Origin of the sequence: Halobacteriovorax sp. RT-2-4 (assembly GCF_047085445.1) — a bacterium.
In the GTDB taxonomy this organism is placed as follows: domain Bacteria; phylum Bdellovibrionota; class Bacteriovoracia; order Bacteriovoracales; family Bacteriovoracaceae; genus Halobacteriovorax_A.
The window spans coordinates 1,507,792-1,623,134 of the sequence record NZ_JBKIXY010000001.1 but is presented as its reverse complement, the minus strand read 5'-3'; the positions used below and the strand labels follow the sequence as shown (position 1 = coordinate 1,623,134).

At 36.4% G+C, this 115,343-nt stretch carries 107 protein-coding genes and 3 tRNA genes (2 of these 110 only partly in view); 66 read left to right on the top strand and 44 right to left on the bottom strand.

Features of this window, described 5'->3' with window-relative positions:
* Nucleotides 1-1,217: the 3' portion of a hypothetical protein gene (locus ACMAYL_RS07655; RefSeq protein WP_412470947.1), read on the top strand. It extends 364 nt beyond the left edge of the window; only the last 1,217 of its 1,581 coding nucleotides appear in the window; its start codon lies beyond the left edge, outside the window; its stop codon occupies nucleotides 1,215-1,217.
* A 153-nt stretch (nucleotides 1,218-1,370) separates the two neighbouring features.
* Here the strand turns inward: ACMAYL_RS07655 and ACMAYL_RS07650 are convergent.
* Nucleotides 1,371-1,446: transfer RNA gene (locus tag ACMAYL_RS07650), tRNA-His, on the bottom strand.
* Nucleotides 1,447-1,608: 162 nt separating this feature from the next.
* On the opposite strand from ACMAYL_RS07650, the gene ACMAYL_RS07645 reads away from it, so the two are divergent.
* Together ACMAYL_RS07645 and ACMAYL_RS07640 are read left to right on the top strand one after the other, a co-directional pair.
* Nucleotides 1,609-2,211: a hypothetical protein gene (locus tag ACMAYL_RS07645; protein ID WP_412470946.1), complete on the top strand. Its 603-nt coding sequence runs from the start codon at nucleotides 1,609-1,611 to the stop codon at nucleotides 2,209-2,211.
* 70 nt (nucleotides 2,212-2,281) lie between these two features.
* Entirely contained in the window at nucleotides 2,282-3,010 is a 729-nt protein-coding gene (locus ACMAYL_RS07640; RefSeq protein WP_412470945.1) for an HAD family hydrolase, read from the top strand.
* On the opposite strand, the gene ACMAYL_RS07635 is transcribed toward ACMAYL_RS07640, so the two are convergent.
* Entirely contained in the window at nucleotides 2,973-4,058 is a 1,086-nt protein-coding gene (locus ACMAYL_RS07635; protein ID WP_103218819.1) for an RluA family pseudouridine synthase, read from the bottom strand. The genes ACMAYL_RS07640 and ACMAYL_RS07635 overlap by 38 nt on opposite strands.
* Before the next feature lie 14 nt (nucleotides 4,059-4,072).
* Entirely contained in the window at nucleotides 4,073-6,271 is a 2,199-nt protein-coding gene (locus tag ACMAYL_RS07630; protein ID WP_103218820.1) for a hypothetical protein, read from the bottom strand.
* Between the two features lie 81 nt (nucleotides 6,272-6,352).
* Here ACMAYL_RS07630 and ACMAYL_RS07625 point away from each other — a divergent pair, with 81 nt between their 5' ends.
* Nucleotides 6,353-7,522, top strand: a complete 1,170-nt coding sequence (locus ACMAYL_RS07625; protein ID WP_392990673.1) for a hypothetical protein — start codon at nucleotides 6,353-6,355, stop codon at nucleotides 7,520-7,522.
* Nucleotides 7,522-8,313 (top strand): hypothetical protein, encoded by a 792-nt coding sequence (locus ACMAYL_RS07620; RefSeq protein ID WP_412470944.1) that lies wholly within the window; start codon nucleotides 7,522-7,524, stop codon nucleotides 8,311-8,313. Before ACMAYL_RS07625 ends, ACMAYL_RS07620 begins: the two co-directional genes overlap by 1 nt.
* On the opposite strand, the gene ACMAYL_RS07615 is transcribed toward ACMAYL_RS07620, so the two are convergent.
* The 4 genes from ACMAYL_RS07615 to ACMAYL_RS07600 form a co-directional block, all read right to left on the bottom strand.
* On the bottom strand, nucleotides 8,308-9,279 hold the full coding sequence (locus tag ACMAYL_RS07615; RefSeq protein ID WP_412470943.1) for a hypothetical protein: 972 nt from the start codon (nucleotides 9,277-9,279) through the stop codon (nucleotides 8,308-8,310). The two genes, ACMAYL_RS07620 and ACMAYL_RS07615, sit on opposite strands and share 6 nt — an antisense overlap.
* A gap of 90 nt (nucleotides 9,280-9,369) precedes the next feature.
* Nucleotides 9,370-10,518: a cysteine desulfurase family protein gene (locus ACMAYL_RS07610; protein WP_412470942.1), complete on the bottom strand. Its 1,149-nt coding sequence runs from the start codon at nucleotides 10,516-10,518 to the stop codon at nucleotides 9,370-9,372.
* A gap of 36 nt (nucleotides 10,519-10,554) precedes the next feature.
* Complete coding sequence (gene nadA / locus ACMAYL_RS07605) at nucleotides 10,555-11,661, bottom strand: quinolinate synthase NadA (protein ID WP_103218825.1); 1,107 nt, start codon at nucleotides 11,659-11,661, stop codon at nucleotides 10,555-10,557.
* Nucleotides 11,662-11,689: 28 nt separating this feature from the next.
* Entirely contained in the window at nucleotides 11,690-12,007 is a 318-nt protein-coding gene (locus ACMAYL_RS07600) for a rhodanese-like domain-containing protein (protein WP_103218826.1), read from the bottom strand.
* 209 nt (nucleotides 12,008-12,216) lie between these two features.
* On the opposite strand from ACMAYL_RS07600, the gene ACMAYL_RS07595 reads away from it, so the two are divergent.
* The 11 genes from ACMAYL_RS07595 (at nucleotide 12,217) to ACMAYL_RS07545 (ending at nucleotide 21,580) form a co-directional block, all read left to right on the top strand.
* Nucleotides 12,217-12,993 carry a ParA family protein gene (locus ACMAYL_RS07595; protein ID WP_158246927.1) on the top strand — a complete coding sequence of 259 codons (777 nt, stop codon included), beginning with the start codon at nucleotides 12,217-12,219 and terminating at the stop codon, nucleotides 12,991-12,993.
* A 107-nt stretch (nucleotides 12,994-13,100) separates the two neighbouring features.
* The gene (locus ACMAYL_RS07590) at nucleotides 13,101-13,982 is read left to right on the top strand and encodes a ParB/RepB/Spo0J family partition protein (RefSeq protein ID WP_103218828.1); all 882 of its coding nucleotides are present in this window, start codon (nucleotides 13,101-13,103) and stop codon (nucleotides 13,980-13,982) included.
* A 176-nt stretch (nucleotides 13,983-14,158) separates the two neighbouring features.
* A complete protein-coding gene (locus ACMAYL_RS07585; protein WP_412470941.1) occupies nucleotides 14,159-14,905 on the top strand; it encodes a hypothetical protein in 747 nt (248 codons plus the stop codon).
* Nucleotides 14,906-15,014: 109 nt separating this feature from the next.
* A complete protein-coding gene (locus ACMAYL_RS07580; RefSeq protein ID WP_103218830.1) occupies nucleotides 15,015-16,277 on the top strand; it encodes a Glu/Leu/Phe/Val family dehydrogenase in 1,263 nt (420 codons plus the stop codon).
* Nucleotides 16,278-16,329: 52 nt separating this feature from the next.
* Entirely contained in the window at nucleotides 16,330-16,815 is a 486-nt protein-coding gene (locus ACMAYL_RS07575; RefSeq protein WP_103218831.1) for a hypothetical protein, read from the top strand.
* Between the two features lie 47 nt (nucleotides 16,816-16,862).
* Nucleotides 16,863-17,378: a hypothetical protein gene (locus tag ACMAYL_RS07570; protein ID WP_103218832.1), complete on the top strand. Its 516-nt coding sequence runs from the start codon at nucleotides 16,863-16,865 to the stop codon at nucleotides 17,376-17,378.
* A gap of 78 nt (nucleotides 17,379-17,456) precedes the next feature.
* Nucleotides 17,457-17,852: a LexA family protein gene (locus tag ACMAYL_RS07565; RefSeq protein WP_103218833.1), complete on the top strand. Its 396-nt coding sequence runs from the start codon at nucleotides 17,457-17,459 to the stop codon at nucleotides 17,850-17,852.
* Nucleotides 17,853-17,861: 9 nt separating this feature from the next.
* The gene (locus ACMAYL_RS07560) at nucleotides 17,862-19,133 is read left to right on the top strand and encodes a Y-family DNA polymerase (RefSeq protein ID WP_392990683.1); all 1,272 of its coding nucleotides are present in this window, start codon (nucleotides 17,862-17,864) and stop codon (nucleotides 19,131-19,133) included.
* 53 nt (nucleotides 19,134-19,186) lie between these two features.
* On the top strand, nucleotides 19,187-19,867 hold the full coding sequence (locus ACMAYL_RS07555) for a hypothetical protein (protein WP_103218835.1): 681 nt from the start codon (nucleotides 19,187-19,189) through the stop codon (nucleotides 19,865-19,867).
* Nucleotides 19,868-20,824 carry a DUF2817 domain-containing protein gene (locus ACMAYL_RS07550; protein WP_392990685.1) on the top strand — a complete coding sequence of 319 codons (957 nt, stop codon included), beginning with the start codon at nucleotides 19,868-19,870 and terminating at the stop codon, nucleotides 20,822-20,824. It begins immediately after the preceding gene.
* 3 nt (nucleotides 20,825-20,827) lie between these two features.
* Nucleotides 20,828-21,580 carry an alpha/beta fold hydrolase gene (locus ACMAYL_RS07545; protein WP_412470940.1) on the top strand — a complete coding sequence of 251 codons (753 nt, stop codon included), beginning with the start codon at nucleotides 20,828-20,830 and terminating at the stop codon, nucleotides 21,578-21,580.
* Here ACMAYL_RS07545 and ACMAYL_RS07540 read toward each other — a convergent pair.
* Genes ACMAYL_RS07540 through gpmI form a run of 3 tightly spaced genes read right to left on the bottom strand, consistent with a single transcriptional unit; the run spans nucleotide 21,562 to nucleotide 25,689 of the window.
* Nucleotides 21,562-23,133, bottom strand: coding sequence for an ArnT family glycosyltransferase (locus ACMAYL_RS07540; RefSeq protein ID WP_392990689.1), 1,572 nt, complete (start codon nucleotides 23,131-23,133; stop codon nucleotides 21,562-21,564). The genes ACMAYL_RS07545 and ACMAYL_RS07540 overlap by 19 nt on opposite strands.
* A gap of 16 nt (nucleotides 23,134-23,149) precedes the next feature.
* Nucleotides 23,150-24,157 carry a 6-phosphofructokinase gene (gene pfkA / locus ACMAYL_RS07535; protein ID WP_199177567.1) on the bottom strand — a complete coding sequence of 336 codons (1,008 nt, stop codon included), beginning with the start codon at nucleotides 24,155-24,157 and terminating at the stop codon, nucleotides 23,150-23,152.
* Nucleotides 24,158-24,165: 8 nt separating this feature from the next.
* Nucleotides 24,166-25,689 carry a 2,3-bisphosphoglycerate-independent phosphoglycerate mutase gene (gene gpmI / locus ACMAYL_RS07530; RefSeq protein ID WP_412470939.1) on the bottom strand — a complete coding sequence of 508 codons (1,524 nt, stop codon included), beginning with the start codon at nucleotides 25,687-25,689 and terminating at the stop codon, nucleotides 24,166-24,168.
* A 202-nt stretch (nucleotides 25,690-25,891) separates the two neighbouring features.
* Between gpmI and ACMAYL_RS07525 the strand changes: the two genes are divergently transcribed.
* From ACMAYL_RS07525 to ACMAYL_RS07515, 3 genes are all read left to right on the top strand, one after another.
* Nucleotides 25,892-26,647 carry a hypothetical protein gene (locus tag ACMAYL_RS07525; protein ID WP_103218840.1) on the top strand — a complete coding sequence of 252 codons (756 nt, stop codon included), beginning with the start codon at nucleotides 25,892-25,894 and terminating at the stop codon, nucleotides 26,645-26,647.
* Nucleotides 26,648-26,814: 167 nt separating this feature from the next.
* Nucleotides 26,815-28,539 (top strand): acyl-CoA dehydrogenase, encoded by a 1,725-nt coding sequence (locus ACMAYL_RS07520; protein WP_412470938.1) that lies wholly within the window; start codon nucleotides 26,815-26,817, stop codon nucleotides 28,537-28,539.
* A gap of 39 nt (nucleotides 28,540-28,578) precedes the next feature.
* Nucleotides 28,579-29,382: a hypothetical protein gene (locus ACMAYL_RS07515; protein ID WP_146037900.1), complete on the top strand. Its 804-nt coding sequence runs from the start codon at nucleotides 28,579-28,581 to the stop codon at nucleotides 29,380-29,382.
* A gap of 2 nt (nucleotides 29,383-29,384) precedes the next feature.
* Here the strand turns inward: ACMAYL_RS07515 and ACMAYL_RS07510 are convergent, their stop codons facing one another.
* The gene (locus ACMAYL_RS07510) at nucleotides 29,385-30,620 is read right to left on the bottom strand and encodes a THUMP domain-containing class I SAM-dependent RNA methyltransferase (RefSeq protein ID WP_103218843.1); all 1,236 of its coding nucleotides are present in this window, start codon (nucleotides 30,618-30,620) and stop codon (nucleotides 29,385-29,387) included.
* Between the two features lie 183 nt (nucleotides 30,621-30,803).
* Between ACMAYL_RS07510 and ahcY the strand changes: the two genes are divergently transcribed.
* From ahcY to ACMAYL_RS07495, 3 genes are read left to right on the top strand one after another with little or no spacing between them, the layout of a single operon-like run.
* On the top strand, nucleotides 30,804-32,099 hold the full coding sequence (gene ahcY / locus ACMAYL_RS07505) for an adenosylhomocysteinase (RefSeq protein WP_103218844.1): 1,296 nt from the start codon (nucleotides 30,804-30,806) through the stop codon (nucleotides 32,097-32,099).
* Between the two features lie 55 nt (nucleotides 32,100-32,154).
* The gene (rpiB, locus tag ACMAYL_RS07500) at nucleotides 32,155-32,595 is read left to right on the top strand and encodes a ribose 5-phosphate isomerase B (protein WP_412469976.1); all 441 of its coding nucleotides are present in this window, start codon (nucleotides 32,155-32,157) and stop codon (nucleotides 32,593-32,595) included.
* Nucleotides 32,596-32,599: 4 nt separating this feature from the next.
* On the top strand, nucleotides 32,600-33,280 hold the full coding sequence (locus ACMAYL_RS07495) for a hypothetical protein (RefSeq protein ID WP_146037901.1): 681 nt from the start codon (nucleotides 32,600-32,602) through the stop codon (nucleotides 33,278-33,280).
* A 12-nt stretch (nucleotides 33,281-33,292) separates the two neighbouring features.
* Here ACMAYL_RS07495 and ACMAYL_RS07490 read toward each other — a convergent pair whose 3' ends face one another.
* Together ACMAYL_RS07490 and ACMAYL_RS07485 are read right to left on the bottom strand one after the other, a co-directional pair.
* Complete coding sequence (locus ACMAYL_RS07490; protein WP_103218847.1) at nucleotides 33,293-33,679, bottom strand: thiol-disulfide oxidoreductase DCC family protein; 387 nt, start codon at nucleotides 33,677-33,679, stop codon at nucleotides 33,293-33,295.
* Between the two features lie 16 nt (nucleotides 33,680-33,695).
* Entirely contained in the window at nucleotides 33,696-35,405 is a 1,710-nt protein-coding gene (locus ACMAYL_RS07485; RefSeq protein ID WP_146037902.1) for a hypothetical protein, read from the bottom strand.
* Nucleotides 35,406-35,679: 274 nt separating this feature from the next.
* Here ACMAYL_RS07485 and ACMAYL_RS07480 point away from each other — a divergent pair, with 274 nt between their 5' ends.
* The 4 genes from ACMAYL_RS07480 to ACMAYL_RS07465 are packed head-to-tail and all read left to right on the top strand — an operon-like array spanning nucleotide 35,680 to nucleotide 40,084.
* The gene (locus ACMAYL_RS07480; protein WP_103218849.1) at nucleotides 35,680-36,249 is read left to right on the top strand and encodes a metal-dependent transcriptional regulator; all 570 of its coding nucleotides are present in this window, start codon (nucleotides 35,680-35,682) and stop codon (nucleotides 36,247-36,249) included.
* Nucleotides 36,215-36,802, top strand: coding sequence for a hypothetical protein (locus ACMAYL_RS07475; protein WP_103218850.1), 588 nt, complete (start codon nucleotides 36,215-36,217; stop codon nucleotides 36,800-36,802). Before ACMAYL_RS07480 ends, ACMAYL_RS07475 begins: the two co-directional genes overlap by 35 nt.
* Nucleotides 36,802-38,019 (top strand): Npt1/Npt2 family nucleotide transporter, encoded by a 1,218-nt coding sequence (locus tag ACMAYL_RS07470; protein ID WP_392990700.1) that lies wholly within the window; start codon nucleotides 36,802-36,804, stop codon nucleotides 38,017-38,019. Before ACMAYL_RS07475 ends, ACMAYL_RS07470 begins: the two co-directional genes overlap by 1 nt.
* Nucleotides 38,020-38,050: 31 nt before the next feature.
* Nucleotides 38,051-40,084 (top strand): M3 family metallopeptidase, encoded by a 2,034-nt coding sequence (locus tag ACMAYL_RS07465; RefSeq protein WP_412469973.1) that lies wholly within the window; start codon nucleotides 38,051-38,053, stop codon nucleotides 40,082-40,084.
* A gap of 29 nt (nucleotides 40,085-40,113) precedes the next feature.
* Here ACMAYL_RS07465 and ACMAYL_RS07460 read toward each other — a convergent pair whose 3' ends face one another.
* From ACMAYL_RS07460 to ACMAYL_RS07450, 3 genes are read right to left on the bottom strand one after another with little or no spacing between them, the layout of a single operon-like run.
* Nucleotides 40,114-41,169: a saccharopine dehydrogenase gene (locus ACMAYL_RS07460; protein WP_103218853.1), complete on the bottom strand. Its 1,056-nt coding sequence runs from the start codon at nucleotides 41,167-41,169 to the stop codon at nucleotides 40,114-40,116.
* Between the two features lie 22 nt (nucleotides 41,170-41,191).
* The gene (locus ACMAYL_RS07455; protein WP_412470937.1) at nucleotides 41,192-42,439 is read right to left on the bottom strand and encodes an MFS transporter; all 1,248 of its coding nucleotides are present in this window, start codon (nucleotides 42,437-42,439) and stop codon (nucleotides 41,192-41,194) included.
* Nucleotides 42,440-42,441: 2 nt separating this feature from the next.
* Complete coding sequence (locus ACMAYL_RS07450; RefSeq protein WP_412469970.1) at nucleotides 42,442-43,428, bottom strand: NAD(P)H-dependent flavin oxidoreductase; 987 nt, start codon at nucleotides 43,426-43,428, stop codon at nucleotides 42,442-42,444.
* Nucleotides 43,429-43,539: 111 nt separating this feature from the next.
* Here ACMAYL_RS07450 and ACMAYL_RS07445 point away from each other — a divergent pair, with 111 nt between their 5' ends.
* The 4 genes from ACMAYL_RS07445 to ACMAYL_RS07430 all read left to right on the top strand — a co-directional run bounded on the left by ACMAYL_RS07445 (nucleotide 43,540) and on the right by ACMAYL_RS07430 (nucleotide 49,541).
* Nucleotides 43,540-46,206, top strand: a complete 2,667-nt coding sequence (locus tag ACMAYL_RS07445; RefSeq protein WP_103218855.1) for a helicase-related protein — start codon at nucleotides 43,540-43,542, stop codon at nucleotides 46,204-46,206.
* A gap of 6 nt (nucleotides 46,207-46,212) precedes the next feature.
* Nucleotides 46,213-47,040 (top strand): DUF455 family protein, encoded by an 828-nt coding sequence (locus ACMAYL_RS07440; RefSeq protein WP_103218856.1) that lies wholly within the window; start codon nucleotides 46,213-46,215, stop codon nucleotides 47,038-47,040.
* Entirely contained in the window at nucleotides 47,037-47,927 is an 891-nt protein-coding gene (locus tag ACMAYL_RS07435) for a hypothetical protein (RefSeq protein WP_412470936.1), read from the top strand. Before ACMAYL_RS07440 ends, ACMAYL_RS07435 begins: the two co-directional genes overlap by 4 nt.
* Nucleotides 47,928-48,020: 93 nt before the next feature.
* Nucleotides 48,021-49,541 carry a hypothetical protein gene (locus tag ACMAYL_RS07430; protein ID WP_412470935.1) on the top strand — a complete coding sequence of 507 codons (1,521 nt, stop codon included), beginning with the start codon at nucleotides 48,021-48,023 and terminating at the stop codon, nucleotides 49,539-49,541.
* Here the strand turns inward: ACMAYL_RS07430 and ACMAYL_RS07425 are convergent.
* A complete protein-coding gene (locus tag ACMAYL_RS07425) occupies nucleotides 49,538-50,350 on the bottom strand; it encodes an HD-GYP domain-containing protein (RefSeq protein ID WP_412463023.1) in 813 nt (270 codons plus the stop codon). The two genes, ACMAYL_RS07430 and ACMAYL_RS07425, sit on opposite strands and share 4 nt — an antisense overlap.
* A 185-nt stretch (nucleotides 50,351-50,535) precedes the next feature.
* Between ACMAYL_RS07425 and ACMAYL_RS07420 the strand changes: the two genes are divergently transcribed.
* Both ACMAYL_RS07420 and ACMAYL_RS07415 read left to right on the top strand, forming a co-directional pair.
* Nucleotides 50,536-51,606 carry a hypothetical protein gene (locus ACMAYL_RS07420; RefSeq protein WP_103218859.1) on the top strand — a complete coding sequence of 357 codons (1,071 nt, stop codon included), beginning with the start codon at nucleotides 50,536-50,538 and terminating at the stop codon, nucleotides 51,604-51,606.
* Nucleotides 51,587-52,249: a hypothetical protein gene (locus tag ACMAYL_RS07415; protein ID WP_412469967.1), complete on the top strand. Its 663-nt coding sequence runs from the start codon at nucleotides 51,587-51,589 to the stop codon at nucleotides 52,247-52,249. The genes ACMAYL_RS07420 and ACMAYL_RS07415 overlap by 20 nt, the downstream gene beginning before the upstream one ends.
* On the opposite strand, the gene ACMAYL_RS07410 is transcribed toward ACMAYL_RS07415, so the two are convergent.
* From ACMAYL_RS07410 to ACMAYL_RS07385, 6 genes are read right to left on the bottom strand one after another with little or no spacing between them, the layout of a single operon-like run.
* Complete coding sequence (locus ACMAYL_RS07410) at nucleotides 52,246-53,412, bottom strand: trans-sulfuration enzyme family protein (protein ID WP_412470934.1); 1,167 nt, start codon at nucleotides 53,410-53,412, stop codon at nucleotides 52,246-52,248. The genes ACMAYL_RS07415 and ACMAYL_RS07410 overlap by 4 nt on opposite strands.
* Nucleotides 53,412-54,794 carry a pyridoxal-phosphate dependent enzyme gene (locus ACMAYL_RS07405; RefSeq protein ID WP_103218862.1) on the bottom strand — a complete coding sequence of 461 codons (1,383 nt, stop codon included), beginning with the start codon at nucleotides 54,792-54,794 and terminating at the stop codon, nucleotides 53,412-53,414. Before ACMAYL_RS07405 ends, ACMAYL_RS07410 begins: the two co-directional genes overlap by 1 nt.
* Nucleotides 54,791-55,792 carry an ArsA family ATPase gene (locus tag ACMAYL_RS07400; protein WP_392990715.1) on the bottom strand — a complete coding sequence of 334 codons (1,002 nt, stop codon included), beginning with the start codon at nucleotides 55,790-55,792 and terminating at the stop codon, nucleotides 54,791-54,793. The genes ACMAYL_RS07405 and ACMAYL_RS07400 overlap by 4 nt, the downstream gene beginning before the upstream one ends.
* 17 nt (nucleotides 55,793-55,809) lie before the next feature.
* The gene (locus ACMAYL_RS07395) at nucleotides 55,810-56,622 is read right to left on the bottom strand and encodes an ArsA-related P-loop ATPase (RefSeq protein WP_103218864.1); all 813 of its coding nucleotides are present in this window, start codon (nucleotides 56,620-56,622) and stop codon (nucleotides 55,810-55,812) included.
* Nucleotides 56,622-57,272, bottom strand: coding sequence for an outer membrane beta-barrel protein (locus ACMAYL_RS07390; protein ID WP_103218865.1), 651 nt, complete (start codon nucleotides 57,270-57,272; stop codon nucleotides 56,622-56,624). The genes ACMAYL_RS07395 and ACMAYL_RS07390 overlap by 1 nt, the downstream gene beginning before the upstream one ends.
* Before the next feature lie 45 nt (nucleotides 57,273-57,317).
* Nucleotides 57,318-57,707: a polyhydroxyalkanoate synthesis regulator DNA-binding domain-containing protein gene (locus tag ACMAYL_RS07385; protein WP_103218866.1), complete on the bottom strand. Its 390-nt coding sequence runs from the start codon at nucleotides 57,705-57,707 to the stop codon at nucleotides 57,318-57,320.
* A 491-nt stretch (nucleotides 57,708-58,198) separates the two neighbouring features.
* Between ACMAYL_RS07385 and ACMAYL_RS07380 the strand changes: the two genes are divergently transcribed.
* The 17 genes from ACMAYL_RS07380 to ACMAYL_RS07300 all read left to right on the top strand — a co-directional run bounded on the left by ACMAYL_RS07380 (nucleotide 58,199) and on the right by ACMAYL_RS07300 (nucleotide 76,936).
* Complete coding sequence (locus tag ACMAYL_RS07380) at nucleotides 58,199-60,064, top strand: tetratricopeptide repeat protein (protein ID WP_103218867.1); 1,866 nt, start codon at nucleotides 58,199-58,201, stop codon at nucleotides 60,062-60,064.
* Nucleotides 59,983-60,693 (top strand): hypothetical protein, encoded by a 711-nt coding sequence (locus tag ACMAYL_RS07375; protein WP_103218868.1) that lies wholly within the window; start codon nucleotides 59,983-59,985, stop codon nucleotides 60,691-60,693. Before ACMAYL_RS07380 ends, ACMAYL_RS07375 begins: the two co-directional genes overlap by 82 nt.
* Before the next feature lie 106 nt (nucleotides 60,694-60,799).
* On the top strand, nucleotides 60,800-62,563 hold the full coding sequence (locus tag ACMAYL_RS07370; protein ID WP_103218869.1) for an ABC transporter substrate-binding protein: 1,764 nt from the start codon (nucleotides 60,800-60,802) through the stop codon (nucleotides 62,561-62,563).
* A 115-nt stretch (nucleotides 62,564-62,678) separates the two neighbouring features.
* Nucleotides 62,679-63,620, top strand: coding sequence for an ABC transporter permease (locus tag ACMAYL_RS07365; RefSeq protein WP_103218870.1), 942 nt, complete (start codon nucleotides 62,679-62,681; stop codon nucleotides 63,618-63,620).
* Between the two features lie 8 nt (nucleotides 63,621-63,628).
* Nucleotides 63,629-64,501, top strand: coding sequence for an ABC transporter permease (locus ACMAYL_RS07360; protein ID WP_103218871.1), 873 nt, complete (start codon nucleotides 63,629-63,631; stop codon nucleotides 64,499-64,501).
* A gap of 108 nt (nucleotides 64,502-64,609) precedes the next feature.
* Entirely contained in the window at nucleotides 64,610-65,440 is an 831-nt protein-coding gene (locus ACMAYL_RS07355) for a hypothetical protein (protein WP_146037904.1), read from the top strand.
* Nucleotides 65,441-67,492 (top strand): hypothetical protein, encoded by a 2,052-nt coding sequence (locus ACMAYL_RS07350; protein WP_412470933.1) that lies wholly within the window; start codon nucleotides 65,441-65,443, stop codon nucleotides 67,490-67,492. It begins immediately after the preceding gene.
* Nucleotides 67,493-67,575: 83 nt separating this feature from the next.
* Nucleotides 67,576-67,659, top strand: a tRNA-Leu gene (locus ACMAYL_RS07345).
* A gap of 618 nt (nucleotides 67,660-68,277) precedes the next feature.
* A complete protein-coding gene (locus ACMAYL_RS07340; RefSeq protein WP_412463015.1) occupies nucleotides 68,278-69,327 on the top strand; it encodes a hypothetical protein in 1,050 nt (349 codons plus the stop codon).
* Between the two features lie 48 nt (nucleotides 69,328-69,375).
* Nucleotides 69,376-70,095, top strand: a complete 720-nt coding sequence (locus ACMAYL_RS07335; protein ID WP_103218875.1) for a LysM peptidoglycan-binding domain-containing protein — start codon at nucleotides 69,376-69,378, stop codon at nucleotides 70,093-70,095.
* Nucleotides 70,037-70,876 carry a hypothetical protein gene (locus ACMAYL_RS07330; protein WP_412470932.1) on the top strand — a complete coding sequence of 280 codons (840 nt, stop codon included), beginning with the start codon at nucleotides 70,037-70,039 and terminating at the stop codon, nucleotides 70,874-70,876. Before ACMAYL_RS07335 ends, ACMAYL_RS07330 begins: the two co-directional genes overlap by 59 nt.
* Nucleotides 70,877-71,003: 127 nt before the next feature.
* Nucleotides 71,004-71,393, top strand: coding sequence for a hypothetical protein (locus tag ACMAYL_RS07325; protein WP_103218877.1), 390 nt, complete (start codon nucleotides 71,004-71,006; stop codon nucleotides 71,391-71,393).
* A gap of 167 nt (nucleotides 71,394-71,560) precedes the next feature.
* Nucleotides 71,561-71,950, top strand: a complete 390-nt coding sequence (locus ACMAYL_RS07320; RefSeq protein WP_412470931.1) for a hypothetical protein — start codon at nucleotides 71,561-71,563, stop codon at nucleotides 71,948-71,950.
* 74 nt (nucleotides 71,951-72,024) lie between these two features.
* Complete coding sequence (locus tag ACMAYL_RS07315; RefSeq protein ID WP_103218879.1) at nucleotides 72,025-72,717, top strand: hypothetical protein; 693 nt, start codon at nucleotides 72,025-72,027, stop codon at nucleotides 72,715-72,717.
* Nucleotides 72,718-72,887: 170 nt separating this feature from the next.
* Nucleotides 72,888-74,699 (top strand): DEAD/DEAH box helicase, encoded by a 1,812-nt coding sequence (locus ACMAYL_RS07310; RefSeq protein ID WP_392990730.1) that lies wholly within the window; start codon nucleotides 72,888-72,890, stop codon nucleotides 74,697-74,699.
* Nucleotides 74,700-74,703: 4 nt separating this feature from the next.
* Nucleotides 74,704-75,861: an NAD(P)/FAD-dependent oxidoreductase gene (locus tag ACMAYL_RS07305; RefSeq protein WP_103218881.1), complete on the top strand. Its 1,158-nt coding sequence runs from the start codon at nucleotides 74,704-74,706 to the stop codon at nucleotides 75,859-75,861.
* A 7-nt stretch (nucleotides 75,862-75,868) separates the two neighbouring features.
* Nucleotides 75,869-76,936 (top strand): UDP-N-acetylglucosamine--N-acetylmuramyl-(pentapeptide) pyrophosphoryl-undecaprenol N-acetylglucosamine transferase, encoded by a 1,068-nt coding sequence (locus ACMAYL_RS07300; RefSeq protein WP_158246928.1) that lies wholly within the window; start codon nucleotides 75,869-75,871, stop codon nucleotides 76,934-76,936.
* Here the strand turns inward: ACMAYL_RS07300 and ACMAYL_RS07295 are convergent.
* Nucleotides 76,925-77,626: a response regulator transcription factor gene (locus ACMAYL_RS07295; RefSeq protein WP_103218883.1), complete on the bottom strand. Its 702-nt coding sequence runs from the start codon at nucleotides 77,624-77,626 to the stop codon at nucleotides 76,925-76,927. The genes ACMAYL_RS07300 and ACMAYL_RS07295 overlap by 12 nt on opposite strands.
* Before the next feature lie 224 nt (nucleotides 77,627-77,850).
* The gene (gene typA, locus ACMAYL_RS07290) at nucleotides 77,851-79,692 is read right to left on the bottom strand and encodes a translational GTPase TypA (RefSeq protein ID WP_103218884.1); all 1,842 of its coding nucleotides are present in this window, start codon (nucleotides 79,690-79,692) and stop codon (nucleotides 77,851-77,853) included.
* Nucleotides 79,693-79,757: 65 nt separating this feature from the next.
* On the opposite strand from typA, the gene ACMAYL_RS07285 reads away from it, so the two are divergent.
* A complete protein-coding gene (locus ACMAYL_RS07285; RefSeq protein ID WP_103218885.1) occupies nucleotides 79,758-81,494 on the top strand; it encodes an ABC-F family ATP-binding cassette domain-containing protein in 1,737 nt (578 codons plus the stop codon).
* Here the strand turns inward: ACMAYL_RS07285 and ACMAYL_RS07280 are convergent, their stop codons facing one another.
* The 8 genes from ACMAYL_RS07280 to ACMAYL_RS07245 form a co-directional block, all read right to left on the bottom strand.
* Complete coding sequence (locus ACMAYL_RS07280; protein ID WP_103218886.1) at nucleotides 81,495-82,865, bottom strand: hypothetical protein; 1,371 nt, start codon at nucleotides 82,863-82,865, stop codon at nucleotides 81,495-81,497.
* Between the two features lies 1 nt (nucleotide 82,866).
* Nucleotides 82,867-83,958 carry a hypothetical protein gene (locus ACMAYL_RS07275; RefSeq protein ID WP_412470930.1) on the bottom strand — a complete coding sequence of 364 codons (1,092 nt, stop codon included), beginning with the start codon at nucleotides 83,956-83,958 and terminating at the stop codon, nucleotides 82,867-82,869.
* 94 nt (nucleotides 83,959-84,052) lie between these two features.
* Complete coding sequence (locus tag ACMAYL_RS07270; protein WP_103218888.1) at nucleotides 84,053-84,607, bottom strand: hypothetical protein; 555 nt, start codon at nucleotides 84,605-84,607, stop codon at nucleotides 84,053-84,055.
* Between the two features lie 41 nt (nucleotides 84,608-84,648).
* Nucleotides 84,649-86,502, bottom strand: coding sequence for a phospholipase D-like domain-containing protein (locus ACMAYL_RS07265; protein ID WP_412470929.1), 1,854 nt, complete (start codon nucleotides 86,500-86,502; stop codon nucleotides 84,649-84,651).
* An 83-nt stretch (nucleotides 86,503-86,585) separates the two neighbouring features.
* Nucleotides 86,586-87,380 carry a 2-oxo acid dehydrogenase subunit E2 gene (locus tag ACMAYL_RS07260; protein WP_412470928.1) on the bottom strand — a complete coding sequence of 265 codons (795 nt, stop codon included), beginning with the start codon at nucleotides 87,378-87,380 and terminating at the stop codon, nucleotides 86,586-86,588.
* A complete protein-coding gene (locus ACMAYL_RS07255; protein WP_103218891.1) occupies nucleotides 87,377-87,622 on the bottom strand; it encodes a DUF1653 domain-containing protein in 246 nt (81 codons plus the stop codon). The genes ACMAYL_RS07260 and ACMAYL_RS07255 overlap by 4 nt, the downstream gene beginning before the upstream one ends.
* Nucleotides 87,622-88,158 carry a CopD family protein gene (locus tag ACMAYL_RS07250; RefSeq protein ID WP_103218892.1) on the bottom strand — a complete coding sequence of 179 codons (537 nt, stop codon included), beginning with the start codon at nucleotides 88,156-88,158 and terminating at the stop codon, nucleotides 87,622-87,624. Before ACMAYL_RS07250 ends, ACMAYL_RS07255 begins: the two co-directional genes overlap by 1 nt.
* The gene (locus ACMAYL_RS07245; protein WP_392990744.1) at nucleotides 88,158-89,741 is read right to left on the bottom strand and encodes a phosphoenolpyruvate carboxykinase (ATP); all 1,584 of its coding nucleotides are present in this window, start codon (nucleotides 89,739-89,741) and stop codon (nucleotides 88,158-88,160) included. Before ACMAYL_RS07245 ends, ACMAYL_RS07250 begins: the two co-directional genes overlap by 1 nt.
* 232 nt (nucleotides 89,742-89,973) lie before the next feature.
* Here ACMAYL_RS07245 and alaS point away from each other — a divergent pair, with 232 nt between their 5' ends.
* The 3 genes from alaS to ACMAYL_RS07230 all read left to right on the top strand — a co-directional run bounded on the left by alaS (nucleotide 89,974) and on the right by ACMAYL_RS07230 (nucleotide 93,399).
* A complete protein-coding gene (alaS, locus tag ACMAYL_RS07240) occupies nucleotides 89,974-92,544 on the top strand; it encodes an alanine--tRNA ligase (RefSeq protein WP_412470927.1) in 2,571 nt (856 codons plus the stop codon).
* Between the two features lie 136 nt (nucleotides 92,545-92,680).
* Nucleotides 92,681-93,034, top strand: a complete 354-nt coding sequence (locus ACMAYL_RS07235) for a hypothetical protein (RefSeq protein WP_103218895.1) — start codon at nucleotides 92,681-92,683, stop codon at nucleotides 93,032-93,034.
* 65 nt (nucleotides 93,035-93,099) lie between these two features.
* Nucleotides 93,100-93,399 carry a hypothetical protein gene (locus ACMAYL_RS07230; protein WP_103218896.1) on the top strand — a complete coding sequence of 100 codons (300 nt, stop codon included), beginning with the start codon at nucleotides 93,100-93,102 and terminating at the stop codon, nucleotides 93,397-93,399.
* Here the strand turns inward: ACMAYL_RS07230 and ACMAYL_RS07225 are convergent.
* From ACMAYL_RS07225 to ACMAYL_RS07215, 3 genes are all read right to left on the bottom strand, one after another.
* Nucleotides 93,396-94,622 carry a sensor histidine kinase gene (locus tag ACMAYL_RS07225; RefSeq protein WP_412470926.1) on the bottom strand — a complete coding sequence of 409 codons (1,227 nt, stop codon included), beginning with the start codon at nucleotides 94,620-94,622 and terminating at the stop codon, nucleotides 93,396-93,398. The two genes, ACMAYL_RS07230 and ACMAYL_RS07225, sit on opposite strands and share 4 nt — an antisense overlap.
* Nucleotides 94,623-94,670: 48 nt before the next feature.
* On the bottom strand, nucleotides 94,671-95,885 hold the full coding sequence (locus ACMAYL_RS07220) for a sensor histidine kinase (protein WP_412470925.1): 1,215 nt from the start codon (nucleotides 95,883-95,885) through the stop codon (nucleotides 94,671-94,673).
* A 232-nt stretch (nucleotides 95,886-96,117) separates the two neighbouring features.
* A tRNA-Met gene (locus tag ACMAYL_RS07215) sits at nucleotides 96,118-96,193 on the bottom strand.
* 143 nt (nucleotides 96,194-96,336) lie between these two features.
* Between ACMAYL_RS07215 and ACMAYL_RS07210 the strand changes: the two genes are divergently transcribed.
* Together ACMAYL_RS07210 and ACMAYL_RS07205 are read left to right on the top strand one after the other, a co-directional pair.
* On the top strand, nucleotides 96,337-96,639 hold the full coding sequence (locus tag ACMAYL_RS07210; RefSeq protein ID WP_393022161.1) for a hypothetical protein: 303 nt from the start codon (nucleotides 96,337-96,339) through the stop codon (nucleotides 96,637-96,639).
* Nucleotides 96,640-96,750: 111 nt separating this feature from the next.
* Nucleotides 96,751-97,758, top strand: coding sequence for a tryptophan--tRNA ligase (locus tag ACMAYL_RS07205; protein ID WP_412471062.1), 1,008 nt, complete (start codon nucleotides 96,751-96,753; stop codon nucleotides 97,756-97,758).
* 3 nt (nucleotides 97,759-97,761) lie between these two features.
* Here the strand turns inward: ACMAYL_RS07205 and ACMAYL_RS07200 are convergent, their stop codons facing one another.
* From ACMAYL_RS07200 to rplU, 5 genes are all read right to left on the bottom strand, one after another.
* The gene (locus tag ACMAYL_RS07200) at nucleotides 97,762-98,229 is read right to left on the bottom strand and encodes a 23S rRNA (pseudouridine(1915)-N(3))-methyltransferase RlmH (protein ID WP_103218901.1); all 468 of its coding nucleotides are present in this window, start codon (nucleotides 98,227-98,229) and stop codon (nucleotides 97,762-97,764) included.
* Between the two features lie 6 nt (nucleotides 98,230-98,235).
* Nucleotides 98,236-98,700 carry a ribosome silencing factor gene (rsfS, locus tag ACMAYL_RS07195; RefSeq protein WP_103218902.1) on the bottom strand — a complete coding sequence of 155 codons (465 nt, stop codon included), beginning with the start codon at nucleotides 98,698-98,700 and terminating at the stop codon, nucleotides 98,236-98,238.
* Between the two features lie 3 nt (nucleotides 98,701-98,703).
* Nucleotides 98,704-99,705 (bottom strand): GTPase ObgE, encoded by a 1,002-nt coding sequence (gene obgE / locus ACMAYL_RS07190; RefSeq protein WP_103218903.1) that lies wholly within the window; start codon nucleotides 99,703-99,705, stop codon nucleotides 98,704-98,706.
* Between the two features lie 89 nt (nucleotides 99,706-99,794).
* Nucleotides 99,795-100,049, bottom strand: coding sequence for a 50S ribosomal protein L27 (rpmA, locus tag ACMAYL_RS07185; RefSeq protein WP_021266471.1), 255 nt, complete (start codon nucleotides 100,047-100,049; stop codon nucleotides 99,795-99,797).
* Nucleotides 100,050-100,075: 26 nt separating this feature from the next.
* Complete coding sequence (gene rplU / locus ACMAYL_RS07180; protein WP_103218904.1) at nucleotides 100,076-100,381, bottom strand: 50S ribosomal protein L21; 306 nt, start codon at nucleotides 100,379-100,381, stop codon at nucleotides 100,076-100,078.
* Between the two features lie 245 nt (nucleotides 100,382-100,626).
* Between rplU and ACMAYL_RS07175 the strand changes: the two genes are divergently transcribed.
* Nucleotides 100,627-101,436 (top strand): hypothetical protein, encoded by an 810-nt coding sequence (locus ACMAYL_RS07175; RefSeq protein WP_412469952.1) that lies wholly within the window; start codon nucleotides 100,627-100,629, stop codon nucleotides 101,434-101,436.
* Here the strand turns inward: ACMAYL_RS07175 and ACMAYL_RS07170 are convergent.
* On the bottom strand, nucleotides 101,433-101,975 hold the full coding sequence (locus ACMAYL_RS07170; protein ID WP_412469951.1) for a hypothetical protein: 543 nt from the start codon (nucleotides 101,973-101,975) through the stop codon (nucleotides 101,433-101,435). The two genes, ACMAYL_RS07175 and ACMAYL_RS07170, sit on opposite strands and share 4 nt — an antisense overlap.
* 47 nt (nucleotides 101,976-102,022) lie before the next feature.
* Here ACMAYL_RS07170 and ACMAYL_RS07165 point away from each other — a divergent pair, with 47 nt between their 5' ends.
* The 10 genes from ACMAYL_RS07165 to ACMAYL_RS07120 all read left to right on the top strand — a co-directional run bounded on the left by ACMAYL_RS07165 (nucleotide 102,023) and on the right by ACMAYL_RS07120 (nucleotide 114,214).
* Complete coding sequence (locus ACMAYL_RS07165; RefSeq protein WP_392990753.1) at nucleotides 102,023-103,279, top strand: dicarboxylate/amino acid:cation symporter; 1,257 nt, start codon at nucleotides 102,023-102,025, stop codon at nucleotides 103,277-103,279.
* Between the two features lie 155 nt (nucleotides 103,280-103,434).
* Entirely contained in the window at nucleotides 103,435-104,964 is a 1,530-nt protein-coding gene (locus tag ACMAYL_RS07160; RefSeq protein WP_103218908.1) for a lytic transglycosylase domain-containing protein, read from the top strand.
* A gap of 128 nt (nucleotides 104,965-105,092) precedes the next feature.
* Nucleotides 105,093-106,229, top strand: coding sequence for a hypothetical protein (locus ACMAYL_RS07155; protein WP_103218909.1), 1,137 nt, complete (start codon nucleotides 105,093-105,095; stop codon nucleotides 106,227-106,229).
* A gap of 153 nt (nucleotides 106,230-106,382) precedes the next feature.
* On the top strand, nucleotides 106,383-107,642 hold the full coding sequence (locus ACMAYL_RS07150) for a hypothetical protein (protein ID WP_412470924.1): 1,260 nt from the start codon (nucleotides 106,383-106,385) through the stop codon (nucleotides 107,640-107,642).
* 178 nt (nucleotides 107,643-107,820) lie between these two features.
* Nucleotides 107,821-108,786 carry a porin gene (locus tag ACMAYL_RS07145; RefSeq protein ID WP_412471061.1) on the top strand — a complete coding sequence of 322 codons (966 nt, stop codon included), beginning with the start codon at nucleotides 107,821-107,823 and terminating at the stop codon, nucleotides 108,784-108,786.
* A gap of 284 nt (nucleotides 108,787-109,070) precedes the next feature.
* Nucleotides 109,071-110,033 carry a hypothetical protein gene (locus ACMAYL_RS07140; protein ID WP_412469948.1) on the top strand — a complete coding sequence of 321 codons (963 nt, stop codon included), beginning with the start codon at nucleotides 109,071-109,073 and terminating at the stop codon, nucleotides 110,031-110,033.
* A gap of 103 nt (nucleotides 110,034-110,136) precedes the next feature.
* The gene (locus ACMAYL_RS07135) at nucleotides 110,137-111,132 is read left to right on the top strand and encodes a hypothetical protein (protein ID WP_412470923.1); all 996 of its coding nucleotides are present in this window, start codon (nucleotides 110,137-110,139) and stop codon (nucleotides 111,130-111,132) included.
* Nucleotides 111,133-111,193: 61 nt separating this feature from the next.
* The gene (locus tag ACMAYL_RS07130; RefSeq protein WP_412470922.1) at nucleotides 111,194-112,174 is read left to right on the top strand and encodes a hypothetical protein; all 981 of its coding nucleotides are present in this window, start codon (nucleotides 111,194-111,196) and stop codon (nucleotides 112,172-112,174) included.
* A 109-nt stretch (nucleotides 112,175-112,283) separates the two neighbouring features.
* Nucleotides 112,284-113,159, top strand: a complete 876-nt coding sequence (locus ACMAYL_RS07125) for a hypothetical protein (RefSeq protein WP_412470921.1) — start codon at nucleotides 112,284-112,286, stop codon at nucleotides 113,157-113,159.
* Between the two features lie 68 nt (nucleotides 113,160-113,227).
* Nucleotides 113,228-114,214: a hypothetical protein gene (locus ACMAYL_RS07120; RefSeq protein ID WP_412470920.1), complete on the top strand. Its 987-nt coding sequence runs from the start codon at nucleotides 113,228-113,230 to the stop codon at nucleotides 114,212-114,214.
* On the opposite strand, the gene ACMAYL_RS07115 is transcribed toward ACMAYL_RS07120, so the two are convergent.
* Nucleotides 114,211-114,687 carry a tRNA (cytidine(34)-2'-O)-methyltransferase gene (locus ACMAYL_RS07115; RefSeq protein ID WP_233189732.1) on the bottom strand — a complete coding sequence of 159 codons (477 nt, stop codon included), beginning with the start codon at nucleotides 114,685-114,687 and terminating at the stop codon, nucleotides 114,211-114,213. The two genes, ACMAYL_RS07120 and ACMAYL_RS07115, sit on opposite strands and share 4 nt — an antisense overlap.
* Before the next feature lie 12 nt (nucleotides 114,688-114,699).
* Nucleotides 114,700-115,343, bottom strand: partial view of a leucyl aminopeptidase gene (locus ACMAYL_RS07110; protein WP_103218917.1) — the 3' portion only. 865 nt of this gene lie beyond the right edge of the window; 644 of the gene's 1,509 nt are visible here — the last part of the coding sequence; its start codon lies off the right edge, out of view; it ends in the stop codon at nucleotides 114,700-114,702.

Here is a 115,343-nt window from a genome sequence, read left to right as displayed (position 1 = left end):
GTTCTTTGGAGCAAGTTATTGTTCAAAGGACTCCAAGGTTTCCAGGTCAAAAAAGATATACCATAGATAAAAAATTGTGGGACTTGATGGATAATACTTCTAAGGCTTCAGCTATTTTGCATGAATTAATTCTTCGAGAAGCTGTAAACATTTCTGGCCACACGAACTCTATTTCTGCAAGGTATTTTAACGCTCGTTTGAGTACGAATAGTTTCTCATCCCAATCACTGAGAGACTACGTTGAACTAATTAAGTCAATTGACTTTCGTCATTTCGATGCACATGGGGTAACTTTCTCGCTCTTTTCTTGGAGGAACGGTACTAGAATAGAAAATGGTTTAACATTTTATAATGATTCCAAGTTAAAAAGTGGGTATGCAGAGTCTTACAAAGAAAATCAAAAAATAAAGATTGAGAGTAATGAGATAGACTTTCCTGCACAGTCGATCTCATTCTATAAGAACTCACAGATAAAGGAAGTGGGAGACTTTTCTGTAAATAACCCATTGAAGTTTAAATTAAATGATCTTGATTTGGTAATACTGAATGGAGACATTTGGAGAATAGTATTTAATAAAAATGGTAACTTAAAAAATATTAATACAGATGGTGAAGTAAATTTAAATTTATCCTCAACGAATCTAATATGTTCTGGAGAAAGAAAAATAAAGCTGGAAGTCTCTATGGGGAAGGTCGTAGATTTCACTTGTTCATCTTCTTCTGACTGGGCCGGCGGGCTTTTGTTTTTTCAAAATAAATGGAACCCTGTTAATTCATTTAGCTTAAAGACAAACCTTGGTTTTAAAAAAATAAATTTTGGAGAAGCTAGAGATCTTGAGTTTAATGGCATTTCATTTGAAACCTTAAGTGAGGTTACTTTTCACGAGGGTGAGATTGCGAAGTTAGTGAAAACGGAGTCCTCTGTAAATGTAGGTTTAGCAGATAGATCGTTTGAGTTTACTGGTCAAGTAGAGTTCAATGATCTAGGTAATTTAATAAGTGGACGCATTGATAGCATGGAAACTGTTCTACAAGGGAAGGAAATTGTTTTGGATGGTGAAATTAAGTTTCATGATAACGGTAAAATAGCGTCAGCTATCCATGAAAACTTTGGTTCATTTAACTTCAAGATGGTGGATGGCCGTACAATCAATTGGAAACCATATTACAGATTTTGTCTTAATGAGGATGAGAATTTTATTGAAGGTTGTTACTAGGTATGTAGAGTTGGTGACCCCGCTTTACGGCCATCGTGGCCTCGCGGGGGACCCTCATCGTGAGGGCCACCCACGACATTGCCGTAGCTACAAAACCCAATCATTCATCCACAAATAAAAAAAGCCCCCGTATGAATACGGGGGCTTTTTTAATGGGGTGACCGATGGGGCTCGAACCCACGACAACCAGAATCACAATCTGGCGCTCTACCAACTGAACTACGGTCACCATAAGAATGTGGAATTATTTATAAATGCTTGGGCCTTATGAGTCAACAGTTAATTGCATAATGTGTAAGGTTTGTGCGAAGCGTCCTAGGAATATCTTGCATATAAATGCTCCAAGGCATTAAAATGATTAGTGAAGTTACCAAAAAACTAGGAAGGATATATGAAAAAGGTATTTCTATCATTAATGATGCTTTCACAAGCTTCAATTTTTGCTTATGGGATTGGTCAATCAACGATGCCAATGCTTAGCGGAAGCAAGCAAATTGCAACGGAACTTACTGGAATTACGTCTGATAAGGGCGGAATGGGTATGCAGGTTCGTTACACTCAAAAACTAGATGAAAAATTAATCGTAGACGGTGGGATTGGTATCTCAGGTGGTGAGCGTTCACAAAGACTATTTGTTGGTGCTGACTATGAAATCTATCCAGATTATATGCAACAACCAAGAGTTTCTGTGAAAGGGATTCTAGAGCGTTCAACTGAGTTTGACCAAGGGATTACAAAAATCTCGATGGCACCAACTATCACTAAAGGATTCTCTTTCTGGGGTAAAGAAGCTTATCCATATGCTTCACTACCAGTAGGGCTTTCACTAAATGGTGACACTAAAACTTACGAAACAACAATCAGTCTTAACACTGGTATCAACGGACAACTTCCAATCGAAGGTTTTAAACACCTAAATGGAACAATGGAAGTTCAAGTTGGACTTAAAGATTCATTCACAGCATTCCTTGCTGGTGTATCGTTTCCACTATAATATCTTCCAGAAATTATATATAACTAAGAAGGCGGCCTAGTGCCGCCTTTTTAATTAAGAGGACTATCCAATGACAAAAATTATTCTCTCAGATTTCGACGGAACACTTACTCATCACACAGAAATGAGTAGTGAGCTTTTCGATATTTTAAAATTAGCAGATGAGAAGAAAGTCCCTTTTGTCATTGTTACTGGCCGCTCAATTTCTTGGGCACACTTTTTAATCACTCACTTTACTTCACTTCCAATTGTTATCTCTGAAGGTGGGGGAGCAATTAGCTGGCGTGATAAAGCAGGACTTATTCAAAATGAATTTCTTGTTCCTGAAAGTGAGTTAGCAAAACTTGAAGCCTTTTGTATAAAGCTTAAAGAAAAATATCCTAACCTTTATTTAACAAGTGACTCTCTAGGACGAGTTGCAGATCGTGCAATTGAGCTTTGTGATCTTGCAGATGAAAAATTTAAAAATGAAATCTGTCATCTTATGGATGAAGAGGGAATTAATTATTCAACTTCAAATGTTCACTTAAACTTTTGGTGTGGAAATCTTTCAAAAGCAAATGCGACGAAAGTACTTTTTAATAAGTTCTATCCAAATTTAAATATGGCCGAAGATGCCATCTATTTTGGAGATAGCCTTAACGACCAATCAATGTTTGATAAAGTGAAAACATCAATTGGTGTTTCAAATATTAAATCAGTTCTCGATAAGCTTGCAGTTAAGCCTCACGTAATTCTTGAAGGAAGCGAGAATGCAGGGCCTAGCGGGGTTTTAAACTACCTGAAAAATAATCTCTAGCAGCATCTTTTACAGTCGATTCAATTTCTTCAACAGGAGTTGTAAATCTCTCACTAATAAGTGGAATGAAATCTTTTGGCAGTGAAGAAATATACATGCGATCTTCACCCTTGTAGTGAAGCTTGAGTCCTATGGCATGGAGACAGTGGCGATTGTGCTCCATTTGATCATATTCTTCTGGGCTCGCTAAATTGTCCTTAAATCTTTGAAACATTTCAAATGAGCCAAGGTAGAGCTTATCGCCAACTAGTGGAAGTCCTCTAAGCATAGCGTGAACTCTAATCTGGTGTTGGCGTCCCGTTTGAGGGAAGGCCAAGCCAATAACATAGTCGCCTTCCTTAAATAAAACCTTAAAGTCTGTGTAGGCGTGTTTACCTTCATGGGAATCAACAGGGTAAGAGTCGATATAGACACGCTTTAAACCTTCTTCACCAGCGCCAAGTCGCTCATCTGAATAGAACTCGATTTCGCCGTTGTAGTCTTCATTTGCCTTGGCGATAAAGAAGTAACACTTCTTTACGCGATCGTGGATAAACTCTTCTCCCATTAAGTTGGCTATCTGGGGCTCTTTTCCTAACATCATGACCCCTGATGTTTCACGATCAAGCCTGTGAATAGAGTGAATGGTTTTTTCATACTTCTCTTCAAACATAACAGTTGCACAGTAGAAGAGGTGGCGGCCAGTAGGGTGGCAGGCCATATAAGGAGGCTTATTCATAACAATAAGCTCTTTGTCTTCAAAGATAATCTCTGGTTTCTCGTCTAACTCAATTAATTCACCACGCCAGTACTCATCTTCTTGAGTTGTTCTTTCGATTCTAAAGAAGATTCTTTCTTTGTAGTGGAGAGTTGTTGAAGGACGATGTTTTCCAGGGCGGCCAATGATTTGAACATCGCCTGCCTTGATACGTTTCTTTACTTCTTGACGTGACCAAGTCTCAAGATAGATTTGCATATATTGATCAAGTCTCATACCATGCTGAGTTTCCTCAACATAGTAAGTGACTTCATATACTTGTGTTGTAAATTTCTTATTGAGAATGGCCATAATCTAATAAAGTACTAATATCTTTCTTTAATTAGATACTTTATTAGCGCAAATGATCCGTTCTGTGAATAACCATAAGTTGTATTAAGATTATCAATAATTTGTTGAATTTCTTTCTTAATATCTTCCTTTAAAGGAATGTGGCCTTGAACATCCTTGCCACTTTTTTCAGCTTCAAAGAAGACTAAGTTCTTAGAAATATTCTTAATGACCTTCTCTTGCTCTTGTCTAAAAGATTCTTTAAGACGATCAACAACCTCAGGGAAGATCTTTATATAATCAACTTTCTGTCCTGGGTTATCTAACGACCATGCCCCAAGTTTAGAGATTAAGTGTGAACGGAAAGTTGAAGGGTCTTCTTTTAAAGAAATATTGTTTTCAAATTCTTTAATTTGGTAAGCATCGCCTTCCTCATATTTTCCAGTCACTTCATTCTTTATCTTTTCACCCTTAATAAGTGCGTTGATATTTTGAATATACTTCTTTAGGTACTCTTCGTATGAACGATCATCGACAAGTCCAAGACATCCTCTTAGCTGACGATCAAATTGATCGAGACAGTCTTCATTTATAAGTTGGATGAACTTTTCTGGATTATGGTAGTCACCATGGGCAGACATGTTTAAGAAGTCATACTCAGACTTTTTGTTGATAATTCTTCTGAAATACTCAAGGACTTCAATGAAAGTAATATCTTTATTTAAGTCCGCAAGGCGATAAATCATATTCTTGATATCACGAGGAGATATACCAAACTTACCTTCATAGAGATTATCGAATTCAAACTCAGATTCAACTTTTCCAATATTGTGTTTTAGAAGCTGTGCTTCTTCAACATTAAGATGGGCCGGAAGCTGACGGTCACTTGAGTAAAGCGCGCATTTCTCAAGTGGATTAAGAGTTGTCACAATTGCAGATAATTTTTTGTTATCTTCATAGTGTTTACTCATACAAGAGCGAATTCTCGTCATAACTGAGAATTTTGCAATGGCAGAAAGTGACCCCGGCTCAAATCGAGTACGATCCTTAATGCTATCAATTTGCTTCTTATAAATATCCATCTCACACTTATAGTCCAGTAGGTAAGGAACGCGAATAAATGTAAAACGTCCTTTAAATGAATTAAAATCTGGATGTTGTTTAAATGCTGTTAAATGAACTTCGTTAGATGTTCCAATAAAGAAAATATCAAGCTCAGTTAGAATACCACCAAGATTAATTGAACCAGATTCCATTGTCATAAGTAGATACTTAAAAGTATCAAGTGGTCTCTTTAAAAGATCTGAGTATTCTAGGATTCCACGATTTGCATGAATTGTTTCACCTGACATTTGAAATAGGTTCAGTGATTGTAGAGAAGGTGGCAGTGATGCAAGTCTTTGATCCATTGTAATCTGTTGCATCTTTGCATCAACATGTAATTGAGGCTCAATTGTAACGGCACTACGAGAATAGCGACGAGAAACTGTATAGCGCTCAACACGGATATGTTTTAATACTTCTTCGTGTTTACCCTTGTAGTTTTTTAAGAGTGCATCGTAGATCATACGATTTCTTTTCGAAAGATCACCGCGCACAAGGTACGATTTTTCAATTTCTTCTAATTTCTCTGGTTGGTCGTTAAAAGCTGAGTGAATAATATCTTTTCTTACTTCTTTTGGAATGAGAAGAAGTGGATGATCCTTAAGCTCCGAAGCGAGAATTGCTGAGATATCTTTATCTTCTAATAAAGCATAAGAATTTAAATTTACCGAAGAATGAGTTTGGTTAAGTCCAAGGTTACCCTTAATGACAGTATTGATTGGGAATATCCAGCTAAAAGTGTAAAGAGCACCTTCGTCTGTCTTAGAGTAATCCTCTGCACCTTTCATAAGGCGTTTTACAAGTGAGCTCTTAGATGAACCATTTGGCCCTACTAGTAAAATAAATTTATTATTGAAACCTTCTTCAGCAAAATTTCTTAACTGCTCAATTATTTTTTCTTCAATTTTATATTGACCAAAAACTGCAGGAGCATCTTGATCATCTTTTTGAAAAACATTGAGGTGTCCGTGATCATCGCGTCCAAAATAGTCCACCATGTCTTGAAGATAGGCCGAAGTTGGTCTTAATTCCCTGTCTGGAAATTTTTTGAAGAGCTCGTAGTAGTCAAAAAATGACATTGTCTCATTTCCGTTAACTTCTAAATCATTTAAACTATCTAACCAATCCATAATCTTCCTTTGAAACCTTTTAACATAGGGGATTTCTAGTTATAATTTTACCATTGATTGGGTGTTACATATAAGTGAGAAATGTTTAAAAAAATAATCTTTACTTCCATTCTTATTCTGAGTGTTGGACTCGGGTATTGGCTTTTCACGAAGAAAAGCTCTGGCCCTAAGCTTTCAAATGAAGAAATTATCGAAATTGTTAAAACATTAAAGTTTGAATGGGAGAACGCACACCTCGATAAAGAGGGAATGTGTAAGAAGCTTAGCTATGTAGATGACCAGTATTACCAATGTTTTCCAGAGTATATGGCCTGTTTACTGGAAAAGAAGCTTGTCAATGTCCATATTAATAAGAAATTAGTACCAATTACGCTGAAGGGTAACTACAGCTACCATCAGATGCCTAGCTACCGCTACTATGATTATACAGTTAAGGCCGATGGCTTTGATGAAGAACTTAAACTTAGCTTTGTCGACAGTTGTCAGGAAGTCTATGTTCCTCAAAGATATTATCCGTTCTTGGCCAATAAAAGAGATGTAACTATTTCGTGGGATAACTTCAATCGCAATATTTTTGTTGATAAATACCATGTGCAAAACTGGGAAGTTCTAAATTGGGCAAAGATCTCTAAAGATAAAGTTGCTCAAGAAGCGGCAAAGAAAATACAGGATAGAAATAAGTACTCTTATGCTTACGGGCTTTCAATTGATGAGATGGATGCTTATTGTTCTTTTCAAGGGAAATCAATTTTAAGTGCCCGTGTCTTTGATGCTATATCAATTCATCCAGAAGATCTAAATGATACGACAACAAAGTACTTAAGAGCGCCTTTTTACCCATGGGAAAGAAAGAATACCAAAACTCTAATTAATAAAATTCAGCGCATGAAAGAATTTCATATTGACGAAATAACTAAAGAAGAAAGAATTAAACTTTGTAAAAAAGATTATTCTAGTGAGTGTTTGGATCAGAATTATATCCAAAAAAATAGTCACAATGTTTCATGGGCCGGTGTTTATGAAATTTTTGGCGGCCCACTTGAATACTTAAGAAATATTATTCATCCAAGTGAAAATATAAAATTGGCTTCATTTTATTTTAGTTGGCATCAAAAAGCTCATCAGACCGGAATGCGTGGATATTGGGATGGAGAGGGATTTGGCATTAATAATATTGCTTTTGATCCTTTTGTTTCTAACGAGATAGGATCAGATTATAAAATCGCTTTTCGTTGTATGAGGACACTATAATGAAGTTTATAATGGGTTTATTACTTCTATTAAATTTCATTTCTTGCAACCAAAAGAATTTCATTTTGGAAGAAGAGTTGGCCTTTACTAATAACTTTCAAATTAATGAACTCTATCAGGGAAGTAAAGGGGTTTATGAACCGAAGAATACATGGCTTCTTCTATTTACCTTTAATGACTATTGCTACTTTTATAAAACACCATTTAATAAATCTCTAGGAGAGTACCGAGTGACTAAGAGATCCTCGGGGAAATGTAGCTTTAATGATGATGCAATTCTTTCTAAAGAAGGAATTAGTGATTTTAAGATGAATCTTCATGTACAGGATAAGATAAAGCTTAATCTTATAATTGATGGAGAGAGTGTAAACTATCCTCTTCTAAATCATACTGTTTCTAAAAAGTTTTCTCCGTTTAACAATCAACTTAAGGAATCATATTTTGATAATGTATTTGTAAATGGTGGTTTGGATTATTTAAAATCTAAAACTTTAAAAAGTGGAACTCTTTGTCACGGTGTGAATATCGAGTGTAAGGATGTGGTGAAGTATAAGTGTGATCTTTGTGAGGAAGGCAGTTACGAAGTCGTCGACTTTAATTGTGCACAAGGTGGCAGTAAATTTTGTGGAAAGGATAAGTGTGGAACAAAGAATCAACCAGCTTGCCCTCGTGGTTATAAGGTTTTAGATACGAAGTTTCCTTCTCTTTGTTTTAATGGATCTCCGGCAGGTTTTTGCTCTCCTGGACTTAGTACATTCTGTAATGATGAGGGGATTCTTATTTGCTTATAAGATCTCTTTACCAAAAACTGTAGCAGGTTTTAGCTTAATACGAGATTTTCTTACTTTCTTGATACTATCAATATCTTCTGGGTCAATATAGCAGCTATCTACGGCTTGATAAAAATGAGAACATACCCTAATTTGTTCAGCCTTCACTTCTTTTGTCTTTTTGTTAAAGCTTACAAGAGTGATAAATTCACCATGACCTATATTTGAAATAATTGGATAACCCGATACTTGCATATATGGTTCAAAACTATTTCCAGTAAAGATTAAATCAAATGTGTCTGGCGGCAGTCGTTTTAGTATTGTCTCTGTTGCTTGCTTATCAAGTGAGCAGTTTTTAAACTTATAATCGATCTTGTCACTACAATCTGTATGAGAATGAAGAAGAGCTATATTTAAATCAGTTTTACCTTTTAGTGCTTTTTTAATTTCAATTACACGCGCAACAACATCGTCAAAAAGGATACCTTCTAGGCCATCTTCTTTCTTTAGTTTTGGCTTATAAGGTGTAAGTCCTATGATTCCTACTTTAATTCCACCAACTTCCTTAATGATGTACTCTTGGTTTCCATATTGATTGAATGCTGAATTCGTATCAAGTGAAATTAGATTAGAATTTACAAATGGAAGCTCACGGGGAAGCAGGTTATTTTTTAAATTAACTAACTCATGATCTGATAAGAGAATTGCATCATAGTTAAAGTTGGCAAGTTGATTGAGAATTAACTCACCAGCAAGGTCATATTCTTTATCTAAAATCTGACCACCATCAATTAGGACAAGGTTACTTAGTTTTTCTTTCAATGCAGAAATGAACTTATAGAGTAGTGCATCACCACCAAATTCAATTTTAGAAGAAACGATAAGTTCGTCACTGTGTGATTCAACTTTTGAATTTAAACTAGAAGTGTAAGCGAAGTAGATTGTGTCTGATTCTTTTTTTGAGAGAAAGCTTTTGTCGGCTTTCATATAACTATACTTTCGAGAGTTATCACTACATGAAGTGATAACTCCGATAAGTATCAATATAGGTATTAGTAATTTGTTTTTTTTCAAGTTCTAGTAGCTTCTAATTTTAGATAGTTTTTCATATGCAATTGTAAGTGCATTTTCAATTCTATCATAGAGGGCCGGATCGTTACATAGCCCTAAAGAAATTCTCACTACGCCGCGACCAATATCGTCAGCTACTCCCATGGCCTTAAGAACTTTAGATGTCTGAGGATTATTGTCAGAACATGCTGATGAAGTTGTTACATAAATACCTTCCGACTCAAGCTCCATTTGAACTGCTTGTCCGTGGATACCTGGATATGAAAGATATGTTGTTGAAGAAAGTCTTGGAGCTTCTTCACCAATGATAACAACTTGTGGAAACTTAGCTTTAATATTCTTTTCAAATTCTTCACGTTTGCTATTAATAGCTTCGTGTTTTTGTAGGTTATTCATTGAATATGTAAGCGCTACTGCTAGTGTTTCGTTACCTAAGTAGTTTTGTGTTCCACCACGTAGGCCTTTTTCTTGACCACCACCAATGATAAGAGGCTTTAAAGTTGTAGGATCTTTAGCTACGAGAATACCAGAGCCTGTCATTCCGCCAATTTTGTGTCCAGCGATCACTGCATAATCAATACCTGACTCTTCAAAGTTAAAACAAGTTTTTCCTACAAATTGAGTTGTGTCACAAAGGTAAGGTACACCCTGTTCTTGGCAGATTTTTGCAATGTCGTTATATGGCTGGATAACACCAGTTTCATTATTAGCGGCCATTACTGCAACAAGAGCAGTATTGTCGTCGATATGATTGATTAGGTCTTCAATATCTACAATACCATTTGGCTTTGTTTGAAGTGTGTATACTTCACAACCAAAGTTATCTGCATAGAATTGAGCATTGTTGCTTACTGCTGAATGCTCAATACCTGAGATGATGATTTTCTTTTTTGGGTTATTTAACAAAACAGATTGGAAAACAGTTGAGATACCTTCAGTTGAGCCTGAGTTAAAAACTAGTTGGCTCATATGCGCACCTAAAAGCTTTGCGCATACTGAACGAGCATTCTCCATTGCAACTTTTACGCGAGCGCCGACGTGGTGAGTAGCATTTGGGTTAGCAAATGGCCCCTTGTTAAGTCGGTTGATAATATACTCCTTAACTTCATTACAAATTGGAGCACTACCATTGTAATCCGCGTAAATTTCTTGCATGTTGTCCCTCTTCCTTAATCTTGTGTATTAAACCTATTACTTACTCAGCTCAAGCATCTTATTAAGTGCTTTTAATGAGTACTCTTTTGTTTTTTCATCTACTTTAATTATATTTATAGGTTTATTTTCCTTAATTGCTCTAAAGCTGGCAAGTAGCCAACGAGGTCTTACTCGATACATTGTTGTACACAAACACTGGTAAGGTGACAGGGAAGTGATTTCTTTATCTGGAAAATCATTTGCTAGTCTGTTAACCAAGTTGATTTCTGTTCCAACGGCAAATTTAGAACCAGCTGGTGCATCTTTAATCTTATTAATGATGTATGCAGTTGATCCATTGTCATGAGCTGCTTGTACAACATCAAAGTTACACTCAGGGTGTACGATAACAGTTGTATCAGGTTTATCTTTTTTAATTTGTTCAACTTGAGCTGCAGTAAAGCCTTGGTGAACAGAGCAGAATCCGTACCAAAGAATTACTTTTGCATTATCGATTTGTTCTGCTGTTAATCCACCATTAAGCATATTTGGGTTGTAAACAACCATATCTTCTAGTGGAATGCCTAGATCAAAACAAGTATTGCGTCCTAAGTGTTGGTCAGGGAAGAATAGTAGTTTTTGTCCCTGAGTAAAGGACCACTTGATAATATTGTGTGCATTTGATGAAGTGCAAATTGTTCCATCGTTCTCGCCAACAAATGACTTAAGAGTTGCTGCACAGTTGATATAAGTAATTGGGATGATCTTATCATTAGTTGATCTTTGCATGAATGCCCATGCTTTATCGATCTCTTCACGATTTGCCATATCGGCCATCGAGCATCCAGCTTGCATATCGGGAAGGATTACGTGTTGATCTTCATTCGTTAGCATATCTGCTGTTTCTGCCATGAAGTGAACACCACAGAAAATAATATAAGGCTTGTCTAAAACGGCTGCATCTTGTGCTAGCTTTAGTGAGTCACCTTTATAGTCTGCAAATTCAATAACGTCGTCTTGCTGATAGTGATGTCCAAGAACCACAACTTGATCTTTAAGTTCTTCTTTGATCTTTCTTAACTCAACTAGTACTTCTTCATCAGATAACTCTTCTTGAGAAATTATCGGACGGTGAACTTCTTCTTTACCGAATAGATCTAACATTTTTCTTCCTTCTCGATTTTAAGATTAATTATTTGATTGGGTAACCGCTTTCGTCCCAAGCAAGAATTCCACCTTCAAGGTTGTAAAGGTCTTCAAATCCTTCTTCTAGTAGAAATTGACAAGCAGTTAAGCTTCTCTTTCCACTGCGGCATTGAACAACGATCTTCTTTGATTTGTCAGTTAGGTGATTACCAAATTGATTTGCAAAATCAGAAAGAGGAATAAAGATAGCACCATCAATATGGCCAGCATCCCACTCATCTTGTTCGCGACAATCAACTAAAACTAGGTCTGTATTCTTGTCCATTAAATCTTTTAATTCACCAACTTCCATAAAGTTAATCATTGTGTCATCTCCTTATATAATTGACGTTTTGGAAGATAGAACATTTGAAACGAGCTGTCATCTGAACATCCTTAAAATTGGTTCCAGTTCGTGTTGCGCTAAGTTAAAAAAAATGTTTTATCAGGTATTTGACGTTGCGTGATAGTTTTCTTAACATTTTATATAGATAGTCTTTTATTACGGTCAAAGGGATGACCGAGGGAGCTTACATGGAAGTTATTACGGTTGCAAATAACAAGGGTGGTGTTGGGAAAACAATGCAGTGCTACCAATTAGCGACACACTTAGCTAATAAAGGGAACAAAGTACTTGTTATTGACCTAGATTCACAGGCCAATCTAAGTTCAACTTTTAATTTACAAATTCACAGAACTCTTATCCCTGAGTGGTTAATTGGTGACGTTACTATTGAAGACGTTATGGTTCCATCAGAAGGTAAGGGGAAATTTCATAAGAATATCACAGTTATTCCATCAAGCCGTCATATGGCCAATCTTTCTAAACTTCTCATCCTTTCAGAAGGTGAGATTAGAAAAGAAGCAGGTCGTAAGGAAAGGTTGATGAGACTTAGACTTGAGCAAGTTCCTGAAGGAATGTTTGATTACGTTGTAATCGATACTCCTCCAATGCTTGGAGATGAGCTTATTATGGCACTAGTTGCTTCAAATAGAATTCTTATCCCAACTCAGGCACAGGACTACTCAATTGATGGTCTAGAAGAGTTAATGGATACTTTCGAAATTATTAAAGAAACTGAAAATCCATCACTTGAATTTTCAATTATTCCATCAATGGTTAATACTAGAAGAAAGATTGAAAGGCAGAGACTTGAAGAACTTGCTCAATCTTTCAATATTACGCCACCAATTAGAAATCTTGTTCAAATGCAAGAATCAATTTCGTTAAGAAGACCTATCTGTAAGATGGGGAAAAAGTCTCGTGGTCACGGTGATTACACGGCACTTTGGGAATCATTAAATCTATAATCTATAATTTTTGAGACACACGGATGTGTTTCGCTTTTAAAGGGGCCATGTGTGTGTGACTGGCCCTCTTTAAAGGAAAACAGTCTCAACATAGGGAAGAGGAATTTATGGCAAAAGACTTTGCTCCAAGAGTTTCTAAAAGACAAAGAAAGACAATCGATCTAACTGAAGGTCTAGATAGTAAAGTAGTTGAAAGACTATCGGGTGATCGCCTTCTTCAAGGTGCTAAGCTTGATGAAGTTTATTTAAAAGAAATCGTAGTTAAAGAACAGGTTAGAACGAAGTTTAATGATAGCTCTCTTAAAGAGCTTTCTGAAAACATTAAGCAAAACGGTCTAATTCAACCACTTGTTCTTCATAAAGATAAATTAGGCAGACTAGTTCTAATTTGTGGTGAAAGACGCTACCGTGCCATGACACTTATTAAGAAAGAAAAGTGTCCTTGTTTTATTCTTGATAAGAAGACAGAACAAGAGCTTATGGCAATTCAGTTCTCTGAAAACTCTTCAAGAGAAGCGCTTCACTATATTGATAAAGCAGATGGTATTCTTAATTACCAAAAAGCGACAAAAGCTAGTGAAAGAAAGATCCAAGCTGCACTTGGTATCTCAAAGTCTGAAGTTCACCGCTCACTAATGATTGCTAAAATGGGCAAGAAAATTAAGGAAGCAGCAAAAGCATTTAATATTGAGAAGTATGTTCTTCTTGAACTTGATGCTCTTGAAAAAGGTGTTCTTAAAACTAAACTTACAAAGATGCTTTATAAAGGTGAGTTGACTAAAAGAGCTGAGCTTAAGAAGGCCATTAAAGATGGTGGTGTTCTAAAAGCTGGTAAAGTTAAGAAAACTCCAACAGTTCCAAAGGGACTTACTGCTAATGCATTCATCAAGACGCTTAAATCTCAAGCTAAATCAAAGAAGCTTGATAAAGACACGCAAGCGCTTCTAAATCAACTTCTTAAAGAAACACAAAATATCGTAGATATGTAATCGCTGCTTTGGGTGAGCTAGTTTAACTAGTTCACCTTTGGCATCGTCCTTGCAAATTATATTAGTAATTAAACATATTACTTATGTAATTTGAGGGGCTTACGATGCTAAACAAGGCAAACAAGAGAGAGAAATTTTATACACACTGTTCAAGGTTTATACAGCTAACTCTGGTAGTGTTTACTATTCAGACAGTTGCTTCTGACCTGACTTTGTTTAAAAACTTCAACCCTAGAGTGAAGATTCAAGATCGTACTCCGCAAAGCTTCTATGCAGATGTTGACTACACGCCAAAGCCTGAAGAGTATAAAACATTTCTTGATTACGTCTTTGTTTACGATAAGGCCGGCGTCCTTCAGCGTATGTCTAATCACTACCATCAGCTACAAGAACGCGATGAATACGTAAAAAATTGGGATCTTTCTACGACGACGATCTATCGACTTTCGACTCTTGATGAGAGAAAGCGCTACTTTAATAAGCAATTTCTAAGATATATTGATAAGAGAATTTCGGGCTCTGTTAAATCTGCTAAGAAAGGCTCAACTCTTGAGGCCGTTGGAAATATGAAAGATACTCTTTCTCCTAGTTCTGAAGCTGAGCTTCTACCAAATTTTAAAGTAAAGTTTAGAGCGAAGGTTCTAAAAGGCCTAGCAACAATTAAATTTATCAATCCTTATATCGATGCAAATACACACCTCTCTTTATCTGATGGTGTGACAATGCAGCTACAAAAGAAGTTTAATGATAATCGTACGATTGCTTCTGTTGACTATAATCCTGCGGGAACAACTGTGGAAGTCTATGTTGAACAGGCCATCACAAATAACTTGAGAGCAAGAGCATCTTCAATTGATATGGTAGGGGGAAGTAATGCTGACCATGTGCTGCGCATTAATTATCATGCACCATTCAATTTCTAATTAACCGAATTCGCCAAAAAAAGTCAGCTTTTGCCCTAAGCAAAAGCTAGCGCTTCCGTTACAATAGGAGTAAATTAGTCCTTATTTTACGTATAACGGAGTTAAAAAAATGAGCAATCTTCTAGATAATCCACTATACCAGGATGCCATTGCGCAATTAGAAGAATCTGCAGCAATTATGGGACTTGATCCAAACGTTGCCGACAGACTTAAACACCCAAAAAGAGCACTTCAAGTAGCAGTTCCTATTCGTCTTGACGATGGTACTGTTAAAACTTTTCAAGGATTCAGAGTTCAGCACAATATGACTCTTGGGCCTGGAAAAGGTGGAGTACGTTTTCACCCAGGCGTAGATTTAGCTGAAACAGCTGGTCTTGCTATGCTTATGACTTTTAAATGTGCCCTTGTTGGTCTGCCTCTAGGTGGAGCAAAAGGTGGTATTTGTGTTGATCCAACAAAACTTTCTCGTCAAGAGCTTCAGTCTCTAACTAGAAGATACACTACTGAGATCAACATGATTATCGGTCCAACGATTGATATTCCAGCACCAGATATTGGTACTGACGGTCAAACAATGGCGTGGATGCTTGATACATATTCTCAATTAAAAGGTTACACTGTTCCAGGTGTAGTAACAGGAAAGCCAATTACTGTTGGTGGTTCACTAGGTCGTAGTGAAGCTACAGGTAAAGGTGTTGCATTCTGTGTTAACTTTGCTGCAAAGAAACTTGGAATGACAATTGATACAAATACAACAGTTGCAATTCACGGTTTTGGTAAGGTAGCTGTACCTGCTGCTGAAGACCTTCAAGCACAAGGTGCAAAGATCGTTGCTGTATCTGATGTTTCAGGTGCTATTTATGATCCAAATGGCCTTGATATTGAAAAAGCTGTTGCTTGGGCAAAAGGTGGACGCCTTCTTGCTGATATGGATGGAGTAGAGAAAATTTCTAACGAAGAACTTTTCGCTCTTGAAGTTGATATCTTAATCCCTGCAGCAATCGATGGTGTTATCACTGAAAAGAATGCTCACAATGTTAAAGCTAAGATCATTGCAGAAGGTGCAAACGGTCCACTTAATAAAGCTGCGATTGATATCGTAACTAAGAATGGTTCATTCCTAGTTCCAGATATTCTTTGTAACGCTGGTGGTGTTATCGTTTCTTACTTTGAGTGGGTACAAGGTCTTCAGAACTTCTTCTGGGATCTTTCTGAGATCAACAAAAAACTTCACGACATCCTAAAAGATGCTTTCGAGAATGTTTATGAAGCTCACCAGAAATATGATATTGATATGAAAAAGGCTGCTTTCGTTGCCGCTCTAAGAAGATTAGAGAGAGCAATGAGACTTAGAGGTCTTTTCCCAGGTTAAGATTTATATTACAATCATAGGCGCGTCCTTAATGGGCGCGCTTTTTTTTATTATGAAATATATTGCAACACTTCTTTTTACATTCTGCATTTTCGCTAGTGTTACTAGTGAACTTGTTACTGGCGCTGATCGCAAGATTTTCAGCTACGCAAAGGTGTGTGAATTTTTTGGTGTAAAAGATGCAATGTTAATGAGTAAGTCTTCGACAACGAAGATCGATTGCATGGGAAAAGAGTTTGAGATTGCAAAATTTTGTGAATCTAAGTTTTCAAAAAAACTAAATTACACAAAAGCTCGCTTTGACCTTGTTGATGGAAAGGTCTCTTGTCATTTCTCTGATACTGTTATTCTTGAACTTACATGTAAAGATAAGTACGAAAAATTTTGTAAGGACGCAAAAGGCTCTTGTCAAAGTTTAAAGGGAGACTTCGCTCACTCTCTCGAAGTTTCATCTGCGATGATTCTAGAAATTTATCCTCCTCATTTAAAATGTTTTTATCAGTCAAAAGCTAAGATCCCTAATTCTAGTAATTTATAATTAAAAAAAAATTCATGACTCTTGCACTCCTAGTAATAGGAGGGATTATGCACAAGCAAATGCTAGGTCTTCTACCTCTTGGGGGGAAGGGACATTTAACAGAAATTTATGGTTATGCTTCAAAGGGAGTTCCGGGACTTGAAATTGTTGGTCTTGGTACAAAAGGAAAGTCGATAAAAGAGAAGTTTATTTTTCTCTCAAAGAAGTACAACTTGAAAATCTCACCAAAGCGCTATGTTCTGTGCATTGATGACAATATGGTTTTAGGCTCTTTAAGTTCCAAAGAAGAACTTTATCGCTGGCTTGAGTTACCACTTTTGATTCTCTATTGGTCAATGGCTGGGGTTCTTCCCATTCAAAACTTAAATGATTGTCTTTGCGCAGGAAGAATCTCAACACGAGGAAAGATTGAGCCCTTTCGATTTGATGAAACATCCCATGCTTTTTTAGAGAGATTGGATGCTATGAACTTGAAAGTGATTGCAAGCTACACCCAAGATCTTCGAGGACTTACGTACTTTATTCCCCTTGATGAGATTATTAAGTTCCCCGATGCATCGTAAGTCTCTGTAATTACTATTAGAGTGGGAAAGTAATTCTTTTTCTTGTGCGTAAGTTATGCGTAAGTTATACTAACTTTCATGGAAAAGAAAATTAGAGCAAAACTACCGATTGCAAATTGTGGACTCTTTGGAATCAGCGAGGATCACATACAGAATTATCAATCTCTAGATGATCGTTTTGTACAGAATCGTTCTGCGACATTTTTCTTTGAAGCACAAGGTGACTCGATGGAACCATTGATTATGCCCGGTGACGTCCTGGTTATCGATCGATCTTTAGAAGTAAAGAGCGGTCGAGTTGCCGTGGTTTATCTGGACGGAGAGTTCTTGTGCAAGAGATTCATTAGACAAGATGGAAAGTCCATTTTGCGCTCACACAATCCCCTGCATCGAGACATTATCATTTCAGAAGAAATGGACTTCTTGGTGTGGGGGCCAATTGTGGCCGTGGCCCGTGACATGAAAGAGTTATGAGGTTTTACGATGGAGAAAGTGTATGCGCTGGTGGATTGTAATTCCTTCTTCTGTTCTTGTGAAAGACTATTTCGACCTGAGTTAAGAAATAAACCTGTTGGTGTCTTATCAAATAATGATGGGTGCTTTGTCTCTCGAACTCCTGAGCTTAAGGCCTTGGGAGTAAAAATGGGGGACCCGTACTTTAAAGTAAGGAGGCTTTGTGAGTCACACGATGTTCATGTTTTTTCTTCTAATTTTTCTTTGTATACAAATATCAGTGATCGGGTAATGCATGTTCTTGCTACCTTCGCTCCATCAATAGAGATCTATTCCGTTGATGAAGCCTTTATTGATTTAACTGGTGTAAGCGGAGATTTAAATGAGTACTGTCAGCATATTCGAAAAACTGTGCTGCAATGGACGGGGATTCCCGTAAGTATTGGTATTGCTCCAACAAAGACACTCGCAAAAGTGGCCAATCATATTGGGAAGAAGTCACAAAAGGCGCAAGGAGTCGTCTGTATTCTAGAAGAGAGGTTGCAAGATATTGCACTTCAGAGAACTCCTATTGAAGACGTGTGGGGAATTGGAAGGAAGAATAGCGTAAAGTTAAAAAGCATTGGAATTAAAACGGCGTATGATTTTAAGAAGTTCAAAAATACTCATGTCATACAAAGACTTTTAACTAAGCTAGGTCGCATGACTCAAGATGAGTTACGAGGAATTACCTGTTTTGAGTTAGAAGAAGCTCAGCCTAAAAAGAAAGAAATTCTATGTTCACGAAGCTTTAGTACAAGTGTTGTGGATCTAAAAAGCTTGCGAGAATCAGTGGCCAATTATGTAACAAATGCCAGTGAGAAAATGAGAAATCAGCAGAGCTTGTGTTCAACTATTGAAGTTTTTTGTTTAAGTGATCCACATAAGATCGATCAAACGCCATATTATGGTAAAGACAAAGTTAAGCTTCTTGGTCCAACAAGTGATACCAGAAAAATTATCAAGTATGCATGGGCGGCCCTTGATGATCTCTTTCGCATGGGGGTTTGTTTTAAAAAGGCCGGAGTAAAGCTTGGAGACTTTTCAGATTCAGAGATTATCCAACAAAGCCTATTTGAAGAATTAGATGATCCGCGAAGTGTGAAGCTAATGGAAATCATTGATAAAATTAATCGACGAGAGGGAAGTGGCATGGTTAGGTCAATGGCCTGTGGGGTCGATAATCAGGCATGGAAAATGCGAAGGGAGAAAGTTTCTTTGCGCTATGTCACAGGTTGGAGCGAATTGCCAAAATGTTCGTAGTGTCAGCGATGACATATATTGCCATTAGTTGATGACGTGACTATAATGACGAAATGAGCATATTTAAAGACAAGATTAATATATTTGAAGCAGTAATATTAACATCAATCGCCCATATGGTATTCTTTGGAATGTATTTTGCGAAAGCAAATCCTCAATGGTTTAGCGATGTTTACACAGTTGAAGATGGATTCTTAGAAATACAACAGGCCATCTATCTACTACTCGTTTCATTTGTCTGTCTGTGGCGCTACTTTAAGTTAAAAGGTACAAAGCCAAAATTATTCTCATTTGCGCTTCTTGGTTTTGCAGCACTTTTCTTTTTTGGATTTGGAGAAGAGATTGCGTGGGGCCAAAGAATTTTCAACGTGACTGCGCCTGAGTTTTTTCAGCAATACAATACACAAAATGATATTACACTCCACAACTTAAAATTCGGTGATTTCAAAGTTAATAAAATTATCTTTGGTCTTATTGTCGGAATTATTGTTGGTGTTTATGTATTAATTCTTCCATTTCTCTATAGAGCAATTGGTTTTATTCAGTATCTTGTTGATGACTTTGCAGTTCCTGTTCCAAAGTTAATGCACTCTCTTTTTTATCTTTTAATGTTTATTCTAGTAAGCTTAATTGATCATGGTAAAAAAGGAGAAGTTGTAGAACTTGTTGGGTGTGCAATGTTCTTCGTTATTTTCTTATTTCCTTATAACGACAAGACTTTCCAGAGGTCATAAATGAAAGACTTCGATGAGTTAAATGCCATAAGCGAATTAACTTGTATCGAAGACCCACTCATTCGTTGTCGTGAAATTACACGTATTAATCATGAAGGTGAGAGCTATCCAATTCATAGTTTTGAAATTGGTAGCTCAGATCCAAGCGCTCCGGTTCTAGGTTTATTTGGTGGTATTCACGGACTAGAAAAAGTAGGGACACAAGTCGTTGTTACTTATCTTTCTTCATTATTTAAACAACTATCTTGGGATGAAGAGTTAAGACGAAGCCTAGAGAAGTTTAGAATCGTATCGATTCCTCTTATCAATCCATGGGGCATGTATCATCATCGCCGCTCTAATCCAAACAATATTGATCTTATGAGAAACTCACCATCGCGAACTCATGAGAAAACAAAATTTCTACTATCAGGACATAAGTTATCAGATAAGCTTCCATGGTATCAGGGAAATAGTGATCAAATGGAGCATGAACTTCAAACTCTAGTAGACTATGTGAAAGAACATATATTTGAATCTCAGCGTGCTATCTCTGTCGACTTCCATTCTGGCTTTGGCCTAAGAGATCGACTTTGGTATCCTTATGCCAGAACGCTTACACCTTTTAAGCATATAACAGAAATGGAAAACCTAGAGCACTTATTAAATGAAACCCATCCTCATCATATTTATCGAATAGAGCCGACATCTGAAAGTTATACAATCCAAGGTGATGCCTGGGATTATCTATATGATGAGTATTTAGAAAAAAATCCAGAGGGAGTCTATCTACCTTTAACTCTTGAGATGGGAAGTTGGATTTGGGTTAAAAAGAATCCATTACAAATATTTAGAAGAGGAGGATTATTTAATCCTCTTAAGTCTCATCGATATGATCGAACGATGAGAAGACATATTATGCTAATTAAATTTCTCTTTCGAGCTGTTGGAAGTTCTAAAGCATGGGTGAAAAGGTAAGTTATGAATTGGTTGCTTCTTAGGGGTTTAGCAAGAGATAGTCGACATTGGTATGAATTCCCTGACTATGTAAAAAAAATGAAAGGCACAAATAATGTCTTTGCAATTGATTACTTGGGTGTTGGTAGCAAGAATGAAGAGAAGTCTCCATTAAAGATATCTGATTATGTTGAAGATATGAGAAGTGATTGGCTAAAACTTAAAGAAGAAAATGATGGCCCGTGGAGTGTTATCGGAATTTCAATGGGGGGAATGATGGCCCTTGATTGGTGTGAGCGACATAGCGATGACTTTGAACATGCTGTTCTTCTTAACACTTCAACGAGTGACTCAGGGAAAATTTATCATCGTATGTCTCTTGAAGCAGTAACGACCTTTTCAAAACTGGCCTTTAATAACAATCACCGCGAACGAGAAGAAAAGGCCTTATCTTTAACTGTTAAGATGAAAGAGTTGTCTGATGATTTACTTGATGCATATGCTGCATATTTTGAGGAAAGACCTCTTAGTCGCGCTAACTTTGTAAGGCAGTTAATTGCGGCATCACACTACCGTTTACCTAAGGAATTGAAAACTGATGTCTTGTTGCTTGCAGGCAAGCAAGATAAGCTTGCAAATTATAAATGCAGTGTTGAAATTTCTAAAAGGCTTGGTGCCGCGCTTGAACTACATGAACAAGCGGGACACGATTTACCTCTAGACGATCCTGAATGGATCATTAAAAAGATTGAAGAGCATTACTTAGATAGTAAATAAACATCTTCTTTTAATGGCCCATAAGAGCGTGCATTAAGGGCCGCTTTTATATGTGGCCATTTAACTCTTCTCTTCCATTTTTGCCATTTTGCTAAAATTCTTAAATTCTTACGATACTCTAAAGGAGTCTTTGATTCTGCAGTAATAACCACAGTGTTTTCTTTCTCTAGAAATGAAGAGATATTTGCGTAGCTAATTGGCTCAACATTCATCTCAAGAGTTTGCTCGTAAAAGTAAGAACGACGATCAACTAGTGCTACATTTTTATCTTTGAAAAGACCTTGAGCGGCTTGTGGAACAGGTAAGATGTAAAATTGAGATGCAACAACTGACCATAAGAAAATTAAATATAGTCCCATCGTGTTGAAAGCAATGAGCATCTTTCTTTTAAGAATGAAAATATTTGTCACAATAATTAGAGCAACAAATAGTAAATTGGCAACGATCGTTACTCCATCAGAAAAATAAAGGAGTAGGCATCCAATGGCCAAAAATAGGATATTTATTGGCAAGAAGATAAAAAGGATACCTTTTGCCTTTTCTCGAATAGTTTCAATATCAATTTGCAAGAGCATGAAAACCATTAGGAATGGAATTGATGGTATTGCATAGTGGTGTGATCTCTGAGATGGAATTAACCATGTGATAAAGAAACATAAAAAATGTGCAAAGAAAAAATATGTTTCATTATTTAAGTTCTTAAAGTTTTCTCTTACTTTCTTCCAAGCAAATGGAAGAATTAATAACCATGGAAGAGAATAGAGAATGAGTCCTTGGAATACCTTAATCATTGGCATTGGCTTTTGATCAAATTTTCCTACATTTTCTCTTACGAAGAAGTAATTGAAAAACTCTTCACCATAGTTTAGATAACTAATGAAGTACCAAAGACAACTCAAAATAGTAATCGATAGAAAATAGAAAAAGCACTCTTTAATAATAAAGCGCTTTTCTTTCTTGAATAAGAAAGCTTGATAAAGAGACATTGCAAGAAAGCTCATAACAATTGAAACAGGGCCTTTGATTAGAGCTCCTGCCGCTCCAAAAAGAATCGCCCAAATAAAATACTTTTTAGCCTTTGTCTTTAAGTAGTCAAAAAGAAAGAGTGAGCTAATAAATGGAAGAAGAGATAGAGATGTTTCCATCATAAATGTTCGACCAAATTTAATAGCACCATACCCTCCTAAAAAGAAGGCCAGAGATAATAGTGGTTCAATATTAAATCTTCTTTTTAACCAAACTGCAGTCAAGATACCGAGAGCGATTGTAAGAAATGCCATCGACGCTCGTGCACCTGTTAAAGAAGATTCTCCCATTAGTACATAAATAGGAAACGGCAGCCAGAAATGAACTGGTGGTTTTGACCAGTGTCTCTCCCCGCGGTAGTGGGGTGTCATAATATTATTTGTGTCATACATATCTTGTGATATTTGCACATATAACGATTCTGTCCCTTGTCTTGGGGCACTAATATTTCCAATGTCCCAAAAGTAGAAAATTGAAAATAGGAATGTAAAAATAATAAATAAATTCTTATCTGAAACTTTTGTCATATTTATAAACTTCGTTTTATTTTGATAAGGTTTTAACCATATCTACGTATTTCTCTTCAACTTCAAATTTTTTGCCAAGACACTTCTCTAAGTTTTCGACAACAATTTGACCATTTTGTTCTGCTGTAACAATTGCAGTTTTTCCTTCAAGAAGTGATTTAACAGCAAGATGTCCCATTTGGGTTGCAATAAAGCGATCACGACCAGTAGGGTTTCCTCCGCGTTGAATATGTCCTAGGATACAAACACGTGAATCAATCTTGTGATCTTCAAGAAGTTTGTTGTGAACGTAGTGAGACAGACCTTCAGTTTCCCCTTCAGCAGCAATGATGATTGAAGAACCTTTTCCACGCTGAAGTCCACGTTTAATATCTGTCGCAATTGTGTCAACATCAACATTACTTTCATCTTGAATAGGGAAGATAATATTTTCTGCTCCAGTACAAAGTCCTACGTGAAGAGCGATAGCAGGAGACTTTCGCCCCATTACTTCAACAATGAATGTACGATCGTGTGAGTGTGCAGTGTCACGAATTTTATCCACGGCCTCAATAGCAGTTTGAACGGCAGTATCAAAACCGATTGAATAATCAGTTCCTTCAATATCATTATCAATTGTTCCAGGAATTCCAACTACTGGAACACCGTGTTCCTTGTGAAGCTCCCAAGCACCATTAAATGAACCATTACCACCAATAACAATTAAGGCATCAATATTCTTTCTCTTAAGAATATGTGCCGCTTCTCTTCTTATCTCTGGTTGCATAAATTCAGGACAACGAGAAGTTTGAAGAATTGTTCCACCTTTTTGAAGAATGTTACCAACACTTGCGGCATCCATTTTGTGTTGCGATCCTTCGAGTAGACCTGCAAAACCACGACGAATTCCATAAATCTCAATATCATTTGCAATACAAGTACGAACGACTGCTCTAATCGCACAGTTCATTCCTGGGCTATCGCCACCGCTACAAAGAACAGCAATTGTTTTAATCGACTTTACATCTTTTTCAACTTCACTCATAAAATTTCCTATTCAAAAATATGATGGCCAGTAAAACTTGCTGGACGATCAATCCCCATAATATAAAGACAAGTAGGTGAGACATCCATTAGCGAATGATCCCCCGGTGCTATAGTAAAAGCTTTATCCTTTAATGCGCTATTGATAACACAAAACGGTACCGGTGCTCCTGTATGAGCTGTATGTGGTGTTCCATCCTTATGTACCATTTGGTCACTATTGCCATGATCGGCAGTGATAATAATAGTTATATTTTCATCAAGACATTTTTTTACTAGTTTTCCTACGCACTCATCAAGTGTTTCAATAGCATGAACTGCAGCTTCATATTTACCCGTGTGTCCAACCATATCTGAGTTTGCAAAGTTTACGACACTAAAATCAAAGTCACTTATTTTAGAAATTAAATTCTCTGTTACTTCTGGCGCACTCATTTGTGGCTTTTCATCATAAGTTGAAACTTCTTTTGGCGAAGGAATTAGAAAATGTTCTTCATTTGGAAAAGGCTTCTTTTCTCCACCATTAAAAAAGAATGTTACGTGTGCATACTTTTCAGTCTCAGCAATCTTTAATTGCTTCTTTCCAATACTACTTAAGTACTCAGTCATTGTTCCTTGAAGCTTCTCTTTATCAAATAAAATTGGAAGTTCCATTTCATCCGGAATAAATGGCGTCATACATAGAAACATTGCTGGAAAGAATGGCCTTTCAAACTCAGTAAACTCTGGATAGTTAAATGCCATTGTTAACTGAATTGCGCGATCGGGTCTAAAATTTGTAAAGAAGATGCAGTCTCCTTCTTTAATAGCGTAGTCTTTATTAAAGAGTGTCGGCGATACGAACTCATCAGTGCGACCAGCTTCATACTCACTATTGAGATATTCAATAGGTGATAAGTCAGTCACATCACCATTACCTAGGAACATATCATATGCTAATTTGATTTTTTCCCAACGGCGATCACGATCCATTCCAATTGAGCGGCCTTGCATTGAAGCAAAGTGTGATCCTTCAAAACCAACGATCTCTTTTAAATACATTTCACCACATGCTGGCGGTGTATCTCTACCATCCATGAAAGCATGTAAGAAAACTTCAATACCTTCTTTCTTAAGACATTTGATGATTTCTTTCGTGTGTTCAATATGTGAGTGAATTCCACCGTCCGAAAGAAGTCCCATGAGGTGAATGCGATTATTATTTTTCTTTGCTACTTCAATGAGTTCCTTTAGTTTAGGAAGTTCACCAAAAGTATGATTTTTAATTGCTTCATTAATACGAACTAAATCCTGGCGAATGGCACGTCCCGCACCTAAGTTCATATGGCCAACTTCCGAATTTCCAACAACACCTTTTGGAAGACCTACTAAAACACCACCTGCTTGGATCGTTGTAAATGGATAACTTTTAAACAATTCATCCAAAACTGGAGTTTTTGCATCTCGAATCGCATTCTTTTCAGTGTTTTCACTAATCCCAAAGCCATCTAGGATGACAAGAAGGGCCTTTTGGCTAATATTTTTAATCGACATAAATTGATTCCCGTTAAAAGCTTATTCAATCCTTATTCTAATACTACCCAAAGATTAGACAAAATACTCTATCGTGTTCATTTTTTAAACACTAGGTCTTTGTAAAGGACTGTAATCTCATCTTAAAACTTGGCACACAACTTGTATATATATAGGCAAATAGTTTAAACACACGCAAACACAGAGAATTTTGGAGAATACTATGAAACTTAACCTTAAGAACACATTACTTTCAGTTATTGTTCTAGCTTCGCTTGTCGGGTGTGGATCTGACGGTGGGTCTGGAAATGGAAGCACTTATGGAAATTACGCTGCTGGCTCTGCTAGTGAGTATGTTGATACAGCAAGAGGCTTACCAAATAGCTTAAGCACTGCGGATGAATTATCTCAAGCAATTGTTAATAATAATTTTGCAAATAGAAGTATTGGCGATTCTGAATATCCTATTTATACAATTTCTAGCTTTGATAATTTATCAGGATCAAATAATTCAGGTAATTGTGATGATTTTGAAGTATTTGGAATGAGTTTAGGAACTATATGTACTTCATCATCTTCTTCGTCTTCATCTGGCTATACTGTCGGTGGATATCGTGGTCTCTATAGAGATGGAAGAATTGCACGTAGTAATGAGTCTCTTGATGGCGCATTTGGATCTACTATTTCACAATTAGCTACTTTCTTGGCCAATAAAGTACAAGAATCTGATGCAAATGGTACACTTTTTAAACGTTATGGTTATGGATATGCTCCATATAAAGATGGAATGTGTAATGACTATAATTGGGTAAGAAGCTACTACAATGGATCGATACAATTTTGTACTCAAGTTGCACAAACATATGCAGTGGAGTGGATTGTGACAATTAACGGAAAAAGGGCCCTTATTAATATGAATGCACCACTTGCTTTACAACCAGTTTTAAGAGCAACAAGTGTAGGAGTTTCGGCTCACTAATAAATAAAAACGATTTTAAATTTATACCTGACTAAAAAGCGCGGCATTGTTCGCGCTTTTTTATTAAATTTAACCTAATTTACTCCGGCTAAATTGTGTCTACACGTGCATGAAATCTGAACATCATTTATAATAGAACTGTTTTAGTATTAAAAAAGGACTATTATATGGCAAAGTATCGTACAGATTTAATGGATGTGAATTTCAATCTATTTAAAGCGTGCAAAATTCAAGACGAAGCAAGCGAGCTTGGATATGGTGAAGCTGAATTAAAAGATATCCTAACTCAATTCGATAAATTCGTTGAAAATGAAATTTATCCAACTCGTCAAATTAGTGATGAGATTGGCGTAAAGCACGTTGATGGAAAAGTTATTGTTCCAGAAGTTTTTCACCAAGCAAATAAAGCCTTCTATGAGAATGGTTGGTATGCACTTGGTTATCCTGAAGAGGTTGGTGGAATGCCAGCTCCTCACGCAATGAAAGTTGCATGTACTTCAATGGCAATTGGTTCAAATGTTGCGTGGTCAATGTACTACGGACTGTCTCAAGGTGCCATGAATGTAATTCTTAAGGTTGGTTCTCAAGAACAGAAAGATCTATTTGTGACAAAGATGATGACAGGAGAGTGGGGAGGCACAATGTGTCTTACTGAGCCTGGTGCTGGATCTGATGTTGGGAACGCAAAGACGACGGCAAAACCTCTTGATAACGGGAAATACGCAATCAATGGTGTGAAGATTTTTATCTCTTCTGGAGAAAGTGATCTTTACGAAAATAACATCCACCTTGTTCTAGCAAGAACTCCTGGTGCTCCAGAAGGTACGAAGGGACTTTCCCTTTTTATTGTTCCACGCTTTAACGTTGAAACTGGTGAGTCAAATAATGTTAAGTGCACAAAGCTAGAACATAAAATGGGGATTCACGCACAGGCAACATGCGAATTAACATTTGGCCAAGATGGTGAGTGTGTTGGAGAACTGATTGGGAAAGAGTTTGATGGAATGACAAATATGTTCATCATGATGAATGAGGCAAGGCTTCTTTGTGGCCTTCAAGGTGAAGCCCAATCAAATCTTTGCTTTGAGCTTACTGAGCAATATGCAAGAGAGCGCTCTCAATTTGGTACCGAAATTATCAATATGCCAGATGTTAAGAGAATGCTTCTTAAAATGAGATCTACGGGACGTGGACTGAGAGCTCTTTCTCTTTATACAGCAAACCTTTTTGATAAAGCTGAAAAAGGTGATGATGAAGCTGAAAAAGAAATCGCATTATTTACTCCGATCTGTAAGGGATTTTGTACAGATGAGGGTGTAAATATCGCAAGTGAAGGTGTTCAAGTTCACGGCGGTTACGGATACTGTACTGAGTATGGAATTGAGCAATTTATGCGTGATACAAAGATTGCAACAATTTATGAAGGTACAAATGGTATCCAGGCGATCGACTTTGTTATGAGAAAAATTCTTATGGATAAAGGCGAAACATTCTTTAATGTAGGTAAGAAGATTCAAGCGACAATGAATAGAGAAGAGGCCAAGGCGTACCCTCATGAAGTTTCAATGATTGGGAAATCAATGGAGATGAGTGAAGAAGTTGTGAAGAAATTCGGATCGTTTATGGCGGCAAAGAATCAAAGCGCAGTTCTAGCTCACGCAACTGATTTTTTAAGTTATTGTGGAAACCTTGTCGTTTCATGGCTTCTTCTTGAGCATGCTTGTATTGCTCAAAATGAATTAAAGACGGCAACAGGTGAAGAAGAGAAGAAATATTATCAGTCTAAAATCGATGATTTTAAAGTTTTTTGTCAGTACCAATTAACGAGAAATATTGGACTCGCACATAGTGTTTTAAACTTCGAGGAAGATTTAACTTCGATTAATGTTTAATTAAAGATTAAGCACAAGGGTATGTGAGAGATGCAAGAAATGGAAAAAGGAGTCGATCTATTTAATGAGGCGACTCGTGGTAGTACAGACTACTATAAAGACAATGTTTATATCATGAAAAAGAAAGGAGAGTATGCTCCTTTAAGTTTCATGAAAAAGAAAGTTGAAGGCTTTGATGAGGAAAGCTTACTTAGTCGTGGATTTATCTACGACTCACTTGAGCTCGTAGGTGATAAAGAATTTTCTGAATGGTATGAAAAACAATTTTCTCGAAAGATGAAAAGGTCTCATGCTAAGCAGGTTCTAATTATTCACTTACCGGATAACAAAAGAATCTTTGACGCTATTGAAACAGTTAATAAGGTTTATGATATTCTTCGCGATGAGCGAATTATTTTTAATGGTAAGAAGCTTCCTGTTCAGTTGGGGGAGTGGTACGCAAAATGTATCTTCGGTCTAATGCAACAAAAGTCGACATCACAACGAGGTTTTGATTTCTACGTTGGTGATAAGAGAGTTGAAGTTGTTGTGCACTGGGGAGATCAAACATCTCCAAAAGGTGTAAAAGTTAGAAAGTCTCTATGTGATCTTTCAGCAAGCGTTATTATCATTTATCTAGCTCGTAACTTTATGATTCGAGATATCTGTCTTCTCGATTCAGATTATGTTTTAAGAAAATTTGCAGGAAAGGGACATACTCTTTTTCTAAAAGATTCTGAAATTAGTGGTTACTTCTTTTCAAAGTCAACGAAGCATAAAGATAAAGTCGTAAATAAGAATGCTCTTCTTAAATACGCTTTACCTAAGCTTGCGATGAATTTAACAGAATTCTTAGAAAGCTAAGATTATAGTAATTCATATTTTAAAAGGCGGCATTCAATGTCGCCATTTAAAAACTCTGTTTTCTTACTTGTTTTTAAACGAATATTTTTTCTTAGTGGCCCGTGAGCTGTAAGAATAAATGCTGTAGAACCCTTGAAGTTATTTTTAAGAGTTTCACCCATCTCGAAATAGAAGTCGTTAATATCAAGACCACCAATCGCTTGAATACGCTCTCCATAAGGAGGGTTAAATAGGATTAATCCTCTTTCAAATCCCGCAGGTGCTTGTGAATTAATGAAGTTTTCGCAGTTGAAGTTTACGAAATCAACACGGCCAAAACAGTTGAGAAGGTGAGTTCTCATGAGTTTAAAGTTTTCAACATCAGCATCATTGCAATAGAACTTATCATTTGGAATTGAATCTATTCTTTCCTGTGAATCTTTCATGATCTCGTGAACTTTATCAAAGTACCAATCAACTAGATTCGAATCATGAAACCACGGCTGACCTGTAAAAGAATACGGAGTCGTATTTTGTTTAAGTCTTAAAAATGCTGGCGATAATTTCAAGAAGTAGAAAATTGCTTCAATTAAAATTGTTCCTGAACCTGCCATTGGATCATAGAATGGACCTTGGCAGTCCCATTTTGTTTCTGCAATAAGAGAGGCCGCTAAGTTTTCACGTAGTGGTGCACGGTGTCCGCTTTCACGATAGCCACGCTTATCAAGAGAAGTTCCAACCATGTCAGCGTAAACAATTACCTTACAGCCTTCTTTAACCTTTTCAACACGTTGAAGAAAGCTAACGTTAGGTTCATTTGTCTCTACATTTGGACGCTTATTAAATTTATCTCTCATATAATCAACAAGAGAATCTTTTAGAGTTTGTGAAAGGAAGATAGAACTTCTAAAAAGCTCCTTACTCTCACCATCTAGAAGAGTGTTGATTTTAAAAGTTTGCTCTGGAGTAATATAGTCTTCCCATGGAAGCTCACTTGCTCTTTTATAGATTTGTTTTTCGTCGCGAATATAAAAGAAGCCAACTTCTTTAAAGACACGAGAAGCAATTCTAGCGTTGAAGATATATTCAACTGTGGCCTTATTTCTTGCCTTAAATGAAGCTCCACCACGGCCGGCCTTGGCCTCGATACCGTTAGCACGTAGCTCATTTACTAGATATTGTTCGCAACCTCTTGGGCAAGAGGCAAAATAAAAACTCTTGTCATTAATGACTTTGTTCGACTTCTGATATTTTTCCATGACTCGATTTATGATTTATTTAGGTATGTGTCAAAGAAAAAGGCTTAAGTTGGTAAAAATTCGTTCATTTTCCTCAATAAAATAGGCTAATTTCCTTTGTATAGGGTTCAAACTTGGAGCATATGCTGATATAGTTTCGAACATAAATATATAAAGATTTATTCATACATAAAGTGAGGAAACATGAGCTTTACAGATTACAAAGTAGCAGACATCTCTCTAGCTGACTGGGGAAGAAAAGAAATTAAGATCGCTGAAACTGAAATGCCGGGACTAATGTCTCTAAGAAAAGAGTTTGGAGCGGCAAAGCCACTTAAAGGTGCAAAAATCGCTGGTTGTCTTCACATGACTATTCAAACAGCTGTACTTATTGAGACTCTAGTTGAGCTAGGTGCTGAAGTAAGATGGTCTTCATGTAATATTTATTCAACTCAAGATCAAGCTGCTGCTGCAATCGCTGCTGCTGGAATTCCTGTTTTTGCTTGGAAAGGTATGAACGAAGAGGAATTCGACTGGTGTATCGAGCAAACTCTTAAGTGGGCAGATGGATCAGCTCTTAACATGATCCTTGATGATGGTGGTGACCTTACAAATATGGTTCACGACAAATATCCTGAATTAATCGAAGGAATCAAAGGTCTTTCTGAAGAAACAACTACTGGTGTTCACAGACTATATGAAAGAGTTAGAAAAGGTACTCTTAAGATGCCAGCAATCAACATCAATGACTCTGTAACAAAGTCTAAATTTGATAACCTTTACGGATGTAGAGAGTCTCTAGTAGACGGTATCAAGCGTGCAACTGACGTAATGATCGCAGGTAAAACTTGTGTTGTTGTTGGTTACGGTGATGTTGGTAAGGGTTCTGCTCAGTCTTTCAAAGGTCTAGGAGCAAGAGTTATCGTTACTGAAATCGATCCAATCTGTGCTCTTCAAGCAGCAATGGAAGGTTTCGAAGTAATGAAAATGGATAAAGCAGCTTCTGAAGGTGATATCTTCGTTACAACTACTGGTTGTCTAAAAGTTATCAATGCTTCACACCTTGATAAGATGAGAGACGGTGCAATCGTATGTAACATTGGTCACTTCGATTCAGAAATCGAAATTTCTCACCTACACAATAACTACGAAGAAGATAACATCAAGCCACAGGTAGATATGTATACTTCAAAAGATGGAAGAAGAATTATCCTTCTTGCTCAAGGTCGTCTAGTTAACCTTGGATGTGCTACTGGTCACCCATCATTCGTAATGTCTAACTCTTTCTGTAACCAAGTAATTGCTCAAATGGAACTTTGGGACAATGCTGGTAAGTATGAGAACAAAGTTTATATGCTACCAAAGCACCTGGATGAAAAAGTTGCTATGCTTCACCTTGAAAGAATTAATGTTGAAATCGATACATTAACTGCTGAGCAAGCTGAGTACCTAGACATCCCAGTTCAAGGTCCATATAAGCCAGAACACTACAGATACTAAGCAACTGCTATATATGAAGCCTCCGAAAGGAGGCTTTCTTATTTAAGGTAAAACTATGAGCAAAAAGATTTTTCTAGCTACTGATCATGGTGCTTTCGAACAAAAGGAAGCAATTAAGAAATTCTTAATCGATGAAGGTTATGAGGTCGAGGACCTAGGGACTCACTCAACTGACTCATGCCACTATCCAGAATATGCTATTGCTTTGGCAAAAGCAGTTCAGAAAGAGGGAAGAGGAATTCTTCTTTGTGGATCTGGTATTGGTGTTTGCATGGTTGCTAATAAATTTAAAGGAATTCGAGCGGCCCTTTGTCACAGTGTCGATTTAGCTAGGCTTTCACGTGAGCATAATAATGCAAATGTGATTTGTTTTGGTGGCCGTATTTCATCAAGTGAAGAAGTTCTGGCCATGACAAAAGTATGGCTTGCGACTGAGTTTGAAGGCGGCAGACATCAAACCCGCATTGACATGTTCACTGACCTCGGTGAAAATTAATCTTATGTTTAAAGTTAAATGGACTGAATATATCTCATTCTTTGTTATCTTAGTTGTTGGTATTTATAGCTTATATATATCAAGAACTGATTTAGCTTATTTTGATAAAGTACTAAGTGCTCAAAATGGACTACTCGAGTGGTTTACTTTCGTAGGGCTTTGTCTCATTTCATTTGGCTACTTCTATCGCAGAAAAGTTCTAGCAAAGTTTAGAGATCGTAAATTTCTTATTATGTTAAGTACTCAAGGTGTCTTCTATGTGATCTGTGCACTAGAAGAGGTTAGTTGGGGGCAACGTGTTTTTGGTTGGCACTCACCTGAGATGTTTAGAGATATTAATAGTGTCCTTCTTGAAACTAACTTTCAAAATTGGCTTATTGCCCGTGGAGTTTCACATGAGTCTTGGAACTTATCGTTAAGGGTAATCCTGTTTATCTATCTTTTTGCTGTTCCTTTTTCATATTGTAAAGTTGAGAAGGCCAAGCAATTTATCGATAAATTTGCTCTACCGGTACCGAAGGCCACTCATATTTTAAGTTTTATGATTCTATTAGTGATTACACTTTATATTCCAAGCGAGAATAAGGTGCAATTTGCTGAGTTTTGTTTGACTTGGGTTTTAACGGCCCTAACATTAGAGCCATTTAACCGCAGTATGTTTTCTCGTCGAAGTTTAGTTCGCTAGTCTTTCTATTAGCTAAGCGTGCTTTACGCAACTTGGACATTTTCTTTTAAGCATTCTTCTATATGCATTTGTTGTCTTGTGAAAGTAGCTTGTTGCCTTTTGTCCCATATTGCTTTCGATTAGCCAGCTAAATTTATTAACAAGAGGATAGAGTTTGGCTAGGTGAGTGATCACTTCATCACCTTTTAGAATCTTACTATCACTTGTTATATAGTGGACTACTTCTTGGCACTCTTCTTTGTTGAGTTGAGGGTGTACTTGATAAAGTTTATCATCGTTTACACTGACAAAGTTAACTGATTTTGCGTCTTCTAAGCGAGCAAGGGAGTCCTTGAACCTAACACATAGTGGGCATTCATCATCGAAAATGAGAAGTGGTAATTTATAATTTTCTTCCATGAAAACAACCTTTTATTTATTGTGCTCCTAATTTCTTAGTTGCTGAGTAACGATATCTTCTTGATATGATCTCAAAAATATTACTAGATTTATCTTTAGTGATACCTGCATTTTTTTGTGCTCTTTGAGAGAAATCTAATATCTCTGCACTTGTATTAGCATTGTCTTTCACTTTCTTCTTAAGTAGGTGAGCATATGGATTAGTCGCAGTCTTCTTTTTCTTCTTTTTATTATCGAGACCGCTTCCGCCTCTAAAGTAAAGGCCATTATCTTTTGGTTTATAAGAAGCAGTATACTTGCCTACTTTTCCTCTTAGTCCCGAAGCACGAGATTTAAGTTTTGCCTCTGCCGACTTACTTTCGTTAGTTTCTGGTGTTGCTGACATCGCATTTGCTACAGCTCCGTCAAAACCAAGTTGTCTAAGTCCTTCAGCAATCTTCGGGTCTTTTTTCTTGTAGCTATCTGGAAGAGTAACCTTGCTAAGTCCATCTTTAAGCTTGTCATTAGCGATAGCAAAGATCTTTCCAGCAGTAGCATTAAAGTTGTTTGAACTATCTCCTGGAGTCGAAATACCATTTGTCATTTTGTAGAAATCATCAAGACTAGTTCCTAGGCCACCTGGAATGTGCATTCCATTGATCTTTGCAGAAATTCTAGAATCGAGACATGTATTTGTTTGGCGACAAGTACAGTTCAGGTCTTCTTTTACATTGTTATCAACACAAGTAACTTGCCAGTTATTATTTTGAGCAGTTCTTTGTCTAATTTGCGGATAACAGTACTTAACGTCATTCATTGTCTCTGGTTGACTACAGTAACAGTCACGATCTGAAACAGGGTTACACTTTCCTTTACCACTTAGTTTATTAGCTACATTATTTAATTTATCAGCAGCATCGCCGTGCATTTTGTGTTCCCACATATAGTAACTAGTCATAAGTGTCGAAGCTCCAAGCTTAACCCAGTTACTCCAACCACTTGTGAATCCACCCATTGTGGCCATTGAGGTAACATAGCATACTGTCGTCGCTCCCCATCCTTTTCTTTGAATATCAACAGACTTTTGACGGTCGCGGTGAGAGCGTGCCTGTTTATAAAGGGCCTGGCTTTGAGCATTCTCAACATCTGGCTCTGTTGCTAGTGCAAACTCATCACTCTTTTGTTGAGTAACTCGTGCAATAACTTCAGCCCCCATAGGAATATATTGGCAGTAATCAGTACCTTCTTCTTCTCTAGCTTTGTCATGTTCTGATTGTGCAGCTTTTACATCATCTGGTGATGCTTTGGAGTCGGCCATTGCTTCGGCCTTGCCATTTTCGTTGAATGAGATTCCTTTCTCTTTATATTTAGAGGCAACATCCTTCTTTGTGACAACATCTATTTCGTTAAATTTTCCGCCACCACCAGCTTGTGACATGGCCGGCATAATAATCGAGTAGGCTTGACCTACGGCCTTAAACATTGATGGTGACATTCCCATGAATTTCTCACCGTCAGTTGCATCGCCACCCTTTCTTATATTTTCACACTCTTGAGAGCTACCACATTCTTCGGCCCACTTCTCGTCGGCTTCTCTTTGCTGATAGCCTGCATGAGTGTAATTATCCATTGTATACTTTTCTCTGTCCGTGACATTCCCAGCTGCTACATCAGCTTCAGATGGCGCTTCGTAATTAGAATCTTGTCCATATGACGTAAATGAACACGTTACTAATAATAGCACCACGAGAGTTGTGAATATTTTTGATTTTGGCCTCAACATTAGCTAACCCCAATTATTTAGATTCTTTATGATTTTAACACGCTGTGGTGATAGTCGGGAGGTCTGTAATATATGCCTCATGAAAAAATATGTGAAATCAGTAGGTTACGTGCTTGCCTTAGTTGGGAATGTGAGAAAAGTGATGCACATTATTTGGGGCATCTTCGATTGAGCTTTGGTTGCCAAAAATACCTGAAATTGCTAGATTAAAGGCATAACCTAATTAGTGAGAAATATCATGGCCAATACATCAAAAGATACTACAACTGACAAAAAACCACGTGAAGCTGAGCTATCTCACTCTATGGTTCACTACCTTTTAGCAATTCATAAGCTAAAAGAAGAAAAAGGTTATGCTCGAGTTACTGATATTGCCAAAGATTTAGGTTTAACAAAGGGTTCTGTTTCTACAGCTCTTAATAATCTTAAAAAACGTAATCTTGTAAAAGAAGAAGATGATACAAAGTTTCTTCTTTTAACAGATAACGGACACGATGAAGTTCACAAGACTTTAACTTCTCGTACACTTCTTTATTATTTCCTTAAAGACTTTGTTGGTGTTTCAGAAGAGATTGCAGAAAAAGATTCATGCATGATCGAACACCTTTTAAGTGAGGAAACTAGTACAAAATTCTTTGAATTCATGAAGACACTTTCTTGCTCATGTGACGATCTTGCAAAAAGTGGTAAACTTCCTAAAGGGTTTAATTTTCAGACAACTTTAAGTCTTTGTGACTACAAGACGGCTGAAGAATTCATGGAAGGTCAAAAGGGTGATACGTACTTACAAGAAGAAAAAGACGCATAAATTCTTTGTTCTTTTAGTTCTTTTTATTTTAGAACTATCTTCAGCATCCGCCACTGAATACTGCTTTAACAGAAGTCGACCAATTCATACGATTCGTATGGATCTTATGAAATATGTGATTGATGGTGAAAAGATAAAAATTGATTCTCATAAGAATTGCTTAAATCTTGAAGTTAAATCTTACCGTCAGGAATTATTTCGTAAGCTTGTGAATAAGTATTTTCCTAAGCAGCTAGAGAAAAGCTCTTTATCCCTATACACCCAAGATATGTGCAAATTTCGATTGAAAGAGGTCACAAAACTTAAGGATAAAGTTAATGAGCAAATTTCTGATATTATCAGTTCCGAAGGGAATCGCTTTGAAATTGATTTTGGTGGTGAGCACTATTACGCTACTTGTTCAAAAAAAGGTAGTGTGTACCTTCTTGATCTAAGAAGTAAATCTAATAAAGATCAACTAACTTCACTTACTTTTAATTTGGGTAAATGGGTTGATTTAACTTCACTTACAAAGCTTGAGAATAAAGAATATTCTCTTATGGTGATTGAATAATGAAAAATATTATAACGGCCGTTAAAGAGATAAATGCGGGTCTTTTTGGTCTTTCAACATCTGAGAAGAAAAATATTCTCTTAGTAACATTCACTTTATTTATAGCGTTTTTTTCATATCCAATGATTCGCTCTAGCTCAACAGCTTTATTTATTCAAAGCTATGGAGCAAAGAGTACGCCTTGGATTTGGCTGTCTTCTGTGTTGTTCTTAGGATTTAGTGTCAGTATCATTAATGAACTTCAAAAGCATTTTTCAATAGCAAAAATTTTTAATTCTATTGTGGCAGTCTCACTCGTTCTAATGGGAGGAGCCTTAATTGTTCATGGTAGTGGTCATCATATTGGAAGTGGTGTTTTCGCTGTTTGGAAAGAAGTCTATATTATTCTTGTCGTTCATTTATCACTTGGTTATTTAAATTCTGTCATTGACGTCAAAGTTGCCAAACTTGTCTATGGGCCACTTGGTGCTCTCGGCTCCTTAGGGGGAATTTTAGGAGGGCTACTCACTACTAAACTTATGAAGGGCGTGGGGGTTTACTATGCGGCTTCAAGTGGTTTATTAGTTTTGTCTTTAGTTATTGTTATATTTAGTCTTACACAAAAACAATATTTAGCACTTAAAGAAAAGTCTCCAATAACATCACTTGCCGATAAGAAGCTCTATGTGTTCTTCATTTGTGGCCTAATTATTCTTTCTCAAGTGGTGATTAATCTTGCAAATTATAAGTTCAATCTAGGTCTAGAGATATTTAAGGATGCTAACGAAAAAGGTGCATATCTTGGAAATATATATTCATCGATTAATGCGATATCCTTAATTGTCCAAATTGTTATTATTCCAATCGCTTTTAAATACTTTAAAGTTTCTACTGTACATATTTTCATACCATTTGTTTATCTTGTATTAATCTTACTTGATCGATTGGAGTACTTGGGTTTACTGGGGACAGCAATATTATTTGTAGGCTTTAAAGGACTTGATTATTCAATCTTTTCGGCCGCCAAGGAGATGCTTTACTTCCCTTTGAGTAAAGAACAAAAGTACGGGGCCAAGTATATCGTGGATATGGTTGTGTATCGTGCGTCAAAAATGGGTATTTCAGCTCTACTCTTAGTGTTTACGAGTTTGGCTTTTACCCAAAATATGCTAATAATATCAGTGTTACTTTGGCTAGTTCTAGCGGCCTTTATGGCCATTAAGTTTCGTTCAGAGTAATGTCTTTAATAAAATTCATTTAGGAGTTTATATGTCTAATCCATTATTAGAAAAATTCACAAATCCACATGGTGCAAGACCATTTGATACAATCAAGAATGAGCATTACATGCCGGCAATTCGCGAAGCAATTAAAATGCACAAAGAAGAAATCGAAGCGATTAAAAGCTTTGATGGAGAACTTACATTTGCAAATATCATTGAGCCGTATGCAAATTCAGGGAGTGCAATTGAAGATATTTCAATGATCTTCTTTAACCTAAAGTCTGCAAACACAGATGATGAGATGAATGAAATTGCAAAAGAATTCTCTCCTCTTTTAACAGCTCACGGAAATGACGTTAATCTTGACGCTGATCTATTCGCAAAAGTAAAAGTTGTTTTCGATAACAAAGAAAATGAAGACTTAAATGCTGAGCAAATGACACTTCTTTCAAAGATTTATAAGGGCTTCGTTAGAAACGGTGCTTTATTAAGTGAAGAAGATAAGAACAAAGTTAGAAAGATCGATGAAGAACTTTCAAAACTAGGACTTGAGTTCTCAGATAACCTTTTAAAAGAAACTAATAAGTTTGAAATGGTACTTGATAATAAAGAAGATCTTGCTGGTCTTCCTGAAGGACTTATTGAAGCTGCTGCGATGACAGCAACTGAAAAAGGTCATGAGGGTAAATGGGTATTTACTCTTGATTACCCAAGCTTTGGTCCCTTCATTACTTACTCAGAAAATCGTGAGCTACGTAAGAAAATGACAATCGCTTCTGGTACAAAATGTGCCAAGGGTGACGAGCTTGATAACCAAGAAAATGTAAAAAGAATTGCACAGCTTCGTTATGAAAGAGCTGGAATTCTTGGATATAAAAGCCACGCCGATTATATTCTTGAAGAACGTATGGCCATGAGTGCACAAAACGTTTTTGATCTTCTAAATCAGCTTAAAGATAAAGCAATGCCTGCAGCGATTGAGCATATGGATGAAATTAAAGCTTATGCAAAAGAACAAGATGGTATCGAAGATTTCGCTTCTTGGGACTATATGTACTATTACGAGAAGCTTAAGAAAGAAAGATATAGTATTGATGATGAAATGCTTAAGCCATACTTTAAATTAGAAAATGTTTTAAATGGTGTTTTTGAAGTTGCAACAAAACTTTATGGACTTAACTTTAAAGAAGTTTCTAATATTCCAAAGTATCACCAAGATGTAATGACTTATGAAATCACTGATCGTGATGGAAACTTCATTTCTCTATTTTATGGTGACTACTTCCCACGTGCTTCAAAGCGTGGTGGAGCATGGATGACAGCCTTTAGAGAACAATATGTTCAAAATGGAGAAGATGTACGTCCACATATTGCAAACGTATGTAACTTTACAAAGCCAACAACAACGAAGCCATCACTTCTAACATTTAATGAAGTAACAACTCTATTCCACGAATTTGGTCACGCACTTCACGGTATTCTAACTAAGTGTCAGTACCGTATGCTTTCTGGTCCAAACGTATTCTGGGACTTCGTTGAGCTTCCATCTCAAATTATGGAAAACTGGGCATTTGAAAAAGAATGTCTTGATCTATTTGCTAAGCACTATGAAACTGGAGAGTTAATTCCAGCAGAATTAGTACAAAAACTAAAAGATAGTTCAAACTTTGGAGAAGGACGTCACACTGTTCGTCAATTAAGTCTTGGACTACTTGATATGGCATGGCACTCAGGTGATCCATCAACGATTACAAGTGTTGAGGAATTTGAAAAACTTGCAACTCAAGATGTTGATCTTCTTCCAAGAGTACCAGGTGTGATGACTTCAACATCATTTGGGCACATCTTTGCTGGTGGATATTCTGCAGGTTACTACTCGTACAAATGGGCAGAAGTTCTTGATGCAGATGCGTTTGAATTATTCCTTGAAGAAGGGATCTTTAACACAACGATTGCTGATCGCTTTAGAGAAAATATCCTTGAAAAAGGTGGTTCAGAGCACCCAATGGATCTTTATAAGAGATTCCGTGGACGTGAGCCAGAGGTTGATGCACTACTTAGACGTGGTGGTCTTATCTAGCCCTTAACGAATAAAGCAAAGGCTCCTTTTTAGGAGCCTTTTTTATTTTCGAAAATTTCTTTAGCATGATACCAAGTATAGTAATCCTTCGCATTCTTAAGCTCTAAGAGGTGAGGAATCAATTGATCTGAATAATCAATTGAACTCTCTTTAGGTAAGGCCGAAGGAAGGTTATCTATTGCAATAATATTACACTCGTGATCAATAGAACTTTCTATACGGTGAAGTGGTTTATCCCAAGTTGTATGGACATTATAAACTGGGATTGGATTTAGATCACTATTTGGATCACAACTAACATCACAAATAAGTGAAAGCTTCTCATTCCTCTCCATAATCGCTTTATCAAGAAAAGGAGCAATCTTCTTTGTCATAAGAACTGTGTTGATGAAAATATCAGCGTTAATGATTTCATCAAATGGTCCACCAACTTTAGTTTCTTCTACGTCCCAATTAATTGACTCTAGTTCAAGATCTGAAAGTAGCTCTCTTGCTCCGCTTCCACAACGCCCTTGGGCGCCAATAATAAAAGTACAAGGGTTGCGCTTACCCTGTCTTTTATTGTTAATAATTTTAAGCCACTCTTCTTTAGAGGAATAGTGTTTTAAGGGTGCAGGTGAGTCTGAAAAAAAGTTTTCAACACTAAGTGCTGCTCCTACATATCCGGCCCAGTAACCGAAGGCCGCAACACGTCTATTGTCTTCATTAAGCAAGAATTCAAGATCAAATAATGTTCCACCGCCTTTACTGTAGCGATCAAAAACTTGCTCAGCTCCATGCTGACCTTTATAAATATGGGCAAAGTAGATATGATTGTGCTTTAGGGGAAACTCATCCGTTTCTTTCAATTCTTTTAAACCTAGAATAAAGACGTCATCGCTTATTGGAGCATCTGTTATCCATGCGTGACTTTCTTTAATTTCACAACCTAGCTTTTCATATTCTTCTATTGGAAAGATTCTATCCTGTGATTTCTCAACGATAACTTTATAGCCGGCATCGATCAGCTTCTTTGCATTTTCTGGTGTTAGAGGAGTTCTTTTTTCAAATGCTTTATCCTCATCTCTTAACCATATTGTTGTCATACTATATAACCTTGTCTTTAAATTAGATTTGATCTTGTATTGATGTATCCCTATCGACAGTTTCGTTATTTAAGTTAAATAGTGCTTTCATATCAGAAAATAGCATTCGAGGAAAAATGAGAGCACAGAAAGCGATACAAACGACGATTAAAATCTCTTCAGTTGCAAATTGATTTCCAATAAATGTTAGGATAATCCCTCCTAAAATATTCGGAACAACAAAGCCTAAATCTAGTAAGGCAAAAATTCTTGCAAGATATTTTGTTTCTACTTTTAATGAAACATAATTTAGTTGATTTGTAATACGTACAAAGACAACAAATCCCCAAACAAAGAAAATTACCAGTGTTGCTGTATATGAAGCAGCATATAACCAAAGCGCCATGAGAAGTGGTTCAATGTATAGGGCCGCAATAATAATTTTACCAACTGGTTTCTCTTTAAGAATAGTCGAGCTTGCCCATCCCCCAAATAGACCACCTAGACCAAAGAGAGCAAGCCCTATCCCATAGTCTTGCTTCGTAGCTCCAAGTGTTTCCGTTAGGTAAGGTAGTATAAGTGGAAACATAAATCCAAGAACAAGTCCTTCGATGATGACATTTGAAATGACAGCAAAAAGTTCCTTTTGCGTTCTGGCATATCTAATTCCATTTTTTATTTCAGAGAGAAAGTTTTCACTATTTCCTTCCTGTCTTGGAGGGTTGTAGGTAAGGCTCATAATAAAATAAATACCAACAATATATGTTAGGAAATCTAGAGCAATAACTTCCTTGATTCCGCCAAAGGCCGTAAACATAGTGGCACCAAGAAATGGACCAATCATGTGAAGTACTGCAAAGGCAGAACCGAATAGGGCATTCGCTCGATTCATGTCTTTTTGAGGGACAATGTCGTTAACCATAGCTTGTCTTGTTGGATTATACATTCCAGTGAAGAGAGCAATGAGGCCATCGCAAAGGATGACAACTTCTGGAGTCTTAGCGAAGATGATCGTAAAAATTATTGGAATTCTAATGTAATTTGTGAAAAGGAGAACATTCTTTCGATTGTATTTTTCTCCAATAACACCACCAATTAAATTTCCGATTGTTAAAAAGAAGAGAAATACTGCTCGAGCTGCACCAAGATAACTTTTGTTATGATTTGATAATTCAAATACTAAAAGCATTAGTGCAGTCTCTGACACAAACGAGCCTAGCTCGGATGTTAGTCCTGCAATATAAAGCCTTCTAAAATTTTGATAGCGTAAAACCTTAGGAAGCTTGAACATAATTAGGATCTTTTAGCTAAAAATTCGTCAACAGATGTTTCAAATTCAGAAACAATTCGATCAACAATTTCTTTAACAGTTTCAATCTTTGTAATGAACTCAATTGAAGGTCCGGCAACCCAAACTGTTTTGTATGTGGCACCAAAAGCTGCATTCTCAACAGCTTTCATTCCTTTGTAACCAGTAAGCATTTTCGCATACTTTTTAAGCTTCTTATTTTTGCTCATGGCCTTTTCAATAACATTTTGTTCAGTTCCAATCTTTTGCACGTAAGGAGTGTTGATAACTGTACAAGGCGTCCCTGAAATTTTATTCGACATGACAATATCTTTAGCACCATATTGAACGACTGCTTCTTTATAAGCATCAGATACGATTGATTCTTTCGTCGCAATGAATGGAGAACCGATTGAAACACCTTCGCATCCTAGGGCCATAATACTAAAGAGGCCCGATCCTGTTGCAATACCTCCAGCTGAAATAACTGGTATATTTAAGTTCTTTTTAAGTAGTGGAACGAGAATACTTGCTGGTGTTGGTCCCGCGTGTCCCCCGGCACCAGAGTTTACTGCAATTACTGCATCAGCTCCTTGGTCTTGAACTTTTTGTGCATATTTAAGATCAACGACATCACAAATTATCTTAGTTCCTTGTGGACGACACTTTTCGATAACTTCTTTTGGATTTCCAAGTGATGTGATAATGAAGTCTGGAGCATACTTCGCGCAAAGCTCAATTTGCTTGTGCATATGGATGTTTGACTGATTTACAATGATATTGATTCCAAAAGGACCTTCACATCTTTCTTTTAATTCTTTTAGTCCTTCTTCAAACTCTTCTGGAGTACGCCAGTTAAGAGCAGGGATACAACCCATAATACCTGCCTTAGAAGCCTCAACCAGCATATCGATACTAGTTACAAGGAACATTGGGGCCATAATAATTGGGTATTTGATATTAAAAGTTTCTGTTAGCCATGTTTTCATCATATGCAATCCATTTTTCTGTATATATTTTTATAGCTCAATTATAATGCATTTTTTTGTATTTAACACCTAAGATTACTTGCACAATTTCTTCCCTCAACGTACTCTTAGAGAATGAGCTCACAAGAAATAAATAAGCTACCTGACTTCTCAGCAATTCGAGAAAACATAGAAACAGAACGTAAAACAATTATTAAGGTCAATAATTTTTCCGATGACGATAGTTATGTAAGGGCCAGTGAAGATGCACTCGTCGTTCTTGGCTTTTTAGAGTCAACGTTAACAAAATTATGGACTATTTTTGATGAGAATCCATCTTTAGTTTATTTCTTTAACAAAGACTTCACTAATTTTAATTTATTAATCAAGCAAGATAATATCCTCGATCTTATTTTTATTGACGACTGTATGATTCCTGAGAATGAAGCAATCTTCTTTGGTCAAGATGGTGGACTCTCGCAAAATATTCTTTCACTTCATGAAAAGACATTTTATGAGTGGGGACAGAAAGTATTAAATCATCACGAGGCAACGCAAACTTTCATTCGCTCAGATATTGATTTAACAAAACACAAAATCAGTGAGCTTAAGTGTCAGTGTATTAAATGTGTTAATGATTTTAGAGCACTATTACGAGACTCAGTTTATGAAAGCTGTGTTGAGTTGATTGAATCAACTAAAGAACAAATTAAAGAAGAGATTGATAATGGAATCCATGTTGTTTCAGATCTAGTCTTTAATCTACAAAAAACACTAGATAAGAATTTCTATAAACTAAGAAATACAATAAAAAGATCTTCTCTAAATCGTTTAGAGAATCAGGTTAAACAATACTTTAAATCGGAATTTGCTTATCCGTCAGAGCTCGCTTCATTACATCGTCGAAATGTAAGCATGCTATTCGATCAATACCTTGAAGCCAATGAGCTTAGTACTGATCTTATTACTAATGCGGAATATGATAAATTTTATCGCTCTCTTTCAACTCACTACTGGAGAAATGAAAGATATCTAGAACGAGAATTTAAGAAATTTGTTAAATCAATTATCATTTTAAAAAAGAAAGACGTTTCTTCGACAATTCTTCAAGAGTATCTTGGGGAATTCTGGGTTCACTCTTCAGCAAGACAGATGAAGAGAAAGATTGTCTATCATATGGGGCCGACTAACTCGGGGAAAACTTATCACGCAATTGAAAAGCTATCGACAGTTCCTAAAGGTTGCTATCTAGCACCTCTTAGACTTCTAGCTGCAGAACTTTACGATACACTTAATGCAAAAGGTGCTGTAACAACACTTCTTACTGGTGAAGAGGTTATTGAGAGAGAGGGTGCGACACATTACTCTTCGACAATTGAAATGGCACGATTACAAGAGGTTTTCGATTGTTGTGTAATTGATGAAATTCAAATGATCACTGATCCTTCACGTGGTTGGGCATGGACAAGAGCACTTGTTAATATTATGGCCGATGAGGTACACCTTTGTGGTGATGCTTCAGCACTTGATCTTGTTAAAGTGATTGTTGATCTATGTGGTGATGAACTAATCATTAATGAATATACTCGTATGACTGAGTTATCAGTAGAAAGACATCCAATTGTTTTAGCTGATATGCAAAAAAATGACGCTCTTATTGTATTTTCTAGAAAGAATGCTCTAAGACATAAAAGAGATCTTGAACGCTTAGGTTATAAAGTTTCGATTGTTTATGGAAGGCTTTCTCCAGAAGTTCGTCGTGAACAAGCACGTAAGTTTGATCAAGGTGAAACTGATGTAATCGTGTCAACTGATGCAATTGCAATGGGAATGAACCTTCCAATTAAAAGGGTAGTGTTCTCAACACTTTCTAAGTTCTTTGATGGTCACCAACATGATATTTCGATTAGTGAGATTAAACAAATTGGTGGACGAGCAGGACGTTTTCAAAGGTTCCCACGCGGAACAGTTACTTGTCTGAGAAAAGTAGAAGATGGAATTGAGTCAATCAATGAAGCCTTGAGTGCGACTCTTGAACAAAGTGATCAGTGTATGGTTGGACCTGACCTTGATATCTTTAATCAGGTTAATAAGGCCCTAATCGATAATAACTTACCAAAGCTTAAGCTTTCGGAATTTCTTCGTCTGTTTAACACGATGACTTTCCAGGCTCCTTTCTACTGCGTAGATATGAAGGAGATGATTGAGCTTGCTGAAATGGTAGAAGACGCTGATTCGAATGGAATACTTACGGATGCTGAAATCTTCGGATTTGCTTGTGCTCCAGTAAACCTTGGGTTAATGGATCATGTTCAATTCTACAACTGGATTCTTCATAAGTACGTTAATATGGAAGGAATTCCATGTGAGCCAATTGAATATGGCTCTAATGATATTGATTATCTAGAGACATCAATCAAGTGTGTTGAGCTTTATCAATGGTTATCAAGGCACTTCAACAATAAGAACTTCGTTTATTCAGAAGTTGAACTTCTTAATAATAAGCAACTTGCAATCGACCAACTAAATGAACTTCTTTCACAAAAGATTATTGCTAGATGTTCTTCTTGTAGTGTTAAGTTACCTGAAGACTCACGCTTTCCAATTTGTGAAGAATGCTTTGAGAAACGCAAGACTAACCGTCGCAAACCAGGTGGTGGGCGATTCAAAGGTAAACCTGGCAGTAAGCAAGGAGCTTCTAAGGGGTCTACAGGAAGAAATTTCAAAGGAAATGGGCGTCCTGGACAGAGTCGAAAAAGAAATGTAAGTCGTAAGAGAAAAAATACTAGTCCTAAACGTTAGAGTTTAATGAATACTTACGAATACGCAAAGTTATTGCTGGAATCTCCATTTCTTGAAGATAAGTTAACAACTTCTGATGTTGTTACGGATCTCAATTATTTTAAAACTAAAGATGGTATAAAAGATCTTCATCCATCTAGAGAGGGGAAGATTTCATTTTCTGCTGAGCAGATTAAGTTTCCAAAAAGAGGAAGCTTTCACTTGGATGAAAAGAAGGCCATGGCGCTGCACTTCTTTGCTAATCATGAACTATTGGCCATTGAAATGATGGCGACAGCACTCATGTACATCCCTATCGAAGATAAATCTCAATATAAAAGAATTGCTTCAGGCTTACTTCAAACAATTGATGACGAAATTAAACATTTCAATCTCTATCGCAAGAGAATGAATGACTTTGGTATCGACTTTGGCGATCTACCTGTAAATGACTTCTTTTGGCGACAGATGCAAAAGATTACAAGCTTTGAAGAATACTTTGCGGTAATGGCCCTGACATTTGAAGCGGCCAATTTAGACTTTGCTAAGTTTTATCGAGATATTTTTCAAGGTGTTGATGATAAGAAATCAGCAGCTATTCTTAATGTAGTTTACGAGGATGAGATTTCACATGTTGGTTTTGGAGTTCATTGGCTAAACAAATGGCGTGATCAAAGTAATCTTTGGGAGTTTTACGTCCAGTCTCTTCCTGATCTTTTATCTCCAGCCCGAGCTAAAGGAATGATCTTTGATAGAGAAGGGCGTGTGAGAACAGGAATGGATAATGACTTCATTTCTCGTATTGAAAATTTTAAAGACGAATTCATTGTAACTAACCGCAAGGAATGGAAGTGAAATATCGTGTTAATCTCGACTTTGATGCTGCTCTCGCTGCCAATAATCCTAATCTAAAAAATGATAAATACCTAAGTGAATTAGAATATATTTTTTTTCTCGTTAATGATTCCTGTAAAAATATATTATGTACAAAATTGGCCTATACTGCTGAATATCTCAGTCATTTATCGAAACTAGGATTTATTAAATCGGAAATAACGAATGATCTTAAAGAGTACCAAAATTGGTGGGGAGATCTTACTAACTTTGATTTAGCAAAAACTCTAAATTCAAAATGTTGGCTTGCCAGTTGGCATAGGCCTCTTGAGGATATGATCATTAATTCAAAAGATGATGTGGTTTTAAATGAGATTAAATTTTATCGGCCGGATCAAACATTTTCAGGGATAGGTAATAGGTTAATCCAGAATAAAGAAGATCTTTCGCGTGTAAGTTATCCTGGTGTATTGTCTAAATATGTTAATGTAAAAAAAACTTTTGGCGTTACCTATAATCTAAAAACTAGAGAGTATTACATCGTAGAAAATTTTACGAATTCAAAAGGTCAATTTAAAGGTGGACGTTTAATATCTCTTTCTGATTTAGATGTTAAGTTCAACCTAAATTCAACGATAGACTTAATTCAGTCTAATTTACCAAATTCAGAGATTTCTAAGATACAATTCGACAATATGATTTATGAAGATGAAGAGGGGACGTTAAAACTTTGCCCCCTTGTTGAATTAAATTATCGTCGCACGATGGGTGAAGTTATATTCAATATTACTAAAATACTTGGAGAGGGAACTCTTCATTTTGGTGATAAACAGTATTTGAATAAAGATTCACTTATCCTTTCTCCTTCATTCGTAAAAAATATTTGCTACTATAACCGACTTAAGTAGTTGGGCAAGAATGCTAAATAGATAATATTCCTTCGTAGATCTTCAATTATACAGTAAAATGGAAGAGTTCTTTGGTTTAGATTAGGAGTACTTGTGGCCAAGAAGGGATTTTTTGACAAGATGAAAGGTAAGCTTAAAAAGTCGGAGGAAGACGAAGAGCTACTTGAAGAATTTGAAGAAGATGAATTCGAATCTGATGAAGATGAGGATGAGGATGATTCGGATTTTGATGATGCAACATCAACAGATGTTAAAATTCCTGGCGCAAAAGAGTTAGCCGATACTGAATTAGAAGAAGATGAGTATGATTCTGGATCAGATGATGAAGTCGTTATGTCTGAGCCTCAAAATGTTCATGAGGATGAAGAAGATGAAGATGACGACGAAGATGATGATGAAGATGAAGATGATGATGATGAAGATGAAGATGATGATGATGAAGATGATGATGAAGATGAAGATGAAGACGACGAGGAATCATTTCTATCCAAAAACTTTCCGTCAATAGCAAAGCTCTTTAAGAAAAAATCTTCTGATGAAGATGAGGAAGAAGATGAGGAAGAAGATCGTTATGACGAAGATGAAGATGAAGATGAAGATGAAGACGATGAAGAAGAAAAGTCGTTTTTAGAAAAGCAACTTCCATTCCTGGCTAAAATGCTTAAGAAAAAGTCTTCAAAAAAAGATAACGGTGAAGAAGATGATGCCGACGAAGATGACGAAGATGATGAAGATGAAGACGAAGATGAAGATGATGAAGATGAAAATAAGAAAAAGGACTCTGATAAGAGTAAGTTAATTAAGCTTGTCTTAATTGTTGCAGTTGTTCTCCTTGCCATAGATCAATTTGTTTTAACAGATGAGAGTGACAATGAAGTTCCGGAAGTCCCACCAGTAAAGAGACAGAAAAAGCCTCGTAAGAAGAAGCCAAAGAAGGCTCAAGAGCAAACGACGGAACAGTCTCAACAAGTACAAGAGACTCAAAATGCTCAATCACAACAAGCTGAAACTCAGCCTTCTGTTCAACCAGAGACTCAACCAGAGACTCAACCTGAACCAGCGCCTCAACCAGAGCCAGTGCCACAGGTACAGCCTGAGCCGCAAGTTGAAGAACCTGCAGTAGCACCAGTTGAAACAATAACGGAACCTCAAGTTGAGGAAAAAGTTGAAGAGACAGTATTAGATGTGGGAGAGAAGAATACTGAAGTTAATCCTGAGCCCATTGTCGTTCCTCAAACGCAGGTCGATACTACAGGTAGCTTTGGAGAAAAAGATGAAGATGATGTGAAGTCAGATTCTCTTGATAATCAACTTGATAAAATTGTTGATAAGTTGGAAGAGGAAAAGAAAGAGGTTGTTGAAAGACTAGAGTATGTTGAGCCTCCTAAGTATACAGAGTTTGGCCAAGGTCTAGTATATAATTGTAAAGGAAAACACTGGGCATGTGTTGATCGCAAAGCCTATCTTAAGTGTGAAGCTAATATGAAATGGGCACTACAAGAAGGGAAACCTAACGAATGTGCAACCTCAAAGGTTTTAGCATCAGAGTACGACTGTAGAACTTTACAGATGTATTATATTAATACTGTTGCTGAAACGCCAAATTGTAATTAGGCGGCGTCTTTCTTAAAGAGGCCGTCGATGATTGTAAGCGTGAACGTTTTTTCTTGTTTCGCTTCTTCTTTTTTCATCGCTCTTACAAATGCTCGTGCTAACTCTGGGTCAAATTGTGATCCAGAGAATTCTTCAAGCTCAGCATAAGCAACTTCGTAGTCTAGTCCCTTACGATAAACACGCGTTGAAGTCATTGCATCGAAAGTATCTGCAATTAGAATAATTCTAGAGAATAATGGAATATCTTCACCCTTAAGTCCTTCAGGGTATCCTCGTCCATCCCATCTTTCATGGTGATATTTTGCAAATGTAGCGACTTTTTCAAAATGAGTAAATCCTTGGAGGATTTCAAATGATTTTTCTGGATGACTTTTCATCTGAAGAAATTCGTCTTCAGTAAGTCTTGAAGGCTTATTTAAAACCTCATCTGGTACACCAATTTTTCCAATGTCGTGGAAAAGTGCAGAAAGTTCTAAGTCATATAATTCGTCTTCATTAAGTCCGATTTCTTTTCCAAGTGTTAAACTAAAATAAGCAACACGTGTACTGTGTCCGTAAGTGTAGTGGTCTTTGCAATCTAGTGCATGAAGAATTGTTCTCGCGGCCATTTCGCAAATCTTCTTTTGCTCAAGCTTAAGTGCTTTATTCTCAGCTTCTAGCCTTTTTGTAGGATCATCAGTTGTACCCCTTGCATTAACAACGGTTTTTTCAGAGATGACTGCGGATTGAGACTTCTTTGTCGCAGTACTTTTACGAGTACTTGCTTTCTTACGTCTCTCTCCCAAATTTACGATTTTACTCTTCTTCATTATAAGACCTAGTGTTACAGTCGGGTTATACCCATATTCTAATAATTCTTCGGGTCATTCTTAAGGAATCTTTAATTTAATCGGCTCATTTATATGATATTGGTCGCTTAATATGTTAAAATGGATTTTCAAGATGCCAAAAAATCGTGTCATCACTATTTAATTTTAAATACTTAGGAAGAGTTATGCGTATTCGTATCGTCGAGTCTAATATCGACAAAATTGCCGTAGATAAGCTCAATAATCTACTAAAATTGCTAGAGCTTTCAGATTTTAATCAAGATGTTTCAGAAGAAAATAACGAATCAGCTGCAAGTCAAGTGGCCTTTACAAAATCACAAAATGATATTGCTAATGATGAGTACTTTATCATTGTTTTTCATGATGGAGATCAGATTGATAAATCAATTCTTGAAAATGAAATGTGTCTAGGTGTTTTCTTTGCTGATAAATCAGTTGAAGAGAACTTACTAAATATGAAGAATGCAATTGAAGGCCTAAAAGCAATGGAGCTTCAAAAAAAGCTGCTTTATAAAATGAATAGCGTCATGGAAGGACTTGTTGGACAAGTTGAAAGCATTAGAGAAATGCATAAGAATATGGCCCCTTTTAGAAGTGAAAAGATTCGAGGAGTTGGGATTACGTCACGTTTTTGTGCGGGAACATCTAATGGTGGTGAATTCTTCGATTTTTTTAAAGTAGGTGGAGATGTTTGGATTATCTCCCTGCATGCTACATCATATATGCTCATTGGGAGTTTCTTAACGATGATTGAAGGATGGAAAGCTGAAGGCAGCCTTACAATGGATAAGATTCTTGGCCAACTTGAAGAGCGTACTGAGGATTTCTCGGAGTTCGGAGAGGCATCTATTCTAGTCGCTAAATTAACACTAGCTGATCTTACTCTCGAGAGTATTAATATTGGTGCCCATGAGATTCTTTCTCAAAATGATATTCTAATTTCATCAAATGAATATAGCTTTCCAAACTCATATGAAGTTAAGAAGCAGAGTGTTCAATTAGAAAAGGGGAAGGGAGTTCTTTTACTATCGCCTGGATATTTCAAGAATAACGACCATATTGTTAATGGCGAAGAGTATATTTCTTTTATTAAGAAAAACTGGTCATCTCCAGTTGAGTTAATTAGTGAATTAACATTTCAAAGTAAAAAGGGATATAATGAAGATGATTTTTTACCAAATGATCAAACCATCCTAATGGTAGAGGTAGATAAAAATGCAATTTCTAAAATCTAGTATCGTTTTCTTTATCACAGCTCAGGCAATTGCCTTTACTGGAACTGACTGCTTTCAGTCTTCATTTGATGTTTCTGTAAAACACAAATCAGCACCATTTGGTCTTTTGAATAAGACTATAACTATTAGTAAGAAAGAGTGCGAAATTGAGATTGCCCATAATCAATATAAGTATATGAATCGTAATTGGCTTATTGATATTTGTCGCGATCCAATTCACGTTAAGTCGACTTCAAATTCAGTAGATGTCTTTCGTAAAGAAGGTGAGTGTCATGCAACTTCAAACGAATTCTGTGACGAATATAAGACAATTAAAAAAATAATTGAAGATGACGGTCTCATCTTTGCTTCTGGTGCAAAAAATAGTCTTAATGATGATCATGGACGTGTTTTCTGTGCAAAACTTCTAGTAGAAGAATACTTAAATGCTAATACAGTATTTAGTCGCAATGGAAACTATGACTACATAATGATTAGAAAGCCAATTGCTAGAATTCCAGAAGATTTAAAAAGAAAAAGAGCAGAGTTTAAACCTGTAGTAGAAAAAACTGAAGTTAAAGAAGATAATGGCCAAGAGCAATCTACAATTGAATCATCTGGTGACTTTCAAATTGATGAAAGCGCTGGCCCAGGAACTTTTTAAACTGATTTAAATGCTGTTTCTAAATCTGCAATAAGATCGTTAGCATCTTCTATACCGACAGATAATCTAATCAGGTTATCTGTCAGACCAATACTTTCACGAACATTTTTTGGAACAGAAGCATGAGTCATAATAGCTGGATGTTCAATAAGGCTTTCAACTCCACCAAGGCTTTCTGCTAGTGAAAACATTTTAACTTTTTGTAAAAATCTCTTCGACTGCTTGATATCACCTTTTAAAAAGAATGTAATCATTCCGCCAAAGCCTGACATTTGCTTCTTTGCAATTGAGTGTTGTGGGTGAGACTTAAGTCCTGGGTACATGACCTTTTCGACTTTAGGATGGCCCTCAAGATACTTAGCAATTTTCATCGCATTCTTTGCATGAGCTTCCATTCTTATAGCAAGAGTTTTTATACCGCGAAGAACTAGCCATGAGTCAAAAGGGGATTGTGTTGGCCCTAGTGATTTCTGTAGTGTCCACAATTTCTCATAGAGTTTCTTATTGTTAAGCATACAAGCACCTCCGACAACGTCAGAGTGGCCATTTATATATTTAGTTACTGAATGCATAACAATATCAGCACCTAAATCAAGAGGGTTTTGAAAATAAGGACTCATAAAAGTATTATCGACAACTGTTATGGCCTTATGCTTTTTAGCTAGCCCAGATACTTTTTTAATATCGGATATTTTTAAGAGTGGATTTGTTGGTGTTTCTACCCACAAGAGCTTTGGTTTGTGTTCTTTTAGTGCAGCTTCAACTTTATTCACATCAGTTGTGTCGACAAAGATAAAATTGTGAATTGAGTTAAAGACTGTTGTAAAGAGACGGTAAGTGCCACCATATACATCATCTCCACATAAAATTGTCGAGCCTGCTGGTAGCGTATGCATAATAAGCATCTCTATTGAGACCCCACTTGACGTGGCCAATGCATACTTTGAATTTTCAAGTGCAGCTAGAGCTTCTTCAAGTCTTGTTCGTGTTGGATTGTGACATCTTGAGTATTCGTAACCTTGGTGCTCACCAGGACTAGATTGAGCATAGGTCGTAGTTTGATAAATAGGTGGAATAACCGCACCTGTTTCTTTATCAGGATATGCCCCGGCGTGAATACACACCGAGGCTTTGGCCGCTTGTTTAAGCTTGGCCTTTTTCATTACTTTGAGCCTTTCTCAGACATATACTGAAGAACGTCGATTTCAGAAAGTACATCTGAAACTTTTCCATTCTTAGTAATGATAGCAACTTCTTTCTTTAAAAGTGCATCTGCTACAGTTTCAAGAAGTTCGTTACAATCAACTACGCGGTAGTTATTAGAGATTGCAAGAGAGATATTGTCGTCTTTTTGGAACTCGCCCATGATAACAGGCTTAATTAGGTTCTTCTCTGTACAAAGACCTAGAATATCTCCACCTTTATTAACTACAGGAAGCTGAGAAATATTCTTTTCTTCCATAAGTGTAATTGCTTCACCAATTGTTGTTGTGTCTTCAACAGTGATGATATTTCCATTCTTTCCAAGAGTGTTAAGTACTTCTGAAATTTGAACGTTAAAAGAAGAATCAAGGTAACCACCATCACTCATCCAATCATCATTATAGATTTTTGAAGCATAACGGTTTCCTGAATCGTGTAGTAGGATAAGGATTTTCTTTGGTTCAGTTTGTTTTGCTGCATACTTTAAAGCACCTTCAATTACGGCACCAGCTGAACCACCAGCATAAATTCCTTCTTCTTTAAGAAGTCTTCTTGTCATAAGAAATGATTCTTTATCGTTAATAACTTCAAAGTCATCAATTAAGTCAAAGTCATAGTTTTCAGGAATAAAGTCTTCACCAACACCCTCAAGAACATATGAGTGTGCTTGACCCATTTCACCAGTCTTGTGGTAACCCGCGATAATTGAACCAACACAGTCAACACCAATGATTTCTACTTTATCCATTTTCTCTTTGAAGTAGCGTCCACAACCAGAAATTGTTCCACCTGTACCTACAGCTGCCATGAATACATCAAAATCACCTTGAGTTTGCTCATACATTTCTGGAGCAGTCCATGTATAGTGAGTATTTCTGTTATGTAGGTTATCGTATTGATTTACATAAAATGAGTTTGGAATTGTTTCTGAAAGTTTTTTAGAAACAGAGTAGTAAGAACGAGGATCTTCAGGCTCAACATTTGTTGGACATACAACAACTTTTGCACCGAAAGCTCTTAGGTTATCAATTTTCTCTTTTGATTGTTTGTCAGCTAGAACGAAGATACATTTGTAACCGTGAACTGCTGCCCACATTGCAAGTCCAACACCTGTATTTCCAGATGTTCCTTCAATAATTGTTCCACCTGGCTTTAGAACACCTTCTTCAACTGCACGATCAAGCATATAAGCACCGATACGATCTTTTGTTGACCCACCCGGGTTCATATATTCTAACTTCACGTAGAATTCACAATTTGTATCTTTACCAATACTATTTAATTTTACGATTGGTGTATTACCAATTGCTTCAACAACGTTTGCCTTAGCACCTTTCATCATACTTCTTTCTCCGTTTTCTTCCAGTTGTCCTGTAGGGCCCTTAGTTGCTCTATCGGGTCAAAAGTCACAAGATCTGGAAACGTAAGAGTTTCGATATTGGACTTCTTCGAAATGGAAGTTTTTATTTCTTCTTGTTTAATTATTGTTTCTTTAAATTCTTGCATCTGTGTCGTTTTAGGCTGCCACGATGCGAGATTGTTATACCATGATTTATTGATAATGAGGTAACGTTCGGTGTTCATTTGAGCTTGAATTGAGTCAAAGATTTGCTTCGTTTCGACCTCTTTCATGTGCTCTGCTGAAGTTACTAAATACCACCTCGAGTGAGCAGGATCATTTAATGTTTTTTCTACACTTAATCCATCGATAAACTTCTCTCGATTACCGTAGAGAATTGAGATCGCCTCAAGGAAGTCGTTGATAAATCCTTGTCCAGTTACACTTTCAAGGTAACTAAGGAACTTTTCAATCCCCGTTGAGATAATGCGGTTGAAAAAACGCCCTGGTTTATTTTGATTTGTAATATAATTAAATGCTTCCGCAAATGTCTTATTAAAGAAGCGATTGATCTTCTTTGAGGAATTAAGGAAGTCTAAAAAGTTCTTTCCTGGTGCTGTATCCACTACGATCGCATCATAGATATTGCGATTAATTTGAGACTGAATTTCAAGGACTGCAAGAATCTCATTAAGTCCACCGCGTGAACTCGTTAAGTTTTCTAAAATCTTATTATCAACCTTTGCTCCTAAGATCTTTTCAAATGAAGATTTGCAGTCAAGAAGAAGAACGTCGAAAGAGATTTCTTCGTTTTTGAACTCAACTATCTCAGACTGATCTTTGAGATTGAGGAGTTGTCTTAAGCGTTTAGCTGGATCAATAGTAATAAGTAGAACTTTCTTATTCATTGCCGCTAAAGAAAAAGCGCGGGATGCAGAAATCGTTGTTTTTCCAACTCCTCCTGTTCCACAAAAAATCTCAATTTTCTTAAAGTCCTTCACTCGTCACAGCCTACTTTTTATTTTGTTTTAAAGATATCCATCTTTTCAATGATCATATCACTTAATTCCTCAACCTGTTGCTCTTGCGTCTGTGCAATGATCTGAGGAAAGTGGAGATCATATTTTACCTGAAACTTATCTTGTAAGTGTCTTTGATTCTCAATCTTTACCTTTATAAAGTCAGGCGTGTCATCTTCTGGGAATTTGTTCAGAGTTAAATCACAATTGAGGATTTCGATTGTTGAAATACTATACTCATTAGTAAGTTCAGTTCTTAATTCAATACCTTCTTCAACAGCTAGCTCTGTCGGAATACTAACAACAACGCATTGAGTGTGTTCTTTATTCGTTAAGAAGTTATGCATCTTATCGATATCGTTTGCAATCGGTCCTATTTTAAAAATATCTTTAAAGACCTTTGGAGAGTGTATTGTTGAAAGTAGGTGACCAGATGCTGGAGCATCAACAATCACAATATTTTCTTCTTCTTTTGCAAGGTCAATAATGTGTCCAAGGAAGATCAGTTGACCAAAACTTGGGACCATATCAAATAAGGCCTTAAAGAATGAAGTTGAAACAATCCACTTGGCAATTGTTTTTGAATTTAGTTTACGAGCAATATATTCTTGAACTGAGCTTAAGTGAGTTAGCTCAACAGTTTTGATATTAAGTGATTTGATTAGCTCTTTGTCCTCATTTTGTTCAAATGAGAAATAATATACATTCTTATTATGATTAAGTTCAGAAATCGACTTAGTAAGCGCCACGGAAGTGAGGCTTTTTCCAACGCCTCCTTTTCCCGTGACGATATATAAGTCTTTAAACTTCATTAGAATTTGTAGAATACCGTAAGTAGAACTTTAAAGTAGTATCCCTCAACATCTGAGCGATTCTCTTGATCTACATCAAACGGATCGTTGAATGTGGCCATAGCACCAACTGTGATTTTTCTATTTAAATCAAAGTCTGCACCTGCACCTAGTTGATAACCAAATACTGTCTTTGCATCTGACTTATACGAATCAGTCTTTATTTGTGGCCTAAAGAAACCAAGACCTGCTGCAAGGAATGGTTGGAATGCATCATAATGAAATAGCTTTCCTTTCGCTCCAAAAAGAAGTCCTGCAGTCTTCGAATAAGTATTCTCATATTCATGTTTTGAATAATGTAGGTTGGCGTAAAAATCAAACGAGTAAGAAGCCTTGTAATTATAAAATAATTCAGCCGTAATTTTATCTTCACCGTTATCTTTAAGATCACTCATTAGAAGTGTTTGACCAATTCCGATCCCAACTGAGTGAATGTGAAGCTCTTGGCCACTAAGAAGAGCTGCCGCTGCTGCCGCATCTGAATTCTTCTTTGCTGACTTAGAAGAAGTCAATTGCTTAACTGTTTGTGCTTGTGTTTGAACACCAAAAATAAAAAGGCCTGCTAGAATAACTGCAGGCCTTAATATAGATTTTGAAATTTGAAAAATCATTTCACCCTCTAAACTAAATATATATGCAGTAATAACTGCCTTATATTAGTTTAAAGTAGTCGTAGTTTCAACAGAAGAGTTTAGGTTTGCTGCGCTGTTGAAAGAGTTGAAAGTTTGAGCTGGTGCTTCTTCAACAACTGGAGCTTCAATACCTTCTAGACCTCTAATATATCCAGTGAAAGTACCTTCTTCACCACGGATAACTCTCTTAAGAAGTTCAACGTCACCTGGCTTAGTTGACTTTTTCTCTTGATCAAAAAGAAGTTGGATTTGAGTCATGTAAGTGATGTCATTTTTAGTTTTGTTATCGATTACTTGAATCTCGTGACCTTCTCTGATGATTTGAGCGATCTCTTCAAGTGTTACATAGCAACTTTGGTGTGTGTCATAAAGTTTTCTGTTTTGGTACCTTTTAATAATTCTTACATCATTCATTCTACTACCCCTATTGGTTTACGAATATATCTCAAGTTTAATTTTAGAATTCTCTTGAGCTAAAACGAGTTAATAATTAACACGACGCTTTGTAATAGTTAAGCTTTTTGTATAAATTTCACCGTTAAGCTATGTTCAGTAAAATTAATTACTTATAAGTTCAACTTTGAACAAAAGACAGGTTGGTGTTCATATATTTTATTGATTCCCGCTGTGTCTATTGCTAAGCGTTTTGAAATTTGCATCAGAGAAGTAACAGTCAATGACAGTAACTGTCAAGGGATAGGCTTCTTAATTTTATCTAAATTCAAAGAGAATCCATTTATTTGCCATGATTTCAGCTATTTATCGTGCATTAGGTCGAACTAATGCAAGTCATTGATACTTAAGTTCTACCTAATGTTGCCCCTACGAAATTAAGGATTAATTTTCTTTAAGAAATATCTATTTAGGTCGATGAGAGACTGAGGCAGTAAGGCCAAGGATATTAGATGTTTAAAAATTTCATTCAAAATTCACTCTACACGATAGCGCTAGTAACACTCATTGGTTGTGCAACGACCAATAATGTTGAAGATGAGTCTAATATCAATGAAGATTCACAGCTTTCAAATACCATTTCTGATTTTGAGAAGGCGAAGCGAGCGCAAGAGTTTGTTGATCAGTCTCTTAGCGAGATTGTAGAAGAAGCAAAAACGAAGGGCGACGCTACGGTAAATTATGTCGCAAGTGACCTTTTCTTAAAAGCTGCAGACGCTTCTTTGAGTGGTGATTCTGTTTCGGCATCACTTATCTTAAAACACGTTGTTGATTTAAAACCTAAAGATATTTATCTAAGAAAAAAATATGCGGTTGAACTTATTAAGTCGAGTCAGTTAGAAGATGGAAAAAGGGAGCTAAAGTACCTTATTAAACATGCGGACAAAGATATTAAGATTAAGGCAAGACTCTTACTTGCTGGCGTATATGGTGCATTGGGAAAATCAAAGCAGTCAATCAAGCTATATCGTGAACTAGTCTATAAAACGAGACCAATTTTAAGTGAAGCTTGTATTTATCTTTCAAAAGCTTATGTGGATGAAAAGAAATTCAAGAAAGCTGTTGGAACGCTAAGTTATTGCTCACAAAAAGATCGCGAAAATCGCAGTATTTATGCCTTTCATACTGGCAAAATCCACTTTGAAAAATCTGATTATAAGAAGGCCAAAAAGTATTTTAATAATTCTTTAAAGCTTGATCCAACTAATCAGCAAAGTACTATTCTGCTTGGAATGATTTACGAACAACAAGGTGATTTTAAGTCTGCAAAGGTTCTTTATCAGAAGTTTTTGAAATACGATCCAAATAATTACACTGCACTTGGAAAATACGTAAATCTACTTTTTACAGATGGTGAGTATAAAGAAGTTGTTCCTTACTTAGAGAAGTTACTAGCTCTAGATCCTGAGAATTTAAATTTAAAGGTTAGATTGGGAGTTATTTATACAGAGACTAATAAGATTGAGGATGCAAAAGGAATCTTTAAAGAGATTCTAACTGTTATCCCAGATTCAGATAAAGTTCTTTATTACCTAGCAAGTCTTTATCAGCAGTCTAACGAAGGTGATCTTGCGGTAACATATTTTTCAAGAATTAAAGAAGATAGCTCACTCTTTCATGAGTCAAATATTCAGATCGCAAATATTTTGAATACATATGCACAAAAAGATCCTGCGCAAGAAAAGCGTCTTGTTGAATTTGTAAAAGAACGTTCAAAAGCATCAAAAGAGTTACGTTTTGAATTAGAAGTAATTCTTGCAGGTTACTATGAAAATCGAAAAGATCTAAGCCGAGCTATCGCTTTAATGGAATCTCATATTGAGCACGATAGCTATACAGATGGACATGCTTATTATCTTGCATCTTTATATGAAAAAGATAAGGCATTCACAAAAGCCGAAAAGATTATGTTAGATATCTTAAAGCGTGATCCAAATAACTCACATGCTCTGAACTTCTTAGGTTATACATACCTGGAGCAAGGTGTTCATATGGATAAAGCCTATGCTTATATTAAGAGAGCTGTTCAGCTTAACCCTCAAGATGGATATATCCGTGATTCTTTAGGTTGGTACTATTACAAAACTGGAGAATATCAGAAAGCTTACCGCGAAATTAAAAAAGCCTTTGCTTTAGTAAGTGACGATGTGGTCATTGCAAAGCACTTAGGGCTCATATATACTTCTTTGAAGAAGCCAGAAAAGGCTCGTCAATATTATGTCGAGGCACTTAAAAATTGTACGAAAGTAAACGAACGCGAAGAAATTCTAAATTATATCGAAAAGCTGGACTCTGTGCGTTTGCCGGCTTCACGTTAATATCTTGTACAACAAATCCAAAAGATTTATCAGATAAGGCTGGAGCTTCAACGAATAAAGTTGAGGCCCATAAGCTTTTAACGAGTGGTATTTGCCAAGAATTTAAAGGCCGTGGCCGTTTGAAGTTTGGCAAGAATCAAGAGCGCTTCACTTATAATGCCATTTTAAATAAAGAAACATTTAGCCTTGCCATTGATGTTCCATTCAAAGGACAAGAAACCTTAATTCTTCCACTCGATGCAAGTGAAGAGTTAGCAGCTGATATTTCAGGAACTCTCTATAAGAAAATTTCTACAGAGTTAGTAAAGGCAAAGCGTTATTCATCACTTAAAATATTAAATGACTTTCTCTTAAGAAACCGACTTTTCTTTAGTGAGATAAAGAATATCGATAGCAATTATTGTGACAAAGGGTGTCTTGAAGGTGATATTAAACATTACAGTGATGGGACTGTTGAATATAAGACGCCAATGATTGGCAATTATGAATTCAACGCATCATTCTCTCAGTTACAAGAAAACGAATATAAATTTATTCGTTTAGAGGGAATTCACAACTCTAAAAAAACAAATAAAAAGCAAAGAGTCCTCGCCTTGGACCTTATCGTTGATAGCTGCGGATCTATCTAGCAGCGCAACAACGCTTCCTAATAAATTCTAGTAAATTTATCTTATCTCTTGTATAAATTACTCTAGTATTATTCTATGCAATAATTTTTTGAACAAAGGATGGTTTATGAAATCAAGGAATCTTGTTTCATTTTTAATCATGGGGCTATTAGCTTTAACAGTTTCATGTACAAAAAAAGTGGATCTTAGTGAAAAAGTTCTACACCTGGCCGTTACTTCAGAAGTGAAGGGAATGGATCCAATTTATGCAAACGACAAGTATTCTTCAAATGAAGTTGGTCGTGTTTACGAAGGTCTATTAGAGTACCACTACTTAAAGAGACCATACACACTTGTACCAAATCTTGCAGAAGCTCTTCCTGAAGTTTCAGAAGATGGTCTAACTTATACTTTTAAAATTAGACAAGGTGTTTTATTTCAAGACAACGCTGCCTTCAAAGATGGTAAAGGGCGTGAGCTTGTTGCAGAAGACTTTGTATATTCAATCAAGAGACTTGCAGACCCAAAACTACAAGGTCTAGGTTGGTGGCTACTTCAAGATAAGATTGTTGGTCTTGATGAGTGGCGTGAGAAGAACTCTAAGAAAGATTCTGTTGATTATACAGAAGTTGTTGAGGGGCTAAAGACTCTAGACAAGTACACTCTTCAGTTCAAACTTAAGAAGCAATTCCCACAATTCCTATACTCTCTTGCAATGCCATTTACATTTGTAGTTGCAAAAGAAGTTGTTGATCACTATGGGAAAGAATTCCTAAACCACCCAGTTGGTACAGGTCCTTTCATGCTGAAAGAGTTTAGCCAATCTTCAAAGAAGTTTACTTACGATAGAAACCCTAACTTCAGAAAGAAGCTTTTCCCATCTGAAGCAAGTGATGAATTCAAACACATGCTTGCATATGCTGGTAAGCCAGTTCCTTTCGTAGAAAAGATTGAAGTAAACATCATTAAAGAAGATCAACCAAGATGGCTAAACTTCCTTAAAGGACGTGTTGATTATATTGGTATCCCAAAAGATAACTTTGAATCAGCTGTTACTCCAGGTAAAGGTCTTGGAGAAGAATTTGCTAAGAAAGGTATTGATCTATCAGTATCACCATCACTAGATGTTACTTATACTGCTTTTAATCACGACCTTAAACTATTCAATAACGTTGATCTAAGAAGAGCGCTTGCACTTGCTTACGATGTAAAAGAGTTTAATAAGCTTTTCTATAATGATACAGCTCTTCCAGCACAATCAGTTGTTCCTCCGGGGATTGCTGGTTACATGCCAGATTATGTAAACCCTTACCGTAACCGTGACCTAGAAAAAGCAAAAGCACTTCTAGCAAAAGCTGGTTACCCTGAAGGTAAAGGTCTTCCAGAAATTACTTATGACTGTCCAAGTACTTCAACTTCAAGACAGATTGGTGAGCTTTTCAAAAAGCAAATGGCAGAAATTGGTGTAAATATCAAAGTTGTTCAAAACTCTTGGCCAGAGCTACAAAAGAAAATTACTGCTCGTCAGGTAATGCTTTACGGAATCGCATGGGGTGCAGATTACCCAGATGCAGAAAACTTCCTACAACTACTTTATGGACCAAATAAATCTCCAGGTGCTAACGGATCTGGTTATGATAATGCTGAATTCAACAAACTATTTGCTAAGGCTTCAGTTATGCAAGATTCTCCAGAGAGAACTGCTATCTATGAAACTCTTAACAAAATGGCAGCTGAAGAAGTTCCATGGCTATATGGTGTTCACCGTCAGTCATACTTAATTAAGCACAGCTGGTTAAAGAATTACATTTCAACAGACTTTGAAGCTGGTCAAGATCAGTACTTAGATGTTGATTTAAAAATTAAAAAAGACATGCAATCAAAATTATAATTGATAAATGTTAGCGCTGGAGTTTACTTCAGCGCTTATTTAATGAAGCAATCTTAATGGTTGCTTTTTTAAATAAGCGATACGCTAGTTAAGTTCGAGCTAAGGAGCTGTTTTTGTGAATACTTGGTCATATATTTTAAGAAGACTACTTTATACGATCCCAATTATTTTGGGTGTTTGTTTAATTATTTTCGCTATCTTTAACTTATCGGGATATGATCCTGCTCAGTTACTGCTTGGGAAGCACGCTTCAGCAAAGCAAATTGCAGAAGTTAGACATGAGCTTGGTCTTGATCGTCCGTTACTTGAGCAATATATCGGTATTGTAAAGTCAGCTTTTACTTTTGACTTTGGTCGCTCTTGGGCAACAAAGCAAAGTATTATCGATATGATTAAAGAAGGTGCAGTACCATCACTAACGCTAACTTTTCCAGCGTTTTTAATTTCGACAGTTTTCTCTATTTTACTTGCGATCATCGTAGCATTTTTTAGAGGAAAGCTAATTGACCGTACACTTGTTATTATCTGTGTATGTTTAATGAGTATTCCATCTCTTGCTTATATCCTCTTCTTCCAGAAGTTTTTTGCTTATGAGTTAGGGTGGTTTGAAATTTCTGGTTATGAGCATGGTTTCCCATACTTTATTCCTTACGTAATACTTCCGGTTATCATCATGGTTGTTTTAAACCTTGGTCCGGATCTTCGTTACTTTAGAACAGTTATTCTAGATGATATTTATCAAGACTATGTACGTACTGCACGTGCGAAAGGTCTAAGTGAAAAAGTTGTTCTTCTAAAGCACGTATTAAAGAACTCTTTAATTCCAATTATTACATATGTAGTTATCCAAATCCCTTTCCTTATTTTAGGTGCTCTATTACTTGAGAGTTTCTTCTCAATTCCAGGGCTAGGTGGATTAACTGTAAAAGCTGTATTTGATAATGACTTCCCAGTTATTAAGGCGATGACGATTCTTTCGGCAATGGCCTACATTATCTTTACGGTAATTACAGATATTCTATATACAATCGTTGATCCAAGAGTAAGGCTAAAGTAGGAGTTGTCATGTCAGCAAATTTATCAAGCGAATCAAAATCACTATGGGGACATGCTTGGACGGAGCTTAAAAATGATAAAGCTGCAGTCTTTAGTATGGTTGTTATTGGATTATATGTAATACTTGCAGCACTTACATTCTTTGGTGTTATTGCAGGTGAATGGTCAAAAGAGATTGGAGCATCGTATATGCCTCCAAGTGCAGATGCACTATTTGGAACAGATATCTTTGGTCGCTCTGTAGTATATAAAACTCTTAAAGGTGCAGAAATGGCGATTGGGATTGGTTTCTCAACAGCTATGATCTCAACTGTAATTGGTGTGACTCTGGGGCTTATGGCCGGATACTTTGGTGGTAAAGTTGATGAAATCATTGTTTGGTTTTATACTTCACTAGCTTCAATTCCTTATATCATGCTTCTTTTTGCAGTAACGATGGTACTTGGAAAAGGGACATCATCACTATTCTTAGCTCTTGGGGTAACTTCTTGGGTTGGTCTATGTCGTCTTGTTCGTGGTGAAGTTCTACGCCACAAGGAAAGAGAGTATGTTCAGGCAGCAGCTGCTCTGGGTGCAGGAAATATGAGAAGAATGTTTAAGCATATTCTTCCAAATATCTTCCACATTGTTATCATTCAATTCTCACTAAGATTCCAACAGGCAATTAAATCTGAGGTAATCCTTTCTTATTTAGGTCTTGGAGTACAAGGTCAGCCTTCTTGGGGAACAATGATTGATGACTCAAAACTTGAACTTGCACGTGGTGTTTGGTGGCAACTTTCTGCAGCTACACTAGCTATGTTTGTTCTAGTTCTAGCATTAAATCTACTTGGAGATGCTCTTCGTGACTCTCTAGATCCTAAGCTTAAAGGGAAAGCGTAGGAAAACGCTCGACTATTAAAAAATAGCTTAATTTATTTACTCAACATTCCGATAAATATTGTTAAGAGGGCCTATTGTTAGGCCCTAATTTTATTAGCTTACGGGATTATGAGAGAGATAAACTTAAGTTTCCAGCAAATTCAAAACAATCCTCTACTCAAAGGAGAGTTGTATTGGTCACGACCAAGTGGCAGGCGCCTTCTTATAGGCCGTGCTGGAGAGTTTGCTAATCTCGAGTTAGTTGAAAAACTTTCGCAACAAAATGATCAATTCTTTCAAAAAATAATCATTGATGAAGAGCGCGTTTCAAAAGTCGTCGATCACTTTATGGATCTTCAAAAGGCCCAATTAGAGGAAGTGAAGCTTCGTTATCGAAATCTTATTCTGGTGGACTTTTATCGTATTTTAAAAGGTGAGAAAAAGTCTTCGACACTAGACTTCGTTTTTATTTGTCATGAAACTTTCTACGAGTTTAATCATGACAATATTAACCTTGAAGAGGAGTTTATTAAAACTAGTGCTATTACATTTAAAAAGGCACAAGTCATTTCTTCATCTGTTGTATATTTGGCCCTGATTTCGGGGTATCTTGATTTCAACTTTTTAAAAGAAGTTTTCAATACCATTCTAATGACTTATTTCTCTTATGTTTGCCGTAATGGAACAAATGTTGTGGATAAGTTAGCAAGCTTAGAGGAGTCATACGGTAATGTTGAGTATCTTAAGAGCCTAAGTCGAGACTTTTTTGAACTCGATTATAACTTAGATGATGATATTAGTGAGCTATGGCATAAAGTTCATGATCAGGTGTTCGCCTTAGAGCTAGAATTTGACTCCAATGATATTGAAGTCATTTTTAAATCAATCTTAGATAATGTAAAAGACTATCGCTACTTCAATGAAATCTTCTCTCAAGAAGATATTGGGAGGAGCGCGTAGGTGAGTAATAGAATTGAGGTTTATACATTTATCGATCAAGAGCTTTTTGAGAAGCTGAGTGAGCTAATGTGTGAAGACTTAAATTTTACTCAAGTTGAAAGTATTGAAGAGCTTTCAGATAAGAGAAATATAATAGTTAATGATATTAGCTATAAGAATTCGAACCCAATGGGAAGAGTTGTCTATATCAGTGAAGAGATAAAATCTGGTGTGGTAAGTCTTACTCCTGACGCCGTCTATACTGAGAATTCATTTATTCTAAATGAAATTGAAAACTACTTCGGCGTTCTACAAACCCCTAAAAATCGCACATTCCCACAGTTTACTAAAGTTAAGCAATATAAAATTCTCTCTCGTTTTAGTGTCGGTTATTATTGTGACCTTGCAAACCTCAAGGCCCATGAGAATTCATTTGATATTGAAAAACTTTCTGTTGGCTTACAGGGAATTTTAAATGCTATTGTTCTCAAGAGACAATGCGCTCCTGTTGAATTAGAGATGCTTTTTAGCGATGAAGAGCTTCTTATAAATATGAAGATTTCATCTATCTTTGTTGATGATGAATTGATTAATGAAATTTATCGATTCATTTCTAGTGACTTCTCTTATCTTTGTTTGAGAATTAATCGAAAAAAAGGGAAGATGGATCTAAGGTTCTCGCTTCAAAAAAAGAAATCGTATATTGCTCGTTTCGACTATGAAGTAAACTCTTCAAGAGCTAATTCTAGTGAAGAGCTCGTAAAAGATTCAAGTGAGAGAATTGTCGATCATAGCAATTATCACGATCCAATTATAAAAAAGGCATCATTAAAAGAGTTAAAGAGAATAGTTGATTTTCTCTCAAAGAGAGAAGTCTCTCAAGATGACTTTCTAGATAACCTAGAGGCATATCCAGATAAAGAAATGCTTAAGGTCTTAGTTGATGATGAAATTGAATTTATTAAAAAGTCTGTATTAAATAAGGAAAAAGCTGAGAGCCTAAAGGAAGCCATTAGACTGACTGTGACTAACAGCTTTAATGAACAAAGTAGAGAAGAGTTCAATGAGAACTTTTTTAATAAGGTTGATAGACAAACTTTAAAAGATCTTGTTAAGGCAGAGAATTGGCCAATTGATAACGATGCTTTAAAAGAAGAAGTTAAAAATAAGATCTTAAATGAAAGAGAGCTTGAAACTTATAATGATTACTTAAATTCAGTACAAGGATATGTTGAAGAAACATATAACGTTCCTAAAGAAGACTTTGAAACTGTAAAAGACGGTGTTGAAGGTAATATTGCTGAAGAAGTATTAGAGAAGACTGGAAAGTCTGTAGAGCAATTTATTAGAGAGTCTGAATACTATGCAATGAAAGAGAAAGTTGCTCGTATGAGCCACTTATTCGATAAGATGCAAGCCGAGTTAGAAAAGGCAAAGCAAACTCCTGCTCTAGAAGTTCAAGACGTGCTAGTTGAAGAAGATGGTCAATCTCCTCTTGGAGCAATGGGTGAGCAAAGAGCAATTCAGGATCTTGAAGAGAAAGTTAAACAGCTTTCAAAAGAGTTAGAAATAAAAGGTGACTCGATAGAGGTCATGAGCCAGAAAGTTGATGCAGCTAACCTATCGGCCGCAGAAGATAAGCAAGAGCTTAGTCTGGCACAACAAAAGCTTAAAGAAGAAATCTTAAAAGTAGAAGACTTAGAAAAAGAGTTAGCCAAGTTTAAAGGCGACACTTCTAATACTTCTGGTACAGGTGAAGATCTTGAGACAAAACTTAAAGATGCAAATATTGAGATCAAGATGTACAAGCAAAGACTTAAGTTTGCTCAGTCTCAGATTCAAACATTAGAGAAAGCTAAGAAAGCTGCTGCAGCTGGTGGTGCAAATAATAAGAAAATAGCCCATCTTGAAAAGCTAATGGATAAACAAAATAAGCTTAAATCTAAGATGGAAACAGAAATTTCTTCTCTTAAAAAAGATAATCATAAAATAAATCAGGAAAACAAAATCCTTTCAAATAAAATTAAAGACTTAGAGAGAAAGCTTAATAATAAAAATAAATCAGCAGCGTAATTTTTTTCTTGCCATATTGAGTGAAGTCCCTTATAAATATTCTCACGCCTTACCAATGAAATTTTTGAAAAATTTTTAATTGTGCCCAGATGGTGAAATTGGTAGACACGCTAGACTTAGGATCTAGTGCCTTTGGCGTGGAGGTTCAAGTCCTCTTCTGGGCACCATCTTTTTGGTAGATCGCTTTCGCGGTCTTTTTTTTTGCCTTTTTTCAACTTTAACTCAAATTTATTTTTATCTTGCTCTCAACTTCGTAAGATGGATTGGTCGTATTACTCTTTTCTACGATCCTAGGTTCCACTCTGCACGAAAACATGCCTTTGGGCATCTTTTCCCGCAGGCGGTGGTAGATCGCTTTCGCGGTCTTTTTTTTTGCCTTTTTTGCAGGCGGCAATTAGCAATAGGCTAATTGAAGCCGTGCAACCCTGATGAGCGACCACGATGGGAGCGAAAGAGGGTCCCATGCAAACTTGTTAACTCACTTTAAATCCCCCAACTTCGTAAGATGGATTGGTCGTATTACTCTTTTCTACGATCCTAGGTTCCACTCTGCACGAAAACATGCCTTTGGGCATCTTTTCCCGCAGGCGGTGGTAGATCGCTTTCGCGGTCTTTTTTTTTGCCTTTTTTTAACTTTAACTCAAATTTATTTTTATCTTGCTCTCAACTTCGTAAGATGGATTGGTCGTATTACTTGCTTTGATAATCATATTTTTTGCAGGCGGTTGCTTCAAATCAATCATTTGCTATAATTAAATATATTTTGTCGTAGCGATTGGATTAAAGTGAAAATTATTAAAGTCATATTACTAGCATTCTTTTACATCAACTTTGTCAGTGCAGAGCCAATAGATTTTCAAGAAGTACTTAAAAATAAGAAAGTCGATTTTATCAAGTTTCCTTATCGAATAAACTTTAGTGGTGAGAGACTCTCTGAGATTTATAAAAGGTTTATTCTTGATGATGCTGTTGTAAGTGCAAAGCACCCAATGGTTCAGCGCACGATGAAAGCTAATGAAGTGGATTTTTCGAAGCTTAAAAAAGATAGTGTTCTGCAATTATATATTTCAGTTGAGTTATTGGATTATAATAAATTCTCTGTTTATCAACGCCAGTTAAATAAAGCAGGGAGGATTGATCAAAACAGCATGAAAAGGATTAAAGAGCAATTAGGCGAGAGAACGTTTCGCTCTTCTGTGTTCTATATGGCCTCATATGGTAAGTTTGCTCAAGATAATCCTGCTTACGCTGATGTGAGCTTTCTACAGAACTCACCTGTATCTTTAGGGCTTAGTACATCTTATTATCCAAAGGATAGACCTTTTAATATTTCAGGTAGTATTTATTATTCATATCTAACAACGGCCGAAATAGATGATTATACTAATGATAAGATAAATGTAGATCCTGAGATTGGAGGAAATCTTTATTTTTCATATCGTTTAAATTCACCTGCTATTTCATTATATGCTGGTCTTGATTACGAAGAATTTAATACATTCAATCTTGAAAACCTGAAAAAGAATGACCTTGTAAGCTTTGATACTAATCAAGTCCTATATGCTACGTTAGGAGCTTCTCGCTCTGTAAATTTATTTGGTCAAAAGCTCTTTGCAAAATTGAGTTATTCCCAGTCTATAGCATCTGAGAGGAGCTCTAGTTTAGTAAATGCTGAAAATACTCAAAGCTTTACAGGTAGTAAGATTCTTTTTTACCTGTTTAAAAACGTCGGGAATAACTTTTTCGCCCATAGTTTGATTAAGTATCATTGGATGAGTGGGCCCTCTAATATTACAACTTTAAGGGTTGGTCTCGGTTTTGGTTATATTTTATAAAATTTAAACTTTTTTTTACTGATACCGACAATATGTATTGAGGTGTATGTGAAAAAAATCAATCTTATTTCAATTTTATTTATTAATCTTATTTTTCAATCTTGTTCAATTGATGTTTACAAATTTGTTTCTGAAGAGGATTCGTCTATTGAGGATGATACTCTTGTCCTTACTCAGGATGATCTAGTTTTTAATCTAGGTACTGTTAGTGAAAAAACTAAACTTCTTCGCTCTGATACAATCTATGAAGATATTCCTAAAAGTAATCTTATTGAAAAAGAAATTTCAATGAAGGGATCAAGAACTCCTGCTTCGTCTGATCTGAGTTATGACCTATATGAAGTTCAAGAGTTTGATACCGCCATGAAAGTTGCATTTTATCTTTATAAAGATATTCGTAAATGGAAAGAAATTAGGGATTTAAATGGATCAGTAGATATGTATGTTGGGCAAACAATTAAGGTTCCTCGAATTCCTGAAAATTTAAATTATGTAAGACCAGAAGGTGAGCCATACCTTATAAAAAAGGATGATACCCTTGGGAAAATTTCTCAAGGAGTTTACGAAGGTAATAGTCGATTCTGGATTAATATTTGGGATAATAATAAAGAGATCATTGATGATTACGATTTAATTTTTCCAGGCTTCACTTTATATTACAAAGATTATGCAACGGTTAAGAAAGAATATCGTGCAGTAAGAGCGAAGTATGATTTTTCAAATCCAAAAAGAAGAGAGATCAGTTCTGAAAAAATTATTAAGCAATAGAAGTTCTATCATAATGATCGTTGGAGCTTTCATTGCTCTTACGATCTTTATATTTCAAAATAAAGAAATAGAATCAAAACAATCTGTTATCGTTACAACAGTTCAAAGTATATCACCTCCACCCTCTGAGCCAGTTGTAGCAAAGAAAGTAAAAGTTGAAGAAGTTGAGCCAGTAATAATTCCGAAGATATTGGAAGTTCAAAAAATTGAAATTACTACTGGAGAGCGAAAGCAACAAAAAGATTTAATTAGTGAAACTTTCACTTGGAGCACAACGAAGAAAGCAAGTGCCTCCGTGAAATATGTAATCGAAATTCTTAATAGAGAGAACCAAAGGGTGTTAAAAGAAGAGACTGTGAACTCACAATTTGTCTTTAAACAAAACACTGTCGGAATCTATAAAATTAAGGTTTCTCAAATCGAAAATGGGCAATTGATATCATTTGGTGAAAGAAGTTTTTCTCTTACTGCGCCAGAAAATAGTAATCCAAAAAGTATGAGTAGTTATGTGATGAAATTTGTTTCAAAAAGAAATTGTTACAAAGTGGATCTTCCTAGTTACTCAACTGCAAAGAAGTACTTTATAGAAATTTATCGTGATATTGATAAGAAGAAAATGGTACGTGAGATTTGGGCCGATCGATCAGAGTTTTGTTGGCATAGTTCGCGTGATGGCCGTTATTATTTTCGCTACAAATATCTTGATTACTGGGGCGGTAGCTCTAGGTATTCAGAAATGTCTGAAATTATTTTCCCCATTTCACCAATGACAGACTTCTAAGACAGTTAACTGCGGTTAAGTTTTTCTTAATCTTTCTCAATTTGTATGAAGTAGGTTTGTCGAGGCTCCTCGTTATTGATAGGTTTGCCCATATCGAAATATTTGAATTCTATGAGAGGGGGAATTTATGCCTAAAATGTTAAAAGGAAGTCTTTGTCTATTTGCACTTCTAGCGAGTCTTAGTATTTTTGCCAATGATCAAACTGACGCTGATTCATCAACAGAGCCAATGCCAGTTCCGTTAAGTACTGCTTGTATGGTTCAGGGAAATTTTGGTGAAAATCTACCAATTAGAATAAAAATGAGTAGAGTATTTCAAGAGTGGACTGAAAAGCGCATTATTGAGAATACGACAAAAGAAGAGTGTTACGATATAGCAGATGATATTGCACATCTTGCTATTGGGATCGAGGACGTGAAAACTGGTGAGATTATAAAAACAGTCTCAGCTAGGCTTTGGTTTAAGAACTTTGAAACAAATGAATTCATAGAGGACGAAGTCTTTCGCGATCTATAATATAAAATCAATGACTTAGGGCTCCTTCTCTTGGGAATGGGCCTTAAGATCTAAATATTTCATGTGTATATTTCATACACCGCTTGTAATGCTTTCAATCGTAATCAAAAATACAGTTTGTTGATGTTAACTTGAATTAATTCAAAATTAAATTTAAGGAAAATATCATGAAAACACTATTGGTTATTCTATCGGCCCTACTTCTATCTGCTAGTACTTTTGCAGGTAATGTTGATAGTGAGCTAGAGGAAAGGCTAAATACAATTAAAAATGAGATCTATCATCAAGAGCAGGAGAGCTCGGCACTAGATATTGTTATTCTTAAAAAGCAAAAGAGCCTTAATAATCTGCTTTTAAAGAGACAAATTTTAGTAGAAGAGACGGCATTACAGCATGTTATAGGTAAACTTGAAGATCGTCTTGATTACAAAGATAGCTCCTCACAAGAGGAGAAAGAAGTCTTAGAAACATTGAATATTCTTTTGGAACTAAGTACTGATGAGAGGCAAGAGGTAATCGATCGTTTTTATGAAGACCATAAAGATAATAGAGAGTAATTAGAATTTTTGATCTTTTATAGAAAGTCCTCTTAGTCTTTGCCCAAATTTTCAAATGATGGTAAATAAAAGGCATGAAGACTCTTATTCTTATATTTTTTGCGGTTTCAGCATATGCCATCAATATTAAAAAATTTGATATTGATCATCGTGTAAAATCGAAAGAATTCGATGTCGCTATGATTTCGGGAAAGAAAGATGGAATTCGTTTCTATCAAGGAACCATTAGTGATGTTCTAGCTCTACCTGTAAATACTGTCTTAGACACAGTCTTGGCCTTTGATAAACGTTGTAATAATGAACTTAGTGATAAACGCACTCTCTCTAATAAATTTAAAAAATGTCCATTTTCTAGTGACTCATTAATTGAGTCTGTCATTGTAAATGATCTCAAAATAAAAAAACTCGATAAGAATGAAATCAAGCGCTTTGTCGTTAAGCGTAGATCCTATAATCGTGGCCTTTATACATATAATGATTTGATACGTGTTTATCGCTATATGGATGGCTTTAAAATTACGATGGAGATGATGGATGACAAGCTTTCAAAGAGTTATATCTCGTCTCCCCTTAGTAATAACAGTGTGATGCAAACATCTGGTGGGGTTTATTACATAATGCCGGCCGCTGGAGGCAGGACACGTTATACGTACACATTTACGTGTAGCACTGACCATTGGTTACTTAATAAATCCATCACGGTTTCAACATTTTTTAGTAACATGGCCAAAAATTTGAGAGATGAGTTCAATACAATTAAAAATTGAACAATTGTATTATTTCCATGGCCCTTGAAACACAGCGTCTAGCGTGTTAGAGTCCCGGAAATTAAGAAAATACGCCTATTTATAAATGACGGTCACTAGTCATTATTTCAGCTCAAGATCGAGCAAACATCCGTGGCCTGCATTCTAGGCTTGCGTTTAAGGAGTCAAAATTGAATTTTAACGAAATTCCACTTAAGGAATCGCTGCTTCGTGCACTCGAAGATAGAGGGTTCGAATCGGCAACAGATATCCAGTCTCAAGCTATTCCATTATTAATTGAAAAAGACACTGACTTTGTTGGTCAGGCCCAAACTGGGACAGGTAAGACTGCTGCTTTCTCTCTTCCACTTCTTCATCGTATTGATGGAAGTGAAAAGAATATTCAAGCAATTATTCTTTCACCTACAAGAGAGCTTGCTAACCAAATCAACGATGAAATTAAAAAGTTTTCAACATTTGAAACTGTAAAGACGATGTCGGTTTACGGTGGTACTGCAATTGATAACCAAATCAGAAACCTAAAGAAAATTAAGCCGCAAATTGTTGTTGGTACGCCAGGACGTGTTCTTGATCTAATTAATCGTGGTGTTCTAAAGCTTGAAAAAGTTAAGTATGCAGTACTTGATGAAGCTGATGAGATGCTAGACATGGGATTCCTTGATGATGTTAAGGAAATTCTTGCTCAAGCTGAAAATAAGAAAACGTGGATGTTCTCAGCAACAATGCCACCTGCAATTCTTGATTTAATTAAGAATTATCTTGATGAACCAGAAATTGTTAGAGTTCAAAAGAAAACTCTTTCGAATGATAATATTACGCAAAAGTTCTACCTTGTACGTGATCAAAATATGAGAGAAGCAGTTTGTCGTCTTCTTGATGCTGTTGAGGATTACTACGGGATCATCTTTACAAAGACAAAGCTTGAAGCAAGCTCTCTTTGTGATGAACTAAACCTTAGAGGTTACCTTGCGGATTCTCTTCACGGAGATATGGATCAGAAACATCGTGATGTAACGATGAGAAAGTTTAAAGATAAGAAAGTAAAGCTTCTTGTATGTACAGACGTTGCAGCTCGTGGGATTGATGTTGATCACCTAACTCACGTATTCAACTATGGACTTCCGCAAGATCTAGAGTCTTATGTACACCGTATTGGTCGTACAGGACGCGCGGGTCAAAAAGGTCTAGCTCTTTCTGTCGTTTCACCAAGTGAAATTAGAAAGATTTCTGCACTAGAAAGACTAACAAAAGCTAAAATTGAAAGAGAAAGAATTCCTTCAGTTGATACTCTTAAAGGAGCTATGGTTCGCCGTAAGCTAAACCACTTTGAGGAGATTTTTGAAGAACTTGAGGGAGATGATTCTTTAGACGATAGCTTTAGCATCTTTGCTGAGAACTTTGATCATCTTGAAAAAGAGCAAGTTCTTAGAGCAATGTATATGTCACTATTTGCTGACAATCTGAAGCGTTTTGAAATGAATCCAATCATCGATATGGAGCCTAAGCAAAGAGGTGAAAGAGGTGAGCGTGGTGCACGTGGTGAAGTTAGAGCAGATAACCGTGGTAATATTCGTTGTTTCGTAAACTACGGACGTGATGACGGTGCTCAAATTGCTTCTTTCTTAGATGCAATTGCAGGAGAGCTTAAAATTGATCAAAGAAAGATCCGTAACGTTCAGCTTAAAGATAAGTTCTCTTTCATTGATATTCCAATTGAAAGTGGAAAGCTTCTAATCAACGGTGAAGAACAAGTATTCATCGGTAACAAGAAACTAAGATTTGAAGCAACTAAAGAACGTTCTCGTGATGGTGGACGCAGTGGTGATCGCGGTGGTCGTTTTAGCCGTGGCGGTGACCGTGGCGGACGCGGTGGAGATCGTGGTGGACGCTCTGAAAGAGGTGGCCGTGGTGGTTTTGGAAACCGTCGTAGCAGCACTGGGCGCTCAAACGGAAATAGAGGAAACTCTCGTAGCCAAATCTAATTAAATGAAAAAATATGATGTCATAATCATTGGTGCTGGTGCCGCAGGTTTATTCTGCGGCATTCATGCTGCCAAAAGAGGAAGAAGTGTTTTAATTCTTGAAGGTGCAAAAGGCCCTGGAAAGAAGATTCTTGTCTCTGGAGGCGGGCGCTGTAACTTTACGAATCTTGACGTCACTCCAAATTTCTATGTTTCTAATAATCCTCATTTCTGTAAGTCAGCATTAAGCCAATATACAAATTGGGATTTTATCTCTTTTATATCTGAATACAATTTAACTTATACAGAAAAGACGTTAGGTCAGCTATTTTGTGATCAAAAGTCGCGTGGAATTTTAGAAGCACTACTGAAGTCTATACCTAAAAATTGTGAGCTAAGAGTTAATAGTCGTGTTGTTGATGTTGAGCATGAAGAAGAATATAAAGTCACTTTATCTGATGGCACTGATTTTTTAAGTGAAACTCTTGTTCTTGCAACAGGAGGTCTTTCATTTCCTGGGCTTGGAGCAACTGATATCGGCTATCGTGTGGCGAAAAAATTTGGTCATAAATTAATCGAGACGACACCTGCACTAGTGCCTTTTACTTTAGACAAAGTGAATGCAAATTTAGCAGGTATTGCTATTGAATCAGAGGTGAAGGTAGGAAGTAAGAAGTTTCTTGAAAATATCTTATGGACTCATAAGGGCCTAAGTGGTCCATCGATTTTAAAAGCATCACTTTATTGGAATATTAAGGACGAGGTTAAGATTAATTTCTTACCTAAGAGTGATCTTTACGAAATTCTTAAAGAACATAAGAAGAAAAATCTAGTTAATGCTTTAAAGGGACATTTACCAAGTCGTTTTGTTGAGCTTTGGTTGGCCCAGCACGATCTTCCCTTAAATAGAAATTGTGCAGAACTTTCTGGAGCACAAAAAGAAAAGCTAATAGAAGTAATGCATCACTGGACTTTTGTCCCTAATGGAACCGAAGGCTATCGTAAGGCCGAGGTTACAAGAGGTGGTGTGGATACAAATCAGGTAAGCTCCAAAACAATGGAGAGTCGATTGCAAAAGAATCTTTACTTTGTTGGTGAAGTTCTTGATGTTACAGGACTTCTTGGAGGATATAACTTCCAATGGGCCTGGTCCTCTGGCTATGTAGCCGCAAAATATGTATAATTTCTCTATGAGAAATAAGAAGAAAGAAAAAGCTGTTGTATTTACTGGTGGTGGAAGTGGTGGACATGTTGTTCCTGCTCTAACTTTAATTGATAAGTTAAAAGAAGATTCTGTTAGGATTTACTATATTGGTTCATATACTGGAATTGAGTCAAAGTTAACGAAAGGTAAGGTTGATCGCTATATTGGTGTTTCAACAGGGAAGCTTAGAAGATATCTCGATTGGCAAAATATTACAGATATTTTTCGTCTAATGATCGGACTAATTCAATGCTTTTATTATCTTGCTCATATTCGTTTACGTGCAAATACTATTGTATCGATGGGGGGATTTGTGAGTGTTCCAACTGTTGTTGCAGGTAAACTTCTTGGTTATAAAATTATTGTTCATGAACAAACGTCACGAGTAGGGCTTGCTAATAAAATTGCATCATTATTTGCTCATCGTGTGTTCGTTAGTTTCAAAGATTCTTTAAAATATTTTCCTCAAAAGATCGTTCGATATTCTGGATACCCTGTAAGAGATGAGTTTAAAACAACTCAACTAAAGACTCGTACTTTCAAAGGTATTGAGCTTAAGGATTCAGATGCGCCAATATTTTTCATTACTGGTGGTGGAAATGGTTCGAAATTATTGAATGATAAAATTAAAGAAAACTTAGGGCCGTTAACGAAACAATTTGTCGTTATACATCAAGTTGGAAGTCAGTATATTGAGGAGTATAAATCTCTTGAAAGTAGTCGCTATTTTCCAGTCGCTTTCTTAGGTGATGAAATGCCTGATCTAATGAAGGCAGCAAAGTACATTATTTCACGCTCTGGCGCAGGAACAGTTGCTGAGTTGATTGCAATTGGTAAACCTAGTCTTTATATTCCATTAAAAATTGCACAAAAGAACGAGCAATATCACAATGCGATGGAAGCAAACCGCCTCTTAGGTTCTATCGTAATTACTGAAGATGAGTTTGGTCGTTGTGACTTATTAGAAGAAATAAAAAATATCCCATCACATGCTATCCCTCAGGATAGGGAGCATGCGAGTGAGATTATATTAAAAGAAATATTACAGTCTTAGAAGTACACCACGAGACTTAATTGTCTTGATGTAGTTTGAGAAAGGCTTAATCTTTCTTCTTAGGTTTGATAGGTGAGTATCAATATTTTGTGAGTTAACATCACTATCGGCCCAAACAACTTGAGAGATATGATCTCTTGAGAATATTTTGTTAGGGTTTGAAGCTAATAGAGTGATGATTTTATACTCAGTTGTCGTAAGTTTAATTTCTTTCCCTTCTAGAACAACATTTTGCTGATCGAGATTGATTGAGAAATTATGATCTTCAAAGTTGATTTCATTCTTCTTTTTACGACGATGCTTATTCTTCTTTGCTTCTACTTTATTTTTAATACGGGCCACTAGTTCATTAATAGTTACTGGCTTAACAATAAAGTCTTGTGCTCCAATTTCAAGTCCCTTAACACAGGCTTCTTCTGATGGGTCACCAGTTAAGAAAATTACAGGAGTACGCGGAGCAAGTTCTCTGGCCTTACTAAATAGTTCGAAACCATTTACTTCCGGCATGTGAAGATCCAGCACCATAATGTCTGTCTTGTTTGTGTTCAAGAAACTTAGAAGCTCGAGAGGATTTTGAATAAGTTCTAAATCAAACTCATCTTCTAGAAGATCTTGGTAGTTTTCTAAGTTATCGCTGTCATCGTCAACGATTGTTACGTGTGGCTTCTGGGCCTTTAAAATTTTTGACATGATTCAACTTCTCGTTCTTTAGTTTTGAACTATAACGTATTGATTTTAAAGGTTGGTTCATATGCTCGTCAATAAGATAAATATATGCTCGACGCGTCGTTTTGGAATTATTTAGATAATTTCTTTAATTATAGGTACTTAAGAGTTCGTAATTGTGGAAAAAAAAAGCCCCTAGTTCTTGTCTAGGGGCCTATATTGGGTATTTTAAGCTTTTTAATTGGCAATTAGTCCTTGCTCTTCTTTTCTTTTCTAACAACTGAACGTTTATTAGCAGCAAGCTCTTTCTTTCTAATACGGATATTTTGAGGTGTTACTTCTACCCATTCATCGTTATCAATCCAGTCAAGTGCCCACTCTAGAGTTCTTGGTCTTACTGGTGGAAGAATGATGTTTTCATCTTTACCTGCAGTACGAACTGAAGTTAGTTGTTTCCCACGACAAATGTTAACGTTGGCATCGTTTTCTTTTTTACTTTCACCGATAACCATCCCTTCGTAAACCATATCACCTGGCTCAACAAAGAACTCACCGTTGTTAAGTAGGTTGAAGACAGCGTATCCAGTAACTTTACCAGCTCTATCTGAAATGATGGCACCATTTTGACGAGCAAGCATTTCACCTGCAAATGGACGGTAACCTAGGAATTCTGTTGAAAGGATCCCTTCTCCACGAGTATCTGTCATGAAAGCACCACGGTAACCGATTAGACCACGTGATGGAATTTCGAATTCAATTCTTGTACGACCTTCACCGATTGGCATCATTGAAGACATGATTCCTTTTCTGATTGAAAGTTTTTCAGTTACAACACCAGTAAAATCATCTGGTACATCAAGAACTGCTAATTCATATGGCTCGTGCTTTTGCCCATCGATATCTTGGAAAAGTACTTCTGGTCTTGAAACCATTAGCTCAAAACCTTTACGTCTTAGTTCTTCGAAAACGATAGCGATTTGAAGCTCTCCACGACCTTTTAGTTTGTATACTTTTGCATCGTCAGTTCCTTCATATTGAAGAGCAACGTTTAGACGGCAAGCATCTTGTAAGAATTCTTCAAGCTTTCTTGAAGTTAGGTATTCACCTTCTTGACCACTCATTGGAGAAGTTGAAACAGAAACGTTAACCGCAACAGTTGGTGGCTCAACTTCAATTCTTTCTAGTGGGTTTTGAGCAGTAGTTGGAGTGATTGTATCTCCAATATGAACTTCTTCAATACCTGCACAAATAACGATCTCACCAGCGTGAGCTTCGTTAACTTCAACTGTTTGAAGTCCTGAGTAAGTTTGAATATTTGAAACTTTGAAGTTCTTAGATTTTCCATCACCGATACAAGTAAATTGTTGGTTCTTAACAATTGTACCTTGGTGAATACGTCCAACAAATTGTTGTCCTAGAAATTTTGAGTATGTAAGATTTGAAACGAGTAATTGTAGAGGAGAATCGATGTCTTGTTTTGGTTCTGGGAAGTAGTCTGAAACCATGAAATCCAGTACCGGAATCATATCCTCCCTTACTACACCTGGCTCCATTGCTGCCCAACCATTCTTTGCAGAAGCGTAGATAAAAGGGATATCAATATCAAAGTCTTCAACTTCAAGTTCAGTTGCGATTTCTAGAAGTAGGTCTTCACATTCACCTTTTACTTCTTCAATTCTTTGGTCTGGACGGTCAACCTTATTGATAATAACGGCAACTTTTAGTCCTCTTGAAAGAGCTTTTCTAAGTACAAAACGAGTTTGTGGAAGTGGCCCTTCTGAAGCGTCAACTAGAAGTAGTACACCATCTACCATCATTAGTGATCTTTCTACTTCTCCACCAAAGTCCGCGTGGCCTGGAGTATCAAGTAGGTTAATTTTTGTGTCTTTGTAAAAGAAAGAACAGTTTTTAGCTGTAATTGTAATCCCGCGTTCTTTTTCGATTTCGCCAGAGTCCATTACTCTCTCTTCAACTTCAGCGCGTTCGTCAAAAGTGTTTGATTGCTTAAGGATTTCATCAACCATGGTTGTTTTACCGTGGTCAACGTGCGCAACTACTGCGATGTTTTTTAATTTCTCAAATTGACTCATTGTGTGCCCTTTCTTGTCTGTCTAATCTGCTTTCTATTAATGAATTTATTTGCTACACAATATATATGATTCAGCTTGTAAATGTAACTAAATCTTTTGGTGGCCGAACGCTTTTTGAAGAAGTGACGTTCTCACTCAATATGGGTGAAAGAATAGGCCTAGTGGGACGAAACGGTACTGGTAAATCGACTTTATTTAAGGTCATTATGGGGATCGAGTCCTATGATAGTGGCGAAGTAAAGATTCCAAAGTCTTATAAAATCGGTACCTTAGATCAACATATTCACTTCTCGCATGAGACTGTCTTGGCCGAGTGTATGTCAGCACTAGGGCCTGAGTTTGAATATGAAACTTACCGAGCAGAAAAACTCTTAACTGGACTAGGCTTTTCTGATGAAGATTTTGTGAAAAGTCCCCAGAGTTTTTCAGGTGGTTATCAGATACGAATTAATCTCGTCAAAACTCTTCTTACTGAGCCGAACTGCCTCTTATTAGATGAGCCAACAAATTACCTTGATATCGTCTCACTTCAGTGGCTTCGTTCATTTCTAAGAACCTTCCAAGGTGAAGTAATTATCATTACTCACGATCGTTCATTTATGGATTCGGTAACGACTCATACGATGGGTGTTCATCGTGGAAAGCTTAGAAAAATAAAAGGGCCAACAAAGAAGTACTACGAGCAGCTTGAGCAAGATGAGATTATTTATGAACAAACTCGTGTGAATCAAGAGAAGAAAATAAAGCATATGATGGATTACGTGGATAAGTACCGTGTAAGTGCCAGAGGTGCATCTCAAGCTCAGTCGCGTTTAAAGGCAATTGAAAAGATGCAAGATATGAAGCAACTAGAAAAGATAGCTGATCTTGATTTTTCTTTTAATCACGTTTCATGCCCAGGTAAGCAAATCATGAAGGTTAATGATTTGAGCTTTGGTTATGATGAAGAGAATTTATTTTCTGGTGTGAGTTTTGAAGTAGACCGTGAAGATCGAATTGGGATTATTGGAAAAAATGGTAAAGGTAAGTCGACTCTTCTCAATGTTCTCTCTCATGAGCTTAAACAGAGAACAGGAGAGATTTGGGAACACCCAAGTCTTGCCCTAGGACACTTTGGTCAAACAAATGTGAAACGTCTTCATGCAGAGAATACAATTGCTCAAGAAATCCAAGAAGTTAATACGGAACTACCTATTACGAGAGTAAAGGCAATTGCCGGAACTATGCTTTTTACTGGTGAAGATTCAGACAAGAGAATTTCTGTTTTATCTGGTGGAGAAAAAGCTAGGGTTATGCTTGGAAAAATTCTGGCAAAGAAAACGAACTTACTTTTTCTAGATGAACCAACAAACCACTTAGATATGGAGAGTATTGAGTCTCTAGGTGAAGCGATCAATGACTATGAGGGTGCATGCTTGATTGTAACTCACAATGAGGATCTTCTGCGCTCTTGTGTTAACAAACTTGTAATCTTTAGAAAAGATGGTGCCGAGTTCTTTGAGGGTACTTATGACGAATTTCTTGAAAAAATTGGTTGGGAAGAAGATGTAAAGCCAATAAAAGAAAAGCCTGCTCCGATAAAAGTAGAACCAGTAAAAAAAGAAGAGCCTAAGGTATCAGGAAATAAATATAAAGAAGAAGAGATCATGGCCCAGATTGAAACATTAGAAAAGTATCAGTCTGTTTTAGAAGAGAAAATTCAGAATGCTTCAGCGGCGGGTGACACCGATGCAATAACTAGCGCAGGCCATGAGCTTGAACTAGTTAATGCAAAAATCGATGAGTTACTAGAGTTACTATAATTATTGTTCTTGTGCTGATGATGAGTTAGACGAATCAGGAGCACTTGTACGAATGGCCTTGTCGGCTTTCGCATTGGCACATTGAGTGGCATCATTTTCATCACAAGGACAGTATGCAAGAAGTTTAGATTTAATATCGAACTTCTTTTGCTTTTCAGAGTGGGCTTCGCAGATTAACTTCTTAAGACACACTCCCTTATTTGAGCAATTAGCATTCTTTCCTTCAAATAATTTTTCATTCGAATCAAAGTTACAATTGTAATAGATTAAATCATCAGGAAGAAGCTCCTCTTCTTGTTCGACTTCTACCTGTACAGGAACAAATTTTTCTTCATCGCCACCATCTGCTTCTCGAGGAATTGCTTTCTCTCTTCCGTCGTCATCACGTGGAATTACTGGAATAGCTTCTGGTGTAGGCTCTGGTTCTTTTTCCTCTACTTTAGGACTTTCTGGTTGCTCAGGCTTTTCAAAAATTGTTGCAAGCCTCTCTTTTAGAGCATTACAGCTAAATGCCTTTTTAGGTGTACTCTTTGCTTCACAAAAACAATTTACATTATCAATGATTTTTTCAAATGTTTCTTTATTGTTATTATAGCGCTCTTTCAAAGACTCTTTGAAATTAGGAACTTTTGCAGAAGCTTCTAGACATTGAGAAGTCGCATAAGCATATGAAGGTGAGACTTTAATACAAATTCCGGCTTCGCTATTTCTTTTTGAGTTTTTTGTAGCTACAAATGGTAGTGGGTCGAGACTAGAGTCATAGCCACCAAAAATTTTCGGATTACAGCGAAATAGGTTTTTTCCACCACAACTATAACTATTAGTATAAACTTCTGAATCAACACTTTGAACTTTATCTAAACCAGAAACTTTCCAAGGAGCCTGACAATAGCTACCTTTTCTCGTTGATGCCCAACCACCAAAGTAGCACATATTGTTACACTCTTGCCCTTCAGCGCAAGCTGTTGGGATTAGCATATCGATGACAAAGTTAAATGAATATTTTCCACCATTTGTACTTTCAACCTTGTAGAGTCCATTTCGTGAAACTTCAGCAAGTGTCTTCAAATAAGCTTCGATAATATCCGATGTGTATTCACTTTGCGGTAACATTTTTAAAGCTTGTTGATAAATATAGTTATCTGATACAGCAATGTCAGTCGTTGAAATAGGGTAGGTTACCTGGATCCCTACTTTAGGATTGTTTAAAAATGGTTTCACCTTTATATATTTTTTCGACTTAGTTTGGATTAAATAGTGTTCTTTCGTAATATTAATTAACTTACCTGTATTGTATACTGTTGGTACTGTAAAAGCATACGTGTTAAAAAATGAAGTAATAGTGAATAGAACAGAAATTAAATATTTCATCTTATACCTCCGTTCCTAATTCAATAACACTACACTTATTCTCAATTGTAGAATTTGAAATGGATTTCACATGACAAGAGTTATCTCCAATTGATTCTTCATCATTAAATTCACATGTGATCTGATAAGTTTGATTTTTACATTTATAAGTTTGAGCACAAACTCTAGATTTTGAATTGTCATTGATACACTGTTTTGGATCTTCTTGTGAGAATGATATAAGTTCGAATTTTGCAAAGTCAATTTGCTCGTCTTCATTTGTACATATCTCATCTCGACATTTACCATAAAGCTTGGCCGTTGGAGTAAATCCGTCTTCTGGTTTATACCTATAACTTTGATCGATAGGATAACAGTTGCTACGTCCAACTTTTTCAAGCTCATCTTCGGAAAGCTTTAGCCTTTTGGGACGGCAGTTACTTTCTTTTGCTAAAATGTTTTTTGTTCTTTCGTAACAAAAATAAAATTTTCTTTCGATCTCAGGTGTTTGAGTATCAATCTCAACAGGCTCTGGTTTTGTCGCAGATGACGTCTTAACTTCAATAGCTCCGCGATCTTTTGGATTTAAAAGGGCAACTTTTACAATATTGCGAGCACTTTCATTCGTAATACAACGAATCGTCATCTCTCCACCTGAAACAATTCTAAGTGTAGCTTGAGAGCTATCGTAGCAATAATTACTTTCTTTATTTACTTCGATCTCTTTGACTTCTCGATAGATTTTTCTAACTTCTTCGCGATCACGATAGATATCTATTCTTGCACGTACATTACTTAAGCTATCTCTAGTGCTTACAGAACTATCACCTTTAGCTATTTTATCCATTAAAGCTTTTTCCTCTTGTAAGAGAGGATCGGCCTTTTCCATAATTACTTCAGTTAAGCGAGCTTTTAAATGATCAGTAAAAGCCTTCTTATATGCATCAGACTCAAGAATATTGATCTTAGAGCCATGAACACTTGCTTCGTAGAATTCATGACCTTCAATAATTTGATCTACAATTTTGTCATCATTTGCAAACAAAGGATTTGAAAAGAGTAGCGGTGCTATGAGACTACATAGTTTTAAAATTTTTTTCTTTGAATAAATCATTACGATAATTCCCTTTCTCTCATTACTCAATTCTTATCGGTAATGAGGGGCAATTACTTGAGCAAAAGCGTTCTAATCTAAGTATTTAAAATTCTTATTGATTATGTGATTTCACATTGTTGTTTTTACGATTAGACTGGTTGTTTTCAACTTCACCTTTTTGATTACTTTGAGATTGGTTGATAACACGATCACGTGATTTTAAAGTAACTTTCGTCGCACTAAACCAAGGATCTTCAATCTTAATTTGGTCTTCATTACCATCTAGAATAGTGATAACGGGTACAATATCATATGAGTCTTTTTCTTCTTGTTTTACTGAAAGTCTAATAGTTTGTGGCCCTTTACCTTTTCTTGCACTTGAATCCTCTAGCTCGATTATGTATTTACTTTCTTTTCTAAGTGTTTTGTATTTCTTACGTGGACAACCTCCTAACTTATATGAAGTAATGACATCTGCGGCACAGCCGTCACTAATATAGTAAAGTAGGTCATATTCAACAATAATTCGATCAGGAGAATCTGCATCTATTGTAATTTCTTTCTTAGGAAAAAAGCTTTTGTTAAGCTTTATCTTCATTTCAGAAGCGTGAATTGCAAATGCAAATAAAATGACTAATGAAGATTTTAAGACAATTTTAAGTCTCATATTACCACCTAAGAAAAGTTTCCTAAGTAGCTCATCGGAATTTATTCTAAATTATTAAATTTAAGTGGAACTGAGTTTGCCATATCTCTTACAAATACTTCGTCCAAAGCATTATTTAAGTCTTTATCTAAGCAAAGCAGAGTATTTTCATAAGAGTGATCTGTAGCGTTGTGTTGGAAGTTATAGCTTCCAATACTTGATAATATTCTATCAAAATAAAATACTTTAGAATGCAGAAAACTCAGATGTAACCAGACTCGAGTTGAGTCAAACCTAGCATAATCTTCTAAAAGATTAGAGAAATGGGCCTCTCCAAAATAGTCATTCCACTTTTTTATACTTTTGAGTTTTTTTCTGATTTTTTTCTGTAGTGATTTATCACTAAGTGTTTCATTAAGTAGTAATTCTTTTATTTCTTCATTCTTTATGTCAATAATCTCATTACCAGTCATATCAGTACCTGTCGTAATGAAGTCTAGAGATATGCCGCTCTTTTGAAGCTCTTCTACTTTTTGATGTAATTTTTTAAACATCTTAAATGTATCAAACTTCTCTATTAAAGGAGCATCTTTAAATACTGAGTTATAGTATGTATCTGAACGAATCGGATCCATAACTCCTAGGTATGTATTTGTATAATTAAGTGCAAGGAGGTAGGCATCTCCAATATTTGTTCGATATTCATAAGGTGACTGTTGTATAAAACGACAGACTCCCTTCATTCTTGTGTCTTTATTATTTAATATTTTGTCATATTGTCCTTGCCCTCTCTGCTCATTCTTCTCTTCCCATTTTAGTCTTGTGAGGTAAAAGTTGAGTTCCTTTTCTAGGTTTGCGATATTCTTACCAGTGTGTCTGATGATAGCGCCGTTTCTTCCTCTAATATTTCGAGTATTTTTTTTCTTAAAATATTGCCAGTCTTTTAGAAAGCCAATTGCAATATCGGTGACAAGGGGACCTTGAACCATGATATCAATATCTTTGTTTTTGAAGTCAGTATCTTGGGAAAGATTGTCAGCATTCAGTTGATTTTGACCGCCAACGATAGCAATTTTTCCATCCACGACTAATTTCTTGTGATGATAGACTGTACGTCCTTCATGTTTCCAAAAATCATTTGCTCGTATAAATTGAATACCTTTATCTTTAAGCTTATTTGGACATTCATTATGTCCTAGTGCTTTAGACATCATTTTATCGTCCATAATATAGACCTTGACGCCTCTTTGGTGAGCTTTAATTAACTCATTAACTAGTATCTTTACAGAAGAGTCGCAAACAAAACTCAAAGACGACATTAAGATCTCAGACTTTGCGCTCTTAATAAGCTCTAGTTTCTTTTTATATGAATAATGATTTTCAAGAAGTTCTACATTATTGCCAAAGCTAAGTTGAGATTTTGATACCTTATCCATTTCTATTTGAAATGCTGATGTAAAAAAGGAATGTTCAATCGTATTAAAATTAATCCTTTTAAAATCTTCTGAGAATAAAGATAGGTTAGCTATTTTCTTTCTAATTGGTGGATGATTTAAAAAACCCCATTCTTTTAATGGGTATACATCTACGAGATGATGTCTATTCTCATTTGAAAAATTAAATTGTGAGTAGTAATTGATCTTTGCTTCATTAAAAGTTGTGCCCCCATACTTTTCTATATAGGCATCATAATCAGTTTGGTAATCTTCTTGTAAGAGATGCCAAGTCAGCTCATACCACTTTGTATTCTCAAGCCTTCCATACTCATCTGTCTTATAGCTGTATGTTGCTCTGTCAGCACTTGCCTGATTGATAACATAGTCTTGATCTACAAAAGGAATTTGCAGCGCTAGGACATTAGTGGCCAAAGTTAATATGAGTGCAGATCTTATGGATCTTACTAATATATGAGACATGCTCATATTTTATGTTGGATTAATGAAAAAATATTGATTTTTGAAATAACTACCGTTCTGTTTAAAAAAAAAACAGACGTAATTTAGAGTAGTTGCGGGTGCTCAACGTATTTCTTTATTCCGGCAATGATCTTGCTCGCATAGACTCCATCAATGATTCTGTGATCGAGTGTAGCTCCAACAGTTAATGTTTCTCTGGCAATAATCTCACCTTTTTCTACGATGGCCTCTTCTTTGACTTTAAATAAGCTCAAAACAATTGGCACGTGAGAGATTGTGGGAATTGGAGCAAATGCAAATTCAGCACCAAAGTTACCAACACTTGTAATCATACAAGATCCAAATGGATCACGTTTTACACTGAAGAGTTTCGTGTAAAGATTGAGTCGATACATAGCAAAGTCTAGTAGTGTAAGGGCAGGTCTCGCAAGAAAGTTAGGAATAAGCTCCACAACCTTTTTAACTTTTTTAAAAGATTTATCTTTGTCGTTTCGAATATTATTCGCACTTTTCATCAGTTCTTTCTTGATATCAAAAACACTTTTCTTGTCAGCATTCCTAATGACTGTTCCTGAAAGGTCCTTTCCACTATGATCTACTGAGACTTGTAAAAAGATATCGACACTCTCTCTTTGATAAAGATGAGGGCCACGAATCATTCGATTAATTTGCGGATTTTCGTGGAATACTTGTGCAATTATTTTTGTGAAAAGATGGGTAGGAGTTACTCCTTTATCTTTTGTGTATTTTTTGAAATTAGTCGCATCAAATTTTAAAAGGCCAAATGTCGAAGGATCAACAGGCTTTTTCCATGTATTCATAGAAACTTTGCGCCAAGAAGAAAGGCGTTTGACCTTAGTGAGTTTAATATGTCTCATAAGCGAGAATTTGCCTTCTGATCACCAATGTATTTGAAACGAGGAGTTTCAACTCCATCAATAACAATAGATTCAATAAACATCTCTAGAGGACGAACCCAGAGTTTTCCAAGATCATTCTCATATAGACATTCGTAGTAGACTAACTCTTCTAATGTTTCCGAATGGCGAACAATATCATGAACGATATAATTCATACCTTTGTAGTGTTGGTATAACCCACCTTTGACGATCTTACTCATTAGTCCTTCCTTACTTTTCTATAAAATTTTATTGCCGCCATAAGAACAACTCCTAAAGCAATAATTCCGCCAACTCCGTAGAGAATTCCTTCTAAACTTTTTATTACAGCAAGAAAGACAATCGCAAAAAGGAAGAGTGTCGCAACTTCATTCCATATACGTAAGAATTTTGCGGTATGAGGAAAATTGTCATTTTGAAGTGCTTTAAAAATCTTATGACATTTAAATTGATACATTAGCAGTAAAACGACTAGTGTTAATTTTAAATGTAGCCAGTAGTGTCCTTTCATTGGCCAGTAAGTTGTATAAACCAATGAAGCGCCAAAGATCACCGTAGCAATACAAGCAGGCCAGGTAATTCCATACCATAGCCTGCGAGACATAATTTTAAACTGAGCACTTAAAATATCTCGTTCACTGTCGCTCTTATCTTGGGCCTCAGTATGATAGATAAAGAGGCGGACAATATAAAAAAGTCCTGCGAACCAACAAACGATACTAATTAAATGTAGTGCTTTTAAATACTCGTAACTCATTATTTTCCAAATGTTGGAGCACCAGCGATATTTTCTTCATAGAAATTACCGAATGTACTCATTTGCTTATGGAAGCTAACGGCAAGCTCTTGCGCCTTAGTTGTATAAGCATCATGATCTTCCCACGATTTTTGAGGATTTAAAATTGTACTTGGAATTTCTCCCACAACTTTTGGAATATTTAGACCAAAGATAGGGTCTTGTTCAGTTTCAACGTTATGTAGATTATTAGCTTGGATGTTACGAATAATCTGTCTTGTAATATTTAGAGGGAAACGTTGTCCAGTACCATATGCACCACCAGTCCAACCAGTGTTCACCATCCAAACATTAAAGCCTAGCTTGTCAATATACTCACCAAGAAGTTTTGCGTATTCACTTGGATGACGAAGCATGAAAGGAGCACCAAAACAAGATGAGAAAGTGGCCGTTGGCTCTTTTACTCCAATTTCTGTTCCAGCAAGCTTCGCTGTGTAACCTAGAACAAAGTAGAACATCGCTTGTTCTTTTGTCAGTTTTGCAACTGGAGGTAAAACACCAAAGGCGTCAGCAGATAAGAAGAATACGTGTTTAGGAATATCACCACGTGAAGTCTTTTCAAGTTCATCGATGAACTCTAAAGGATATGAAGCACGTCCATTCTCAGAAAGTGACTTATCATAGAAATCAACAAGTCCAGTATTCTCGTCTAGAACAACGTTTTCAAGAAGTGATCCGAAGCGATTTGAAGCCGCGTAAATTTCTGGTTCACCTTCTTGAGAAAGCTTATAAGTTTTAGCATAGCATCCACCCTCAAAATTGAAAGTACCCGCTTCACTTATTCCGTGCTCATCATCACCAATTAGATAAGTACCAACATCTGTTGAAAGAGTTGTTTTTCCTGTTCCCGAAAGACCAAAGAAGATTGAAACTTCACCGTTATCAAGGCGAGATGCCCCTGAGTGAGTTGGCATAATATTCGACTCAGGTAGAAGATAGTTCATCGCTGCAAACATACTCTTCTTAATTTCACCCGCATAAAGTGTTCCTGCAATAATTGTAATTTTAGATTTGATACAAGTTACAATTGCAGTCTCTGATCTTAAATCAAATTCAGCTGGATCCAGTTGAAGTTCTGGAGCGTGAAGAATCGTAAAATCATTTTCATTAAAGTCTCTCATCTTTTCACGAAATAGGTGAGTTGAGAAAAGTGCATGATTAGGATTAGTTGTTACAAGTCTTGCACCAAGGTTGTGAACTTCGTCAGCACCAACGCTTCTTTCAGTAATGAAAAGATCACGATCTTCATTTAGGTAATTAGTTATATGTGACTTTAACTTTGCAAAAGTCTCCGGTGTCATGGCCTTAAAATTATTGTCCCACCAGATTGTATTTTCTGTTGTTTCATCGCGCACGATATAACGGTCATTGGCGCTGCGCCCCGTATGCTTTCCTGTCTCAACTACTAGAGCACCGTCTTTAGTTAGCTTTCCAATGCCACGAGCTACTGTTTCTTGAATTAAAAAGCTTCTTGCAGAGTTTACAAATATCTTATTATTTGGTCGCTCCATGTTAATTCCCATGTCTGTATAAAATTGCGTCATACATCATCTCCGGTTCGTTTTTTACAGTCCATAATAGTTCTTGTTATTAGTTCTTTTATGCCACTAAATATATGCTTTTTAACCTGTATTGATAACCATTTTTATCCTAATTCAGCTCATATTTTTTAACGCTAAGAAGTAGTCGGAATAACGATTTTATAGTATATTTTGGGGACTTATACACAATAGATATGATGCACTTAGTTGTGCTTTGAATTATAAGGAAGAAAATATGCAGCCATTATCATCTCGCGAGATTAGAGAGAGATTCCTAGATTACTTTGAAAAGATGGATCACTTAAAAATTAGTGCATCTTCAATCGTTCCTCAAAACGACCCGACACTACTTTTTATCAACTCTGGGATGGCCCCGTTAAAGAATTATTTTCTTGGAAAAGAGACTCCTCCATCTCCAAGGCTAGCAAATTATCAACCATGTATTCGTACAAAAGATATTGATGATGTTGGTGACCGTCACCACTTAACAATTTTTGAAATGCTCGGTTCTTGGTCAATAGGTGACTATTACAAAGAAAAAGCATGTAAGCTTGCTTACGACTTACTAGTTCATGAACTAGACTTCGATCCAAAGAGACTTTACTTCACTGTTTATGGTGGAAATGATGATCTAGGGATTAAACCAGATACTGAGTCTATTGAGGCTTGGAAGAAGTGTGGTGTTCCTGAGGATCATATTGTCGTTCTTGGTGAAGATAACTTCTGGGGACCGGCAGGGGACCATGGGCCATGTGGACCATGTACTGAAGTATTCTATGACACAGGTGCAGAGTATGGGCCTGAGTATAAGCCGGGTGGACATTTTGATGATGTAAGTCGTTACATTGAAATTTGGAATGCCGGTGTTTTCATGGAGCTTAACAAGCAAAAAGACGGGACATTTGAGCCTCTACCACTTAAGTCCGTTGATACAGGTTCTGGACTTGAGAGACTTGCAATGGTTATGAATGGTTGCGATTCTGTTTATGAAACTGATTTACTCGCACCGCTTATGGCATTTTCAAAAGAGCTTTTAGGTAAGAATACAGATATTCAAACTGAACGTATGATTTCAGATCACATGCGTGCAAGTATTATGATTCTTGCTGAAGGTGTTATGCCTGGAAACGAAGGACAAGGATATATTCCACGTCGTCTTATTCGTAAGTGTGTCGCCGCTTGTATTTCAAGAGGTGTGAAACCTAACTTTAATAAGCACATTCAAAAAACAATTGAGATGCTTGGTGATTACTACCCACAGCTTAAGTCAGCTCGTGAAGCAATCATCTATAATATGGAACAAGAAATTAATGAGTTCGTTCCAATCGTTGAAAATGGTCTAAAGAAAATTGAAGAAGAGCTATCAACAAACTCTAAATCAAAAGAACTATTTCCAGGGCATGTTGCATTTGAACTTGTAACAACTCATGGACTTCCTTTAGAAGTAATTAAAGCTGAGCTTGCTTCAAAGAAAATTGAATTTGCTGAAATTGAATATAACGAGTGTTACGAAGCTCACAGAAAAGCTTCTCGTGTAATTTCTCGCAAGAGCTCTGTTGGTGCAGACCAGGAGAGAATTGAACTTGAGTTTATCGAAGTAGCTGATACTGAGTTTACTGGATATGACTCTCTTGAGACAGATAGTGAAATTTTAAAAATTTACCGTACTGAAGATGAAATCTACTTTGCGACAAAAGAAACACCATTCTATGGTGAGTCTGGTGGACAAGCCGGTGATATCGGAACTGCTAGAACATCTACTGGTGAGCTTCAGATTATCGATACAATGAAAGTAAAAAATACTCATGTTCATATCGCTAAGATTATTTCTGGTGAAATTGAAACAGGTGAAAAGATTGAGTTGGTAGTTGATGGTGAAAATAGAAAAGCTTCAATGAGAAACCACTCTGCGACTCACTTACTACATGCTGCTCTTCACGAAGTGATTGGAAAGCATGCGATTCAAAAGGGTTCAATGGTAACTTCAGAGCGTCTACGCTTTGACTTTCAAAACCCTCAAGCAGTATCTAACGAAGAACTGATTAAAGTAGAGGCTTTAGTAAATAAGTGGATTATGCAAAATGATTCACGTACAACAAAGCTTTGTTCATACGAAGAAGCAATTGATAATGGTGCGATGGCATTATTTGGTGAAAAATACGATAGCGATGTTCGCGTAATTGCATTCGGAAAGGAAAGTGTTGAACTTTGTGGTGGGACTCACGTAGGACGCACAGGTGATATTGGTCTTTTCGTAATTACTCAGGAAACTTCTGTTGCAAAAGGTATTCGTCGTATTGAGGCCGTAACAGGAACTGAAGCAGTTCGTGTGATGCAGGAAAGAACGGCACTACTTAATGCTGCGGCAAAAGAACTTAGTACGAAACCCCAAGAGGTTCCAGCTCGTATTAAGGATCTTCGTGCAGAGATGAAAAAGAAGATCAAGGAAGCGAGTGCTAAAGCAGCTCAAAATGGATCAACTGACTTTATCAAAGAAGTTAAGCGTGACTATGAAGGGTTTAAGCTATTTGCTGCTACTTTGGATGCTGATGCTAAAGCGGTTAAGGAAATTGGTGATAATATGATCAACAAGGGTGAAGTACAGCTTATCTGCCTCATTTCGAAGGATGATAAGGGGATGAAATCATTTGTATGGTCTAACTCTGATGTTAAGGCAGGGGACTTCTTAAAGAAGATCCTAGAGCCTGTCGCTGGACGTGGTGGCGGACGCCCTAACTTTGCTCAAGGTGGTGCACCAGATGTAAACGCTGGGGCTCAAGTGCTTGAATTTATTGAAAGTTTATAAAGATTTCTATAATAGACACAGGTTCGACAAACCTGTGTCTAATTTCCTAACATCCCTATACTTAATTTCACTCCATAGTCGTTAGAAACAAATTCTGATGTATAAAGAATTTGTCTTAAATTTATGGAGTGTAGACGTGATTAAAACCAATTTACCTACAGATGCTCTTTCTCGTGAGCTTCGTCGTTTAACAATGCAACTTGAAATCATTGAGAATCATCTTGATGCTGCCGAAATCGAAGAAAAGAGAGAGATTGTTGAAAAGTCTATTATTCTAAAAATGAGTGATATGACTTCTTCAAATATCAATTACCTTGGGAAATTGAAAGGAATTAGAAAAACTAACTTAAAGAAGCGCTTTGTCCAAGCCGAAATCAATCTACTTAGTAAGGGAATTGGCCGTTTTCCTCAAAAGAATGAACTACGTCTAAAAGTGATCAAAGATCGTTTTGACGGAATTGTTCATCGATTCAATAAAATCTCTGCATAACCTGTTCATAATTAACTATTTGTTAACTTTGCTCCGAAAAATTTCTGAGAGATTTGGAGTAACTTATGAGAGATTTTGACCCTAGAGTTTCATTTGCACAAAAAATTGTTGTAGCAATTCACTACACGCGAGAACAGCGCTCGCGTGTAAATGATGTATTTTATTTTTCATCACTAAAGCATTTAGATAAAGCTTATCTTGAGGCCAATATCATACCTGTCGATATTGCTGAAAAAATACGCGAATGCTGGATCGAATGTTATAAGAGCATCTGCCAGGAATCTTTTACTTTAAATGATAAAGCTAAAGAACACCTTAATTTTTGGAGTGAGTTACTAATGCTGCCAAATCAAAGCCTGCATTAATTCTTTGCTATATGAAATGAGAGTGTTACACGGGTTCCGATATTTACATCAGAGCTTATATTGATTTTTCCATTTGAGAAATCAGTGAAGTATTTCACAATAGGTAGGCCATAACCTGTGCCAACTTCTCCTTTTGTCCCTAGGCGGCTAGTCTTTCGCTCAAAGTGAAAAAGGCCGTCAATGATGTCACTTGGAATACCTATTCCCTTGTCGACAATATCGATATAAATACGACCAGCTTCATCATAAAACTTTATAAGCACGTCTTGCCCTTCATGACTGAATTTAATCGCATTTGAGATCAGATTACTTAATATATGATCGCAGAAAATCTTCTTTTCACAAAAAAAGCTTTTCTCTGTGAGAATATCAAAGTGTAGTTTTAAGTTTTTATCATTTAAGAGTTTAAAATGCTGTTCAGAGAAGTTTTTAATTAGCTCAGAGTCGATTTTACTTTTATGTGAGAAGAGACTCTCTGAATCCAATTGGAAGCTTCTTACATTTGAAATGATCTCTTGAACCTTCTTTAGAGAGGTGTTGATTTGTATGTAAGAAGACTCATCAATTACGCTCTTTCTAAGTAGGCTTGAAATTTTTAATTTCAAAATAGTAACTGGATTTGAAAGATCGTGAAGGACTACATGAAGTAGTGTATCAAGTTGCTTATTTGAAAGTGCAAGTTTTAGTCTAGAGTTGGACTCCAGCCAAACATAGAAGAAAAAATATATTGTCGTGAGAATAGAGAATTGTACGATATTAAATTTCAATAGAGAATAGTATTGAGTATTCGTTAAAGGGTAAGATAGAGATGCGATAGTATGATCAAGCATAAAAAAAGATGCAAATGTGGAGATCATCACAAATACACCAAAAAGAAGCCCTGATCTATTATAGAAAACTCCGAAAAAAATAGGCGTTCCTGTTATCCAAATAATCCCAGGAGACTTTACGCCTCCAAAAGTGAAGACAATGATTATCATGATTAGAATAGATGGCAGAACACAAATCGCCTTGGCGAGAGCATGCTTTCCTAGTGCACAGGCAATAATAAAAAATAAAACCTGGGCCGTCGTATACGTATAAAAGAACTCTTTCGGAATTTTATGAAAGAGAACATTAGGGTACGCCAGATAGTAGTAACTGACTGTAATTGATACCATGATAAGCGTAAAAACAATCAGATAGCGCTGAATAAGGTTCTCGCTTTTGAATTTTAGTTTCATCGAGGCCACTTTAAATCAAATTGTGATCTTATGCTAGCAAAGTGAAATTTATTTATGATTTCTCAAGGGAAAACTTAGGGAAAACTCCGTGCCATTTTCATTACTTGTAGGCGAGTGAACGAAAATTTTTGCACCTGAAAGCTCTACAAAATAGTGTACGATTGGAAGCCCGTAACCGGTACCAGCTTCGCCAATTGTTCCAGGCCTTGTGGTTTTCTTATCAAATTCAAAAATCGATTCCATAAGTTCTTCTGGAATACCAATACCTTCATCTCGAATACTGAGCAGTGCAGAGTCTCCTTGGATGCTAAAAGTTATTTCAATGATATCTTCGGGATGGCTAAATTTCACAGCATTAGTAAGTAAATTACTTAGTATATGGTCTTTAAGAATAGAGGGAGAACATTTTATCTTAAAGCCTCCTTCATCTTTAAAAATTAATTTTAAGTGTTTCTTATTAATTAATCTAAACTGCTCTGAAAGATATGATTTCAACTCTGTTGATTCGATTATTCTTCTATCTTCTTGTAAGTTTTCAGAACTCATTTGAAAGCTTCTAATATTTTGTATAATCTCTTCAATTTTAGAAAAAGCTTCTTTGATTTGCTTTGTTTCATTATCTTTAATTTGAAACCGTCTTTTCAAATTTGAAAGTTTTAACTTTAAAATTGTAATTGGATTAGAAAGATCGTGAAGAACAACATGTAAAAGGGTGTCCAGTTGCTCTTTTGATTGTTCAATTTCATCTCGCGTTTGTTGCTCAAGCCAAGTGTAGTATAGAAAGAAAAGAGTAATAACAATCGAGAAGTGAATAACATTCATCCTCTTTTCTTGCATATAAAGCTCTGGTGACACATTAACTGTCATCGATAGAATTTGCGCCTCAAAGGCATAGAAGACAGCATAGACAGCAAGCATGAGTGAGATGCCAATAATCATCCCTCTTTTTCTAAAAAATATTGCAAAGAAAATTGGGAACCCTGCAATCCAGAAGACTCCTGGAGCATGAATACCACCAAAAGAAGTAATTAATACCAATGTTATTGCGATAGAAGGAAAGAGGCTCGAAATATTTCTAAGTGTATGTTGCCCTTTAAAGTCAAAATAATAGAAGGCAAGGTAAAGAGTTGAGATTGGTAAAACAAAATAATACAAAACATTATCATTGATAAAATGATGGTGTCTAAAGGCATAGGCAAGTAATGAGATCATCGCCATGACATTAGTAAAGTGAATAAGAAGTGTATTAAAACGATCTTTCATAATTACTAAATATAAATAATATAAAAGATTGTCGGCTATGACGATATTTTATTTAGTTGAAAATGACTGGGATTTTTTAAGTAAGAAATTGGTTGCGGGTTGTCCCTGCGTTCATGAAGCGCAGCTTTATGACGCTGAGGAGCTTAATATGCAAAATTAAAATATAAGCGTTAGCGCCTTATTTTAATGACGGTAAGTGTGGTAAATGACTGGGATTTTTCAAGTAAGAAATTGGTTGCGGGGGCTGGATTCGAACCAACGACCTTCGGGTTATGAGCCCGACGAGCTACCAACTGCTCCACCCCGCGACAAAGTAAAATCAATATATTATCAGAAAGGTCTTATGTCAAATTAAATTTGTCAGACATAAATTACTAAAATTTCTAGAAGACGCTCCGATATGAACTCTGTATGAGGGATGTTAAAAAATAAATTTTTTGGAGTTTAGACGATGGAAATGCAAAATCATAGTAAGTTAACGATTGATATCGATACTTCAGAGCTTACACCTGCACAGCTTCGCGCAATTAAAACGATTAATATGCTAATGGCACATATTGTGACAACAGAAGATGAAGCAGACTTTTTTGATGGGACTGCGGAAGTGATGAGAATTTGCGCTTCACTAGTAAAACAGTCGAAATTTTGCCAAGAGAATTCAAAAATTCCATACGGAGATCAGGCTTTAGAGTTTTCTATTGAGCTTCTAACTGAGCTTATGGAGTCTTCTTCTTTAGTAAAGTACGACAATTAATAGAATTACATAATTAGAGATAAAGGGCCTGCAATGGGCCCTTTTTTTTTGTCAAAAATTTAGCTATAACAGACTGTGAACTTTAAGAAGTAGGCTTTGAAAATGAGTGACATAAGTAAAAAGAAAATTTGTCTTACAGGTGTTAAACCAACAGGAATGCCACATTTAGGAAACTATATCGGTGCAATTAAACCTGCTATTGATAATGTTAATAAATCAGATATGGAAGGCTACTTCTTTATTGCTGATTATCATTCTCTTATAACTATTCACGATGGAGAAATTCTTCGAAATGATATTTATGAAGTGGCCGCGACTTGGCTAGCTGCTGGACTTGATCCAAATAAAGCAATTCTTTATAAGCAAAGTGATATTCCAGAGATTACAGAGCTAAATTGGATTATTTCATGTTTTGCTTCAAAGGGATTAATGAATCGCGCTCATGCATATAAAGCAAAGAAAGATAAGAATGCTGAAGAAAATCGCGATGAAGACTTTGGTATTAATATGGGTCTATTTTCTTATCCTGTTCTTATGGCCGCAGATATTCTTTTTATGAATACTGATTATGTACCAGTAGGTGAGGATCAGCTACAGCATATCGAAATTGCGCGAGATATCGCTTCAAGCTTTAATCACAAATTTGGTGATCTTCTTACTCTTCCTGAAGCTATTGTAAGCAAGGCCGAAAATAAACTTCTTCCAGGTCTAGATGGACGTAAAATGAGTAAGTCGTATGGAAACCATATTCCATGCTTTGTTCCAGAGAAGAAGCTTAAGAAAATGATTAATAAAATCACAACAGACTCAACTCCTCCTGAGGCTCCAAAGAATCCTGACGAATCATTAATCTTTGATATCTATAAATTCTTTGCAACATCAGAAGAACAAGTTGCCTTGGCCAAACGTTATCAAGAAGGAATTGGTTGGGGCCACGCTAAACTTGAACTTTTTGAGGTCCTAAACCGTGAACTAACACCGATGCGTGAAAAGTATGAAGCTCTTATGGCCGATAAATCACAGATCGATACTATCCTTGCACAAGGTGCTGCTAAGATTCGTCCTATCGCTCAAGAGAACTTACGTCGTATTAAGAAAGCTATTGGTGTTTCAAACTAATATTTAGTTTTTATGATAAGGATGATCTTGCTTGATCGTTTGAGCTCGATATATTTGTTCGATTAGAACAAGTCGGGCAATCTTATGTGGAAAAGTCATAGGAGATAGGGAGAGTTGGTAATCAACTGTCTTTAAAAACTCTTTAGGAAAGCCCGCTGCTCCACCGATTAGAAAGCAAACACCTTTTTGCTGGGTTTCAATAACATCATAAATATACTTACTAAGCTTCTCACTATCGCAAGTTTTTCCATGCTCGGTCATTGCAACTACGTGTTGATTTCCAAATTTTGCTTTTATGGATTCGACTTTATTTAGAAGTTCCTTAAGTTCAAGATCAATATTTTCTTGATGACCTTTACACTCATGGATGTGAAGTTTTGGGAAGTTAATACGCTTAAGGTATTCATTTTCAAGCGCGATAAGGTGCTTATCTTTTAACTTCCCAATGACAATAACATGATTGTCTTTCATGAGTTACTAGAAGTAACCTTTATCTGAATCAGTAGATGCTCCAGCTTCTTCAGAAGAGTAGTAGTACTCATTTGGAATTTCAATTGATGGAACAGACCATAAATTGTCGATGTCATATGCTTCGCGAGCTGATTCATCAAAGATGTGAACAATAATGTCACCAAGGTCAATTAGAATCCAATCTGTTTGTTGGTGTAGACCTTCTTTAGAGATTACCGTCTGACCTTTTCTTTTCATTTGTTTTGCAATCTCATCAGACATTGCATTTGCCATTGAAGAGTTTGTTGCTGATGCAAGTACGAAGAAATCTGCTAGTGCAGTTGTTTTTCTCATATCAAGAACTTTAAGGTTAACACCTTTAAAGTTACCAAGAATCCAAGCACTCGCCATAGCAATATTTAATGGGAATTCAAGCTTTGAATTATCTGCAATTTCATCTACGTTTTTCGTGATAAATTCATTTTGTGACATTGATTAGTCCTTTATCGTTTTAAGCATTAAAGATTTTAGTAAGTCTATATTTAGTCCAGATACTGAAGAGATTGGAAGACACTTTCTATCAACCTGTGCCTCGAAGAAGTCTTGGAACTTCTTAATTTCTTCATCTGTCATAGCATCAATTTTTGTTAAACAAATTAGCTCTTTCTTATTTAAAAGATCTTCACTATAGCGACCAAGCTCTTGGCGAATAATTACGTATTGTTCAAACGCTTCGTATTCATCAAGACACCAAGAAACATCCACTAGGTGAACAAGAGATTTTGTTCTTTCAATATGTTTTAGGAATTTAATCCCTAGGCCTTTTCCTTCTGAGGCATCTTCAATTAGCCCTGGGATATCGGCAACAACAAATGAGTCATCTTCACCAAGTGTAACAACACCAAGGTTTGGCTCAAGAGTCGTAAAAGGATAATCTGCAATCTTTGGCCTTGCTGCAGAGATTGAAGAAATAAGTGTTGATTTACCAGCATTAGGTAATCCAACAAGTGCGATATCAGCAAGTAGACGAAGTTCAAGATCTACTTCAAGTTCTACGCCTTCTTTTCCTGCTGTTGCTTTTCGTGGAGCCTGATTAGTTGCAGTCTTGAAGTGAATATTTCCAAGACCACCACGTCCACCTTGTGCAACCATTAATCTCATACCGTGATCAGTTAGATCCGCGATAACTTGATTCGTTTCTGCATTACGAACAATTGTTCCAACAGGAACTTTGATTGTGAGGTCGTCACCAAATGCTCCACACATTTGACGGCCACCACCTTGCTGTCCGTGTTCGGCGCGGTAATGTTTTTTACCTCTGAAGTTAACAAGAGTGTTCATTCCTTCGTCGGCTTCAAAGTAGATGCTACCACCATCACCACCGTCACCACCATCTGGTCCACCAAATGGGATATACTTTTCGCGGCGAAAGCTTACGCATCCGTTTCCTCCGTTTCCGGAAATTACTGTAATTTTAACTTCATCGATAAATTTCATAATAAGGTCTTATATAAAAAAAGGGAGCACTATGTATAGGCTCCCTTTAATATTTACAACTAATTAATAGCGTAAAATGGTAATTTTAATTAAGCTTCAACAACAGAAACGATTTGCTTCTTCTTGTTATAGAAACCAAATTGTACTTTACCTTCTTTCGTAGCGAATAGAGTAAAGTCTTTTCCAACTTTTACGTTTTTACCAGCGTGGAACTTAGATCCCGCTTGTCTTACAATGATGTTTCCTGGAACAACAGCTTCACCACCAAATTTCTTAACACCATACATGTTTGGGTTTGAATCACGACCGTTACTTGTTGAACCACCGGCTTTTTTGTGTGCCATATCTAACTCCTAAAATTGATAATTAATTAAGCTTTAACTTCTTTGATTTTTAAAGTTGTAAAGTGTTGTCTGTGTCCGTTCTTCTTCATGTATTTACCTGGCTTTCTTTTAGAAACGATAACTTTTCTTGAACGATCATGTCTTACTACTTCAGCAACAACTTTAGCACCAGCAACAGTTGGAGCACCAACTTTTGCGCTTTCACCACCAACAAATAGAACTTTATCAAATTCTACAGTTGATCCAGCTTCTTGTTCTAACTTCTGAACATCAATAGTCATACCAGCTTCTACTCTGTACTGGTGACCTGAGATCTCTACTACTCCGTACATACTTTCTCCTAATGAAAGGCAGCCTTTGGGGGTTGCTCGATAGTTCTCGCTAACTCTTTTTTCCCTCGGACTGAAATTAACTTTATGAAACTAGGATTTTTATTAATAATTGGGCCTGTTGTCAAGGACTAAGACGCAATTACACTCCTTTATTTGAGGATTTTTTGCCTAGCGCTAAGCGGAAACCACTTCGAGCTTATTTAGTCGGAAAAAATACCGAAAAATTAAGTTGAATGGAGGCGATAATGCAATCTGTAAGTACTGAAAAATACACATATTATCAATATGCTAAGGAGCAGGCGCTGCCTGTTTATATTAGGCTGCGTATTGCGGAGTTCGATCCGGAAATCGCAGGATTTTTACAAATTATGAATTTTACTGAGCTGGGTGAGAAAGAAAGTGAGCTGGCCCAACAAAATATAGCGTCAAATCAACTGGCCAAGGTCATGACTATTGATGAAGCGACACCGATGGTAGCCGCCCAAATTAGATCAAATTTTGACAATGACAAGTATGGGAAGGAGTCGATCGTACAAAAACCTGGATACAATGTTTATCGCTATAAGAATATGGCGATGATTGTTCTGTCTTTGGCCTCAAATGAGTGGCTAATGGGAACATTTCCAGAATTTGGTCACACCGAAAGAGAATTTGAAAGCCGAGTCGTTATCAATCGCTTTTTAACTTGGGCTTTAGCTCCTATGGGAATTATTGGCCTATGGGGAAGAAAAACTAAGCAGGGAATTATTCTTGGCCGTATGGCAGATGTTAAAGGTGAAGTTATTTATATCGATTATCGTAATCAGAATATATTTACGATGAGTGAAGTATATAAACTGAGAAAATCAGAGATCTTTATAAAGCTTGATCCTCTTAATAAGTTGGGCCCTGTTAAGATGAGGTTTGAAGATGCACAGGCATTTTTAGCAATTCACTCGGCTTACTTTGGTGCCAATGGAATGCCAATGGCAACAAGACAGGCCCTGGCCACTCTTGCCAAAAATATTATGTGTTACAAATTTGCACTAAACGATGTTGCAAAAGAGTTAAGTTAGTTTTTTAAAAGTTTAATGAGAAAAGAATCCTTATTCTTCACATCATCTTTTTTTATCATATGAATAAATATCGGGAAGCATGTAATTGTACATGCTCCTGTGTATGTAATTGTGAATCCGGCTTCATCATTCCAAATATAGACTGACGTGCCGTCATTATTGATAAACTTATCCTGCTTACCATAGCGATTTATTAGTGATTGATGAAAAGTATTGTGAAGAAAGTAATTTGGAAGTCTTGCGTAGAAATCTAAAACGACTTCATCTCTAACATGAATAAAAACAGGAAAGAAGTAGCTCTGATGGCGAATTTGAATTTCATAAGTTGCTAGAGGTTTCTTGTCATTGATTAATCTGATTGCTTTATATTCATTCTTTATATCTGACAGTTTTTGTCCAGGATAGAATGGTTTGAATTTATCAAAGGTGAAGTCGTAATTCGGTTCTTCCACCTTAGCTTTTGCCGGATTGATAAATATGCAAAATGATAAGAGAATAAATGAACAAGTTAGAATATTGTTAAGAATTTTTTTTACCATACGTTATTTTAAACGATTTGAATTTTTATAGTTAAAAGGGGAATTTAATGCAACCAGCAGCAAAGAAGGAAGCGCAGAAGATTGGTATTGCAATGGTACTCGGATTAATTTTGGGTCTTCTGTTACATTATTTTGGAAAGGGTGAATACGTAAAATTTATTTCTCCTATAGGAGATGCGTTTATCTCTCTTCTTAAAATGGTGATTATCCCTCTTGTTTTCTCATCTATCTTTATGGCGATGTACCACTTAGGAACACCAGAATCATTAGGAAGAATGGGGGTAAGGGCCGTTGCTTATTATTTCATTACAACTTGTATTGCCGTTTTATTTGGAATTATTTTTGTAAATCTTATCAATCCTGGTATTGGTGCTGATCTTGGCTCTGCTGGAGTTCATGGCCTTTCAGAAGCAATGCAGTCGAAAGTTGCAAGTAGTTCAAGTGGTTGGGCGTCACTGTTTGCTTCAATCAAAGAAGTTCTTCTAGGTGCAATTCCAACGAATCCATTTGGTTCAATGGCCGATGGAAATATTTTACAAGTTATCGTCTTCTCAATTCTTATGGGAATGACTGCGCTATTTATTCCTAAAGATAGTGAACCATTTGTTAAAGTAGTAGGTTCTCTTGAATCTCTTTCTAATAAACTAACAATGGGAGTAATGAGCTTAGCTCCTTATGGAATCTTTGTTCTTATGACAGGGGTTCTTGCTAAATCTGGTTTTGGCGCAATTATATCTCTTTCTAAGTATATGCTGACAGTAATTCTAGGATTGATTTGTCATGGTATTTTTCTTCTGATTATTGGAAGTATTCGCGGAAAGACTTCACCTATTGAGATTTTAAAAGGTGTAGGGCCAGCTATTATTACTGCTTTTTCAACTGCTTCTTCAGCAGCAACTCTACCTATTACGATGATGAATGTTGAAGAAAATTTAGGCGTTGATAAAGATACTGCAAAATTTGTTTTACCATTAGGTGCAACTGTAAATATGGATGGAACTGCTCTTTATGAGTCAGTCGCCGCCATCTTCATTGCGCAAGCTTATGGCTTTGACTTAGGTTTAACTCAGCAGATTATTATTTTTATGACAGCATCTCTTGCGGCAATCGGAGCAGCAGCAATTCCTGGTGCGGGGCTAATTACAATGTCGATCGTACTTTCAGCTGTCGGGCTTCCTATTGAGGGGATCGGTCTTATCTTAGCTGTGGATAGAATTCTGGACATGTTCAGAACTGCAGTTAACGTCTTTGGTGACGCCATGGGAACAGTTGTTGTTGATTCTATGCTGAAAAATAAAGAGTAAACAATATAAAGTATTGAATTCAGTACTGTACTTAACCGAAAAAATCTTTTCCTCGTTGACTCAGACACGACAATTTGAAAAAATATGGGAACCCCAAAGTTGGGTTCCCGAATATTTATGAAAACGAAATACGCACATATAGTTAAGGAAGATCGATGAGAATTAATGGATTAATTTTACTGGTAACCTCCCAACTGCTCTTTTCATGTATCTCTGTTGAGAAAGATGTCCCGAGCCCGAAGGACATTTCTGAAGTTGTTGAAACAGATGCTGAAATTGAAGCAGATGCGGAATACTCAGAAGAAAAAATCATCGCTCGTAGTGCAAAGCACGGAGCAGAGTTCTCGAATGATCAGATTGTTGGTTCTGCAAAGATTGAACATCCAACAACTCATGAACTTAAGACTTACTTCCTATATGGAGCTGAGCATTTAAATTTAGAAAATAATTATTTTGATATTCCTGTTGTTTACAATGCGGCAGTTAAGAAATGGATTAAGTATTTTACAACACGTGGCCGTGGCTTCTTTGAGAGATATTCTGCAAGAGCTGGAAGGTATGCTCCGATCCTTTCTAAAGTTTTAAAGGATAATGGTCTACCACAAGACTTAATCTTTTTAGCAATGGCCGAATCTGGATTCCAAACAAAAGCTAAGTCGTGGGCAAAAGCGGTAGGGCCTTGGCAGTTCATGCCTTATACAGGTCGTCGTTATGGACTTGAAGTTAACTGGTATGTTGACGAGAGACGTGATCCAATCAAGTCTTCAATTGCTGCTTCAAAATATTTAAGAAAACTCTTTAATCAATTTGGTTCTTGGGAGCTTGCTGCAGCATCATATAATGCTGGTGAAGGAAAGATGTCTCGTGCGATTCGTCGCTATCGTACAAAGAACTTTTGGCAAATCAGAAAAGGCCGTTATTTAAAACCAGAAACAAAGAATTATGTTCCTAAAATTATGGCGCTAGCTATTATTGGAAAGAACTTAAAGTCTTTTGGTTTTGAAGAGATCGATTGGCATGAACCACTAGATTTTCAAGAAATCTCTGTTCCTGGTGGAGCGGACTTATTCGAAATTGCAAAAGATTTAAATATTGAATTTGATGATCTTCATTACTTAAACCCAGAGATTCAAAGATGGTTCACGCCACCAACACACAAAACTTACACGTTAAGAGTTCCTGTTGGAAAAAGAGAGCAGTGGGCAAGTTGTTGTACTGAAAAGAATTACGTCGCTAGCCAGGATGTTTTTCAAAAGTATCGTGTACGAGGTAAGAGAACTCGTTTAAGTGATGTTGCTCAAAAATTTAAAATTAAAGATAAAGAAGTTCTTACTTGGTTAAACGATGATTACAAATCACATCGTTCAAGAGTTAAGCGCGGATCTTACGTAACACTGCCATTTAGAATAGGACAGAGTAAGAAAGATAATATGTACGCAGATCTCTATGATAAACCTCGTAAGTCTGTTGTAAGAAAAAGAAAATATAGTAATCGCATCAGATTAGCGAAACAACGTGGAAAGAAAATTAATAATCCAACTCAATACTATACTGTTCAACGTGGAGACTCTTTATGGTCTGTATCACGTAAAACAGGTGTAAGCCTTGATACTCTAATTGTTTCAAATTTAAATATTATCAAGAAGAGACAAATTAGAGCAGGCGATAGGCTCGTCATTAAATAATCTAAAAATGTAAGAAAAAAATAGTGAAATTACCTGAAACCACGCTTTAATGCGTGGTTTCGCTATTTTAATTCCAAAAAAAATACGTTATTGTATTGCCAAACACAACACACAAGGAATTTGGTACTATGGCCTATAGCGATATTCTTAAACTTAAAAAAGTTGAAGTAAAACAAGAAGAGAAGACATTCATTAAAAATTTGATTGTTGGAAGTGATATCTTTGCAATTGATCTATTCGATCATTTAAATAATTTAGATGCAACAAGTGTAAAGCTTCTTTCTGAAGAAGAAGTAACTGAAGATAACTTCAAGCTAATGGGACCGTCACTAATTCGCGGTGAAGGAAATATTTCAATCTTAAAAGATCTAGGACTTGTTGAAGAGACACCAATCAATAGTTCATGTTTTTACAAAGATTCTAAATTTCACCCGTTTGGATCTCGTACAAAGCCGATGCCACTACTGTGGGGGGAAGAGAGTTATATTGATAATCATATTCAACTATCGCCATCGCAACTTCTTCCATCGCTTAGTAAAGAAGGACTTCTAGAGAGAATTAAAACTAATAGTTTTAATCTTAGAATTAAAGAAATCTATCGTACAACTCCTGAAGAATTAATTGATCAAGCATTTTGGAAAGTATGCCTAACAAATGGTCTAATTATTGAATGTGAAAATTTATATTGGGGAGAGTCTCCTGCTAAGTTTTTAGAGCTCTTTCAAGATAAGAAGACACTTTCAAGTGAGTTCATTGAATTTTGTGAAAGTACATCGACACCATGTTCTCTTTATGTTCACTTAGACTTAAAAGAGAAAATTACAAAAGATGAAGAGTCGCAAACTTATTTCTTTCCATTATCTTTTACGCACGATTGGGGACACTTTATCGGTGAGATTTGTGAATCTGAAAGTGAAGGATATGCTCAAACGGCCAAATTTGTTACTTTTGTCGATAAAGAAGAGAGCACGGAGGAAGATATTTCTAAAAAAATCAATCTTCTGAAGAAAAACCTGGCCAAGAATTTTGACGCTTTTAATGAGAATGAGTCAAAAGAGCGTGTGGTTTTAAGAGACTATTCTTATTGTCCGGATATTGACGATTCTTCAATAGAGGATGGAACTCTAAACGAAGATCACCTTATTTTCTTTAGTTTTAACGCTCCTTTGAAGCAGGCGGCGACAAAGAATGATACATTCGTAGATTCCTGGATGTCGTCAAAGTTTCTCGCAAGAGGAATCGCTGTCCAAGCAAAAATAAAATAAAAAACACTTATATCAGCCCTGGGATTGCGAATTCTTTAGCAATTTCAGGGTGTTGACATTCATCCCATCTCCTTCGAAAATTTAAGAACTAACATTTTTTAATAAGAGTTTACTTTTTGAACTCATGGAATTTACTCACTCAAGGAGAGGAATATGAAAAAGGTATTTTTAGGTGCCGCTACTTTAGCTCTTTTAAGCACAAGTGCTTATGCTACAAAAGCAAGACTTCTTGCTCTTGGTGATGAAGTTGAAGACAACTACTACACAATGGATGATCGTTATATCTTCACTAACGCTTCATTTGTAAACAACTATGGAGATATGGTTGTATATGAATTTGGTGACAATGGAGTATCTAGCTACTCAGCAGCTAACCCTGCAGCAGTAGATGCTGAACACGCAACTCTCGATACTGACCAAAACCCAAAGGCTCAAGGTGGATTCCTTAAGAAGCACGGAAAGTTTACTTATGGTGCTTTCCTAGGAAACGAGTCAAACGTTTCTGCACTTCTTAGAATTGTTGCTTCAGATGGTGATTCAGCAGGTAACTACCTAGCAACTGCTGATAACCAATTAGATCTATTCTTTGGTGGACAAGCTGGTGTTAACTGGGGTGTTAACTTCTTATATGCTGGTGCTGAAAAGAAAAACTCTGCAGGTAACGAATTAGAAGATTCTGCAATGGCAATTAGATTTGGTGTTAACAAAGATAACTGGGATGCATATGCAAACGTATCTCTTCAGTCTGAGTCAGAAAATAAAGCAACAGGTAACAAGTTTGATGGTCAACTTGGTATGCAGTTTGGTGGTTCTTATACTTTCAATAAGGATCTTAAAGTTTACGGATCTGTTAAGAAATTTGATTGGGAACAAACTCACGGAGCATCAGTTCCAGTTCTTGCAGCAACAAATACAACTGATGGTGGATTCACTAGATTTGATGTTGGTGCAGGTAAGGAATACACTGCTTCTAACGACACAACTGTATTCGTAAGAGCTCAACTAACAAAAATTGATATTGAACTTAAGTACGCACAAAAAGCAGAACTTAGTACAATCAATATTCCTCTAATTATTGGTTTTGAATCAAAAGCTAATGACTGGTTAACTTTAAGAGGATCTGTTAAGCAATCTCTATATGGTAAAGCTGACTCTAAAAACCTAGGTATCTTATTAGTAGGAGCTACAGGACTCCCTGGAAACGTATTTGAATCAGACGTTGCTGGTCTTAAGGCTGCTGGTATTGGTTCTTACGGTGGAAACTTTCTTTCAAACGGTGAAGTATCAATGGAAAACACAACTAATGTTAACCTAGGTGCAACACTTACTTGGAATAAGATCGCAGTTGATACACTTGTTGGATCAATGAATGATGATGCTTATACAAGATTTGCAGTTAAGTATAACTTCTAATTAAAATTTTTGATTGTATACAGAAGGCCGTGGAAGTGTAACCACGGCCTTTCTTAAAAAAAAGTAAAAAAAAATTGCACAGAAAAACAAAAAGGGTATAATTTAGTAAATTATTTTTTTAAATCGAACTAGAACGCTAGTTTAAATAAAACAAAACAAGGAGTAAGTTTTGAAAAAAATGACAGGTATTATCGCAATGGCAGTACTTTCTTCTGCAGCATTTGCAAACACAATCGTTCCAGAAACTTCACGTGATGGAAAAACTAAGAACTCTTCAGTTATCGCTACAACTGGTGAAATGAGAACTTTCGTAGCTGGTGAGTATAACTCAAAAACTACAGAAGCTGATACTGCTGGTGCGCAAGAAGTTGATACAACTAACATGAATGTTTACGGTGCATGGTCAAACAAAATGATCTCTGTAGAAGCAGACATCAACATGGGTGAAGATGCAGATACAGATAACGATTCTTACGGTGTACAAGCTGCATACAGAATCAATAAGCAATTTGCTGTTGGTCTTGGTTACACAATGATGTCTCAAGATACAGCTAGTGATGATGAGCAAACAAAACTAGAGATCGCTGGTTCATACAACATGAATGACCTAGTAATCGGTGCTTCTTTTGCAATTAACTCTGAAGAAGATAATGCTGGTACAGACGGTTCATTCAACACTCTAACTGTTGGTGTTGGTTCAAACGCAAACAACATGTCATGGGAAGCTGGTCTTACTTACACAATGGAAGAAGACGATGCAGCTAACGGAATGGATGTTGGTTCAAAATTTGAACTATTTGCTGGTATGACTAAAGTTGTTAACAACATCGAACTAGATGGTGACCTTTCTTACACAACTGGTGATGCTTCAGCAACTGCTGGTGGAGATTACACTAACTTAGTACTTAACTTTGATGCAGAATTCCTAGTAGGGAAAATGTTCTACATCACTCCAGGTCTTAACTACTCAAGCGAAGACGTAGCTGGTACTGAAACTAACCAACTAGACCTATCTGCTGACTTTGGTTACAGAGCTAACAAAATCGATGCTACTTTTGGTATTGACTATGCTGTTATGGCTGAGTCAAACAACGTTGATTTCGATTCAATGGCTTGGAAAGTTAACGTAGCTTACAACTTCTAATTTTAATTTTAAAATTTAGAATATACGTGAAGGGAGACTTAGGTCTCCCTTTTTGTTTGCGGCCATCCGCAGGAGCGGATGACGCAATTCAACCCAGAGGCGACCACGAAGGGAGCCTTCGGGTACGGTCTTTGCAAAATTAAGTAGCTCATTATTGAATGAAGCTCTTAGTTGTAAATATAAAAACTGCACCCCTCTAAGTTTCTTTTTTTTAAATTAAATTAAGTTTTTATTTTTTTCATCTTAGTTGAAAATTTGCATATACAACTTTTATGGAGGAATAAATGAAGAATATCTTTATGGCCGCAACTCTAGTTGGGCTTACAACGACAGCGTTTGCGAATACGATAGTTCCCGAAACGTCACGTGACGGTAAAACAAAAAATAATTCAACAATTGCAGTAACACAAGAGATGAGAACTTTTGTTGCAGCCGAGTATAATTCATCAAACTTAGAACCAGATGGTGTCGCTGATATTGAAACTACAAATTTTGACCTCTACGGAGCTTGGTCAAATAAGATGATGTCAATCGAGGCAGATCTAAATTTTGGAAATGTTGATACTGGTGCTACTGATACTGATAGTAATACATATGATATCAAAGCAGGCTTCAGGTTATCAGATCAATTTGCTCTCGGTATCGGCTATCAAATGGTTGATACAGATCCTGATAGTGAAGATACAGTTATTGAGATAGCAGCTTCATTTAATATGAATGATCTAATTATTGGTGGGTCTTTTAGTCTTGTGGATGAAGATAATGGAACTATAGATGGTTCTCATAATCGTATCATCTTAGGTGTTGGTTCAAATAAAGATAATATGTCATGGGAAGCGGGACTTCAGTTTGATCTTGAAGAGAAAGATGATGCTATTAAGTCTCCTAGTCGTACAAAAATCTTTGCGGGAATGACTACTGTATTAGATAGCACAGAGCTTGATGGTGATATTGATTACACAACTGGAGATTTCACAACAGCTGGTGGTGACTACTCTATGTTTCATTTAAATTTTGATGCTGAATTTATGCTACATAAGATGTTCTTCATTGCTCCAGGTATTGAATATACACTTATTGATAATGATGGAACAGACACAAAGCAACTCGATCTTTCTGCAGACTTTAGATATCGTATGAACGGAATTGATGCGACATTCGGTATTGACTATGCAATTATTGGAGAAGTAGGGACTGTTGACTTTGATGACTTAGGTTGGAAAGTTAATGTAGCTTACTTATTTTAAAATACTGACTTTAAGCAAATATTTGTCATAAAAAGGGAGATTTTCATCTCCCTTTTCTCTTTGTATAATCTAATAAAATATTCATACGCCCTAGGAGTTCGAGTTGAAGTCGAAAAATATCTTATGTCTAAGTGTACTTTCACTTATTAGTACCAATGTAACTGCAAATTTTATTCTTCCTGAAATTTCACGTGATGGTAAAACTTTAAACACGTCTGTTATTGCATCATCGCAAGAAAAGAGAAATTTTGCGGCGGCTAAGTATGAATACTTAAGCGTAGAGAGTGATACGACTCCAGTAGTTGAAATTAAACAAACTGTTCCAGGTGTTTTTGGTGGATTTTCTTCAAATGGATTCAATGGACAGTTAACTGTTGATATACCTACTTTCGATATTGAAGGTTCTAAAAATCATGCAACCAACTTCTCATTTCTCGGCGGATACCAAGTAAATAAGAAGCTAACTTTAGGGCTTGGTTACACAAAGTCTGAATTAGATATTTCAACAGATGAAAGTATTATTTCTGCCGGTGGAAGTCTTAAAGTTAATGACAAGGTTTTAGGAGGTTCTGTTGAATTCGTCGAAAACAAAACTTCTTCAACGAAAGGTGGATTCTTCGTTCTAAGTGCAGGCTTTGGTCAACAAGATTCTAAAAATAGTGTCGAAGCAGGTGTGCAACTAAAGACTGAAGGCACTGATGATTTAACAACTGGTAAGAGATTCACTCTTTTTAGTGGCATGACTAAAGTTGTTAACGGTATTGAAATTGATGGTAGCTTTACATATGAATTTGGAAACTACTTAAAAGATGAAGATAATACGACAGATGGAAATAACTTTAATGCTCTATACTTCGAATTTGATGCTGAATTCCTATTAGGATCAAACTTCTATATTACTCCGGGAATAAATTATTCGGCCGAAAATGCTCCAGGTGTCTCAAGTGACACTTCTGACGTAAGACTTAAAACTGATTTTGGCTATCGTACAAATAGACTAGATGCAACAATAGGTGCAAGCTATATTTTTGTTGGTGAAGAAAATGATATCGACTACGATGGCCTTGGTTGGTCACTAAACGTAGGATATTTGTTTTAATTAATTTATTTTAAAGTATAATAAATCTTAATATTTATTTTATTGCTTCAAGGAGGAAGATTTGAAGAAGTTTATTAGTGCAGTTGCTCTAGCAGCACTTTCGACATCAGCATACGCTAACGTATTAATGCCAGAAATTTCACGCGATGGTAAAACAAAAAACACATCAGTACTTGCTGTTTCTCAAGATAAAAGAAGCTATATTGCTGGTGAATATACTTCTCAGTCCCTTGAAACTGATACGACACCTTCAGTTGATCTAGATATTACTTTTACAAATTTATTTGGTGCAGTTTCAACTGATACATTTTCATTTGAAGGTTCTTATGCAAAAAATAAAATGGAAGCTATGGGATCAGAGCAAGATCTAGCAGAACTTAATTTACTAATGGGATTTAGAACTGGTGGAAACCTAACTCTTGGTCTAGGACTATCTGTAGATGAATTATCAGATACTATTGACGACACTATTATTGAAGCTGGTGGAACAATTGTTGTTAATGGAACAACTCTAGGTGCTTCACTTGCTCATCATATGATTGATACTCCTACAACTGAAGGAGATTATACTGTTCTTACTCTTGCTTTTGGTAAACAAGATAAATCTGTTTCTTGGGAGACAGGAATTCAATATACAACTAAAGGGAACGACGCTGTTCTAACAGATACTCGTTTAGGTGTATTTGCCAATGGGACTATGATTGTAAATAATGTTGAATTAGATGGATCACTTACTTATGAGTACGGTGATTACTTACAAAACCGTGCAACAGACAACGACTATTCTCAACTTGAAATTTCTCTTGATGCAGAATTCTTAGTAGGTCCAACTTTCTATATCACTCCAGGTATTTATCACTTAAGTACTACATTACCAAAAGCCGCTGACTCAGATACATCAATTCTAGGTGTAAAATCAGATTTCGGTTATAGAGCAAATGGTCTAGATACTACTTTTGGACTAAGCTACTCAACAGGTGAGTTAGAAGGTATCGACGCTGATGGTTTAGGATTTAATCTTAACGTTGGTTATAAATTCTAAGATTTATTTATAAATTTTATATGTAGATGGGGAGGCTTTGGCCTCCCTTTTTTTATTTTAATTTTCTCCTATAATTCTTTTTCAAGTTATTAAAATTAAAGGAGTAATTTTGAAAAAAACACTAAGTACTATTTTATTATCAACACTATCAATTTCAGCTACAGCAAATACAATTGTTCCTGAAACTTCACGTGATGGAAAAACTCTTAATAATTCTGCAATTGCAGTTTCGACTCAACAGAGAAAATTTGCAGGTGCAATGATCGAAGACACTGAAGAAACTTCAGGACTTGCAGCTTTTGGTGCATATTCATATAAGAACTACTCAGCAGAAGGTGTTCTTGATTTTGGTGATGGCTATAATTCAATTAATGCAAAAGGTGGGATGAAGTTATCAAATGACTTGGCCATTGGTCTTGGAATTGACTTCAATAGCTTTGATTCAGATGCAAAAGATATGGCCGTTGAACTTGCTGCTTCAACAAAATGGAATGACTTTATTGTGGGTGGTTCTGTAACTTATAACTCTCAAGATTTAGTAATTGTTGATGGAAGCTTTCTTTCTCTAACTGCAGGTCTTGGTCAAGTGAATAAGAAGATGACTTGGGAAGCGGGAATGACTTATTCATTATCATCAGATGATCTAGGGCGTGATGATACGTTAAATCTTTTTGGTGGTTTAACAATGATCGTTGATAAAGTTGAATACGATGCAGATATTTCTGTTTCATCGACTGATGGCTTAAATATTTTCTCTGATAATATTATCTCTCTAACTGGTGATGCCGAAATTTTAGTGAAAGATCAATATTACGTAACTCCAGGTGTTATGTGGGATATCGTGGATTACGATTTTGAATTCGATAACTTAGCTGTTTCAGGTGATTTTGGTTATCGTAAGGATAAAATTGACGCGACTGTAGGTGTTGATTTCTTTCTAGGTGGAGATCTGAACTTAAAAGTAAACGCAGTTTATTTCTTCTAAATATCAGGGAGGTTTTGACCTCCCTTTTTATATCCTCTAGAATAAAATCAAATTATTTAAGAGGGATTATGAAAAGACAAATTTTTGCACTATCACTACTATTAACATCAACTGCATTTGCAAATCGAGTTATGCCTGAGATCTCTAAAGATGGTAAAACGAGACATAGCTCTTCAATGGCCGTAGCAAATGATCGTAGACAATTCTTTAACACACAATTCGAAGGCGGAAGTGCAGAGATTCAGGATATCGATACTCTTGATAGTTCAGACTTTGATATTAATGGTGCTTTTGGGAACCGTGTATTTTCAGCAGAGTTTTCATATAATGACAATGTTGGATTTGCACAGACTCAGCCAATTATCACAGAGGTTGGCCACAATAGAGAAGCTGTTCTTCTTATGGGATTTAGACCTGTTGATTTAGTTTCTTTTGGTTTTGGATATAGAAATATTGAAAGAGACCTTCAAAATAAAAATATCAATACATTCGAAGTTGAAGCTTCAACTATGTTTAATATTAATCGTGTAAGCTTTGGTGGAGCCTATAAATACGTAAAGCCAAATTCAAAAAAGCATGGTTACTACACTGATCTAACACTTGCTGGTGGCTATCTTGATGAAGTTCTATCTGCTGAAGCTGGTCTTAGTATTAAAACAAAAAGCCAAGAGCTTAATCGTGGAACAAGAAAAGAATTTTTTATTGGTGGAACAAGAAAACATAGTAACTTAGAGTTTGATACTGATTTTGAATATGAGTCAGGAGATAATGGATACGCTTCAGGTGATTATAAGAGAATGAAGTTTAACTTCGATCTTGAAGTTCTTTATACAAAATATCTCTATGTTACTCCAGGTATTGAATATCGAAAACTTGATATTAATAACTCATCATCTGAACAAATCTATACTTCTATGGATTTTGGATATCGTGAAGCGGGGATGGATATAACTCTAGCTTTTGACTATCTTGCTGATGGTAGTCTTGAGATTGCTAATCAAGATATCAAGCTAGATCAATATCGAATTACACTTGGTATGGGTTATCAATTTTAATATTGAATAACTCTTAATGCTTCGTAGGCCACAGTCGTGGCCACGTTTGAGAGATTTAACGATCTCACATGCTCTGAAAACATTGGAAGACAAAATAAACGATTAGGGTAGCTATCAAAGATATGCTTTGGTAGCCCTTTTGTCTCTGAACCAAAGACAAGATAGCAGCCTTTAGTGTAGTTTCGTCCATAGAAATGATTTTCTATGGCCGTCTTTGTATAGAAGAAAAGATTTTCTTCATCTGGCTTTTCATTTTCTATGAATTCTTCCCAGTTTTCGTATTCTGCAACTTCAACATATTTCCAATAATCAAGTCCCGCGCGTCTGACGGCCTTCTCTGAAAGATCAAATCCGTAAGGCTTAATAAGGACAAGTCTTGCACCAAGAGCGATACAAGTACGCCCTATACTCCCGGTATTTCCGGGAATATCTGGCGCATATAGAACAATGTTAAAAATTGCGTTACTACTCACTGGGATGACTTCTTAGTTTTGCTTTAAGAACTCTACAAGAGATCTAATCACAGTTCCTGAAGCACCTTTTGGTGGACAGTATGGTAGGTGAGATTGAGAGTCACCAACACCTGCGATATCAAGGTGTGCCCAAGCAATATCATTTTTGATGAATTCTTGTAGGAAAGCAGCAGCTTTAGCTGTACCACCAAAAGAAGAACCACCGATATTTTTAAGGTCAGAGATTGTACCTTTCATGTCTTTTGTCCACTCAGGGATAATTGGCAGTTCCCACATATACTCATCCGCTGATTCAGCAGCTTTAAGAAGGTTTGCAGAAAGCTTTTTGTCATTTGACATAAGACCACAAACTTCAGTTCCAAGAGCAACTAGACAAGCACCAGTAAGAGTTGCAGCGTCGATGATTGCATCTGGTTTTAGATCACAAGCATAGTCTAGACAGTCAGCAAGAACTAAACGTCCTTCAGCATCAGTGTTTAGGATTTCAACTGTTTTACCATTTCTAGCTTTTACAATTGAGTCTGGCATCGTTGCATCAGCGTTTACTGCGTTATCAGTCATACCTAGGATACAAGTGATTTTTACTGGAAGTTTCATTTTAGCAGCAGCTCTAAATGCAGCATAAACAGTTGCAGAACCTGCCATATCAAACTTCA

What these genes read in the sequence shown, in the direction of transcription:
- ACMAYL_RS07610 (WP_412470942.1), bottom strand. Translation starts at nt 10,518, where the DNA reads ATGCAAGAAATTTACGCGGATTACAATGGTAGTGCTCCAATTTGTAAT.
- ACMAYL_RS07280 (WP_103218886.1), bottom strand. Translation starts at nt 82,865, where the DNA reads ATGAAATATTTAATTTCTGTTCTATTCACTATTACTTCATTTTTTAAC.
- ACMAYL_RS07415 (WP_412469967.1), top strand. Translation starts at nt 51,587, where the DNA reads ATGCAATTTCTAAAATCTAGTATCGTTTTCTTTATCACAGCTCAGGCA.
- ACMAYL_RS07220 (WP_412470925.1), bottom strand. Translation starts at nt 95,885, where the DNA reads ATGAAAGATCGTTTTAATACACTTCTTATTCACTTTACTAATGTCATG.
- rplU (WP_103218904.1), bottom strand. Translation starts at nt 100,381, where the DNA reads ATGTACGGAGTAGTAGAGATCTCAGGTCACCAGTACAGAGTAGAAGCT.
- ACMAYL_RS07480 (WP_103218849.1), top strand. Translation starts at nt 35,680, where the DNA reads ATGGCCAATACATCAAAAGATACTACAACTGACAAAAAACCACGTGAA.
- ACMAYL_RS07260 (WP_412470928.1), bottom strand. Translation starts at nt 87,380, where the DNA reads ATGAGACATATTAAACTCACTAAGGTCAAACGCCTTTCTTCTTGGCGC.
- ACMAYL_RS07645 (WP_412470946.1), top strand. Translation starts at nt 1,609, where the DNA reads ATGAAAAAGGTATTTCTATCATTAATGATGCTTTCACAAGCTTCAATT.
- ACMAYL_RS07210 (WP_393022161.1), top strand. Translation starts at nt 96,337, where the DNA reads ATGGAAATGCAAAATCATAGTAAGTTAACGATTGATATCGATACTTCA.
- ACMAYL_RS07245 (WP_392990744.1), bottom strand. Translation starts at nt 89,741, where the DNA reads ATGACGCAATTTTATACAGACATGGGAATTAACATGGAGCGACCAAAT.
- ACMAYL_RS07250 (WP_103218892.1), bottom strand. Translation starts at nt 88,158, where the DNA reads ATGAGTTACGAGTATTTAAAAGCACTACATTTAATTAGTATCGTTTGT.
- ACMAYL_RS07175 (WP_412469952.1), top strand. Translation starts at nt 100,627, where the DNA reads ATGCAATCTGTAAGTACTGAAAAATACACATATTATCAATATGCTAAG.
- ACMAYL_RS07355 (WP_146037904.1), top strand. Translation starts at nt 64,610, where the DNA reads ATGAGAGAGATAAACTTAAGTTTCCAGCAAATTCAAAACAATCCTCTA.
- ACMAYL_RS07445 (WP_103218855.1), top strand. Translation starts at nt 43,540, where the DNA reads ATGAGCTCACAAGAAATAAATAAGCTACCTGACTTCTCAGCAATTCGA.
- ACMAYL_RS07635 (WP_103218819.1), bottom strand. Translation starts at nt 4,058, where the DNA reads ATGGCCATTCTCAATAAGAAATTTACAACACAAGTATATGAAGTCACT.
- ACMAYL_RS07440 (WP_103218856.1), top strand. Translation starts at nt 46,213, where the DNA reads ATGAATACTTACGAATACGCAAAGTTATTGCTGGAATCTCCATTTCTT.
- ACMAYL_RS07570 (WP_103218832.1), top strand. Translation starts at nt 16,863, where the DNA reads ATGCACAAGCAAATGCTAGGTCTTCTACCTCTTGGGGGGAAGGGACAT.
- ACMAYL_RS07145 (WP_412471061.1), top strand. Translation starts at nt 107,821, where the DNA reads ATGACAGGTATTATCGCAATGGCAGTACTTTCTTCTGCAGCATTTGCA.
- ACMAYL_RS07160 (WP_103218908.1), top strand. Translation starts at nt 103,435, where the DNA reads ATGAGAATTAATGGATTAATTTTACTGGTAACCTCCCAACTGCTCTTT.
- ACMAYL_RS07460 (WP_103218853.1), bottom strand. Translation starts at nt 41,169, where the DNA reads ATGACAACAATATGGTTAAGAGATGAGGATAAAGCATTTGAAAAAAGA.
- ACMAYL_RS07495 (WP_146037901.1), top strand. Translation starts at nt 32,600, where the DNA reads ATGTTTAAAGTTAAATGGACTGAATATATCTCATTCTTTGTTATCTTA.
- ACMAYL_RS07320 (WP_412470931.1), top strand. Translation starts at nt 71,561, where the DNA reads ATGAAAACACTATTGGTTATTCTATCGGCCCTACTTCTATCTGCTAGT.
- rpiB (WP_412469976.1), top strand. Translation starts at nt 32,155, where the DNA reads ATGAGCAAAAAGATTTTTCTAGCTACTGATCATGGTGCTTTCGAACAA.
- ahcY (WP_103218844.1), top strand. Translation starts at nt 30,804, where the DNA reads ATGAGCTTTACAGATTACAAAGTAGCAGACATCTCTCTAGCTGACTGG.
- ACMAYL_RS07155 (WP_103218909.1), top strand. Translation starts at nt 105,093, where the DNA reads ATGGCCTATAGCGATATTCTTAAACTTAAAAAAGTTGAAGTAAAACAA.
- ACMAYL_RS07165 (WP_392990753.1), top strand. Translation starts at nt 102,023, where the DNA reads ATGCAACCAGCAGCAAAGAAGGAAGCGCAGAAGATTGGTATTGCAATG.
- ACMAYL_RS07560 (WP_392990683.1), top strand. Translation starts at nt 17,862, where the DNA reads ATGGAGAAAGTGTATGCGCTGGTGGATTGTAATTCCTTCTTCTGTTCT.
- ACMAYL_RS07300 (WP_158246928.1), top strand. Translation starts at nt 75,869, where the DNA reads ATGAGAAATAAGAAGAAAGAAAAAGCTGTTGTATTTACTGGTGGTGGA.
- ACMAYL_RS07515 (WP_146037900.1), top strand. Translation starts at nt 28,579, where the DNA reads ATGGAAAAAGGAGTCGATCTATTTAATGAGGCGACTCGTGGTAGTACA.
- ACMAYL_RS07540 (WP_392990689.1), bottom strand. Translation starts at nt 23,133, where the DNA reads ATGACAAAAGTTTCAGATAAGAATTTATTTATTATTTTTACATTCCTA.
- ACMAYL_RS07330 (WP_412470932.1), top strand. Translation starts at nt 70,037, where the DNA reads ATGATTTTTCAAATCCAAAAAGAAGAGAGATCAGTTCTGAAAAAATTA.
- ACMAYL_RS07360 (WP_103218871.1), top strand. Translation starts at nt 63,629, where the DNA reads ATGTCAGCAAATTTATCAAGCGAATCAAAATCACTATGGGGACATGCT.
- ACMAYL_RS07325 (WP_103218877.1), top strand. Translation starts at nt 71,004, where the DNA reads ATGCCTAAAATGTTAAAAGGAAGTCTTTGTCTATTTGCACTTCTAGCG.
- ACMAYL_RS07295 (WP_103218883.1), bottom strand. Translation starts at nt 77,626, where the DNA reads ATGTCAAAAATTTTAAAGGCCCAGAAGCCACACGTAACAATCGTTGAC.
- ACMAYL_RS07620 (WP_412470944.1), top strand. Translation starts at nt 7,522, where the DNA reads ATGAAGTTTATAATGGGTTTATTACTTCTATTAAATTTCATTTCTTGC.
- ACMAYL_RS07545 (WP_412470940.1), top strand. Translation starts at nt 20,828, where the DNA reads ATGAATTGGTTGCTTCTTAGGGGTTTAGCAAGAGATAGTCGACATTGG.
- ACMAYL_RS07150 (WP_412470924.1), top strand. Translation starts at nt 106,383, where the DNA reads ATGAAAAAGGTATTTTTAGGTGCCGCTACTTTAGCTCTTTTAAGCACA.
- ACMAYL_RS07550 (WP_392990685.1), top strand. Translation starts at nt 19,868, where the DNA reads ATGAAAGACTTCGATGAGTTAAATGCCATAAGCGAATTAACTTGTATC.
- ACMAYL_RS07425 (WP_412463023.1), bottom strand. Translation starts at nt 50,350, where the DNA reads ATGAAGAAGAGTAAAATCGTAAATTTGGGAGAGAGACGTAAGAAAGCA.
- ACMAYL_RS07575 (WP_103218831.1), top strand. Translation starts at nt 16,330, where the DNA reads ATGAAATATATTGCAACACTTCTTTTTACATTCTGCATTTTCGCTAGT.
- ACMAYL_RS07590 (WP_103218828.1), top strand. Translation starts at nt 13,101, where the DNA reads ATGGCAAAAGACTTTGCTCCAAGAGTTTCTAAAAGACAAAGAAAGACA.
- ACMAYL_RS07625 (WP_392990673.1), top strand. Translation starts at nt 6,353, where the DNA reads ATGTTTAAAAAAATAATCTTTACTTCCATTCTTATTCTGAGTGTTGGA.
- pfkA (WP_199177567.1), bottom strand. Translation starts at nt 24,157, where the DNA reads ATGAGTGAAGTTGAAAAAGATGTAAAGTCGATTAAAACAATTGCTGTT.
- ACMAYL_RS07230 (WP_103218896.1), top strand. Translation starts at nt 93,100, where the DNA reads ATGAGAGATTTTGACCCTAGAGTTTCATTTGCACAAAAAATTGTTGTA.
- ACMAYL_RS07510 (WP_103218843.1), bottom strand. Translation starts at nt 30,620, where the DNA reads ATGGAAAAATATCAGAAGTCGAACAAAGTCATTAATGACAAGAGTTTT.
- obgE (WP_103218903.1), bottom strand. Translation starts at nt 99,705, where the DNA reads ATGAAATTTATCGATGAAGTTAAAATTACAGTAATTTCCGGAAACGGA.
- ACMAYL_RS07465 (WP_412469973.1), top strand. Translation starts at nt 38,051, where the DNA reads ATGTCTAATCCATTATTAGAAAAATTCACAAATCCACATGGTGCAAGA.
- typA (WP_103218884.1), bottom strand. Translation starts at nt 79,692, where the DNA reads ATGAGTCAATTTGAGAAATTAAAAAACATCGCAGTAGTTGCGCACGTT.
- ACMAYL_RS07600 (WP_103218826.1), bottom strand. Translation starts at nt 12,007, where the DNA reads ATGATTAACTTTATGGAAGTTGGTGAATTAAAAGATTTAATGGACAAG.
- ACMAYL_RS07405 (WP_103218862.1), bottom strand. Translation starts at nt 54,794, where the DNA reads ATGATGAAAGGTGCTAAGGCAAACGTTGTTGAAGCAATTGGTAATACA.
- ACMAYL_RS07450 (WP_412469970.1), bottom strand. Translation starts at nt 43,428, where the DNA reads ATGATGAAAACATGGCTAACAGAAACTTTTAATATCAAATACCCAATT.
- alaS (WP_412470927.1), top strand. Translation starts at nt 89,974, where the DNA reads ATGCAGCCATTATCATCTCGCGAGATTAGAGAGAGATTCCTAGATTAC.
- ACMAYL_RS07490 (WP_103218847.1), bottom strand. Translation starts at nt 33,679, where the DNA reads ATGGAAGAAAATTATAAATTACCACTTCTCATTTTCGATGATGAATGC.
- nadA (WP_103218825.1), bottom strand. Translation starts at nt 11,661, where the DNA reads ATGTTAGATCTATTCGGTAAAGAAGAAGTTCACCGTCCGATAATTTCT.
- ACMAYL_RS07285 (WP_103218885.1), top strand. Translation starts at nt 79,758, where the DNA reads ATGATTCAGCTTGTAAATGTAACTAAATCTTTTGGTGGCCGAACGCTT.
- ACMAYL_RS07615 (WP_412470943.1), bottom strand. Translation starts at nt 9,279, where the DNA reads ATGAAAGCCGACAAAAGCTTTCTCTCAAAAAAAGAATCAGACACAATC.
- gpmI (WP_412470939.1), bottom strand. Translation starts at nt 25,689, where the DNA reads ATGTCGATTAAAAATATTAGCCAAAAGGCCCTTCTTGTCATCCTAGAT.
- ACMAYL_RS07595 (WP_158246927.1), top strand. Translation starts at nt 12,217, where the DNA reads ATGGAAGTTATTACGGTTGCAAATAACAAGGGTGGTGTTGGGAAAACA.
- ACMAYL_RS07520 (WP_412470938.1), top strand. Translation starts at nt 26,815, where the DNA reads ATGGCAAAGTATCGTACAGATTTAATGGATGTGAATTTCAATCTATTT.
- ACMAYL_RS07420 (WP_103218859.1), top strand. Translation starts at nt 50,536, where the DNA reads ATGCGTATTCGTATCGTCGAGTCTAATATCGACAAAATTGCCGTAGAT.
- rsfS (WP_103218902.1), bottom strand. Translation starts at nt 98,700, where the DNA reads ATGTCACAAAATGAATTTATCACGAAAAACGTAGATGAAATTGCAGAT.
- ACMAYL_RS07275 (WP_412470930.1), bottom strand. Translation starts at nt 83,958, where the DNA reads ATGATTTATTCAAAGAAAAAAATTTTAAAACTATGTAGTCTCATAGCA.
- ACMAYL_RS07200 (WP_103218901.1), bottom strand. Translation starts at nt 98,229, where the DNA reads ATGAAAGACAATCATGTTATTGTCATTGGGAAGTTAAAAGATAAGCAC.
- ACMAYL_RS07170 (WP_412469951.1), bottom strand. Translation starts at nt 101,975, where the DNA reads ATGGTAAAAAAAATTCTTAACAATATTCTAACTTGTTCATTTATTCTC.
- ACMAYL_RS07455 (WP_412470937.1), bottom strand. Translation starts at nt 42,439, where the DNA reads ATGTTCAAGCTTCCTAAGGTTTTACGCTATCAAAATTTTAGAAGGCTT.
- ACMAYL_RS07305 (WP_103218881.1), top strand. Translation starts at nt 74,704, where the DNA reads ATGAAAAAATATGATGTCATAATCATTGGTGCTGGTGCCGCAGGTTTA.
- ACMAYL_RS07370 (WP_103218869.1), top strand. Translation starts at nt 60,800, where the DNA reads ATGAAATCAAGGAATCTTGTTTCATTTTTAATCATGGGGCTATTAGCT.
- ACMAYL_RS07525 (WP_103218840.1), top strand. Translation starts at nt 25,892, where the DNA reads ATGAAACTTAACCTTAAGAACACATTACTTTCAGTTATTGTTCTAGCT.
- ACMAYL_RS07225 (WP_412470926.1), bottom strand. Translation starts at nt 94,622, where the DNA reads ATGAAACTAAAATTCAAAAGCGAGAACCTTATTCAGCGCTATCTGATT.
- ACMAYL_RS07640 (WP_412470945.1), top strand. Translation starts at nt 2,282, where the DNA reads ATGACAAAAATTATTCTCTCAGATTTCGACGGAACACTTACTCATCAC.
- ACMAYL_RS07555 (WP_103218835.1), top strand. Translation starts at nt 19,187, where the DNA reads ATGAGCATATTTAAAGACAAGATTAATATATTTGAAGCAGTAATATTA.
- ACMAYL_RS07565 (WP_103218833.1), top strand. Translation starts at nt 17,457, where the DNA reads ATGGAAAAGAAAATTAGAGCAAAACTACCGATTGCAAATTGTGGACTC.
- ACMAYL_RS07470 (WP_392990700.1), top strand. Translation starts at nt 36,802, where the DNA reads ATGAAAAATATTATAACGGCCGTTAAAGAGATAAATGCGGGTCTTTTT.
- ACMAYL_RS07270 (WP_103218888.1), bottom strand. Translation starts at nt 84,607, where the DNA reads ATGAGACTTAAAATTGTCTTAAAATCTTCATTAGTCATTTTATTTGCA.
- ACMAYL_RS07385 (WP_103218866.1), bottom strand. Translation starts at nt 57,707, where the DNA reads ATGAATGATGTAAGAATTATTAAAAGGTACCAAAACAGAAAACTTTAT.
- ACMAYL_RS07630 (WP_103218820.1), bottom strand. Translation starts at nt 6,271, where the DNA reads ATGGATTGGTTAGATAGTTTAAATGATTTAGAAGTTAACGGAAATGAG.
- ACMAYL_RS07255 (WP_103218891.1), bottom strand. Translation starts at nt 87,622, where the DNA reads ATGAGTAAGATCGTCAAAGGTGGGTTATACCAACACTACAAAGGTATG.
- ACMAYL_RS07265 (WP_412470929.1), bottom strand. Translation starts at nt 86,502, where the DNA reads ATGTCTCATATATTAGTAAGATCCATAAGATCTGCACTCATATTAACT.
- ACMAYL_RS07315 (WP_103218879.1), top strand. Translation starts at nt 72,025, where the DNA reads ATGAAGACTCTTATTCTTATATTTTTTGCGGTTTCAGCATATGCCATC.
- ACMAYL_RS07390 (WP_103218865.1), bottom strand. Translation starts at nt 57,272, where the DNA reads ATGATTTTTCAAATTTCAAAATCTATATTAAGGCCTGCAGTTATTCTA.
- ACMAYL_RS07140 (WP_412469948.1), top strand. Translation starts at nt 109,071, where the DNA reads ATGAAGAATATCTTTATGGCCGCAACTCTAGTTGGGCTTACAACGACA.
- rpmA (WP_021266471.1), bottom strand. Translation starts at nt 100,049, where the DNA reads ATGGCACACAAAAAAGCCGGTGGTTCAACAAGTAACGGTCGTGATTCA.
- ACMAYL_RS07120 (WP_412470920.1), top strand. Translation starts at nt 113,228, where the DNA reads ATGAAAAGACAAATTTTTGCACTATCACTACTATTAACATCAACTGCA.
- ACMAYL_RS07395 (WP_103218864.1), bottom strand. Translation starts at nt 56,622, where the DNA reads ATGAAGTTTAAAGACTTATATATCGTCACGGGAAAAGGAGGCGTTGGA.
- ACMAYL_RS07380 (WP_103218867.1), top strand. Translation starts at nt 58,199, where the DNA reads ATGTTTAAAAATTTCATTCAAAATTCACTCTACACGATAGCGCTAGTA.
- ACMAYL_RS07410 (WP_412470934.1), bottom strand. Translation starts at nt 53,412, where the DNA reads ATGAAAAAGGCCAAGCTTAAACAAGCGGCCAAAGCCTCGGTGTGTATT.
- ACMAYL_RS07580 (WP_103218830.1), top strand. Translation starts at nt 15,015, where the DNA reads ATGAGCAATCTTCTAGATAATCCACTATACCAGGATGCCATTGCGCAA.